Origin of the sequence: Sphingobacterium sp. ML3W, assembly GCF_029542085.1 — a bacterium.
Classification (GTDB): Bacteria; Bacteroidota; Bacteroidia; order Sphingobacteriales; family Sphingobacteriaceae; genus Sphingobacterium.
The window spans coordinates 1729413-1844755 of sequence record NZ_CP107036.1; the positions used below are offsets into that span (position 1 = coordinate 1729413).

Consider the following 115343-nt stretch of genomic DNA (forward strand, 5'->3'; position numbering starts at 1 on the left):
ATAGCTTCCAATACAATGTAAAATGCCAGTCCAAGATACTGGGTCTGACGACTCTGCGCTAATGTCCATCGAGAAGACAATGAAGCTCCCAACCAGAAACATCCGAGGAGAAACAACCAAATAAACTTCCCACTGACCATCCATACAATAAAATCATAAGGAACTAATTTTATCAATAGGGTTTCTAAAACGATAAATGCTAAAATAGAAAGGGCAACATGAAGATAAGTTTTTTTGTAAAAAACGCCCCTTTCAGCCTCATCGTTAACAAGTAAATACTCTTGTGATTCCATAAAACAGTTAAATAAGATGTATTAATATACATTAAAAATAAGCATTAATTCGATTTTCACAAGAAATAATTTAAGCAGAGCCTATCGAATTACATCGCATTGATACAAAAAAAGAGGACCCCGCCTAGCAGGGTCCATTCAAACAAACAACTTATTTCCAGCCTCCTCCCAAATCTTTGTAGATATTAACAACCGCATTAAGCTGTTGCTTCTTAGTTTCTATCAATTCAAGTTTTGAATCCAATACATCGCGTTGTGTCATCAGCACTTCCATATAATCAGCACGTGCCGACTTAAACAGATCGTCTGATACCGTCACAGAATTATTGAGCACTTCAACTTCCTTGGTTTTGAAATCATAACTCTTGCCAAGGTTTTCGATATTAGACAGTTGGGTAGACACTTCCAAATAGGCATTTAAAATTGCCTTCTCATAATTATAGACTGCCTGTATCTGCTTCGAATTTGCGGTATTGAACTCCGCTTTCAATCCATTTTTGTTTAATAGCGGAGCTGCCAACTCTCCTATTATGTTGTACAACATCGATTCGGGCATTTTAAACAAATAGGATGGCTTAAAAGCTTGCAAACCCAGCGCAGCCGATATTTCCAAGGAAGGATAGAATTCCTTCCGCGCAATCTGTACATCCAATTTTGCAGCAGCAAGTTCATATTCAGCCTCACGGATATCAGGTCTATTGCTCAGGAGTTGACTCGGTATCCCCGTTTGTACTTTCGCAGGTACCATATCCACGAAGCTACTTTTATCACGTTTGATTTCCTGTGGAAAACGTCCTAAAAGGAAATTAATTCGGTTTTCAGTTTCCTTAATCTGCTGGCGTGTCTCAAATTCCATTCCTTTGGTTTTTAACACTTCTGCCTGGAATTTTTGAACAGCAAGTTCTGTCACGCGCGCCGCCTGCTTCTGTAGTTTTATGACCTCCAGTGCATTGTCCTGCAACTCGATATTCTGTTTGATAATCGTTAGCTGGTTATCCAAAGCCAACAATTCATAGTAAGATCGCGCAACCTCAGCGATAAGACTGCTCAGAACAAAGTTTTTACCTTCCACCGTAGCGAGATACCTGTTCAATGCCGCCTGTTCAGAATCTTTTAGTTTTTTCCAGACGTCGATTTCCCAGCTTGCATAGGCACCTATCTTTAGATCACTCAGTGGATCGGGCATTTCCTTCCCTGGTGCGATCTCCGTGCTGGCATCCCCAGCTCCCTGGCTTGTATAGCGCCCGACCTTCTCCACACCGCCACCGGCACGTAAACCCACACTCGGTTTCAATGCACCTTTTCGCAGTAAAATATCATTCTTGGCAATAGCCAATTCTTGCAAGGTCACATTCAGCTCCTGGTTATTTTTTAATGCAGTATCAATTAAAGCAACTAAATTAGGATCACTAAAAAAATCACGCCACTTCATATTGGCCGAATTCGTTGTGTCCTGTGCAAGTGCTTCAGCAAATTGCTGTGGCACTTGCTTGTTTTCCTGAATCTGAGTCGCTTTAGGAACCTTACAGCCTGTCATTGCTGCGGACAGCAAAACCCCTACTACCCAATATTTATTTGTTTGACTAGCCATTGTTATCGATTTCTTCAGTTAATGGATTTTCATCTTCATGTTTGATAAGTTTACGTTTGGAAGCGATTGTTCCAAAAATAAAGTAGAGCCCCGGTATGACAAGGATACCAAAGACAGTTCCAAACAACATCCCTCCTGCCGCTGCAGTACCAATGGTCCGGTTGCCGATCGCTCCAGGCCCAGAAGCCATGACCAATGGAATCAAACCTGCAATAAACGCAAATGATGTCATTAAGATAGGTCTAAACCTCACCTTAGCTCCTTCCAAAGCTGCTTCGATGATACTGAGTCCCTGCGCATGTCGCTGTGTGGCAAACTCAACAATTAAAACCGCGTTCTTACCCAATAATCCAATGAGCATGACCAAGGCCACCTGCGCATAGATGTTGTTTTCCAGTCCCAAAACTTTGAGCAGGAAAAAGGCTCCAAAAATACCAATTGGCAATGATAACAGAACCGCAAATGGCATGATAAAGCTTTCGTATTGTGCTGAAAGAATAAGATAAACAAAGCCTAAACAGATCAAAAAGATATAGATGGCTTGATTACCACGACCCACCTGATCTTTGGAGATACCAGCCCAATCAATACCATAGCCCTGTGGTAAGGTTTTCGCAGCGACGGCATTGATCACTTCAATAGCCTCACCGCTACTATATCCAGGAGCAGCAGAACCTGAAATTTCAGAAGCCATGTACATATTGTGCCGCGTGATCTCGGAGAGTCCATATACCTTTTCCATATGCATAAAAGCCGAAAAAGGCACCATCTCATCCTTATCGTTTTTCACATATAATTTCAAGATATCTTCAGGAAGAGCCCGATACTGCGGTAATGCCTGTACCATGACCTTATATTGCCGGTCATACTTAATAAAATTGGTTTCGTAGTTACTCCCCACCAATGTAGAAAGCGTATTCAGTGCATTGTCAATAGTCACCCCTTTTAATTGAGCCATATCATTGTCGATATGGAGCATGTACTGCGGAAAACTCGCACTGTAAAATGTAAAAACTGAGGACAACTCCGGTTGTTTATTCAATTCACGGACAAAATCCCTACTTACGGTCTCCATTTTCTTATAGTCACCGGAGCCCGCTTTATCCAAAAGCCGCAACTCAAATCCCCCTGCGGCACCATATCCTGGTACTGCTGGTGGCTGGAAAAACTCGATGGAAGCCCCAGGGATATTTTTCGCTGCATTTTCCAGCTGTTCGATAATTTCCTGCGAGGATTCCTTACGCTCTTCCCAACTTTTTAAATTGATCAGACAGGTTCCGGTATTCGCACCGGTTCCCTCAGTCAATATTTCATAACCGGCCAATGAAGAAACAGATTGTACACCATCGATGTCCTCCGCCTCCTTCTGCAAAGTTTGAGCGGCCAGATTTGTCCGTTCTAAGGTCGATCCCGGTGGCGTTTGGATAATGGCATAAATCATCCCCTGATCCTCGTTTGGAATAAAGCCTGCTGGCACGGAATTATTTAAAAAGTAGGCGCCAATACAGAATCCGATCAATACCACAAAAGTAAAGAGACGCTTATCAACGATACCTTTCAGTAAGAAAACATATTTGTTGGACATCTTATCAAACAATCTATTGAACGCATCCAAAAATTTGTCCACGATAGATTTCTTACGAGGTTTTCCATGATTGTTCTTAAGCATAATCGCACACAACGCTGGTGTCAACGTCAATGCAACTACACCGGAAAGGATAATAGATGTCGCCATCGTGATGGAGAACTGGCGATAAAAAATACCGACAGGCCCCGACATAAACGCAACAGGAATAAATACGGCCGCCATTAGAAATGTAATAGCGATAATAGCACCGCTGATTTCATGCATCGCTTTCTTCGTTGCCTTATAGGCTGAAATATGCAGTTCCTCCATCTTGGCATGTACGGCTTCGATGACGACAATGGCATCATCCACAACGACACCAATTGCCAATACCAAGGCAAATAGTGTAATCAGGTTGATTGTGATACCAAAAAACTGCATAAAAAGGAACGATCCCACTAAGGAAACCGGTACTGCAATGGTTGGAATCAAGGTAGACCGCCAGTCCCCAAGGAATAAAAAGACAACAATCGCCACCAGTATAAAGGCTTCAATTAAGGTATGGATAACTTTTTCCATTGAAGCATCCAAAAATTTAGAAACATCATAACTGATTTCGTAATCCAGTCCTTTCGGAAAAGAAGACTTTAGTTCCTTCATTTTATTTTTAACATCCTGGATTACCTGAGAAGCATTGCTACCATAGGATTGTTTCAGGACAATAGCGGCAGAGGGCTTCCCATTCAATGTAGAATAAATATCATACATGGCGGATCCAAATTTAATATCGGCAACATCGCGCAAGCGCAACATTTCACCGTTTCCATTTGTTCGTAATACGATATTACCATAGCCTTCGGTTGTTGTGAAACGCCCCGGATATTTCAGGACATATTCAAAAGACTGTGAAGTAATCCCGGAAGACTCACCGGCTTTGCCCGGAGATGCTTCCAAACTTTGCTCTGACAGAGCTTTCATCACCTCCTCAGCGGATATTTTATAGGCGGTCATGCGATCAGGTTTTAACCAGATCCGCATCGCCAATTCCCGTGTTCCAAGAATATTCGCGACCCCAACACCGTCTACACGTCTCAATTCTGAAACGATATTCATATCGGCGTAGTTATACATAAAGTTTCCATCAAGGTCTTTATCCTTGCTATATAGGTTGATATACATCAACATATTGGATTCTTCCCTTGTAATTTTTACCCCCTCGCGTACAACGATAGGTGGAAGCTTATTAACAACAGAAGCCACACGGTTCTGTACGTTCAATGAAGCTTGATTTGGATCTGTACCTAGATTGAATACCACCTGTATGCTGGCTTCACCATCGTTACCGGCATCTGAAGCCATATATTTCATTCCCGGAACCCCATTGATGGCGCGCTCAAGTGGAATGATAACAGATTTTATCATGAGTTCCCCGTTCGCACCCGGGTATTCTGCTGTAATGTTTACTTTAGGTGGCGATATGGATGGAAATTGAGTTACTGGAAGTTGTACCATCGAAAGAACCCCCAGAAACACAATGATCAGCGATATAACAATCGAAAGTACAGGTCTATTTATAAAACGACTAAACATAGTAATTTAAGAGTATGGAGATTTATTCTGTTTTTAACTTCAAATTAGAAATGGCATCTTTAGGCTGAACGAAGCTGTAGTTGATCTTTTCATCCTCTTTCACTTTCTGTATACCGTCCAATAGGAATTTATCATCTTTTTGAAGTCCACTGCTGACCACATAAAGATCAGGAAGGGAATTGCTAATTGTGATATAACGAGCTCTTAACTTGCCTGCTTTATCCACGACATAAACATATTTCCGGTCCTGTAACTCGTAGGTTGCCTTTTGTGGAATAATCAATGCCTGCTTCAATGGAAAATTCATAACGACTTTACCACTTTCACCATGTTTCAATAATCGATTGGGATTTGGAAATCTCGCCCTAAAGGCAATGTTACCGGTTTCGCTGTCAAATTCACTCTCTATGGTTTCAACCACACCATGTTCTGGAAGCAATTCGTTATTGGCAAGCAATAATCCAACATGGGTATCTCCGCGTTTACTCACGTTTGTCTGATAATTCAGGTACTCTGGTTCCGACACATTGAAGTATACCAGCATCTGGCTATTGTCGGAGAGGCTTGTCAATAACTCGCCCTCATCCACCAAACTTCCTAATTTTAGCGGGATACGGTCAATTGTACCATCAAATGGTGCTCTTATTTCAGTAAAGGAAAGGTGCAGTTTGGCAATTGCAGAAGCCGCCTTGGCTTGCTCCAGTTTTGCTTTCGCCATCGCAAGTTCGTTGGGGGATACGACATTTTTATCGGCTAAGCTCTTGGTGTTCTGCACTTCAATCTCGGCGACATTCACTTCCGCCATAGATTTTCTAAACTCTGCTTCATACATTTTGGGCATAATGCGAAACAGAAGCTGTCCTTTGTGTACAAATTGTCCCTCATCGACAAAAATCTGCTCCAGGTATCCTTTCTCCTGTGCACGTAATTCGATATTACGAAAGGATTTAATCTGAGAAACAAAATCCTTACGGATTGTTGTATCCACCTGTACGGGAGAAGTAACATTGAATTTTTCCTTTTCTTCTTTCTCTTCCTTTTTGGAAGTACACCCAATTTGGCATAATACCATAGCCAAATTAACGAGCATAAATACTCTTTTCATTTGTAAGCGTCTAATTAAAAATAAGTTTGATTGTTTGTTGATATGGTAGTTGAAATAACCTAAGCCTTAGATTGTTGTAATACAAAAAGAACACAGAATCATTAGTCTATCAATGAAAGTCTGAATTATTCGGAATACAACGAAAATAAAGTTGGGCTATTTCGGAGATTGGCTATTAAATTCTCCAGTTTTGTTGAAGAATATACCTTTGGGGGTGTAAATAAGCGACAAAATTGCAAAAAGGAATCTTTTTTGCAAAACGAAATACAAAGATAAAAAGTACAACCGCACAGAACAATAAAGCGACAAAATTAGAAGCTGCTTCAAGGTCTTTGGTCAACTGAAAATTCTCACTGTCAAACTCTTCAATGACGGGGTTCTCATCATGTACGTTTCCAGCTATTAGAGGATCGATGTGGACACTTAGAGAATTAATCCTGTCCTTCAGGTTGGCATCATTGGGCTGATACATAAAACTGACCGTAGGGCGATCAGATTCGTTAAGCACAGCATGGCTATTACCGCTCCTAATCAATAGGAACCCTATAAAACATAGAATTGTAATAACCACTTTCATTTGAGGGCAAATATACTAGCGTATAAATAATTTCAATAAGGTTTAACACAATTTAACAAAATGATTACAATCCAACAATAATGTTTAGAAAAGTGACAACTGTTGCCCTATGTCACCATCCTTTGGAGCTTCTGCCTGACCAAATACGGTTCGACCATTGTACTTCCAAGAGTCTCTACGTTCTTCTGCTATGACCTGTTGAATATCAAACTGGGGTGTGAAATTATGCTCAACGTCCAATATGATCTGATGGAGTTTATGCATGGATTTTAATTTATCGCTATTCCCCAGTTTTGACCTTTCGATACCCTTTTGTAAGATTTGAATACTTTGGTCGTAAATATTCAAAGGGACAGGAAAAGGATGCCCATCCTTTCCACCATGGGCAAAAGAAAAGCGCGCGGGGTCTTTAAATCGTGCCGGAGCACCATGGATTACCTCACTGACTAGTGCCAAAGATTGTAATGTACGCGGCCCCATCCCCTTTAACAGCAAAAGCTCCTCAAAATCCTGAGGCTGATTTTCCCGTGCCACATATAACATCGCTCCTAACCTTTTGAGATCAACATCTGCAGCACGTACATCGTGATGGGAAAGCATGACCAATTTTTTAAAGTCCAATAATGCACGGGAAGAATCTTCGTTAACGATAGCCATAATACCTGTTCTGTTAGGGGCTGCAGCAGAAGCTGTCAAGTTCAAAATAAGACCCTGCGAACGTCCTTCAATACCAGCATGAGGTTCGTCAATGAAAGAGCGAACTTTCTCTGAATGCCAATGATAGCGGCGGGCAGTTCCATCATGATTATGCATACCCTGTTGTACCACAGCCCAATGACCGTCTTTGCTGACAATAAAATTGTGGAGGTATAACTGATAACCATCTTGTATAGCCGTATTATCCACCTTGGCCACTAACTTACTTGTTCGAACCAATTTATTCCCGTCCAAACCGGTTTTATCTGCCAAATAAAGTAGCTCCTGTGGTGTGTCTTTAGAAAATTTACCCTTACCGCCACATATATAAAGGCCGAATGCATCCGCGCAGGGATTGATCGCGCGTTTTAAAGCGCCCATGACCGATGTTGTAATACCTGATGAGTGCCAGTCCATGCCGAGTACAGCGCCAAAGCTTTGAAACCAAAATGGATCTGCCAATCTCCGGAGCACCTCATCTTGTCCATAATTCATCAGGATGACCTCCACAATGGATTTGCCCAGTGAACTCATCCGTTCATACAGCCAAGCTGGTACTTTTCCATAGTGTAGCGGCAAATCCGCCGTTCCTGAATGCCTCATAAATAAAACTAAATATATTAGCACAAATATAACTCTTCTTATTTGCTAAACGAGATTTTCAGAGAATTGGGATTTATCATTTACAACACCAAGATCCTATACATGCCTAAGGAAATCAGCAGCATGTAAAACCAGAAAATCAGACTAATAAAAGAATCAATATTAAAAAAGGCTGTATAATCGTGTGATTATACAGCCTTCTCGCTATTTCAATATATTACCGGCCAACGCCGGCTGCTTACTATCTATCCATAGTTAAAGATTTACTTTCCAGTCAAAGCCGATATAAATCCAGCACGGAATGATGGATCTTTTTCGGAAAATTCAATCGAGTGTTTATAGGTATCCACATTAAAAAACAATTCCGCAGGTTCCGCCTTTTTATTCTCTAAAAACAGTTTGAAACTATAGGCAGTTTTCTTTGATAGATCTACATTCACTTTATTGGATGAAAATACATTTGGCAGAACAACCTCTTTCGTAAACCCATCAGTACTTGGCATTTGAAATAATTCACCTAAAGCTTTAACTAAGTTGTCAGATTGCGTTCCTAGGGTAGTAATTTTAATTTTTCCTTTCGTAAAGCCTACATCATCACTTGGCTGACCATCGATAATACCTGCTGGGATAAAATCAACGACTTCAATTTTAGCACCTACTGTATCCTTATTGTAAATTGATTTCGTTGTATAAATGCGACTTGAATCGGTTTTAACTTCGTCGGTAATACGCAGAAAAAAGTTCTTTTTTTCAGGTCCTGGCGTACCATTCGTCAGTTGTTCGATGCGTACCCGCTCAATGGTATTCGCTGTCGCAGTATCACTTCCATCAGTTTTCTTCTGATTAGAATTTCCACAAGCAGCCATCATCATCGTAGCTGTTGTAAGAAGGGCTATAGATTGAATTTTGTACATGGTGAATTGTTTATTATCAGTAATCATTGAAATATTGTTCCTATAATATTACTACTATTACTGATAACAAACAACTATTCGCAATGTTTTTATTTTATTTCAATAAAGCGTCGTATAAAATTTCAACGGGGTGAAAAGATTTTCTTCCGGTACCATCTTTGATCTGATGACGGCACGAAGTACCCGCAGCAGCAATTAGAGTCGCCGTATCTGTGCTACGTACAGCTGGCAATAAAACCAGTTCGGCTACTTTCATTGAGACATCATAGTGTTCGGCTTCGTAACCAAACGAACCTGCCATGCCACAGCAGCCCGACGGAATCACTTCAACGGAATAATTGGACGGGAACGCTAAGACTTGCTGGGTAATGCCTACCAGATGAAAGGCTTTCTGATAGCAATGTCCATGCAGCTTGATCTTCTTTTCCACAGCTGTAAACTGCTCCTGATGAATACGGCCCGCCTCGATTTCCGCCAATAGAAATTCGTCAATCATAAGTGCATTTTTAGCCACCAACTGTGCATCAGTACGAAGATTTTCATCAACCAGACTTAAATATTCATCTCTAAATGTAATGATGCCAGATGGTTCAATACCCAACAACGGTGTTTCGTCGGTAATCAGACCTTTTAGGAAATTAATGTTTTGATTGGCAATCTTTTTTGCTTCTTTGACAAATCCTTTGGAGAGATATGTCCGTCCGCTTTGTACATGTTTTGGAATAATCACTTCATAGCCCAATGCCGTTAGTAGCTTGTAAGTTGTAATACCAATCTCAGCATCGTTATATTCTGTAAACTCGTCGGAGAATAGATAGACCCTGCGTTTAGTTTGCGGTACTATCGTTTGCTTCCTGGCCCATTGGCTCAACGTCGTTCCATTCACCGTAGGAAGAGAGCGTTTTGGTGCAAAGCCTACAGTTTTCTTTACCAAACCGGATAAAAAGTCATTCTTCACAACAAAATTATAGATTGGGGCAACGAGTGATCCCAGTTTCTGGGAATCAGTAAAATTCGCGATCAATTTGGTCCTAAAGCCGGCCCCATGTTCATCGTAATAATGCTGTAAAAACTCTGCTTTCATCTTGGCAACATCCACACTCGACGGACATTCCGTTTTACAGCCTTTGCAACTTAAACACAGATCCATCACTTCCTTGATTTCCTCATGGTCAAAGCGATTTTTTTTCGTGGAGTTGGTTAAAAATTGACGCAACATATTCGCTCGTGCACGCGTTGTATCCTTCTCATCCCGTGTCGCCATAAAAGATGGACACATCGTCCCACCGGTAATTTCTGTTTTCCGGCAATCACCCGAGCCCGAACATTTTTCAGCCAAACGGAGAATGGATTCATCTTTGGAAAAATCAAAATAAGTTTTTATATCCGTCCTATTTTTGTCATTGTCATAACGCAAATGGGCATCCATTGGTGGAGTGTTGACAATCTTATTTGCATTAAATACTCCTATTGGGTCGAAGATTACCTTTACTTCCTCCAGAAGTTTATAAACCTTTTCTCCGAGTACTTTACCAATAAATTCTCCCCTCAAACGCCCGTCGCCATGCTCTCCACTCAACGATCCATTATACTTTAACACAAGGTCACTTGTTTTTTCCAATATGGAGCGGAAAGTGCGCTTACCTTCTTCTGTTTTCAGATTGACAAAAGGCTCGATATGTAGTTCACCCGCTCCAGCATGTGCATAGTAAGATGCATGCACCCCTTCTTCAACCAAAAGTTTCTGGATGTCACTGACATAGGCCGGAAGATCCTCTGGAGAAACCGCACAGTCTTCGATTAAATTGACCGGTTGGCTGTCCCCAGGAAGATTACGGATAAGCCCTAATCCAGCTTTTCGGACATCCCAGACAAGATTAGTCTGCTCGACTCCAATAATATAAGGATAGGCATATCCTAACCCTTTCTCAATCAGTTCTGCCTTTAAAGCCATCGCCTTGGCCTCGGTCTCCGCAGCAGTATGACCTCTAAATTCTACGATCAACAGTGCCTGAGGATCACCCTCAATAAAAAAGCGATTGTATTTATAAGTCGGATGCCCGACCGTAAAATCCATGATATATTTATCGACCAGCTCAGATGCCTCAGGCTGATGATTCAACGCGATGACATTTCCATGCATACATTCAACCATATCAGCAAAATGAACACATAATAGTCCAAGTTCCTGCGGTGGTAAATCCATCAAGTGAAGCTTTGCCTCCGTTACAATCGCCAAAGTTCCCTCCGAACCCGCCAAAAGGTTACACATATTAAAGGGTTGCGTACGGTCACTCAAAATATCTAAGGCATATCCAGTATTTCGTCGGGTAATCGAACGCTTGGGGTAGCCTGTTTCAATCGCCGCCAAATTTTGAGGATCTGTCAACAAATCATTCATGTGACGGTAGATATCCCCTTCACGATCTGCCTGTAAAAGTTTTTTAAAATAACTTGCCTCATCCAGCGAAGCAAAGCTCACCTCTGATTTATCATCTAAAAGTACATTTGCTGCAATTAGATTATGACGGGTATCGCCCCAGACAATGGAATGGAGACCCGAGGAATTATTACCAATCATACCACCAACCATAGCCCGACTTGCCGTGGATGTCTCCGGACCAAACATGAGCCCAAAAGGCTTCAGGTAACTATTCAGATCATCACGAATCACGCCGGGTTGTACCCGCACCCATTTCTCCTCCACATTCAATTCCAGGATGCGGTTAAAATGACGGGATATATCCATAATGATACCATTTCCGACAACCTGTCCTGCCAACGATGTTCCAGCGGTACGGGGAATTAAGGTTGTTTGGTTTGCTCGGGCAAAATCAATCAAATTCTTTATATCGTTTATATCAGATGGAATGGCCACCGCCAACGGTTTTTCCTGGTACACCGAAGCATCTGTTGAGTAGGCAAGTAACATGGTTTGATGCGATGCCTCATCTGAATAATACAACTCCCCTTTAAGTTGAGTTGCCAATACGGCTAACTGATTCTGATCTTTCACTGAATTTGCTTTTTTATATAGAAAACAAATTTAGTCAAATTTCTCCTTTGGAAAAAGGAAGAATTGCAAGAAATACACAATTTCTTTTAACAAAACGCATAAAAACGCAATCACAAAATGCAACAAACCGGAATTTTATTTCGCATCTTCATGAATTGCTTGTATTTTTGCAGCAGCAACACGGTTTAATGAATTAACATCCGCTCTGTTATATGCGTAATCTTATCCTTCGATACACATTACATTCAGATTTTATTATATATTCGATACGAGTGCTAGTAGGATTTTTACTAGGCTACATTCTATTTGTGTCCTTTCCGGAATACTCTGTTTCCTGGACACTTATTTCAATTATCCTAGTGATATCCCCGCAGGAAAATGAGTCCAAAAAAATTGCCATTGACCGTGCCAAATCCAATTTCATTGGCTCTGCCATCGGTCTCAGTTTATACTTCGTACCGATTCCACAGCTATATGCAATGATTATCGGGATGCTTGCCTCCCTCATCATCTGCAAGGCACTGAATATTATGGCTGTGGCCCGCACATCTATGGTGGCTTTAATTATTGTCTACCTACATGAGCAGGAAAGTCGTTCATATTTTGCAGCCCTCGACCGTTTCGGTTGTGTTTGCGTGGGATGTTTGATCGGCTTAGGTGTCATCCTATCCACCCGGAATATTATTATTAAATTGAGAAATCGGTATAATTGTTGACCATCACAAACTGTAGACCACCTGCAACTCCTTTTCAACCAACAAATTAAAGCAAACAAAGAAAATCAGCAGAAAGGCAAATCGAATAAAATTCACAACAACAACTATTCTTTCAGAATAATATTCATAATTAATACTAATATTTTGAATATTCTACTTTTTTCTTTACCTTTGCAGTCGAAATGACAAAAGTAGAATATAATTTAGATCAGGTAGATTACAAAATTCTTCGTTTAATGCAGGATAACGGGCGTATCAACAATGCTGATATCGCTAGAGAATTAGGTATGGCTCCTTCAGCAATACTGGAGCGGGTTAAGAAGCTTGAACAGAAAGACGTGATCCTAAAATACAGCGCCAAGATCAATCCAGCGGCTGTTGATCAGAAACTTTTATCATTTATTTTCATCAAATCCAATGATATCATTGGCGAACAACGTGTAGGTCTCGCCCTCGCGGAAATCCCGGAGGTACAAGAAGTACACGACATTGCTGGAGATGACGGTTATCTTATCAAAGTAAGAACGGCAGATTCAACAGGTTTGGTTGATTTAATGCGCAATACACTGGGTAAAGTAGAAGGAATAATTTCTACTCGTACCACAATTGTACTTCAAACGGTAAAAGAAGATCAACAGGTTGTTATACCTGAATAACAGAAAGGAGGTTTTAATTATGTTGCAAGGACACAAAAAAGCTGCAAGCCCTTTAATGGTTGTGGTTGCTTATTTTATTATTTATGTGGTATGGGGCTCTACCTTTTTCTTTATAGAAAAAGCATTGCATAGTTTTCCACCATTTATATTAGGCTCGTTTCGGTTTGTTACCGCAAGCGCCATCCTGATGAGTTATTGTGCCATAAAAGGTTATAAACTGTTTAACAAACGCTCCATATTGGAAGCTGCCTTTGTAGGCTTCTTACTTCTGTTTGTGGATATGGCCGGAGTCATCTGGGCCGAACAATATGTTTCTGGTGGGGTAGCCGCGATTATCGCCGCTGCAGCTGCAATCTGGTTTATTTTACTTGACAAACCCAAATGGAAAGAGAATTTTAGCAGCGTTACCACAGTAGCCGGTGTTGTGCTTGGGTTCATTGGGGTTGTTATGTTATTTGCAGAACAGATCATGGCTTCCAACGACAATGCCAATGGAAATTTGAAAATCATCGCGCTATGTATTTTGGTATTGGGCTCCATCTCCTGGACAGTAGGTTCATTAGCGTCTAAATACTTCAAAAAATCAGAAGCACAAGAAAAAGAAGATCTGCACGTTATGGTCAAAACAGCCTGGCAGATGGTCACTGCAGGTGTTCTTTTTAATATCACCGCGCTGTTTACAGGCGAGTACGCATCATTTGAATTAAGTAGTGTCGCTCCTGTCGATTGGTTTAATTTAGCATATTTGATCACATTTGGTTCTATCCTTGCATTTAGCTCCTATATTTGGCTTTTACAGGTGCGCCCAGCGATGGAAGTAAGTACATACGCTTATGTAAATCCGATCATTGCGTTAATATTAAGTCATTTTTTCACTTCACATGCCGTGACTTCCTTACAGATTGTAGGTTTGGCAGTTATTTTGTTCTCTGTTTTACTGATGAACTGGAAGGCTTACCGCACCAAATTGTCAACTAAAAATAAAAACAAAAAGATCCTGCAAGGAGGTACATTGGATACTTTGCCAAAGCATGATGATCGTCAATCAACTATAGATGATCTTCCCGAAGCAGAATTAGTACACTAGGTTGTTATTTTTCTAATTATATGATAAAGCTTAACGTAGATCTATGTTAAGCTTTTATTGTTTTTATCTTTTTAGCAAAATTAGACGAGCAGGAATAAGATTTCTTCATATTTAATTGGCTAACTTTGCCCCAGTATTTGGCTAAACTAACTATAATGAATATATCAAAGCAAATTGCCTTTATTGGTAGTTTTGGAGTCGCTTCGCTTTTGATGGTCACAGGTTGTTCAAAGCAACTCCACCCTACACAAAAGGACTTCAAACAATACCATATCAACAAGGATGTACAAGCAGATCCTACCGTCGTTTCCATCTATGAGCCATTCAAGCAAAAAATGGAAACCGAAATGAACCGCGTTATCGGACATGCCAATAAGGCGTTGACAAAAGAGAAGACGCCTGAAACATTAATGGGTAATTTCTTTTGCGAAGCCTTGTTGTGGATGAGTGACCATTACGCCCACAATCCCGCAGACCTGGCCTTTGCAACAAAAGGAGGAATTCGCAATGATCTCAAAGCTGGAAATATCACAGTAGGACATATCTTTGAAGTAATGCCCTTTGAAAATACATTGACGATTATTGAGCTAAAAGGCAGCCAAATACGCCAGCTTGCTGACTATATCGCGACAACCCATGGCCAGCCTATTGCGGGCATGACCTTAACGATAACAGGCAATAAGGTACAGGATATCAAAATCAAAGGACAGGCAATAGATGACAATAAAGCATACAAACTCGTCACCTATGATTATCTGGCCAATGGTGGCGATAATCTCGTCCTATTGACACAATCGATCGCTAGAACCAACTATCCCCAACGGATGCGTGAAGGTTTGATAGAATATGTAAGTGAATTAACAAAAGCAGGTAAACAAGTAAATGCGGAATTAGATGGAAGAATTAAAATCAATTAATCGGAGAACCTTTATCAAGCAAGCCGGTGGATTTTCTGCAGCACTTGCTTTGGGTTCATTACCTTTTCAGGCGGCAGCAAAAAGTAAAAAGATCAAATTGACCATTTTACATACCAATGATGTGCATAGTCGCATTGAGCCTTTTCCAATGGACGGTGGTAAGTATCAGGGACTGGGTGGTGTAGCTCGTCGTAGCACACTGATCAATAAGATCCGTAGCGAGGAAAATAATCTACTATTATTGGATGCAGGAGACATGTTTCAAGGAACACCGTATTTCAACCTCTTTGGCGGTAAATTAGAGCTCGACCTGATGACCAAATTGCGATATGATGCCGGGACATTTGGTAACCATGAGTTCGATAATGGCCTGGATGGACTCGTGAAATACCTAGATCACGCCAAATTTCCATTTCTGACGGCCAACTATGATTTTAAAGGTACCGTACTTGAAGGGAAAACCCAGGATTATACGATATTTCATAAAGGCGGTATCAAGGTAGGTGTATTTGGACTGGGGGTTGATATCGAAGGTTTGGTAGATCCCAATAATTACAAAGGGATGAAATATCTGGATCCGATTGAAATATCCAACAAAGTTGTTAAAATCCTGAAAGAAAAACATAAGTGTGACCTTATTATCTGTCTTTCACACCTTGGGTATCAATATGAGAATGATAAAGTTTCAGATCTGGTTCTGGCAGCCAAAACATCAGATATCGATTTGATCATTGGCGGACACACCCATACTTTTTTAAATGAACCGACCTTGGTCACAAATTTAAAAGGAACACAGACAGTGGTCAACCAAGTTGGTTTTGCAGGCATCAATCTTGGTCGCATTGATTTTATTATGGAACCGGGATCAGACAAAAAGCAGATGATAGCAAGTACCTATCAGGTCAACCCCTCAATAGCAGAATCGCAACTGGCATAATATTATCCATTTATAATAGATGCCAAATTGACCAAATCAATTTGGCATTTTTTTGACAGAATCCGTTAAAGTTTTTGTGAGCCAAAACCAGCCCATACCGGAAAGATGGAAACGCTCATAATAAATGACAAGCTTTTAAAAAGCAAATTATTTGCATGAAAAAAATCATATCCATATACTTGGATTCCTTCAAAGGCCTTTCACAGGCCGCATGGCTCTTGGCAGTTGTTATGTTGATCAACAGAATGGGAAGTATGGTTATCCCCTTCCTAGGGCTCTATATGACACAGGTCCTTCATTTTGATATCAAACAAGTTGGTATTGTGCTTATGAGCTATGGCATAGGCTCAGTTTGCGGCTCCTACATCGGTGGATGGTTGACAGATCGGATTGGTAGCTTTAAGGTGCAATTCGGTAGTTTAGTATTGGCTTCGCCACTATTTTTATTGATTCCTTTATTTAAAGAGGTTCAATCACTGTCTATCATGATCTTTACACTAAGTCTAATTTTTGATGCATTTAGACCTGCAAATTCTGTTTCTGTTGCGAGTTACGCTAAACCCGAGAATATTACCCGAGCGTTTTCGCTCAACCGTTTAGCAATTAATCTAGGATTTTCAATCGGTCCTGCCGCCGCAGGCTTTCTGGCTACAATCTCGTTTAACTGGATATTCTATGGAAATTCCTTTGCAGTGATGTGTGCTGCAGTAATTTTCTTTATCTTCTTTAATAAAAGACAAAAAAGAACAGATGTAAAAGCAAAAAAAGAAGCATTGGCAAACAGCAATATAATCGTAAAACAAAGTCGCAATCCTTATACCGATATTCCCTTTGTATTATTTAATATATTTTGCTGCATTTTCTCGTTCTGCTTTTTCCAGCTAATTACGACATTACCGATATTTTATCGTGAAGTACACCACCTGGATGATCATCAGATCGGATTTCTCCTAGGTTGGAGTGGTTTTGTGATTGTGCTATTGGAGATGTTTGTCGTCCATGTCGCCGAAAAGAGGTTCTCACTGATTAGTACATTGGTGTTTGGTACAGTTTTATGCGCCCTCTCCTACGCCATGTTAAATTACATGGGTGGACTAGGCTGGTTATATTTCACATTTTTTATCTTCGGTCTTGGCGAAATGCTGACACTTCCCTTTATGGCGACCGTATCTGTCAATCGTTCTACACCCAAAACTCAGGGAGCATATATGGGATTCAACTCCCTAGCTTTCTCTGCCGCAAATATCTTTTCACCATTGCTAGGAACTTCTATTGTTGACTCCTTTGGTTTTACAACATTGTGGTGGGCCACAGCACTGACCCTGTCCTTTACAGGACTCGGCTTTTACCTTGTGCTGAAATGGATGCGCTAAATAATAAAAGGGACATTTCATTTGAAATGTCCCTTTTATTATTTAAATAAGATCGATGGATTTTCTTACCAGATCTTAATACGCTTATCTGTAGGGATAAACATTTTATCGCCATCTTTCGTTTCCCAGGCAGCATGGAATGCATCCAAATTGATGATCGGAGCGAATGCCCTATATTGTGCAGGAGAATGTGGGTCCGTCTTCACCTGATTCACAACAAATTCATCCGTTGTCTTCGTTCTCCAAATGGTAGCCCAAGAAAGGAAGAAACGTTGATTCTGTGTAAAACCATCGATTAAACCAGGATTTCCTTTGTCTTTTAAATACAACTGTAGTGCATCAAAAGCGACCGAAGAACCACCCAAATCACCAATATTCTCACCTAAAGTGAAACGGCCATTTACAAAAACTCCCGGAACGGGCTCATAAGCTTCAAATTGTTTGACCAACGCATTCGCTGCGGCTTCAAATTTAGCCTTATCACCATCAGTCCACCAGTTGTTCAAATTGCCATTACCATCGTATTTTGCACCCTGATCATCAAAACCATGAGACAACTCATGTCCTATGACTGCACCGATGCCACCAAAATTAACCGCTGCATCGGCTTTGTAATCATAAAACGGAGGCTGAAGAATTGCTGCCGGAAATACGATTTCGTTAAACAATGGACTATAATAAGCATTGACAGTCTGTGGTGTCATTCCCCATTCAGATTTATCAACTGGCTTACCTTGTTTTGCAAGGTTCTCATAAAAAGCCCACTTGCTGGATGATAAAACATTCGCGTAAAGCGATGTTCCAATATCAAGCTTGCTATAATCCTTCCATTTGTCCGGATAACCGATCTTCACTTTAAACTTCGACAACTTTTCGAGCGCCTTCACTTTTGTATCTGCGGACATCCATGTTAGACCATTGATATGTTGCCCGAATGCTTTTACAAGATAACTTACCAGCTCCTCCGCATCCGCTTTGGCTTTTGGTGGAAAATTCTCCTTCACATATAACTTACCCAAAAGCTCCCCAGCGATAGAATTAACAAACTCTACCCCTCGTTTGTCCAGTGCACGTTGTTCTTTCTGCCCTTTTAACTTACGACCCCAAAAATCAAAAGAAAGATCATTTAATTCCTGAGTTGTATACGAAGCAGCGGTGTTTAATAAGTGAAATGTCAAGATATCTTTAATAATCGGAAGGTTCGCCGGATTGAAGATTTTATCTAAATTTTCATAGTATTTTAGTTCTGGCACAATAACGGTATCAGCTTTGAATCCAACGTCGCTCAGATATTTAGCAATGTCAACGTTTTTTACCATCTTTTTCAAATCAGCAACCGCCACCGGATTATAGCGGCCATTTGCATCACGCGACTGTTCGACAGTTTTTAGATTAGCAGCCAATTCTTTTTCAAATGCAACAATTTTTGGACCTTTTAGATCTCTTGTGCGTTGCCCCGATTTGGCGTAAAGCGCAGAGATATATTCCGAATAATCCTTTAACGTCTCTTCATTCTTTTGATCCTTAACTTGGTAATAAGAACGGCCTAAGCCTAGACTTCCACCACCCAAATAAACCGTATTGACATTAGAATTTTTGAGATGCGCATAAACATATCCGCCAAAGAAAGGGTTTCCTCCTATAGGAGCCACTTCTACCAGATATTTATACAGATCATCAAAATTCTTTATCGCATTAATTTTTGTCAAGTAGGGCTGAACAGGTTCTAATCCCAATTTGTCACGCGTCTTCGTATCTACAAAAGACCGGTACAGATCACCTATTTTCTGATTATCTGTTCCTTTTGTAAACTGGCCCGATAACGATTCCTGTAACACTTTCAGTGTAGCGATGTCTGTATTTTCACGCAACTCATCAAAAGAGCCCCAACGTGCCTTATCCGACGGAATTTTAACCGTTTTCATCCATTGACCATTCACAAAATTATAGAAATCATCCTGCGGACGAACACTTTTATCCATGTAATTTACATTGATTGCATTATTTTGCGCATGGCCGGCCAAAGAACCACATGCCAACAAAGCAGCCAAAAGTATATTTCTCTTCATATAAATTTTAGTTTGTTATGTATCTACACAAACTTAAGAAAAGTTTCGCTATTGTTCCTAACACAAAACATAGTTTTGCAGACAACTGAAATAGTAGATATTACACTATGTCTGTCTTTTGTTTTGAGTCGATTTACGGAGCAGGAGAAAGAAAATCACCAGGAAGAGTGCCACTCCACCCAACCAAATCCAGGGGTTGGCATACCACAACGTGCCGTTTGCCTCCTTGAGCTTTTGATTTTCCTCAATCGGCACCTCCGCATGAAGTATAATAATTGAAAACAGCAAACAAAACAGTAAAGACATTCTTTTCATATGATCTACTTTATATAGATAGAATGCTCCGCAAGCCTATTTTGTTTGCTTAGGATAAAATTTGTGTTCAGTCTTTTTGTCTGATCTCCCCCAGATGAACGACATCTTTTAAATCAAAAGGCGTTTCTTGGTACACAAAATAGTTGAGCCAATTGTTAAATAACAAGTTAGCATGGCTCGTCCAACGCACCAAAGGTTGATTTTCTGGATTGTCATCTCTATAGTAGTTTGCAGGCATGCGAATGGCCTGGCCTTTTTCTAAATCCCTTTTATACTCTTCATCCAAAGTAAATGGTGCGTATTCAGAATGGCCGGTCAGATAAAATTCCCGACCACCGCGGGAAGATGCGATGGCAATACCTGCCTCAGGAGATTCGGAAAGAATTTCTACCCCGCTTTTAGCAAGTAAATCGTCTTTCTCCATAGTTGTATGCCGGCTATGAGGAATAAAAAACTCATCATCAAATCCACGAAATAACGGATGTCTTTTGTCGAGAGCAGTATGTTTGAATACACCAAAAAGCTTTTCGTCCAACGGTTTTTTCTCCACATCATAAAAATGATACAAGGCTGCCTGTGAAGCCCAACAGATATACAAGCTTGACGTTACATGTGTTCTTGCCCAGTCAAAGATCGTCTGAATTTCATTCCAATAGGTCACCTCCTCAAATCTGACCATCTCAACCGGAGCGCCTGTGATGATCATACCATCGTAGAAGTTTTCCTTCACTTCACTTAGGCTTTTATAAAACATCTCCAAGTGTTCCTCAGGAGTGTTTTTTGAAACGTGGGTTTCCAATCGAAGAAACTCCATCTCAACTTGCAAAGGATTATTGGAAAGTAAGCGGATAAAATCGGTCTCCGTTGTAATCTTAAGAGGCATCAGATTGAGGACCAAAACACGTAATGGTCTAATATCCTGCTCGTTTGCTCTTAGATCACTCATAACAAAGATATTTTCCTTTTTTAAAAGCTCTATCGCAGGAAGGTTATTAGGAAGTTTGACTGGCATATATAAATTTCTCCTTATACAATTAGCATGCAAAATTAACAAGAAAATGGCAGAATACTAAATGAAACCGCAAATTTAAGTTTGCACCAAAACATAGCTTTTTTCCCTTTCAGATCACTCTTCGGTTAATTGCCTTAGGGCTTTTTGAAACTTCGCCGAGCCAAAATTCATCCCGCCAACGTGCTTATTGACCAGTTTGCCCGCTTTATCTATGATAATGGTCGTGGGAATACTTGTCGTACTAAGATCTTTTGGTAAGGCGGAGTTCAGCTGATAGACCGGAAGACTATATTTTCTTTTCTTAAAAAACTTCTCTGAGTACTTCAGGTTACCGTCTACGTCCACCGATAAAAACACAATTCGGCTATTCCCTTGAAAGTCTTTATAGAGTTTGTCCAAAGAGGGCATTTCTGCTAAACAAGGTGAACACCATATCGCCCAAAAATTGATCAAAACAACTTTACCTTTGAGCTGATTCAACGAAATCACCTTGCCTTTACTATCTTTAAAACTAACTTCGTCATTTTTGAGTCGCAAGCCAGCAGACGTTGTCGGATCATTTCCATACGCATAACCCGATGTGTATGCAAATAGTAATAGCAGTAAGATGCTGATCGTAATGGATCCAACGCTGTTTTTTCTTCTCATATTGTTTCTTTCATGAAGCACACACAATCAACGTTTATTGTATAAATTGATTGTGTTCATCACTACACAAACTACAATAAAATTACATTTAATCTAGCATTTTAATTCAATATCCATGTCAGCAAATTGACCAAACTTGATGGTTTAAATACATCCTACTGATCCAATGCAGTCTATGAACACAAGAAAAAACTGCAAAATCAGAACATAATAAACTAAGCAGCTGGGAATTAAAGCTAACAAAAACAAATTGCTAATTAGTCACCATCCCATTTTTTGGAAAACGATCAATTGAATGCAATGATTTGTCTAAAAGTTATTACAAACAAATTGGCGGCTATGATTATTATATAGTATATAATAAGTAAATCAATATGAGCAAGGAAAAATCAATCCAGAAAATTGAGATCTATGGAAAAGTTTATCAGTATAGTTCCCTAAGAAATCTACCGGAGGGTGATATCGAACATCTGCCCTTCAGTATTCGGATTCTCCTGGAAAATGTCTTACGTAACCATGATGGATTTAGTATCACGGATGAGCATATCGGCACATTAATCAATTGGTCTCCTCAGCCGGTCGACAAAGATATTCCATTCAAACCGGCACGCATTCTCATGCAGGACTTTACCGGTGTCCCTGCAGTGGTAGATATGGCTTCTTTACGAGCAGAATTTGTTCGACATGGCAAAGATGGTCAAAAAATTAACCCAGCGATCCCCGTTGATCTGGTTATTGACCACTCCGTACAGGTAGATTATTTTGGCACCGAATATTCTTACGACAAAAATGTAGCATTGGAATATGAACGTAACCGTGAACGGTACGAGCTTCTGAAATGGGCTCAAAAAGGCTTAAAAAATTTCACTGTTGTCCCTCCGGGAATGGGAATCTGCCATCAGGTAAATTTAGAATATCTTGCCAAAGGTGTTATTCCCCGTGATAATTGGTTATTTCCCGACACCTTAGTTGGCACTGACTCCCACACCCCTATGGTCAATGGTATCGGTGTCCTGGGCTGGGGTGTTGGCGGTATCGAAGCCGAAGCAGCGATGTTAGGACAACCTATCTTCTTTACCTGTCCGGAGGTGATCGGACTTAAGCTCACAGGTCGTATTCCCGATATCTGTACAGCGACTGATATGGTTCTTTCCATCACGAAAATTCTACGGGATAAAGGTGTTGTCGGAAAATTTGTTGAAGTCTTTGGAGACGGATTAGATACACTGTCCGTCACAGACCGGGCCACCATCTCCAATATGTCACCTGAATTTGGCTGTACGGTCACCTATTTCCCGATAGACGACCGCACACTGGAATACATGCACAGCACCAATAGAACCGAGCAGGAAATCAAGATTGTAGAAGAGTACTGTAAACAAAATCTACTCTGGCGCACAGGAAAAGAACAGATCTTATACTCCTCCGTTGTCGAATTTAATCTAAGCACGCTCGAGCCCACAGTTTCAGGCCCCAAACGTCCACAGGACAAAATTTTGGTCAAGGATTTAAACAATAAGTTTTCACAACTACTCGATAGTGAGCACCATCGACAATACATCCCGATGCCACAACGTTCGGAATCAGCCTGGTTAGCAGATGGCGGATCGGGTACCGAATTTACTTTTGGGAAAGTACCTGTTGAACATGATTCACCACATCAAGTCATTTCAGAGTCTATACATGCGGTAAGAATAAAACACAATCATAAGGAATATATTGTTAGTGACGGTAGTATCGCTATTGCTGCAATTACAAGCTGTACAAATACCTCTAATCCAACAGTCATGATCGGTGCTGGCCTATTGGCCAGAAATGCTATTGAACGTGGGTTACGGACAAAATCCTGGGTAAAGACCTCCTTGGCGCCAGGTTCAAAAGTGGTCACACAGTACCTTGAACGATCGGGGCTCAATGCAGATCTTGACGCGCTCAGATTCCACACTGTAGGCTACGGATGTACCTCCTGTATCGGAAATTCAGGCCCACTCCCACCACAAATTGCCGAAGCAGTTGAGAAAGGTGAGTTGATTGTCGCCTCAGTATTGTCAGGGAATAGAAACTTTGAAGCACGGGTCCATCCACAGGTAAAAATGAATTTTCTGATGTCTCCCATGCTGGTTGTTGCCTATGCCCTTGTTGGTCGCGTGGACATCAATTTGATGGAAGACCCTCTTGATTATGACCCGAATGGACAACCCGTTTATTTGAAAGATATCTGGCCAAGTCGCGAAGAAATTACCAAAACAGTCAACGAATGCGTCAAACAATCTGATTTCCAGGAGGTCTACGACGTTATCTTTGACGGTTCCACGGATTGGCAGGATCTAGCAGTCAATCTTGATCAGAACTATCAGTGGGATGACACATCGACATATATCAAAGAATCCCCATTTTTTGAGAACTTACAGGCTGCTCCGGCACCTATTCAGGACATTCAGAATGCAAGAGTCTTACTTTATTTGGGAGACTCAGTCACAACGGACCATATTTCTCCTGCCGGATCTTTTAAAGAAGAGACCGCCGCTGGAAAATACCTCAAGTCTCACCAGGTCAATAAAGAAGACTTCAACTCCTATGGCTCCAGACGCGGTAATCATGAAGTCATGATGCGTGGCACCTTCGCCAATGTGCGGATTAAAAATAAAATTACCGACCAGGAAGGCGGTTTTAGTAGGTATTTCCCGACGAATGAAGTAAAAACAGTATACGATACTGCAATGGAATATCGCAAAACAGATACGCCTTTGATTGTCTTAGCGGGAAAAGAATATGGATCGGGCTCATCCCGTGACTGGGCAGCCAAAGGCACTTTTCTCCTTGGTGTACGGGCTGTGATTGCCGAAAGTTTTGAACGCATACATCGCAGTAATCTTGTCGGTATGGGCGTAGCTCCACTCGTTTTTATCAATGGAGAAAATGCTGAAACACTCGGACTTGATGGCACTGAAATCTATACCATCACTGGCTTAGCAAATGAGCTAACACCACATAAACTGTTAGATGTAAAAGCTGTCCACGACAATGGGAAGACAACAACATTTCAAGTCAAAGCGAGACTGGATTCAGCCATAGAAATAGAATACTTCAAGAATGATGGTATCTTACAATATGTACTAAGACAATATTTAAAAAACAATTAGTGTTGACCTTGCTGAAGAAGCATGAATGAACAAATAGAAAAAGGGCGCCATTAGACGGCGCCCCTTTCACAACCTATATAAAAACCTACCAGAGTTCTATTAGACGATATTTCCAGCCACCGCATATACAACGATGCAACTACGCCAAAGTTACACCCTTTAACACCTGTTTTTCCTCCCTGAAGTCAGCCATTTTTTATCAACTCCCCTTTCATTATCCATGATAAAAATGTATTTTCGCAGGTAATCAATCCCAATATTTACGCAGCAGAAAAATCATGGATGAACTGGTAGAACAGACGATTTCTAAAGTAAGCTTCAATAGCGAATTGCAGCAAATTAAAGAATTTTATAAATGCACGTTTGAATATTGCGATTTCCAAAATGCCGCATTGGTAGATCTGATCTTTACAGATTGTGAATTTAAATCCTGCAATTTATCCAACATTAAGCTCAAGGGTACTCAATTGGATCACATCCTTTTTCAGGACTGTAAGATGTTGGGGATACAATTCAACGAATGCAGTTCATTCTCTTTCCATATAGAAGTGAAAAATAGCATGCTCGACTATGCTTCTTTTTTTGAACGAAATATGAAGAAATTCAAATTTGAACAGTGTTCATTACAGCATGTCGATTTTGAAAAAGCGAACCTTCAACAGGTAATCTTTAAAGATTGCGACTTTCTGCGTGCCCGATTTGAACAATGCAACCTGGAAGGTTGTGATTTTCGTACCTCCATGAATATCCAGCTGGATCCAGAAACAAATCGTATGAAAAAGAGCAAATTTGAATCAGAGCAATTACCCGGTTTGCTCGCCAAATATCAATTGCTGATCGACTGATAAGATTTTATATCATCAGGCTCCAGAAGAAATCTTTAGCAGGAAATTACGAAATAACGGATTTCAGGGATAAAAGAGCCTATTCTAAATCATCATATTTGCCTATCAATTTTAGGTAGATGAAAATATCATGCCCCTACAATAGCGAATATACCTTGCGCATATGAGCTCATGATAATTTCCTCACCAAAAAAAGCAAATTTATACAGATGAAAAAAACATTCTTATCATTCGCCGTATTAATGGCTGCCAGTACGGTATCTTTCGCGCAGGTCAATAAGGCATTTAAAATTAGTTATGCTATTGTATTCGCAAACAACAGTGGCGGCACGGAGCAAGAAGGCCCTGTTTCCCTTTATGAAGCATATGTCAGCAACGACAAGATAAAAGTTATATCTTCGGCGGAGGGACAAGAGTCCATTTTTCTTGCGAAAAAGAATGAAGATAAATCAACGATCCTTTATCCCTCCCTATCGAAATACACCGTACACGAAGAGGACGCAACCTCCTTCTCCATAAAATTAGTTCCCGGTCAAACTAAAACCATTGCGGGTTATCCTTGCAAATTGGCACAGATTGAGCTCCCCAATATGGAAGATATCGAAGGTAATACCAACTTGTCCATCTGGTATAGCGAGAAGCTACCTGTTATCTATTGGGAAGGTTTTGATATCTTCAAAAAAATTCCAGGCGCTGTACTTCAGGTAACCACACCTCTTGGTGTAGATATTGTCGCACAAAGTGTCGCAAACAGTCAGTTAAATGACAATGACTTTATTGTTCCCGAAGACTATGATCAAGTGGAATCTATCTACGAAGAAAGCCAAGAAGGTGAGGAAAGCAATCAAATGGCCGAAAACCTTTACCTATTTGAAGACAGTACCTCAGGTCTTATGGGATTGCAAGATAATACGCAACAAATCATCGTGCCTGCCCAATATCATTACATTACACCATTTGTAGGTGAAATCAGTGTGGTCCAGTTTAAAAATGAGAAATATGGTGCAATCAACCTTGCAGGAAAAGCAGTTATCCCCTTTCAATACGAATATTTAAGCTATGATGATAATTCGGGACAATTTCTATTCGGTCTAAAAGAAAAATATGGGATACTTGACAAGGCAGGTAAAGTCCTTATTCCGGCAAATTACGATATGATCTCCTTTATCAATGGTGGTTACGCTGTTTTTCAACAAAATGAAAAATATGGCATTTTAAATCAAGCAGGGAAAATCATTGTACCGGCTAGCTATAGTTTCATTTCCGAGAATAATGGCACACATTTTATTAGTGTCGAAAATGACAAATACAGTCTCGTTGATATTAAAACAAACAAAACATTGGCTCCAGCTTACGATTTTATTTCAATAACCGAAGAACCGAATCTTTTCCTTGCGAGTAAAGACGGCAAATACGGCTATTTAAATGGTCAGGGAAAAATTGCCATTCCTTTTATCTACAGCGGTGCAACAGCATTTAGCGATGGTGTAGCATCCGTCTCGAAAGAAGGCTCAGATGACGTCATTCTAATCAATACAAAAGGTGAACAGGTCGAATTGGATGCAGCTGCTGAAGCGGTAGCCGAAGAAATCTAAAGCATAACAGGCTATTCAAAAAATAATGGCTGGTAAAGATTACCAGCCCTATTTTTTTTATCTATTTACGCTATTAATTCGCGCTTACCGTCTTCTTTTTGCCGAAAATTTTCTTACCTACTGTAAAAAGTAGCACCGCGATAATACCACCGCCCAAGCCGAACAAAAATTCCTTAGCCATAACTGGAAAATTAGGTAATGCATGGTGTAGAAAATCTATATAATGCGAAAAGATACCACCCGAAACCAAAATCAAGGCAATCGTACCTACCACAGCCAATAATTTGATAATAAAAGGCAAAGCGCGAACCAGCAATCTGCCTAAACTGGCCAATGGTCCTTTTTCCTTCGCACTTTTAATCAACTTATATCCAGCATCATCCATCCTGACAATCAATGCTACAATGCCATAAACACCAACTGTAGCAAGTAAAGCAACCACACAAACAGTAATGATTTGCAAGGTCAGACTTTTATCAAGTACCGTTCCCAATGCAATAATCACGATTTCCACAGAAAGAATAAAATCAGTCGTAATAGCTGCCTTGATTTTTGACTTTTCGGCCTCCGTATTATTCTCTTCGATAACCTCCTCAACATTGGGTTCACCAGTCTGATGTTTACGGTGGAACAAATACTCAATAATCTTTTCAACCCCTTCAAAGGCCAGATAAAATCCACCCAAGATCAAGATATATTTGATGGCTATTGGAAAAAAGACATTCAGTAGTAAAGCTATGGGAACGATAATCAGTTTATTCACTAAAGATCCCTTTGTAATGGCCCACAGAACGGGCAATTCCCTAGATGCTAAGAATCCGGTAGCTTTCTCCGCATTCACGGCCAAATCATCACCCAAAATTCCAGCTGTTTTTTTTGTTGCTATCTTACTAGCAACTGCAACATCATCCATTAAAGCCGCAATATCATCTAATATTGCAAATATTCCTGAAGCCATATTTATTAAAAATTTGAACGTAAAAATATAAATTTAATTCAATTCCCAAATAAGTAATTTAATTGGATTACAATAATCGACTATAAACAGATTTATTTTAATTGTGTATTTTAGATTCAAATTATACCAAATATGAAAAAGTCACTTTCAGCTACGGATCAGGCAGCATTATACAAAGTGCTGAAGCAGCGGTTTGATACGAATATGAACAGACATCAGGATCTTGTATGGGAGCAGATACAACATAAACTGGAAGAAAACCCGACCAAGATCTGGAGCCTACATCAAATGGAGCAGAGTGGTGGCGAACCTGATGTTATCGGAATAGATCCCGTTAATGCTGCTTATTTGTTTGTTGACTGTGCCGAGGAAACCCCAAAAGGAAGAAGGAGTTTGTGTTTCGACCAGTCCGCATTGGATTCCAGAAAGGAAAATAAACCGGTAGGCAGTGCCATGGAAACAGCTAAACAGATGGGAGTCGAATTGCTAACGGAAGAACAATATCGACAGTTACAAACGCTGGGGCAATTTGACCTGAAAACATCAAGCTGGATACAGACACCGTCCGATATCCGTAAACTCGGAGGCGCCCTATTCTGTGACCGCCGTTATGATCATGTTTTCACCTACCACAATGGCGCTATCTCCTACTATGCCGCGCGTGGCTTTCGAGCAGTATTATACGTTTAACCAAAAAGGAATAACAAGCTAACTTAAAATAGATTACATCAAAAATGAAACAGTCTATCATCTTATGGCTTAGCCTCATCTGCATCTTGTTTTCGCGATCAGTATTCGCGCAAGCCCCCTTTCCCGCGTTTCTCCAGGGCACCTGGAAAGTAGCCGATAAAGAACGCTATGAACACTGGGATCGCATGAGCGACGGTGAATTAAAGGGTGTTTCTTACAGCATTAAAAATGACCAAAAAATCGTCAGTGAGTATCTGAAAATCAAAAAACTCGGCGACAAAGTTATTTACACCGCTTTGGTAATCGGTCAAAATAATGGAAGAGAAATAGACTTTGAATTGACTTTTAAGGATAGCACCTATTCGTTTATCAATGAGCACCACGATTTTCCCAACCGAATACGTTATAAACAGCTTGCCGGAGACCGTATTCATATTTCAGTTGAAGGGAAATCCGGAAAAGCACATGCTTTTTATGTCCACAATATAAAAAATGACAGTCTGAGTGAAAACCCCAATTATGATCGCGACTTAGCTGCCAAGTTGGGCGCTGACGACTATGGTATGAAAAGTTATATTTTCGTGCTGTTAAAAACTGGCCAAAATAAAACCACAGATAAACAACTGATCAGCGAAAGCTTTAAAGGACATATGGAAAATATTGGCCGTTTGGTCAAGAATGGGCAGTTGATTGTAGCTGGCCCATTTGGAAAAAATGACAGTGGATTTCGAGGTCTTTTTATCCTCAATAAGGTTGCAACAATTGAACAGGCCAAAGAAATACTTCAAACAGATCCAGCAATTAAAAATGGTCTTTTGGAACCCTTATACTATTCTTGGTACGGCTCAGCAGCATTATCCGAATACCTACCTTTTTCTGAAAAAATATGGAAAAAAGAACATTGATTTACTACCATTCATAAGATTTGGGATCCATTGGGAAGAATCTATTTTTTTCACTCCAGCATTCCCTAATGACAAGCTGTTGTCAGCTGTCAAATCTATTTTTGAGAAAAATATAAAACGCATGGAAAATAGATCTATACCTTCTTTCAATATTATTGGAATTGCTATACGTACAAGCAATCAGAACAATCAAGCCGCCAAAGATATTCGTGAACTATGGGCCCGGTTTTTCGAAAATGATATCATGAACCGGATTCCAAATAAAGTATCCAATGAGCTCTATTGTGTTTACACAGAATACGAAAGGGATCACACCTTGCCCTACACAACTTTATTAGGTTGTAAGGTTGCTCATCTTGATGATCTCCCGGAAGATATGGATGGCATACGCATCGAAGAAAGTCTGTATCACCATGTTGAGGCTGAAGGAAACCTGGCGGCAGGTATTGTTTACGATGCCTGGTTAAACATCTGGGAAGCCGATCTTCCAAGAGCATTTTCAGCAGATTTTGAAATATACGGTGAGAAAGCACAAAACCCAGAGCAGGCAAAGGTTGATATTTTCATTGCACTCCAATAGCCAAAGATTTCGTTACATCATTCAGGGCAAAAACAGTCAAGCCTGTTAAAGCCCTGACAACTTTTATTTACTTTCTAGTGAATGTAACAAAACGTATGTCAGACCTCTCTTGCATTTATTTTAGCCAAAATATCTTTTACCTTTGTGCCGATTTAATTAAACTAAAATGCAGGACACCACAGCCCACCGTAAGAAAATCGTACGATACAGCTACATAAAATTAATCGGAAGTTCAGTTTTCGTAAGCCTGCTATGTTGCCTGCTCGCTTACAGCCTGAAACATATTACCGGATATGTACAGGAAAAAATAGCTGAAGGCGTTTTAAACTGGGATCCTAGACTATTTATCCTATTACCAAGTGTAGGAATTACAGCGATATATTTTCTACGAAAGTATGCTTTTCAAAACCGGAAAAACAAAGGAATCAAGGAGATTTACACAACGCTGGAAACACGAAAGGATCATTTGCCTTTTTTCAAAATACCATCCCACTATATCAACGGCTTTTTGACCGTTATTTTTGGCGGATCAACTGGTATTGAAGTTTCTACTGTAGTAGCCACAGCCACTGTAGGAAACCAGGCCTATAAGCGTCTTCACCCTGCTTGGGCCTATAAAACAGAACTGATCTGCGCGGGCGTTATTGCCGGTGTAACACTATTGTTTGGCAGTGCGCTTGGTGGCTTGTTATTTGCCTTTGAAGTCATCGCCAGAAAATACAACAAAACACTATTGATCAGTGGCATCAGTTCCATGTTGGTCGCCTCGCTATTCGTACACTATATGGATGACAGTCCTTTGTTCAACTTTGCAGCGAAGCAATGGCAATGGCAGGCCGTCCCTTTTATCGTCTTACTAGGCCTAATCGCTGGTCTATTAGCCTTGTATTTCACTAAAATTGTGATCTATGCAAAATCTTTCTTTGCCGGAATAAAGAATAATTTTATCCGGGTCAATTTGGGAGCCATTACAGTGGGAATCTTGATCTTCTTTTTGCCAGCCCTATATGGCGACAGCTATCACGGTCTCGGAGAAATCCTGGAAAGTAGTTTACATGGATCTATCAATTGGCTCTACTTTCTTCCGTTACTGCTATTAGTCCTATTAAAACCGCTTGCAGCAGCACTTACCCTAGGGGCTAGTGGTGATGGAGGTGTCTTCGCCCCCAGTATTGTAACAGGCGCACTTTTAGGTGTATTTTTTGCGCAACTGTGCAATCACTATCTGGGCACCCATCTTATTGTCATTAATTTTGCACTATTTGGAGCCGCAGCGATGCTTTCTGCTGCCATCCATGCACCATTTACTGCGATTTTCATTATTGCCAGCATCGTCCCTTCAGGTTATCTACTATTTGCACCCTTATTAGTGGTAAGTGTCATCGCCAAAATACTTTCCAAAAGGATCTATCCTTATAATGTATATACCTACAAGGAAGTCGCCCATAACTAACAGCCAGCATTGACTTCAAGGGGTCTGTCTCCAAATTGAAAATACTAACAGACAAGAAAAAGGATCAAAATTCATTAAGAATTTGATCCTTTTATTTAATTTAATAAAGCTTCAAAATACCCCTAATCTTCGCGGCTACCATCATCAGCCATACGGACAATTTTTGGTGAGAACTTTGCGACGACGTCCACCAACTCCTCTTGCGAGGCCATGACGGTATGGATGTCTTTGTAGGCCATGGGTGCTTCATCCATCCCGGCTCCCAAAAGTGTAATCCCCCGATCAGCAAGCATATCTTTCAACTCAGCAGCGGAAAGCGTCTTGATTGCTTGTGTACGGCTCATCAATCGTCCTGCACCATGAGATGCCGATTGGATAGCAGCCATCTCCCCTTTTCCGCGCACCAGAAATCCAGGAGTAGCCATGGAACCCGGGATAATTCCCATTACGCCTTTTGCCGCAGGAGTAGCTCCTTTTCGGTGTACCACAACCTCCCGGTCATTCCAGGTCTCTTTCCATGCAAAATTATGATGGTTTTCAATTTTGGCTAGTAACTCCGCCCCCAAAGCATCTTTGATCTTGTCATGAATAACTTCATGGCAGGCCGAAGCATAATCACCAGCCAGATTCATTGCCAACCAATATTCTTGTCCTTCCATTGTATTTAAATCCAGATAAGCCAGATTTTGAGCTTGATAGGGTAACTTACATAAAGTCTTCGCCAATTTGGTGTAATGAGCAGCCACAGTTGCGCCTAGACCCCGGGATCCCGAATGTGTCAACAAACCCAGGTAAAGTCCTTTCTCAATGTTCAGCACCTCGTCCTTTTCAACAAACTCCACAATCCCAAATTCCACAAAGTGATTCCCTCCACCGGAAGAACCTAACTGTGTCCATGCCTTATCTTTTAAGGATTTAAGCAGATCATTTTCTGCAAACAATTTATTGTCCAGGACGGCATGATCCACACGTTCATGCTTCAGATAGCCATTTCCGGCACCAAATCGCGTATGTTTCAGAATAGTCTCTTTTAATGTCGCCGCATCTGTATCCAATAAGGATGCTGGCAGATCAAAGATGGACAAAGCCATTCGGCAACCAATATCAACGCCAACTCCGTAAGGAATTACAGCATTATCAGTGGCCAATACACCGCCGATCGGCAGTCCGTACCCTTGATGGGCATCGGGCATCAAAGCGCCAGCAACAGTAACCGGCAGCTTCATGGCTACTTTCATCTGTTCTTTAGCTCCTGCTTCTATTCCGGACGCGCCATAAATCGTATACTCCACAGGATCTTCATTCAAAGCAATTAATGTGGCATCAACAACATCCTGTCCTAATATGGCCTCTGCCAACACACTGAAAATAGTATCTTCAGTATACGCTGTTGGATTTTCCAGCACAGATTTAAATTTGGCTAACATTTCTGCTCGCGTAAAACCATGTCGCTTGCTGTTGATTTTCAACGCAGCACCCAATGTATGGTTCTCTTTATATCCTAATGCAATCAGATCATTGCCATTAATTCTTTTATTTTCCATTTTCATCTTTTTTAACAAGGGGGATCTTTCCAATCCCAAGCAGGTAGCAATACCTCTTTACAATTGCTACCCGCACCTCTTTTATCCTCAATTTTATTAACTTACCTTTGTTGTTACTTCACAAACAACTGCTTTAATTGATCTACAATCTGCCCATTTCCCGAAATAGAGATGTTATTGATCCTTTCGGCAATTTTCTCCACATACTCCATTTCCTTCAATTTAAACAACATTGCATTCTCCTCCATAAGTTTTGCCGTATTCAGCAAACTTCTAGTCGAAGCAGTTTCTTCACGGCGCATAATAATATTTGCCTGAGCGCGCTTTTCAGCGATCAACACCTGGTTCATGATATCACGGACATCCCCTGGCAGAATAATATCTTTGACTCCGCAACTTAATAGACGTAAGCCTAATCCAGCAATATACTCCATCGTATTTTGCAAAATATAAGTGCTTATCTCTGTCTTCTTGTCCATCAGTTCATCCAGCGTCATCTGACCGATATATGTCCGGAGATTTAATTGCATCACAGCATACAATTGCTTCTCATATTCCTTATTATCCAACAGCGCTTTGACGATATCAACGATTTGATATTGCAACGTGAAATTGATCCGTATTTGCGCTTTGTCCCGCGATAGAATCTCCTGACCTACCACATCCAAAGTTAACACACGCATATCTGCTTTTGACACCGCAATAGTCTTTGCGTTCTTCCACCAATAATACATTCCTGGATCCAAAATTTCTGTAAACACGCCATCAACAAAAAGTAATCCTTTTTCATTTGGTTCAACTTTGTATTGACGGATATAATAAGCCAACGTTTGCTTTTCAAACAATTGACGGTTGACAGAAACTGGTATTTCGATCTCCGAAATATCCTCCAGCTGAAATTTACGCACTTGCAACCCTTTCCAGAACACATGTCTACCTGCTGCCAAGGTCTTTTCAAAATTATTGTTTAAGAAAACCAGCGCAATTGCCGTATCCGCCACTTCGACAATATCCACCAGTTCACGAAAGCCCTCCACCTGTAAGAGCACATCAATGTTATGGATAGACGGAAACGAATTTGCCCTATTGTATACCTCCAGTTTTTCACCGAAACCCAACCAGTACTTACCGGCTTCCAATACACGGATAACTTGGTTATTTTTAACCACCAATCCAATTTCATTGACATTTACTTGTACTCTTTTCATCATATTTATTGTTTATACTATTTTCCAATGACAAAATTTGCTATGAGCTGCCCATCAATGCCGAGCGGGATCAAAAAGAGCCCATACGGAGCTTTACCGTAGAAGCGTTCGAAATGGTCGCCTTAGCGATCCACGACAACGCTCATCCTGTATCGTCTCTGTATGAGATGTTCCCGATCACGGGCTCCACACCGACTGCCATGAAGAAAAACGAAGTTCTCCTCAGTGCCGGACAGACTATAGCAAGCTTTATTTAAATAACCTTTTTAAAGAAGGTATAACTTTCAAAACCAGAACCTAAATTCTGTGCAATACCCTTATGCTATTCCATCCGAAAATGGAAGTGGGATTCGAACCCACACGATTGAGTTGTTGTTCTAACCAAGCTGAACTATCCTGATTGCTCAGGAGCAGGAGTCGAACCTGCGACCTACAACGGAACTGCCGTGCTCTACCCTTGAGCTACCTCTTTCGAGGGAAGGATTCGAACCTTCAACCCTGGTGGCAACATTCTCTCATGCTCTTCTTCTTATCAGTATATTGAGTCCCATCGGGAACAATACTATCCTGCTATACAGAAACAGGAGACTAGGATGCAAATCAAAGAATGAGAGTTTTTTTATACTTCTCCTAAAAAGAAGTACATATCTTAAAAGCATTTTGCTAGTTTCATCAAAGAACGTTTATCATTGCTGACATTACAAAGATCGCTCTGTTAACGTGCAGACCATTTGCGCAATAAAATAAAACACAAATAAAATAACAAAAACTTATACAACACACTGATAATGACCTATAAAAATTTAAAAACAAACATTAGCATTAAAAATTAGAGCCCAAATTGCGCATTTATATTGCGTAGATTAACAGTGACTAGACGAGAGATTTGCCTAGATGATCATTAGATAACAATAAATATCACTGATTTCCATGAGAAAGCTTTCTGATATAAGTGCTATTTTTACACCGTTATAATTAATTGGAATTTACTAAATGAGAGCAAAAACATTATTGGTTATACTGGCTATCTATTTTGTCGCCACAAGTTGCACGGGTTCAAAGCCTAAAAATAATACTGTAAAGCCCGCTGGCGACAGCCTAACAACAAAAAGTAGCGCTGATACTGCCAAAGCCATCGATCAGGTAAAGTCAACAACAGATCTTGATCCAGCCAAAGTATGGCTGGAGCGAATTTTTCACTGCAATGATGATAAATCAGGGAAGTATTGTTATTATCTGGACAAGGAAGAAGCCCTGTGCACGACACGTTTTATGGAGTTCTTAGCAGATGCCAATGAAATCTATGGCCCCTCCAATCTAACAGACGCAGAATTACCGGAGGCGGAAGCGCGATACAAAGCGAAGTGGGGAAAAATTTACCCGCTCTACACGCAGGAAATGTGGTTATTCGGCCGAGGTAATGATGATGCCCTGGCCATTAATACCGTCGAAATAAAGAAGCTAAGCACAGACAAGTACAGCGTATTTATAGATTATGGTAACAATATAAAAACGCAAAATGAGGTTCAGCTGGTTCTTGAAAACAGCAACTATAAAATAGATTATTGCAAGACAAGCTTTGTACAATAAAATCTTCGTGCTTTCCGCAGCACAGCCAGAATAATCAACGTAAGGTTCTTTCTGACCAGTATACCGAGCTGACAGACAATTCAAAAAAAGCCACTTTTTATCACTAACGGATAAAAAGTGGCAATATAATAAAACAATAAATGGGGCGTGTAGGCCGATTAAATTTGGGGCGAATTGCTCCACTTGACGATATTCCCTTTGTGCAGTAGGCCATCGACAGCTGAGATACGTGATACAGCTTCAGCAGAGCAGCTTGCATCCACCAATAGGAAACTCGCTTCATCTCCTACCTTTGGCCATACTTGTTGACCACTATCGTCCAAAGGTAATTTTCCATTTGTCGCATAGTGTAGGCAACGGGACAGATCAAATTCCGTCTCATAACCATAGAGTTGCGCAGCAAGGTTTGCTTTTTGCAACATATTTCCACTACCAAAGGTCCCCCAGTGATCCTGTACATTATCATTTCCGGTAAGTACCTCCACTCCTGCTTTCCGCAGTTGAGGCAGTGGCATCAGCATATTGCGAAACGGGACTGAACTCGCAATACCGACCTTGGCGGAAGCCAAGCGTTCAGCTGTATATTGAAGATCTTTTTGAGACATATAGCCCAATGCAAAAGCATGACTGATAAATGTCCGTCCCTGCAGTGCGGGATTCTCAAGTACTTTATCTATTAAGTAATGGATCGTTTTGACACCAGATTCACCCCCCTCATGCAGATGGATATCGATTCCCTTTTTGTTGTCCAAAGCTAACTGAACAGTCAAGTCCAAGGGTTTTTCGATACTTCCATCGATACTATAGGGATCTAGACCACCTATAAAATCAACCTTATCCCAAGCGGCAATTTCCTTCATCAGCCCAGCGGAGTCCGTATAATATAAGCCATGTTGTGGGAAAGCAACCAATTCTGCGCCAAAGGAATCTTTCACATGTTCCAATGCCCGCAATAGATTTGCTAATGATTTGCTGCCAGAGGTTGGATCGACATTAAAATGTGTTCTTGCAAAATTAGTTCCGTAACCCTGTAGCAACATGATTAGCTTTTCAGCCCTTTCCACCGAGGTTTTAAGCAGTTCCGGAATAATTTCCTGCTCGCGGGCAATCATATCCTTCACGGTTCTATTTTTAGGAAATACAGCCTTCCAAGGTAGACCATAAAGGGTTTTATCCAAATGGATGTGCATATCCCTAAAGGCGGGTAATGCCAATTTTCCCTTCGCATCAAATCCACCAGAGCCAACTGTAGTCTGACCCGGCCGAATTTCCTTTATCTTACCGCCCGCTATTGTTACCGTAAAGAGTGCCGTATCAGTTCCAACAATTTTCCCTTCACGATAGAGAAAACCTGTTTCCAATCGTACATTTTCTAATGTATACTGTTCGCTGTGCTGATTGAGTTCATTCATGAAAATATCATTTTTTTCAAAGCTAAGCTATTTAGCCCCTTTTGCTTTGTAGATATTATCACAACATTTGTAAATATTATGGCTGTGGTCGAAAATATCAAGTCTGCATGAATTTTCTCTTAATCCTGTGTTTAATATAAAAATATAGTTACTTTGAACTCGTTTTATAAAACACCACTTTCGTAATATGCAGATTGAAATTGATCACAATTTTTATGAAATAGTCAGTTGGGACAAAGATTATATCCAAATTCAAGGGACAGATTCCCCCTTTCGTGTGTATGCACCGCCTTTTTATGATATTGCCTCCCTCAAGCAATATATCAGACTCCATCCGCCAACACCTTCCGGACATGATCAGTCCTATTCCTACCTGGAAAATCCCTATCATTTATTTACAAAACCCTATCTGGTTAAGGTTTTTCATACCTCAGCGGCACCTGTTATTGAACTTAAATCAAGCAGTATCTGCGTTCACCAACGAAAGATTGTAAATACACTCAAGTTGCTCAAGCCCTGGAGTCAGGAATTGTTATACAATGAACTGATCAAAAGGATAACTTATTGGGAAGAACAGCTGGACAACTACGCAATTTCAGCAATCCGTATAGGCAAGCTATCTACCAGGAATTATAAAATCAAGGGCAATGAAATCTATTTTTCATCCCGATTGATTGATTTTGATAAAGAACAGATTAATCTGGTTGTTTTAGCAGCATTTTGTAAATTCTCCAAAAAAAACAAGAATGAGTCAGAAGCGATCTATAACTTGTACATCCCCAACTGGAGAACATTTAATGTATATTAAGACATGGCAGACATCAGCATACAATTAACAATAACAGAAGACAGCAACTTTGAATCGCTGCGAAACGATCCAATACAATTCTCAAAATTATTAGGCACCGAACAGCAGCGACTCATTGATGATCATGTTGTTGGTCAGCTCGATGATCAAGATGGTGCTCCGACACTGACAGATTTTAGCATCAGCAATATTGTCTTTGATCGCATGACGCTAAAGGGTTCCTTTCGCCTTCATTTCAAAATTTCCCGACAATTCTGCTGTAGCGACACCTCTTCATGCCAGACAGATTATATGGATTTTAACTTTACAAAAGAAGATAAAAAAATCTATACAACAGGAAGTTATACACTATGGACAATTCAATAAATTTCCCCATTTAAAATCGATAACAAATCAGTTGATTCCAAGTTAGGTATCCCATTCAAAAATGAAAAAACCCGAGCGCTATAAAATTAACACAACCTCCTTTTCCTATTATTGGACCAAGGGTATCGGTGCTAAGTTACTAGATAAGTTGCCCAATAAACCAAATCTGGCTGATGCGGATCAATATATTCCATTGTTATATCAATACGATGAGGCCTGCGACCGACTGGTTGAACATTTACATCTAAAAATTGGCTTTACAAAAGGGCAACAATTGATTCGGGATTACCTGCAGGGCAAAGCTATCGAAAGCGTTTACGATAAACTGATTTCGGATTTTATGAACACCTTGACTATAGAGCCTCAATGGATCGATTGGCAGAAATTACAACAGGGAATTGCGCTCAGTCAGCGCTCAGGATTGACTGGACTCATTGTACTACGTGATTATTGTCTCATGGGTGGTTATGAATCCAGCGCGATCAACAAACCCTTGATTTTTACTGGAGCACTTAAAAAAGGTGCTGTCAAACGCTTAACCGAGACGGTAACATTTTGGGTCGACATCACCGCAGACCAGGCATTACGAAAAGGTGGTATTGGCTTTGAAGCCATTTTATTGACGCGATGTATCCATTCCTTCGCTCGCTTGAATATATTGAAACATGGCGATTGGGACACTGACAAATGGGGTATCCCTTTAAATACGTGGGATATGCTGGCAACAAACTTAGGTTTTTCATTAGTTTATCTAATAGGGCTTAAACAAATGAAATTCATTTTATTAGAAAGCGAAATAAATGGAATTATGCACCTTTGGAAGTATATCGGGAGCTTATTGGGTATTCCATTGGATCTGCTTCCAGACACGGAGGAAGAAGCCATCAAAGCCCTATACTATTGGACCATGACCCAAAAAGAAGGCGATCAGGACAGCATTGCATTAGCCCGGGCCCTTATGGAAGAACCCGTACATGCAGCTTACCCGACAAGCAAGTTTGGCAGAAAATTAATGCGGGAGGTACATTTGTACTATAACAACTATCTCCTAGGAAATTACTCCTGCAACCTATTGGGACTGGAAAAGACAACGATCGGTAAGATTGCCTACTTCAACATTCTTAAAAACAAAAAAGAAAATAGCCAGATCCTAAAGGATGAGGTTAGGCAACAACAAATACGGAAAGGCCGAAAAGTCCATGAGGGAGTCAAACAGATCTATTTGAAATACAACTAGCCAACATGACGCTCGTAAGGTACCCTGGTTGCGATTGACCGGCCCAAGGTGAGCTCATCGACATATTCCAATTCACCTCCAAATGCGATACCGCGCGCGATTGTTGTAATCTTGATATTGAACTCGCGCAATTTCCGGTACAGATAAAAGATGGTTGTGTCCCCTTCCATCGTTGCTGAAAGCGCTAAAATAACCTCCTCAACACCACCTCGTTGAATACGGTTGAGTAGTCCTTCAATTTTAAGGTCAGCAGGACCTATTCCGTCCATTGGCGAAATCAGCCCCCCTAATACATGATAAACACCTTGGTAAGAATTTGTGTTTTCAATGGCCATAACATCACGTGTATCTTCCACCACGCAGATGAGGCTCTTTTCACGTTTAAACGATCCACATATTTCACAGGTCGCATGATCCGAAATATTAAAACATTCCTGGCAATATTGAATATCTTCTTTCAAACGGTCGATGGACGCCGTAAAACGGGCCACCTCGGGATCGGATTGCTTCAATAAATGCAAGACCAGCCTTAGGGCTGTCTTTTGTCCCACACCCGGTAATTTACCAAATTCCGCAACCGCGTTCTCAAGAAGTTTAGAAGAAAAATTCATAATGCAAATGTAAGAATAATCGCAAAAAGTAGCTAGTATTAAAAAAATAGCTATATTGTATTCCTTTTTGAAAAAAAATGGGTTTTAGAAATTAAATGTATAACGTTATATATGGACATTACAAAAGAAGATAAAATTATCCGCGCTTTTGAGAACAAAACATGGCAGGAAATTAAGGTTAAAGATTCATGGCAGATTTTTAAAGTCATGTCAGAATTTGTGGACGGGTTTGAAAAATTGGCTAAAATTGGCCCCTGTGTATCCATATTTGGTTCGGCACGCACACCACGTGAACACAAATATTACCAAATGGCTGTAGATATCGCCGCGCTACTAACTGAACGTGGATATGGTATTATATCTGGAGGTGGCCCGGGGATTATGGAAGCTGCGAATAAAGGTGCTTATGAGTCTGGCGGAAAATCCGTGGGTTTGAATATTGAACTTCCATTTGAACAATTTCACAACAAATATATTGATCGGGATAAACTACTTGAGTTCAAATACTTTTTTGTACGAAAAGTAATGTTTATGAAATACTCCCAAGGTTATATCGTTATGCCTGGTGGCTTTGGAACAATGGATGAACTCTTTGAAGCGATTACCTTGATTCAAACAGGTAAGATTGCCCGCTTCCCAATTGTATTGGTTGGTTCGGAGTACTGGAAAGGCCTTATGGACTGGGTGCAAAATACCATGTTATCAAACAAATATATCAGTGAAGAAGATCTCAAACTTTATCGCATCGTTGATACAGCTGAAGAAGCAGCAGATCATATCTTCCGTTTCTATGATAAATATCTGTTGAAACCAAACTTCTAATCGCTATAACATTAAATAAAACACAAAAAAGAGTATCTAAATAATTTGGATACTCTTTTTGTGTTTTCATGCACACGCCATCTATCTGCAGCCTTCCATCCTAATGAAAATCAGGCCTATCCTAGCATTAAAGCTTTTTTTTCGCATTGACGACTACTTCACTTCGTGTTTGTCAGGCATAAATAAATAGCATTTTAACCTTAAACAAAAAGAAATATTTCAAATACATCAGTTAAAAAAAAGCACAACCTATCAGTTCGTTCGATGCAGGTATATAGCGGTCTCACTTCCCCAGTACGGATATAGTACCTCTTAAGTACAGATAAAGCACAGATAAAGTACCATTTTGTTACAAAACGAAATGTACTTTAACAGTGCTTTAAACGAGGTATTAGACTACTGAAAACAGATAAAATACAAAAATTGACGCCTTTATCCATTTTAACTACTAGATAACCAAACCTAACACAATAAAGCGCATTCAGCTGTATATAAGAGCAGCGTCCACCGCAACGATTATTCATCCTTTCAGATCTTCTAACCAAGCTCAACGTCTAGCTTATTTACTGAAAAACGAACTATAGTCCGAGAGGCCAAAACAGACAATACCTTATACAATTGGGCTGGCAATATTAATTTTAAAAATTGGAATATTCCTAATTTAGTAACTACATTTACAACACAAATTATATAGTCAGATAACATAACCGAAGAAAAACAGATTATTGTCTCAGATGAAAGATAGTGGGAGCCATTCGGATGAAGAGTTGATTCTATTGATTCAACAGGATGATAATATCGCTTTTGAAGCATTGTATGAGCGCTACTGGAAGAAGCTCTACTATCAGGCTGCCCGAAAAACAGATTCGCTGGAGGATGCACAGGAAATCGTTCAGAATATCTTCACTTCTATTTGGCTCCGAAGACAGCAATTGCATATAGAGAGCAACGTCTCCTCCTATCTCGCTGTCGCTGTGAAATACAAGGTCTTTAAATATCTGGCACAGCGTTATAAACGAGAAGCCTTTCAGCAGGATAATGATTGGGTGGATTTTGATAACTCCACCGAAGATTGGCTTCAATTTGAGGAATTGCGGGCCCGGTTGGAACAAGTTGTCTCAACCTTACCCGAGAAATGCCAGCTTGTTTTCAAACTATCCCGTGAACAAGGACTGACTTACAAACAAATTGCGGATGAACTTGATATCTCCGTGAAGACAGTTGAAACCCAATTAAGTCGTGCCCTAAAAAAAATACGCACTGGTATTCAGCGATTTCTGATTACTTTATAATTTTTTCTACCCGGCTGTCAGGGTACCTCCATATTTCGGGAACTATATAGAAAATAACCCCTAAATATGGTTGATAACAATCAATTTGAAATTAAGCAATTAGCTTATAAATGGCTTCAAGGCACCTGTACGGAAGAAGAAGAGACGTATTTACTGCAATGGTATAAAGAAAATAGTGAAGAACCCCTCCCTATTCCCGAGCAAATCGCAACAAGTGAGCAAGAGCTTAAGGAACGTTTATTTTCGAATATCAAACAGCAAATAGAAAGCTCCAAAATCAAACCGATTTCCAGATGGTACAAATTGGCTGGAATTGCTGCTGCATTGTTACTCCTATTTGGACTTCCGCTTTATCTCGTACAGCACACGGGCTATGAGCAAGTAACGAAAATAGCTACAGTTCAAAAAGAGGTTCATCCTGGGACAAAAGCTGCTGTATTAACCTTAGCAGATGGAACCAAAATAGATCTATCCGACAATAAACAGCATATTCTCCATCAAGATGCAAAGGTAAAGATCACGACGACTGCCGAAGGTACGGTTCAATATCAGTTTACAGCCGGTAACAGTAATCCTGGTCATAGAACAAATACCATAGAAACACCGATTGGTACAGAATATAATATCATACTTGCAGATGGCAGTAAGGTATGGTTAAATGCTGGCTCTAAATTGACCTTTCCCGAGACTTTCGCATCCAACAACAGGGAGGTAACATTGTCCGGTGAAGCTTATTTTGAGATTACACCAGACAAGAAAAAACCTTTCTACGTCAATGCAGACCAGCAGATCATCCGGGTTTTCGGAACGCATTTTAATGTACAGTCTTATCCGAATGAGAACAACAGGACCACCCTTGTCGAAGGTTCAGTACAGGTGACACAATCTGGTCGATCCAAGATGTTAAAACCAGGACAGGCTGCACTCAGCAGGAATAACAATTTACTTGTCCAGGACGTGAACATTGAAGAAGCGATAGCCTGGAAAAATGGCTTCTTCTATTTCGAATCTACACCGGTCAAGGAAGCCCTGTCCGCTATAAAACGTTGGTATAATGTGGATATCATCTACAAAGGAACCAATGAAAAACGTGAACTGACCGGAAAAATAAAACGCAACTCCACCGCGCAACAATTGATTGAAACACTCAACTTCCTAGATATTAAATGCCAATTAAAAAACAACAAAATTGAAGTAGAACTCTAACGTATAAAAATATAGAACACATTTACCAACTAAATTATGTATAAAGTTACAACGAATCATTTTGCGCATAAACGGGCAAAACTATTTGGTGCCCTACTGGCCATCCAGTGCCTAGCGACTGTAAATAACAAGGCTATCGCCTTGGTGAGTCAATCCAAAATTAAATTACATGACAAAGAATATACATTAGCAAAGTTTGCGCGAGAAATCGAACGGCAAAGTTCCTACGTATTTCTTTACGACAATTCTCAGATCAATGACAATCAAAAGATTCTGATCCATCATACGGACGGCTCCATTGAAGAGATTTTGAATGACAACCTAAAAGAACTATCGTATTCGTACAAAATCGTCAACAACACCATCGTATTAAAGAGGAAAATTGATATAGCCCAGGCAAATAATCAGACTGTCCAACAGCTGATCAAAGGGAAAGTTGTTGATATGGACGGAAAACCGCTAGCGGGCGTCACCATCCGAAATATAGATAATGGCCGTCAGGCCGAAACCAACAGTAAAGGCGAGTTTAGTATAGAAGGCGCACCGACACAACAACTAAGCTTTAGTTCTGTAGGTTATGAAACGGTAAATAATACGATCAGCAACAGCAACCCCTTGACGGTTCAACTGAAAACGGCAAATAACCAATTGGAACAGATCGTTGTGATAGGTTTTGGAACTCAGAAGAAGAAAGATATTACTGGAGCGATTGCTACCATGAACACAAAGGATATTGAAGACAGACCGGTAACCCAGTTAGCTAGTGCCATGGAAGGGAAAATGGCTGGAGTAGAAATCGTCAAATCCTCGGGTCAGCCACAGGCTGGTTTCTCTATCCGTGTACGCGGAACGTCGACAATCACGGCCGGTAGCAACCCCTTGTATATTCTGGATGGTGTTCCTACAGAAAATATCTCCGAACTCAACCCTTCAGATATACAGAGCATCTCGGTGTTAAAAGATGCCGCATCCGCAGCTGTCTACGGTTCTTCGGGTGCCAATGGCGTCGTCCTCATTACAACCAAACGGGGGAATAATGGCAAAACATTAGTAAATTTCGAAACTTATCAGGGTTTTTCAACAATCTGGAAAAGACCAAAGGTATTAAATGCTGCGCAATACAAAGATCTGATGACCGAAGTTGGAGAAACAGCCGATTGGTCCAAATATTCAGCCGACACCAATTGGCCAGACCAATTGTTCCGCATGGGGCATAGCCAAAAATATCAGGCCTCTGTACGTGGTGGTGATGAAAAGACCGGGTTTTACATCTCAGGATCGTATCAGAAAGATAATGGTACCGTGATTACAAATACAGTTAACAAAGTCAATTTCAAAGTCAATCTCGATCATCAGATCAACAAGATATTCAAAGTAGGAACGAGCATGTCTTATAACCGCTGGTATGATGTGGATATTCCCGAAAATACACGGAATGGTGTTATTATGAATGCTTATTTAGGTTCCCCAGTGATTGGAATCTACGGTGACAAGGGTGCATTTACCGTAGACCCTTTTTATACAGATCTTGATAATCCTGTTGCATTGGCTACCGGAAATGAACATTCTTATGTCAACAATAGATTTACCGGAAATATCTTTGCTGAGGCGAATATCCTCCCTGAACTAAAATTCAAAACTTTATTTGGCTACGAGAAATACAACAACCAATACCGTAGTTTTGTCGATCCATTTCGTACTACCGAAGGCCGGAAATATAAGGGAATGGCCCAGCTCGACCAGCAGGATAATCAGTATTGGATGTCTGAAAACACCCTAAACTATGATAAGACATTCAATGAAAAACATCACTTCACCGGTTTATTGGGGTATATTACCACCAAAACACAAACAACAGGTTCAAGTATAAGTACGCAGAACTTCGCCAATCCAGCGATCCATACCGTTAATGGCGGATCGATGATTACAAGGATGCCTACTGCAAAGGATGCTGTAATTACGACTGTTTCTGGTATCGCCAAAATCGGTTATGATTATAATAGCACCTATTTATTCACGGCCAATTTAAGAGCAGATGCATCTTCGGTATTTGGCCCCAACAACCGCTGGGGCTATTTCCCTTCCTTTTCAGCAGGCTGGCGCATATCAAATGAGGGTTTCTTCGAAGCCTGGAAAAATACAGTCAACGATTTAAAGATCAGAGCAAGCTGGGGTAAAGTCGGAAACAGCCAGATACCGGCCTTCGCCTATCTTGGCTTAATAGATGTGACAGGATCGTACGTCATTGGTGATCAGGTTGTACCGGGCTACACACCAATCACGCTGGACAACCCCAGCTTGAAATGGGAAACAACTAACCAGACAGATATTGGTCTTGATGCGAGCTTTCTAAACTCCCGATTGACTATTGCGGCAGACTATTACGCAAAGAAAACAGTAGGACTTTTACTTGATTCGCGTGTACCTTATAGTTCGGGATATGCCAAAGTCCTCAGGAACCTTGGCGATCTACAGAACAAAGGTTTTGAATTTGAATTAAGTAGCCGGAATTTTGTCCAGGACTTCAAATGGAATACAACCCTAACCTTTGGTCTCAATCGCAACAAAGTTCTGAATATTGATGGCGGCACCTATTACGATGGTGATATCGACGGTCGTGGAAACAGTACCATCGCCAAAGAAGGTCTTGCTTTAGGTACCTTCTGGGGTTACGTAGCCAAGGGTGTCAATCCAGAAACCGGCGATATGATCTATCAGATGGCTGATCCCGATGCAGGCCTTCAGACGAGCGATATGGCTGTTATTGGTAATGCCACACCTAAATTTTCTTACGGGATGACAAACGATTTCAGTTACAAGAACTTTAATTTATCTTTTTTCTTGCAAGGTGTACAGGGTAACGACATCCTCAATGCAACACGTATTTATACAGAAGGTATGTGGGAGCCTCGAAACCAAAGTGCAGCAGTCCTTAACCGCTGGAGTCCAACAAATAAAAACAGCACGATGCCACGTCCCGATTTAAACACCACGGAGGATAATTACAACACCAAAATCTCTTCCCGATTTGTTGAAAAGGGATCCTACCTCCGATTAAAATCGCTAACACTCGGCTATACCATACCCAAACAGGTCCTGGAGAAATGGAAAATTAATAAGCTGCGTTTCTATGTGACCGGTGAAAACCTATTGACTTTTACCAAGTACTCCGGTTTGGATCCCGAGGTCAGTATGTACAGTGCAACCAATCAAGAAGCTGTGAGCTCCAATATGTCTCCGGGTATTGATTTCGGTACTTCACCACAGGCACGCACCTTTATTGTTGGTTTAAACTTAACCTTTTAACCATTTAATTTGAATAACATGAGATCTAATCTATATACGTCGCTCACAATAGCCTTAATGGCATCCCTATCCTTCACTTCCTGTAAGAAGTTTTTGGATGTACAACCAACATCTACCGTAACCAGTGAAAATGCTTACCTGACAGGTGATAATATCGAAAAAGCGATGAATGGCGCTTACAACTCATTCATCGGAAATGGCACAAGACCAGGAAGTAATGCCAATTACTACCAATGGGAGATGATTTTACAAACTGATATCCGCTCTGACAATGCACACGCTGCGGGTGGTGGCGAGATTGACTTTGGGCAAATTGATTTCAACACCATCACCAATACCAATGATATGGTACGCAGGGACTGGGAAGAATTATATGGAGCCATTTCAAAATGTAATATTGTCATTGACAATGTGGGAAAAGTCACTGACCCCACCTTTTCAGAAGAGCGGCGTAAACAAATTTTAGGGGAAGCCTCCTTTTTGAGAGCTTTCCATTACTACCAGCTGGTCAAATTATATGGTGGTGTTCCACTGGAAAAACACTCGAACAGCACAGACCCAGAAGTCATCCGTATCAAAAGATCAACTGTAGAAGAGGTTTATGACTTTATAGATTCGGATTTACAAGTTGCCGTAAACAATCTACCAAACGGATTTGGCCAACCTTCCATCGACAAAGTTCGCGCAACAAAAGGTGCCGCAAATGCCCTCCTGACCAAGATATGGGCACAGCGCCCGGATCGGGATTACAACAAGGTTCTCCAATATGCAAATGCAGTAATTAACGGAAAAGGTGGCTATCAGCTGCTTCAAAACTATGCTGACCTCTTTGATGGCGCACACAACTACAACAATGAGTCAATTATAGAAATCCCATATGTTGCCGGAAGTCCCAATTTAAGTTGTTGGGGAGGTGCCTTCTTTTTCCCCGATCTGGATGGGAATGGACTGATCAATGAAAATGAATGGCGCAGATATGGCACTCCTTCTAAAGATCTTGTAGATGCTTATGACAAAGCGGGTGACACCAAACGAAAAAATGCCAATATCTGGTTCTTTTCTGTCCCTTGGGCTGATGAGTTTTGGAACCCTTGTGCTGATAGCAATACCAAAATCCCCTTTAATGTCAAGCAAAAACACGCCAATAGTTTTCAGAGTGGAGACCATTTCTACCTGCTCCGTCTGGCAGATATTGTTTTGTTAAAGGCTGAAGCTTTAAATGCCTTAGGCAATTCAAACGAAGCAATGAATACCCTTAACATCATCCGTCACCGTGCTGGGCTGCCCGACATCACAACAGGCAACGCAAGTCAGCTGAAATCTATTATACTCAATGAGCGCCGATTGGAACTTGCTTTCGAAGGACAACGTTGGGATGATCTAAATCGCTATGGTGTTACGGTGGACGTTATGAACAAGCTGAACGAGCTCAAGTTTACCTGTAACGAAGGAAATGTAAGTGCCCCTACTCCAATAAAATATAATTTTAACCAAAATAGCCTCCTACTACCAATACCATTATTGGAAATGCAGGCAAACCCTAGCCTGACTCAAAATCCAGGCTATTAGTGACCAACCCGAGGCCGCTTTAGTTGAACTGAATTTACTAAAGCGGCCTTTTTTACATCAATTTATGAACCGCTTTAAATCATTAGACATATTTCGTGGATTTACCGTTGCAGCCATGATACTGGTCAATAATCCAGGAAATTACCACCATGTATATCCGCAGCTGGAACATTCCGCTTGGCATGGCTGTACATTTACAGATCTTATTTTCCCCTTTTTCCTGTTCGCCGTAGGAAATTCAATGGCTTTCTCTTTAAAAAAAATAGAAGAAATCCCATCTGCGGTATTTCTAAAAAAAATCAGCAAAAGATTTCTATTATTATTTCTGATCGGCTTCTTATTAAATATTTTCCCTTTTGTGGAATGGAATAGCCAGCATCAGCTGGAGTGGCTGCCCATGGAAAAATACCGCTACTTTGGTGTTTTACAACGTATTGCCTTATGCTATTTTTGCAGTGCACTATTAATCTATTACCTCAAAGACAAGGGAGCCGTTATCACGAGTATCTTTCTGCTACTTTTCTATTGGTTAATCTGCTATATAGCCAACCCCAATGATCCCTATAGCTTGGAAGGATGGTTTGGAACGGCTTTCGACGTCAAGCTTTTCGGTGCATCTCACCTTTATCATGGTGAAGGTAAAGCATTTGATCCCGAAGATATCTGGAGCGCACCCGCTGCAATCAGTCAAACTGTTTTTGGTTATATTACCGGAAAATATATTATTCAAAGATTAGCGGGAAAGAAAGAGTTGATCAGGCTATTTGCCTGGGGACTGGCCTTGATTGTAGCCGGATATTTATGGTCTTTTGCCTTCCCCATCAATAAAAAGATCTGGACCAGCAGTTATTGCCTATTCACAACCGGGATAGCCTTAGCTTTTCTGAGTCTGTTAATTTATCTGATTGAATTTCTAAAGATCAAAGGTCCGCTATACAGTGTGTTTGACGACTTTGGTAAGAACACACTTTTCATCTATTGTCTGAGTGGAATTGTTCCCAGCCTATGTGCCCTTATTTTGATACCAAATACAAAACAAAACCTCTGGGATTTTAGCTATCATGCGATATTTGGAAACTGGACAAACCAAGCACTGGGATCAGTATTATTCGCCCTGTTCTTTGTTTTCCTCAATTGTTTAGTAGCCTTATTCCTCCGAAAAAAGAATATCTACATCAAAATCTAGGTTTATTGAAGAAAAAAATTCGGTATTTTCTACTGTCTACAAAGTAGACAGCTCCAGCAGAACGACAAAAAAAAAGGGCCTAGGCCCTTTTTATATATAAAGATATGGATAAGATATACCGTAGCTACTTTTAGAAAACGCCCCATATTTGTTTACTAATTCCGCCATTACAGTATGCATGTACTAAAGTAAGTCAAATTAACCCTATAGAGAAAAAAACAAGGGGGGACAAAAGGGGGGACAAATCACAATAATTTGATATACAAACCATTACTGTTACAAGATAAAATAGCCAAAAGTGCTTTTTTAACAAAAAGAACAAGGTCTAATTTCATCTCGCAAGCACTTTCCATCTATAGGAGCAACGACAGACGCTGTCTCTGTATATAAAAAAGAAGACCTGAGGTTGGGAGCCCCAGGTCTTAACTAACCAATTATTAACCTAAATTATGAAAAGTCTTTTTTTATTATTCTACACAAGGAATATTTCAACTATTAGACCAAAAAGAGTGTCGATTTTATATTTCACATTTTTTTAACAAATTGCTGAGATTGATATGACGAATCTCCCCTTTCCGGATCGCCTGACTATATTATCGAATAATAGATCAACTTATTGGAAGAGCTTGTCTGTGGCAATTTTGTCATAATCAGTGTCAGGTTCAGCAGCTATAAGCCCAGCCGGATTTTGAGTCAGAAAATGCACCTTATTGGGATAGCGTTCAGCCATTTGCCTGACCAGCTCCATCATATAATGATTGCTTGGATAAACTTTTACCTGGGTTCTGATATCTGCTAAATCAGCATATTGACCATATAGATCAATATAGCCCATGCCATAAAACCGGCCATTTTCAATGACAATACAGCTCTTTTCTTCTATACTCCGCCCCTTATCTATAAATACATAAGATGGCCTTTGTTTTAACCATTCATCAATACAACGCTCCACACGTGTATTATGCAGTGCTTTGTCAGGCAAATCAGCTCGACTGACGGATTTAGCTGCCAAACTAGCAGTGCCAAAATGACAAAACTGAGCGCTAATCTCTCCTTCTTTCATAAAGGACTGTAATAATTGAATGGCATCATATTCCCGTTGAAATAATTGAATGCAGTCTTGGATCCGATTCATTTTACCTATTGCCAAATGGAGATACCCATTTTGATCCTCATAGCAAAACAAACCAAATTTTGGTTCATACCGTTTGAGTGCCCGATTATATTTAGGCCAAAGTCGTTTAATCTCCGCACATTCCAGTAGCAGGGACATCAGTTCTGTGCCACAAGACTCGTAACTAATGTGATAGATCTCTTTTAAAAAATTTTGTCGCTGCGCCTGAATATTGTTACCTGTAAAGTGGGATAACACCCTTTTCTTGATATTGACCGCCTTCCCCACATAGATCACCTTCCCATTTCTATCATGAAAATAATAAACACCGGCGGTATCTGGCAATTGCTCAAATTCCTTCCGATCTAAATGCGGCGGAAACCGCTGATCGATCGCCTTATGTTTGATCATTTCCTGAAACACCTGCGTTGTATCGAGCGCACGAAGATAAGCGAAAAGAATCGCTGTTGCATCGGCATCACCACCTGCCCGATGCCGATTTTCGATGGGTATATCGAGGTAATCACACAAACGTCCCAAACTATAGGATAAAAGCCCCGGTTTGATCTTACGGGCATAGCGTACGGTACATAATTTAATGGAAGACCAGTCTATTCCGGCCTCCTGAAGCTGAAAACGAATGAAGGAATAATCAAAATTAACATTGTGGGCAACAAAAACACGATCTTTCAATAATGCATAAATTTCCGGTGCAACATCCTCAAATAATGGCGCATCCGCAACCATGTCATTGTCGATACCCGTAAGTGCAAAAATAGAATTCGGAATTTCAACCCCTGGATTTACCAAAGTCTCCCAACGATGCAGCACGCGATTACCGTCGTGTATAACGATTGCAATTTCAGTAATCCGGCTGGATTTTGCATTACCCCCTGTGGTTTCTATATCCACAATGGCAAACTCTTGTTTTTTGCTCCGATTCATAGTCATTCCTAAAACAAATATACTAACATATTTAGTATATCTATATATTTTAGCATTTATTTGGCAAAAAGAGCAGACATCCCTTAGCACAACGTTGATTAATCCCGATCAGCCTAACATCACTTGGTCAATTTTCAGCAATATTCGATAGGATAAACAATTCAAGGATAATGTTGACCAGATTTTGTTTATTTTGGATATACTTTTATATAACACATCAAATTATCATCAATGGAAGTAGTACATAAAAACGACGAAAAACATGGCAGTTTTGAGGTAGTAGATCAAGGAAAATCAGCTGCACAAATGACATATACCTGGGCTGGACCAACAAAGTTTATCATTGACCATACCGAAGTCAACGAAAACTATACCGGCAAGGGATTAGGCAAACAACTATTGATGGCTGCCGTAGCCTTTGCCCGAAAAGAACATCTCAAAATCCTCCCCCTGTGTCCCTTTGCAAAGTCAGTCTTTGACAAAGAAGCGGAGTTGGCTGATGTACTTTTCTAGTGCAACGAAAAAACATAAAAGCAGGTTAGATCTTTCATAGAAAGATCTAACCTGCTTTTATTATTTAGACAAGTCTTATTTCACCAAGACCTATCCAAATACAATCGATTAAAACCTATTTAGAAATTTAAAGATAAGATCTGCCGCTAGTTTTGCTGTACGGGCATCGATATCAAAATATGGATTTAACTCTGCGATATCCATGGATTTCAAATTAGGCAGCCCCATAATAGCGCTGTACAAATCGAAAAATAGATCATCCGGAACAATGCCATTAAAGGCTAGTGCACTTACACCAGGTGCATAAGGAGCCGCGAAAACATCCAGGTCGACAGTTAAGTATATATAATCAACCTGACTGGCAAATACTTCAATTTGCTCCTTAATAGCATTAAGCTTACCTGGAACCAGATCTCTTCGTTCGATAATCTGCGTATGCTTGGACTTTGCATAGTTGATAAGACCATTTGTATTGCTGATCTCCTGTATACCAATCGCCATATAATGAAACGATTGGCCTATACCTTCACGGTCCGCTTCAATCTGGTAAAATCCTGTTCCTGAATTCCCCTGCCCTCCAGCAAGCGCACGCATATCCAAATGAGCATCCAGGTTGATAATACCGACCTTATGTCCACCATCAGCCACAAAATCTTTTATTCCGAGATAATGCCCATAAGTCACCTCGTGTCCACCTCCCAATACGACAGGAAATCCACCTGCTTTAAGAATTGAAGACACAGCATAACCTAGCGCCAATTGAGCAGACTCTAAATCGCAATCTTTAAGAAAAATATCACCAGCATCTTTAAGTGTTAGTTTAGATGAAAAATGAACTGGGAGATTAGCAAGTACGTTTCGTATTGCACCAGGTCCATCCTTCGCACCCACCCGTCCCTGGTTGCGGGCGACACCTTCGTCACTGCAAAACCCCAGGAACACCACTGACTGATTCAAATTGGGATCGACCAACAGGTCTGTACATTCCATCAATTGATGCCAGCGCATCCAATCCCTTTGTTCGCCGTCGATTCGCCCTTTCCAGACGGCCTGGTCTCCCCTTATATATAAGTCCCGCTGGTTAAGTAAAAGATTCATTCGTTGTCATTAAACAATTCATCAATAATATGGTCGTCCACCAGTTGTGCGCGGGTAACCTGTAGCGTTGGATTACTTGCCATTGCACTATCCAAGGCTTGATTTGCCTCTTTATTACGCGCCCAAGCACGCCTAGCGATACCATTATTCACATCAAAGTACAACATTTTCTCCAGTTTACCATCTGCGGCTACCGAACCATCAAGCAACATTCCGAAACCACCATTGATTACTTCGCCCCAGCCAACACCGCCACCATTGTGAATGGAGACCCAGGTCGCACCACGAAAACTATCACCTATCACATTATGTATCGCCATATCCGCGGTAAACTGACTTCCGTCGTAGATATTGCTCGTCTCCCGATAAGGGGAATCCGTTCCACTGACATCGTGATGATCTCGTCCCAATACAACTGGACCAGCAAGTTCTCCGTTTCGAACGGCTTCGTTAAATGCTTTGGCAATAGCGATACGGCCATTAGAATCTGCATACAGGATACGGGCTTGTGAACCTACAACCAACTTATTCTTTCCGGCCTCCTTGATCCATTGGATGTTATCCAACATCTGCTGTTGGATCTCCTTTGGCGCTATCGCCTGAAGCGATGTCAGTACATCCATTGCAAGCTGATCTGTCTTTTCCAGATCTGTAGTCTCTCCGGAGGTACATACCCAACGAAACGGACCAAAACCATAGTCAAAGCACATGGGCCCTAAAATATCCTGAACATAAGATGGATATATAAATTTGTCCCCCTCTGAGTCCAATATTGCCGCTCCGGCACGACTACTTTCTAACAGAAATGCATTGCCATAGTCGAAGAAATATGTACCCTTGGCAACATGATTATTAATGGCATCTACATGACGAACTAAAGTTGCCTGAACAAGCTGCTTAAATCTATCCGGATCGGTGGCCATCAACACATTGGACTCATCAAACGATAAGCCCATTGGATAATAACCTCCAGACCAAGGATTATGAAGCGATGTCTGGTCAGATCCAACAGTCACATAAATATGCTCGCGGTCAAAGGCCTCCCAGACCTCCACAATATTACCAATATAAGCAAAGGATATCGTCTGCTGTTTATCCATCGCTATGCGAACCTGCTCCACCAATTGGTCAATATCTTCCACCAATACATCTACCCAACCCTGCTCGTGTCTTTTTTTCGCGGCTGTAGGATTGACCTCAGCACAGACGGTAATGCAGCCAGCAATATTGCCTGCTTTCGGCTGTGCACCACTCATCCCCCCGAGGCCGGAGGTCAAAAACACTTTTCCTTGGATAGACTCTCCAACTGGAAGCTGCCGACGGAAGGCGTTCATGACCGTAATTGTTGTTCCGTGCACAATACCTTGTGGGCCAATGTACATATAGGAACCTGCAGTCATCTGCCCATATTGGGTGACACCAAGCGCATTGTACCGCTCCCAATCATCGGGTTTCGAATAATTCGGAATCATCATACCATTGCTGACAACAACCCGGGGAGCATGTTCCGAAGATGGAAATAAACCCATTGGATGACCACTGTACATATGCAGCGTCTGTTCATCCGTCATCTGGGAAAGATAATGCATTGTCAGGCGATATTGTGCCCAATTTTGAAATACAGCACCATTACCACCATAAGTAATCAGCTCATGGGGATGTTGGGCAACAGCAGGATCCAAGTTATTCTGAATCATCAGCATAATGGCCGCTGCTTGTTTACTTTTTGCCGGGTAGGCTGCTATCGGACGTGCATACATTTCATAACTTGGCCTAAAGCGATACATATAGACCCTTCCGTACGCTTTTAATTCGGCCAGAAACTCCCGTGCCAATTCCGCATGCCATGATTTTGGGAAGTAACGCAGGGCATTTCTGAGCGCAAGCTTTTCCTCTTTTTTAGAAAGAATATCTTTGCGTCGTGGTGCATGACTTACAGTCAGATCACGCGCTATCTTCGGGGGTAGCTGCGAAGGGATACCTTCTGCAACTACACGACTAAATACATTGTCCATCATCGTTCAATTGAAAACACTTCCTTACCATTTTTCCAGACAGCCGAAGGCTGCATACTTCCTTGATAATAAGTGATATTTTGATAATTATTGGTCTGAAATAAACTAAAATCCGCTCGCATTCCCTTTGCCAGTTTCCCGCGATCATGCAGATTCAAGGCATGTGCTGCCCGGAAGGTCAATGCTGACAAAACCTCCGCGTTGCTGAGCTTTTCCATTGTTGCCAATATACAGGCACTGGTCAGCAATTGGCCAATCGGTGCGGAACCTGGATTCCAGTCACTTGCGATTGCTAAACTTGCGCCAGCGTCCAACAGTTTGCGTGCAGGTGTGAAAGCACAACCGATACCAATAGATGCCGCAGGCAATGCCACAGCAACAGTATCAGACTGTGCCAAAAGCTCAATTTCGATTGCAGTAGACGCTTCAAGGTGATCAGCGGATCGTGCTCCTAATTCCACTGCAACTTGACTTCCGGAGGTGCTGAACTGATCTGCATGAACCGTCAAATCGAAGCCCATTTCTTTGGCCCGTTGCAAGTACGGTCTGATCGTTTCGGCGTCAAATGCTGTTTTTTCAATAAAAGCATCCACCCGATTGGCCAACTGCTGTGCTTTCAATTCTGGGAAGAGAGCTGCCTCCATCAAATCAAGGTAATCTTTTGCCGATCCCTTATAGTCCCGTGGTAGCATATGTGCTGCTAGACAAGTCGGTATTAAATCCGCAGCAGTTTGGTCATTTGCCCTCTTAATAGCGCGCAAAATCTTAAGTTCTTCTTCAACCTGAAGACCATAACCACTTTTAACTTCGATAGTTGTAATACCTTGCCGAAATAAAAAACCGGAACGATCGATAGTCAGTTGTACCAGTTCATCTTCAGCACTGGCTCTTGTCTGGGATACCGTACTCCAAATTCCCCCGCCGGATTCCGCAATTTCCAGATAGGAAGAACCTGCGTTACGAAGCGCAAAATCATTTGCCCGCTGCCCTGCATAGCTAATGTGGGTATGGCAATCCACGAAGCCTGGTAAAGCAACCTGATCACCGTCAAGATGAATAATGGCAGCTCTTTCCTGCCATTGTTGACATAAAAGGTTAAAATCAGCTATCTCTTGAATGATTTCTCCTTCAATCAAAATGCCAGCATGATCAATGATCTGTAATTCGTTATCCTTTATAGCACCTTTCAATGAAATATGATCCATTGTCAATAATTGCCTGAAAGGACCTATAAGTTTTAAATCTTTTTCCATGATATGCCAATCTAAAATGTATCAAAACGTTCTACCAACGCGGTCTCAACATCTTGCTGCGGATTAGTCTGCTGACGTAGGGTAATCAGTTCACCCGATTTGACCAATTCCAATGCATTCGTTAACAAAGCTTCCATTGGCTGATCGGATTCAATATGTGGAATAAACTGCCGTATGCGTTCATGAACCGCTTCCAATGCCGGAGTAGACCGCAGCGGGTGATGATAATCCTTCGCCTGTGCTGCGCATAACAATTCAATACTTAGTATTTTATCCACATTGTCGATCACCTGTAGTAACTTTCTACCCGAAATGGAACCCATACTCACATGATCTTCTTGTCCCAGTGATGTTGGGATACTATCCGCACTTGCTGGAAAACACAAACCCTTATTCTCACTTGCAATAGCAGCCGTACTATATTGGAGAATCATAAAACCAGAATTAAGTCCTGTCGATTTCATCAACAACTTAGGCACCCCATTGGTTTGCCCCTCCAGGGATAAATACACCCTCCGATCTGATATATTACCTATTTCCGATACGGCAAGTGTCGCATAATCCAAAGGCAAAGCAATGGACTGTCCATGGAAACTGCCGCCACTGATCGTTAATTCATCGTTTATAATAACAGGATTATCTGTTACCGAGTTGATTTCAACCTCGATCGTGTCCTTTAAGTGAAGCCATGCATTACGTGAAGCGCCATGCACCTGTGGGATACAACGTAAAGAATACGGATCCTGAACACGCGAACAATCTTTATGACTTTCTAAAATAGCTGACCCATAAAGTAAGGAATGGATATTTGAAGCAACATAGCGATTGCCAGCATGTGGACGCAGTTGATGTAATTCGGAAAAGAAAGGTTTAATGGATCCATTCAGCCCTTCGATCATCAACGCAGCAATAATATCCGCATTTTGAAGTACTCTGTTGAACTCGCTAACAGCTTTCACACCATGAGCAGCCATAAACTGTGTCCCATTGATCAAGGCCAATCCCTCCTTAGCACCTAATTGAACAGGCTTAAGACCATGTTGCGCTAAAATATCCGCCGTTGTATAAATCTCACCCTTGACATTCACTTTGCCAAGCCCAATCAGGGGTAGGAAAAGATGGGACAATGGTGCCAGGTCCCCCGAAGCACCAACTGAACCTTGTTTGGGTACAACAGGAATAACATCCTGCTCGATATGCCATATTATACGTTCCAATGTACTGTACTGAACACCCGAAAAGCCCTTGGCCAATGCATGAACTTTCAATATAAGCATCACTTTGGCCAAATCATTTGCAATGGGCTCGCCCATCCCTACAGCATGGCTCTTCAGGATATTCTCCTGCAGCACCTGCGTCTGATCTGCATCAATCAGTGTCGTACAAAGCGGACCAAAGCCGGTATTGATACCATAAACCACCTGTCCCCGTTCGACAATCTGGCGTACATAGGCTGCACTCTGATCGATAGCTGCCTTCACTTCTGCTGAGATCTCCCCTTTAACCTCCCCTTTTGCTATTGCCAAGGCAATGGAACTGGTTAAATGTCCACTACCGTATAAAAATTTTTCCATTGTTATAAAGCTTTTATCAAATTTAGCCGCTATATTTAATAATTAGAAATACCATTTTTATCATCAATTGATAACCATGAATTATCAAATAGAACTTAGACATCTTCTTTATTTTAAAGTATTAGCCGAAGAGCTCCATTTCAGGAAAGCTGCTGAACGGCTTTTCATTGCCCAGCCGGGTCTGAGTCGACAGATCAAGCAACTGGAGGAAAACTATCATGTAACGCTGTTTGAGCGCAATAAAAGAAATGTCTCCTTAACGGAGGCCGGAGGTTATCTCTTTGACGAGGTGAAAGAACTGTTTAGGCATCTAGATCAGATTGACACGCAGCTCCAGAGTTTGGCCAACGGCAAGATCAGCACCCTAAAGTTGGGCTTTATCGGATCGGCAGTACAAACAATATTACCTCAGTTGTTACTCACCCTCAAACAAAAGCAACCCGACATCGAACTGTCACTACACGAACTTGCCAATGAAACACAATTGGATCTTATTCAAAAAAAAGAACTTGATTTCGGTTTTGTCCGTCTTTCCGAAACACCGATAGGATTGCATAGCCTTCCTATCCATACGGAACATTTCAGTCTGGTACTACCAAACAATCATCCCTTGTTAAAACAGGAGAAACCTGATCTATACCAATTGAAGAACGAATCTTTTATTCTGTTTTCCAAAAATTACAGTCACTCCTATTATGATTTGGTCATGAGTATTTTTCAGGATCATCAGTTTACACCAAAAGTTACACTCCGGACGGTAAATGCATTAACTATATTTAATATGGTGGCACAGGGACTAGGTGTTGCCATTGTACCAGCGTCTTTAAAAAATGGTTATCAGGTTGATGTACGTTTTCTTGAACTGGATACCTTAGCACAACGAACTACCTTATCTTTGGTATGGAATGCCGAAAATCGCAACCCAGGGATACCTTTCGTTTTAGATATTATTGCTTCTCAGGGCCCGAAAGCTATCATTACTGACACTTAGACCTTTTTTATCGTGGAAATATTTGATATATTTACTTGACTATATATTTAAAAAAACAAATTATGATTTTAGAAGTAGCCGTACTACAAATTATCGAGGGACAACAGTCTAATTTCGAACGTGATTATAAAACTGCTTGCCAGTACATTAGCGCTAGCAAAGGGTATATAACACATTCACTCCGCAAATGCCTTGAAAAGGATAACCAATACATCCTATTGGTCGAATGGGAAACTTTAGAGGATCATACAGTAGGTTTCAGAGAATCTCAATTATTTAAGGAATGGGAAAAACTATTACATCACTATTATGACCCCTTCCCGACAGTGGAACATTATGAAGTGTTAAAATAGTTTTTTCATCCATCTTTTTCAATAATATCTACTACCTTTGTAGGAATTATAAATTCAACTTTTAACCCCTGTAAAGTCCTGGACTTTATAGCTATGTACAGAATAAGATGTATACAAAAGAAAAAGCAAAAGTAAATAGTTTCACGGTAGACCATACCAAATTGAAACAAGGGATATATGCTAAAGCTTCCAATACCAATAGTAGCGCTATTGAAAGCTATACGACTTACGATATCCGCATGATCAGACCGAATTCACCGGAACGTATGTTGTCTCCGGAGGTGATGCATACATTGGAGCATTGTTTTGCGACAGAAATTAGAACAATTTTGGGTGATGAAGTCATCTATGTTGGTCCAATGGGATGCTGCACCGGATTTTATGTGGTCTTAGCGGGTACAGACAGAAGTCCCCAAGCTGTAGCCGAATTGATGAAAGAAGTGCTGGAAACGATTTTGACTGAAGGATACGAAGTACCTTTTCAAAATCCGATCAGCTGTGGTAACTACACATTCATGGATTTCACTACATCGAAACAAGCCTGTGTCAATTTCTTGCATTTAATCAATGCTGGAGAGCTCGCTTTCGAATACCCTTATATTGAAGAAAATTAAATGATTCTTAACAAAGAGATTGAAACAATCATTCTGGTAGCAAATAAAAATGAATTATCTTTTACTACCGAAAATAAATCAACCTTCATCTATGAAATAGGTGTTGGAAAAGTAAACGCGCTTTTGTCGTTGGCAACGCTCTATGAAGACATCAAAGCACTGGGCATCAACCCTGTTCTACTGAATGTTGGCACGGTCGGATGCACAAGATACCCAATTGGGCATGTATTGTATCCGAGCTACTATGCTCAGGGCGATGCTTATACAGATGGATTCTTTTTAGAAAATACACTTTTCCTAAAAGGACAAGGAGTAATCGAATCGGTTTCTCTTGACAAATTTGACTACGAAGAGGCACTGCTGACTTCAGATCGTTTTATCAATGTCAATACGGCCTTCTATCAAGATATCAAACACCTGAACCCTTTGGCCTTTGATATGGAATCCTATGCGCTGGCAAATTTCTGCTTGCTCAAAAACCTGCCTTTTCACAGTATCAAGATCGTTTCAGATAACTGCGATGGTACAGTGAAAGATTGGGAAAGTATCCTTGGTGAAATTTCGGGGCGATTGGGGACAATCCTGGATGAGTTTATGAGAGACCGACTGGTCAAGGAAAAAATAGACATCCCGAGCGTTTCATAAGACTGAACACGCCATAAAAAGACCTGTAGCGAATACTACAGGTCTTTTTTTGAAATAATTATCGACTCTATTTACAGCTAAAAGTAAAGCGGAACTAACTATTACCTAAATTTTCTATTTAAGTCCGATAAAAATCACCAATAGACTTTATTTGAATTAATCAAAACGATTTTGAGCTAGGGTTTGTTCAGTTATATGGATACGCACCCATCGTTATATTCATTATAACTCTTCTACACTGCAAATAAATCGATCTAATATTTTTATGAAGAATAAAAAGAAAATAATAATTTCAAATAGACTGCCGATACAAATAGAACGAAAAAAAGACAAGCTTATCATCAAACCTAGTGCTGGTGGTTTGGCTACTGGCCTAAATTCGGCCTTTGACTCTACTGAAATCTGCTGGGTTGGCTGGCCTGGAATAGTTCCCAAAGATGACAGTGAAAAAGAGAAAATCATCGCACTGCTCAAGCCGATGAATCTGCTCCCCGTTTTTTTATCAAAAGAAGAAATCCACAATTTCTATGAAGGTTACTCCAATGAGGTCCTATGGCCGATATGCCACTATCAACCGAGCTATATCCATTTTGATCGGGAATACTGGTCAACTTATGTTGCTGTAAATAAAAAATTTTGTGATGCTGCGCTTTCGGCACAGCATTCTCCCGATTTTATCTGGGTACAGGATTATCAGCTCATGCTGCTGCCACAATTATTACGTCAAGAAAATCAGGAACTCAATATTGGCTATTTTCATCATATCCCCTTCCCTTCAGAGGAGCTATTTATGAATATTCCCCAACGGAAAGAGCTTATTGAAGGTTTACTCGGCGCGGATCTTATTGGATTTCACACCTTTGCAGATAGCCAAAATTTTCTTAATGCCTGTAAAAAAGTATTGCATGTACCTTGTGGTCACAATCAGCTCAAATACAGCGATAGACATATATTTGTAGAATCATTCCCCATGGGAATAGACTACGACAAGTTTGTCCGCACGAGTTCCCGTCCCGAAGTTAATGCAATCGCCACCCAATTTCGCAGTCATTTTCCAAACCAAAAAATAATAATATCAGTAGACCGGCTTGACTATAGCAAAGGCATATTGGAAAGACTACGTGCTTTCCTGACCTTCCTGGAAAAATATCCGGAATGGCATTCCAAAGTCGTACTGTATATGCTTATCGTTCCTTCCAGAGATAAGGTGTCACAATATAAAAAACTGAAAGATGAAATAAACCGAAAAGTAAGCGAGATTAATTCAATTTATGGCAATCTGAGTTGGACTCCCGTACTCTATTTTTATAAATCCCTTCCTTTTGAAGAACTTATAGGACTCTATATTGCATCTGATATATGTATGATTACTTCGACGAGAGATGGCATGAATCTCGTTAGCAAGGAATATATCGCCTGTAAGACCAATTCTGATGGTGTATTGATTCTGAGTGAATTTGCAGGTGCTTCGAAGGAACTCGTAGATGCGCTTATTGTCAACCCATACAACCGAGTTGAAACTGCGGATAGTATCTATCATGCGATTAGAATGCCACCAGAAGAGATTCGCGAACGTACAGAAGCTAATCGCCAGATTATACAGAAGTTCAACGTACATCATTGGGTTCGCCTTTTTCTAGATCGAATGGCAGAAACAAAGGCCATACAACGTGATGAATGGGCAAGGCGAATTTCAGATAAAGTTTTTAACAGTATCGCTGAACGGTACAGACAAAGCCATAACAGGCTCTTTTTTTTGGATTATGACGGCACACTGGTCAAATTTCAAAATCATGCCCAGAAAGCCAGCCCAACGGTTCTTTTGTACAATCTCCTGGATAGTATTATCGCCGATCCGCTCAATACGTTGGTCATCATCAGCGGGCGTTCGCAGGAGAGCTTATCTACCTGGTTTGATGGGCGCTCCTACTATTTGGTCGCTGAACATGGGATATGGTCTAATTTTCCCAACTTTAACTGGGCCTACAAAAAGGGCTTGGCACTACACTGGATGCCAGAAGTCAAAAAGCTGATGGAAAAGTTGGCTGATCAGACACCCGGTGCCTATATAGAAGCCAAACCATACTCCTTGGCCTGGCATTACCGTAAAGTGGAACAAGGACTCGGAGAACTCAAAGCCGCAGAACTGAAGGAAATTTTAAATCCTATGTTAAATGACTATGGATTACAGCTCCTTGATGGAAATGCCGTAATTGAAGTTAAGAATACCGAAGTCAACAAAGGAAAAGCTGCCCTAGAAATCGCGGGGCATATTAAAGCCGATTTTCTATTGGCTATCGGTGATGATGTCACCGATGAAGATCTTTTCAAATATCTACCCCGCTCTACTATTAGCATAAAAGTTGGCAACAATAAATCGGCAGCAAAATATTATTTGGATCAACAGGAAGATGTACTTCAATTTTTAAATCAACTTATTATAAATCATGAAGGAAAATAAGACAGCAAACAGACATATGTATCAAGCGGGTATAATCGGCAACTGTTCCTATATAGCGCATGTAGACATTAACAGTAATATCTCTTGGTTATGTTGGCCATCATTTGAAGATAGTTTCGTTTTTGGTGGTCTAATAGATAAAAACCAAGGGGGCTGTTTCGTCGTAAAACCCGAAGAAGAAATTGTAGAAACGAAACAGTATTACATCAAAAATTCAAATATACTCTGTACAGAAATCCATACTGAATCTTTTGCCTATCGCATTACAGATTTCGCACCCCGATTCGAACAATTTGGACGATATTTTAAACCGCTGATGTTGATCCGTAAAATAGAACCGCTACGCGGTGCACCCAGCGTTAATATCCAATGTCAGCCCACGGGAAATTATGGTCGTAATGCGTTAAAAGCCACGCGGGGAAGCAACCATATTCTCTATAGTAGCGCTGATATCGGTGAACGCATTCGCCTGACGACAGATGTACCGATATCACATTTTTTTCAAGAGGACAGCTGGACAATTATCAGCGAGAATAAATATCTTATATTGACCTATGATGCAGCTTTCGAATCTGCGATTGCCAGCACATGTGAAGACTTCTTTGTCAAAACATTGAGCTACTGGCAGCGCTGGATTAAAAGATGTAGTATTCCCAATATCTACCAAAAAGAAGTGATTCGTTCGGCCCTGGTACTCAAATTGCACCAATATGAAGATACAGGAGCTATTATTGCCGCATCGACCACCAGCCTACCCGAATTTCCGGGCTCAGGAAGAAACTGGGATTATCGCTATTGCTGGGTCCGTGACAGCTATTATGTATTGACCGCATTGACGCATATTGGTCAGTTTGAAGAAATGGAAAGTTTTGCCAACTATATCGCTGGTATTACTCATCACAACCCGGGCAGGCTTCAACCCTTATATGGCATATTGGGAACCTCTGAATTGACGGAACATATCCTACCTGATCTAAAAGGATATCAGGACAGTGGTCCCGTGCGCATCGGCAACCAAGCATTCGAACATATCCAGAATGATGTTTATGGACAGGCAATGATAGCCCTCCTCCCACTGTTTACAGACCAACGTTTCAAAATCCACGAGAACAAAAATGTACTGGGCTGGGTAAACTTTATTTTGGAGAAAATCGAAGCAACGATCGATGAGAAAGATGCCGGAATCTGGGAATTTAGAAATTTTGCCAACCACCATTGTTATTCCAACCTTTTTCAATGGGTCGGCTGCAAGGCTGCTTTGCTTATCGCCCGCCAAAATGGTTATCAAGATATGGAACAGCGCGCCACTGTTTTGCTCGAAAAGGCAGCCACCTATATTGAAGCTTGCTATGACGAAGAAAGAAAAGTTTACCAAAATGCGTTGAACAGCCGAAATTTAGATGCCAGCACACTACAACTGATTGTGATGGATTACTTAGATCCCAAATCAGATCGGGCTTGGCAACATCTCGAAATGCTTGAAAAAGAACTGAAAGGTGAAAATGGACTCTTTTACCGCTACAAACACCAAGATGATTTTGGCAAACCCAAATCTACCTTTTTAGTTTGTGCATTCTGGTATGTGGAAGCTTTGGCCTGCGTAGGAAGAGTTGAAGAAGCAAAAGAAATACTGGAAAAGCTGTTGACCTACAGTAACCATTTGGGCTTATTCAGTGAGGATGTTACGGAAGATAATGGTAGCCAATGGGGCAATTTCCCACAGGCGTATAGCCACGTAGGACTGATGAACGCTGTATATCGGCTCGCCATTAAATTGGACAAGCCCATCTTTTCATTATAAAGCACAAAAAATGCGGTCAACTAGGTTGACCGCATTCTCTTCTTATATGTAAGTTTACAATTAATCGAATGCTTACATTTTATCTAACCAATCTTCCACCTCTTCTTTTGTCTTACCAGTTTTTTGTTGCAACTTACCCAACAACTCATCTTCTTTACCTTCTGCATATAACAAATCATCATCGGTCAAATCAGCATATTGTTGCTTTACTTTTCCTTTTAACTCGTTCCAACGTCCTTTCCATGTTAAATTACTCATAATACTTCCTTTTAGTTTAAAAATGAATTGATATACTATATATTATATTAAAGTTTTTATATCAACGTTTGTTTATATTCATCGAAATGTTCACATATTTCTTCCATTCCGATACTTTTACCCATTAGATCAATGAAGCGGTTTTTATAAAGTGAAAAAATATACAAACCTGTAGCAATATTCCCGATAACAAATATGCCTTCAAGTTCGTTGCTTCTAACGATCTTATCCTTTAAATGACATTCCTTTAGCAATGGAATATTGTAGGAAGACCATTTTCCCATTCGATCTCTAAGTATCAATCCGATATCTTTTGCTTTCACCATTGTTATTGTGTTTTCTAATGATAGAACAGTTGTCAAAGGTTAAATGTTTCAAAAATTCAACGACTAAAAACAGAACAAGTGTTTAATTTTAAGTCCACCGTATTTATACGTCCGTTTATCGTTCGACTACCTGGCCTGACTATGGGGTCATGGCAGGAGTCATACTATTATTACAAGCCCCTACCTAGCATTTCCGATTCCCTAATTGCATTGGGAATACCCTGATTAACATGGTCGATTGAAAAAAAAAGTTTCCAAACCTTTCGGAATGGAAACTTGATGTTAAAGGTCTCCCATGGAGTAAGGTTTATTTTTTACCTGGCAAGTAGATCTGGAACCCAACGCCTACACCCAAACCACTCGCTCCAGTACCGGTATTAATGCTGGCCTTGCTATAATTGTAACCGAAAGTTGCTTCCAAAGCTACAGTTCTGGTAATAAAATGCGCATAACCAACATTTGCTCCTAATGCCAATGCAGCACTTTTTCCAACTGAGCTCCCAGAGATACCGATGTCACCCTGACCGAAAAAACGTCCTGTGGAAGAGCCACCTTGAGGAAAATAGTATCGAACAAAAGGTGCTATACCATAGGTCCATTCGTTGTCCGCATCCTTCTGTGTTCGCAAACCCAGGTTAGCCTGTGCACCGATTGCTAAACCGTCTGACACAAAATAGCCTGCGCGCGGTTGCAATGCGGCATTAAACGACTTTCCTTCGAAACTATAACCCAGACTACCGATTGATCCACCGACCATCCAGTTGCCTTGACGGATAGGCTCAACACCGACATCGGAGGACATCTGTGGTGTAGTTTCGATCTTTTGCGCGTTTGCCTGTAAACAAATACCGCCTGTAACCAATAAAAGTAGTGCAAATTTTCTCATAGTATCTTTTTTAATAAATTACTTTAGTTTAATAACAAGTTACATGGTTGAAAAGTTTTGTATTTATTATTAATTTCATTTTTAGTACAGAAACTATCTTATCCTATCCAATAGCAGCTCCATCGCACAAAAAGACAACGATTCGATGCTGACAGCTGTTCATTTAGTAAAAAGGAATGATGAGAACAACAATTCAATTTCGTAGTGGTGCGCCGATGACATTTGAAGATGCTTTTATACTACTAAACGAAATAGACCCTATCGGCAATAGTCCAGGTACGGATAGCGGCACACCCGTACGCAAAGCTCCAAAGGTTCCTGACTTGAAAGAAGTAACACCGGATAACTATTATCCGGAAAGTGCTACCGGCCCCGACCCTACAGAGGAAGAGCAACGTGACAGAGATGATCTGGACCATATCGATCCAGAACATGACAAACATCCGCAGAAACCGGATCATGAAGAAGAGGATATCTATACGCCCGATACTGACCAGGAGGAGGATGTGGAGGAAAAAGGCTTATAATGAAAGATTAAAAATAAAACGATATGACTAAAAATCATGAAAAACAGATCAAAGATGATACAAACCCACTAATCAAAAAACTCCCTTCGTAAAGGGAGTTTTTTATTAACGGTTTCCTATTGACGCTGATAACATGTCTAATGTTTAACATCCGTTGAACTATCCTTTTGTGTGGAGTCCAGTAAGGTCGTATCCTTCTGCATACTCATCTTTTGCTGCTCACTCAAGTTGTACCTTGTTTCATCGGCATCACTCGGGGCAATATTATCCGATTGTCCGCTTCCCTCCTGATTATTTTTGGAGGAATTTTTACAGGAAAACAAGATTGTGCTACCTAATAGTACAATTGCAATCATAGGTATTAATTTCTTTAATTTTTTCATATATAATTATTTTTGTTTGCTAATCTTTATTAAATAACCCTATTGAAGAATCTTTAGTTCAATAAAAAATGAAAAACTGTTCAAATTGGCTACAAATGCAGACAGTTTACCTGATTAAATTTTCATTATCAAGCCCCGTAATTAGGACATTTTTTAAGGGAATAAATACCCTATTGACCTGCTAGAAAAAAGTTTGGGCAGGCAGTCATTAAGGCATTATTTTTCGAATAAACTAGCCTCTATTGTAGCGTTTCAGCTACAAAGTATCAAAATGCGGCTATACGTATTTTCCGCAGTTAGCTGTTTAAACAAACATTAACAGCTCAATTATAGCAAAACCTAGCACTCTAATTGCACCAATCTTTCAAGAAAATCAATCATTTTAAATAAACGAAAGATATCATGAACAATTCCAATTTAAACTTGCTGGTCGAAGAAAAAAGAAGCTTATTAAAACATTTCGCGGGAAAATTCACTACCGATCCTGACGAAAAGGAGGACTTGATTCAGGAAACACTTATTCGCGCATTGAAGTCGATCGATGACTTTATTAAGCATCCCAAATTAATGTCCTGGTTGTACGTGATCATGAAGAATGTTTACATTAATCAGTATCGCAAAGCAAAGCGAACGAACGAAATTCATGAAACCTACATTGGCCTCGAGGCTTACAATACAACTGAATCGAATAAAGGTGAAAACAAGTTCGTATCAGACGATATCGAAAAGGCGATGTGTAACCTTTCGGAGGAAAATTACCAAATCTTCCAGTTATTCTTGGAAGGTTACAAATATCATGAAATTGCCTCATATTTTGGGATGCCAGAAGGAACAATAAAGACGAGAATACATATGACACGCAAGAAATTACAAAAGCACCTAAAAGTATATCAACTTAAATAAAACCAAATATCATTTTTGCTGTTAACATAGCATAAGTCCTTTATAGAGATTTGTCAGTACACTAAAAAAATAGCCATATGAATCCTAAAATCATTAAATTCGATCAGCACTATATGTCGGTTTTGCTGATTATTTGTGGTGGTCCTATCGGAAAGGGAAATAATAAGACAATCGTTTTGTCAGCTACAACCACTGCAACAAATAAAAAACAAACTAAGGAGAATATTGAAGAGGAAAAGAAACCTGCTTCTTTAAATAAAACAAAGTAAAATACATACAAATAAAGAGATCACTTTAACTGAATAATTGATCTCTTTTTTTGTCTGTGCAATACCCCAACCGACTGATAGATCTTAGCTCCGCATTTTACCCATTAATTAACAGGGTAGAAATACGTGTACTTCTTTTTTTCTCAACGGAACAGTTCCTGAATCAGTTCTTAGATTGAGAAATAATTTAATCACATAAAAATCATACGACATGGAAACGATAACAATCAATGATAGTACATTAATCAATGACTTGATACAAATCAATAATGATCGTATTGCCGGGTATAAAAAAGCAATTGAAATCGCAACACGACTCCATATTGAAGGCTTAAATGACATCTTTGTCGAATATATGAGTCAATCCGAGCTATTTATTGAGGAACTCAAACCTTATCTGGAGCAACAAGCTCAGGCGGCTACCGAGGGTACAATGGTCAGTGGCAAACTCTTTAGGATATGGATGGATATCAAATCTGTCGTTTCAGGAAACGACGAAAAAAGTTTATTATCAAGTTGTGAACAAGGCGAAGATGCTTTTAAAAAGACCTATAAAGATGTTGTTGACAATCAAGATTGGGAAATTACACACGATTTATTACTTCTGATTGAAAAACAGCTCGCAATACAACTTGAAGCACATGAATACATCAAAACATTACGGGATAATGCATCTTAAATAATCCTGCTTTTATCCGAAGACCTAAGATCCTTATTATTTCAATAAATGAGGATCTTTGTATTAAAATACAGCATAATTAAGCTCCATAAACTACCTGTATGAAGATAATAAATACCAAAGGATACACAAGACGTAAAGTTAAACAAAGCTTTAAATACTTTGATGACTCAGGTAAGGCGATTACCGATACCAAGGTATTAGACAGAATAAATCATTTGGTTATTCCGCCAAACTGGAAAGCTGTTTGGATTTCAAAAAATGCGGGGAGTGATCTACAAGCTTATGGTTTTGACCAGAAGGACCGTAAACAATACATCTATCATCGTAAATTTGTGCAGCAAAAACAAACAGAGAAATTTAGGCATATTCTTTATATGGGACAGTATCTGCAAGATCTCAGAAAAATAACCTCCCGACATTTGAAACATCAGGACTGGGATATGGAAAAACTATGTGCAATTGCCTTTAAGATAATGGATAGTACACTTGTACGGATTGGAAACAAGCGCTATACGTTAGAAAACAAGTCTTATGGGCTCAGTACACTCGAAAAAAGACATGTAAAAATAACCGACAATACAATCATATTAGCCTATAAGGGTAAAAAGGGTGTCTTTCAGGAAAAATCCTGGAAAGACAAGCAGCAAGCGAAATTACTTAGCGAACTACTCCAGTTTAATGGGAAAAGGCTTTTTCAGCTTGATAAAACATCTTGTAAAAGTAGATTTTGTGGCCGCATATTCAATGCTTATCTACGGGATCATTGTCCCGGCCAGATCAGCTGTAAAGATATCCGTATCTGGGGCGCCAGCCGGGAAGCGTTCAACCTTTTATCCCAAACAAAGCAAGGGGAAGATTTAAATACACGAAAAAAGCAGCTGAATGCGGTGATAAAGACAGTCGCCAAGCAGCTGGGCAATACCAAAACAGTTTCTGAAAATTATTATATCCATCCTGCTATACAGATGACATTTATGGAAGGAAGATTTCCATTCATCAAGGAAAAATTGACGCTCAGCAAGCTAGAAAACAAACTGTTTCGTTTCCTGTTAAAATATAGCTAATCCGCTATCGTCCAAACTTAAACCATTCGGACAGGGGGTGTTTTCTATTTTCTAACCAAAAGGCCACCATTTCCATTGCAGTGACTGAAAATGTAATCCCATTGCCACCAAAACCACAGACAAAATAGCTGTTTTTAAACGCCTTATGTTCACCAATATACGGTAGGCCATCTTTGGTTACCCCAAAAGTTCCAGCCCAGGTAAAATCTGTTAAAAAAGGTCTATTGAAGATCTTCTGGAAAGACTTTCCTAACTTATCCGACTTTTTGGCAATTAAGGCATCCCGCTTCTGTGGATCGCGAAACTCCTCATCCTCCCCCCCGATCAAAAATCGACCATCATCGGTCGTTCGCATATAGAGGTAAGGGTCGGAAGTGTTCCAGATCAATACGTCCTTGTACTGCTGATACAATGTAGAATCCACTTCGGAGACAATCGCGAAGGTACTTAACAAGTCCACAAACTTCTCGGGAATAACCGAAACAGTCTCATAGCCCGTGCAATATATAATTTTTTTTGTGCGGATCGTTGCGCCTGTAGATACTGTAACCATAGTGCTCTGCCCACTCCTTTTAACAGAGACAAGTTCCGTCTTATCAAATACCTCCAATCCCGCTTTTACATTATAAACCAATAGTTCATGGGCAAAGCAAAAAGCATCCATACTAGCGCCCTGTTCGGAAAGTATCCCACCATACGCATTCGCTAGCCCATATTGCGCTTGAATTTCGTCCGCAGATAGCCAGTTGACGGCAAATCCTGCAGATTCCCGCGCATTAAATTCTTGTTTTAGCCATGGAATATCCTTTTTACGTGCGGCATAATATAAGGATTCCTTTGCGCGAAAACCGGCTTTAGATTTGATTTTCCGTGTAAGTAAACCAATGTCATCTATTGCTTTGCTACAGGCCTTATAACTAGCAATAGCGCCCTCTTCACCGATTAGTTTCTTTAATTCATAGAGCGGTGTATCAATCTCATATTGCAACATGGACGTTGTTGCTGCTGAGCTTCCATTAGCGATCTCGCGTTTATCAATAAGCACACAGTTCTTCCCCATCGCCATACATTGATGGGCAATGAGGGCGCCAGTGATTCCGCCACCAACAATTAAAATATCGCAGGTTTTGTCCTGATGCAGGGAGGGATAAGTCGCCAAAAGCCCATTTTTTATCAACCAAAAAGGTTCATTAGATTTTAAATCCATAATAAGTGACAAGCAAATGCACTAATAACCAAATACGAGAGGAAAAGTTTGGATTGCTGTTTCCTAAAGTTCCATTTAACATATTCCAACGCGCCATGGTTTACCATAGGCACTTCGCAGATTTGCCCTTGTCAGAAAAAGATCTTGCCCATAGATAACTTACAATTATTCGCATCAAACCAAATTGAATTGAATAATGTTCTTTAGTAAAAAGGCATGAAAAATATTATTCCTGAACAGAAAGAAGGAAAGAAACTGGATTGCTTCGAATCCATTGATTTTGAGAGTACCACAATGGCTGACCTGGCCTTTGATTCCGCATGTTCCAGTCTCTCACATGTCAATCACTGGTATGAGCTAGCCACAATTCCAGCGACGACTTTTCAATTAACGAACAGCGTTGGACTGCCTATTGACCGACCATTGGCGCTACATGACTATATTAGGCTGAATATCCCTGGTCCCGGCCTTCCCAGCAGTGCCGGATATGACTGGGTCAATGTCGTTAATATCATCCAGGATTCAACGTCCGAATATAAACTATATGCCTTAACCCTAAAACCTTGCCCAGACCCACAACATCCGGAAAATAAAGATACCGCCCACTTTTTTGAAGGGATCTCCTCCTCTACCTTTCTCGTAGAACAACGACGCAACAGCATTTTAATTCAGTATGCGGGACGAAACGAGATTATCAACGTGGAAAACCATAGCCTTGGAGACAATATCAGAAACTTAATTATTGGGATGGCTGCTAAAATAGGTGCATCTTATCCGCAGTGGAAATTGCTCGTCAAAGGCCTTGCAAACCATATCCGCAGCGAACAAAAATAAATATAGGAGCGAACTGTCAGGTAGAATACGATTTATTTAAAAGAAAATAATTTTAAATATTGAAATCTAGCCAATAAAAACATCCGATTTGCCACAGATAACCATTCAAACTGTGTTAATTTTTTCGTATATTTAAGCTATATCATAAGGAGTTTTTGGGTTACGTATGAATACTGCTTTTCAATCTAACAATCAAAATACGATCAATCTTCAGCATTTTGGTAGTCTTGTTGTTTTGGATGAACAATTTACTATTGTGGCTTTGAGTGAGTTTGCAGCTGAAAAAGCTGCCCTTCCTACTTCCACCCTATTGGGAACTAACTTTTTCGAAAGTTTTGCTGTAGCCTTTGGTGATGCTATTCGAAAAATAGCGACTGCCTTGAGCGAGTTACGAGAACATGGACAATCGCGTCATATTCTACCTATTAAAATATTCCAAGAACGTGTCTATTTTAAACTTAAAATAGACCAGGGGCATTTTTATATTGAATGGGAGGAACAACACAAAAAATATATATCCGCAAGAAAGATAAACGAATTCAACTTCTTACTTGACACCATCCAACCTAACAACTGGGATCGGGTCTGTTTGGCTATCAATAGATTATTGAATTACGATCGTGTTTTTGTTCTTCAGGTTCAAGAAACAGGATATAGTGAAGTGATTGCCGAACATACTTCTGATGGCAAACCTTATTTTAGAGGGAAAGAATTTTCTAAAGACTTCATGCCCAAAGAGGCAATGGAATATTATAGTAACTATTCGTATCGTTATATCCCCAATGTTAAAAAAAATGACCAGAATTTTGTTTATGTTGAAGACAGCATTGATACACTTTCCAGTTTGCTCTGCCCACTTCCCCATCTCCATCGTCTTTTTCTGGAAAAGATCAATGTTCAGAGCGCCTTATTTTTCCGTATTTGTATAGATGACGAATTTTGGGGGCTAGTTGTAGCGCAGCACGCAGAAGAAAAAGTGATAGATCTGCAACAACGGAAACTTTGTACTTTTGCTATTCAAGCCGCTACCAACAAATATGAAAGCCATGTTAAACAGAATCTACTTGAAAGAACAGAGCTCCTTAATAGCGCAGAAGTAGAACTAAAAAAAAGCCTATCTGAGAATAAAATGGTGAATTGTGCTTTGGTTCAGCACATAGATACCCTCATGCAATTGGTCAATGCGGACGGTTTGTCTATATTTAATCAGGGTGATGTATTTAACCATGGGCATACACCACATAAAACACTGTTTTATGAAATCATTCAATTCCTGCAAACGCATAGTGATAAAGCTTTATTCAAGGATTACAATTTTACATTAAATCATCAGAATCATTTTAAAGAAAAATTGAATTTTGCGGGTCTGATGTACCTCAAAGTCGGCATAGAAAGTGATTATTACCTTGTATGGTTCAGAAAAGCAAGCCAAAGTCGTGTCATGCAAATCCGGCAGGATCAAAAACACCGTCGAAAGCCGGATTATTTGGAGGTCTGGGAGGATGTTCGTTATGATGTGGCAAAGCCATGGAACGATGCTGAAATCAATTTCGTGCTGCGATTGAACCAGATTATCAAAGAATCTATATTTAGAAAACTGAGAGAAAGACAGTTACTCAACGAAGAACTGTTGAGCCTGAACAATGAATTAGAAATGTTTACTTATACCCTATCGCACGATCTGAAAAACCCCTTGTCAATCTTAAAAATGGGTATACAATTTCTACAGCAGCATTCCGACGATATTGATCTTTCAAAAACTAACAAATGGTATCAAAATTTCAGCAGGAGTGTTTCCAATATCGAAGACATCATCAACAATATGGTCCAATTGAGTCAACACCGTGCGAGCGTTTTGGACAAAGAACCACTTCCCATGGCTTACACACTGCAGCGTATTTTCCAGGAAAACAAAACCCTTTATAATACACCTGATTGTCAGTCATATTTTGGGCAATTACTACCGATTTGGGGCGAAAAGAGTGCCGTCTACCAGATCTTTACCAATCTTATTGTTAACGCGATCAAATATTCTGCTCAATCGGACAAACCTGCGATTAAAATTGAAAGTACAAATCAGGACGATATGACTTATTATTGCATCAAAGATAATGGTATAGGCATCCCTGAGGAGCATCTACCACATATCTATGAAATGTTTTCCCGTGCTGACAACGTCTCGGGTATTCCAGGTACAGGGATCGGACTATCGCTTGTTAAACGCGTCATGGAACGTTTGGGAGGTACAATAGAGATCGAATCCACCGTTGGTTTAGGAACAACAGTCCACTTATATTTCCCTATTGTGGCACCTTTTCCGGATCATATGCTCAATGATTGATTTACGTAGCTTCGGAGAATATGACTGCTAGAAACCGCTCCGGAGCTAATCATATTGCTGATGATTGACGTGTTGGAGTTCTGCCCAAAAAGATCAATACTAGTTCTTCTTAGTTAATTTTCGGTAAACAACCAGGGTTATCACAAAAATAAAAATGAGAATAAAAAGCCAAATACCTGGTTCGGCATACCATTCATTTGAATTCCCGTTATTTAACGCTTCCGTTTGTTCCGATGGTTGTGTTACTAGAGCTAGTATACAATTTAAAACATAAGGTACCTTCATCATAATCTGTTTCGTTGATCCAACATCTATAGAACCCTCGTCATGCAAAAGTCGTTTGAATTGGATTAGTTTAAACCAATTGCCCTTTGTAATTGTTCCTTTAATAAAAGCTATAGTTATAAATGATATAGCAATTGCATTCAATCATCAAAATAATGGAAAAGACATTACAGCATTCGATAGTGAAACAAGGTTTGATTATTTTATATTATTTCAGCAATAGATGGTATCGTAAATGTCTCTTTACGGAAGGCCATATTCCCGCTTTAAATACAACTCCCGCCATGAAAACGTTAGAGGACCTCGAAAAAACGAATACACTTACCAAAGGGGAACTTAGGTGCAATCATCAAGATGAAGACAATGACAGCAGTGATAGGCCACATCAAACTGATAAAAAGTCAGGTGGAGAGGAAAAAAGCAGTTAACCAAAAAAAATACAGATTAACCGCTAAGGTCAATCTGTAAGAACTCGTAGCTGATTGTTTTGGCTAAAATCGATGTCACGGATAAATACCATCCGTTTATCTCCGGTTTTTGTTGTTCGTCCATGGTAGACACATCGAAGTTTGCCTTCGCGGTCTCTAAAGATGCTGTTGTGTCCTGTACCTGACACGATCCCTCCTCTATCCGTATTTTTTTCAATAATCGGATTCGTTTGTGATTTTTCATAGCTTCCCAACGGAGATTTAGCGGTAGCATAACCAACAGCATAATTTGCTCCCGCAAAATAATTTGCAGAATACATCATATAATATTGTCCTTTGGCGTGGATTAAGAAGGATCCCTCTGTCCACCTTCTGTTAATTTCGCCAGAAGACACCGACCGACTTTCCCATTCCGATTGTGCATCACTCATGCGCGCGGGAGGACGTATTAAAAGTACCGGCTTTCCAATCACGTTCTGCATGCTACTGTCAAGCTCGATACCATAAACCCAGCTTTCTTCAATAGCATTGTACCCCCATTTAGACTTGGCCCAATCGGCAATTTCGGAGGCAACGGGATGTTCATAGCAGCAACGCGAATAAAATAAATAATTTCTATTGTCGACATCCCGAAAGACATTCGCATCAATAATAGGATATCCAGGGTCAAATAATGGTTTACCTGTCAAATCTATAAATGGTCCCAAAGGACTATCCGCTACGGCAACACCAATACGATAATTCTCCAGCTTATTTCCAGGGTTTTCCTTCCAGTGCGCACTATAATACATATAGTATTTATTATTGATGGCGTACACCTCTGGCGCCCAAAAGTCCTTGATCCCCCATCCTTTGGCCTGTTTGCCATCATACACTTTCCCAGCTTCCTTCCAATGCCTTAGATCTTTAGAACTGTATGCTATAAACCCATTTTCTGTGCCTCCCGTTCCGTATAGATAATATAGATCTGTAGGTGGATCATATAAAATAAAAGGGTCACCAAAAGCGACATCAATAGGCTCGTCAGATTTGTTGACAAGCTCAAGCAACCTGAACTTGGAACTGTCAAATTTGGGAATTGCAATACCACTTTGTCTATCAGAAGCAAGATCAATAGGTACAATAGCTGTACGTCTTGGAGCAACTTGAGTGTCAGAATAATGTGTATGACATATATAATACCATTGTTGTCCTTTTTGGAATAAATCACCATGGCCAGTACCGGAAAATCCACTTGTATGCTGGCTCAATAAAGGATTTGTTTCAATTTTTTTCCAGGGACCATACACATTGTCCGCTACCGCAACACCTACGGCATAGTCTTTATTTCTAAAATCATTGGCCGAATAAAACATATAATAATGATTGCCTTGCTTTACAACAGTAGGTCCCTCACTGACTGACCATGTTGAACCAGCAGTATTCTCCCAAGCTTTTTCAGCATGCAAACATTCTTTTAATGTTTCTTTTTTGATTCCTGAATAGTCATCTTTTAATTCCGCAACGAAGATGCGGTTTCCTTCCACCAATCTCACATGAAACAAATATTTTTTACCATCGCTGTCCCTAAAAACATAGGGATCAATCTGCTTTCCGCCATCAATAAGCGTTCTGGCAATGTCCTGTTTAAAAGGGCCCATCGGAGAATCGCTGATAGCGATGGCAATTTGCTCATCAGCTGTATAAGCCATGTAAAATTTGCCTTGCTCCGACCAGACTTGAGGTGCCCAAAAGCCTTTGGTTCCAAATACATCTTCTTTTACCAATGCAAATCCAGCTTTTGCACCAATGGGGTCCTCCCATTGTTTCAAGTCTTTAGACCGATATACTTTAAAGCCTAACTGTTTATCGCCATCACCATTGGTACCATATAGATAGTAATAACCGTTATCGTAGAAAATGGTGGGATCCGCCTGAAAAATAGCATTTTCCAATATCAGTGACCTGGCCATAGAATCGGTTGGAGACTGCGTAAAAATACCATGCCCTGTTGCGTAGCTCAACGAATCTATCGCACTGAGAATAAAAAGCAATACATAAAATTTCATCTGTTTCACCTGAATACAATTTAAGTTCACACTAAAATTGAACAAATAATTTTTATATCACAGGTGTTATCGTATCAATGAAAGATCAATTTGTATCTTTTTCTTATGATCAGGGTTAATTCAATATCCCATTTTCGAAGGCAAACTTCACTAAATGTGCTGTATTTTTCACACCCGCTTTATCAATTAAATTTTGACGATGGCCCTCCACTGTACGCTTACTCAAAAAGATCTTATCGGCAATTTCAATATTTGTATAGCCTTCAGCGATAAGCCCCAAGACTTCAAGTTCACGTTCAGAAATTTCAAAATCTGCCCGTGATCCTATCGGATGCTGCGCGTAACGTTGCCCCGAACGTATATGTTCCAAAAGCAACATGGAGATCTCTTCACTCATATATCGGCCACCAGCTGCAATGTGGTTGAGCGCAAAAAGTAATTCGTTATACCCAATGTTTTTTACCAAATATCCCATAAGGCCATACTCAAACCCTTCGATGACATAATTAATCTGGTTCAACATCGACAGGATGACGACTTTTATATTTCCATATTGCTTATATAAGACCCGCAAAAGCGCTATACCATCCATTTCCTCCATGCTGATATCCGTCAAAATAATATCTGGAACTGAATCTGGATTCGATTGCAGGTAATCTAGCGCTTCCTTACCATTGGAAGCCTCCCCAACAACTTCAAAACTATCCTGGGATTCTAAAAGCAATTTAATACCATTGCGCACCACCATATGGTCTTCTACCAATAGGATTTTTATCATATCGTCTTTTTAAATAGTTGATTTAAGAATTATACCCTCTTCGAGGGTGTCACTAACAATTTGAGCACTGTAAAGCTCTGTTATTTTTATTAAACGCAATGGGCTATCCACACGTTTGGGTGTCTGTAATGAATTATCTTCTTTAAAATAAGGTAACACCTTAATAAAGATTGCAAAATCGATGAGCTGCACAGATATCGAAATTGCCTGAATAGGCATCTCCTCCTTCAAATATTCAAATAGTGCCGTAAGCAACTTAAAAAGGCGAACTTGAATATGACGCTGAAGTTCCTTTAAATTTGGATCGAGAATAATATCTATGGTAAAACTCAGCTTTTGTTTATAGGAAGCCACTACTTCATCAATCGCATGGAAAATCCCAAGATCATTCAAAATTGGGTTATAGAGCAAAGTCGCTTTATTACGCAACTCAATTACTAGAGAAGCCAATGAATCACGTAAACAATGTAGCTCTTCAAAATCACCGTGTCTGTTGGTGAAATTCTGGAGCGAAATACGCATACCATACACTTCTTGAGCAAGCTCGTCCCTAAAGTAACGCCCAATACGCCCGAAATCTTCTTGTTGACTCCGGATAATGGATTTGTAAAATTCTTCTTGGTTCCCACCCCAAATCTGATTTAGATCATGCCCCCCTTCGTTTCGCTGTGATTGATCTATATATAAATTTTCGTCTTCGTTCCCCATAGTATTATGCTTTTTTGTACCTATGTTTAATAACCATTATCAAACTCGAACAGTTTTTAAAAACTGATAAAACGTTAAAAGATGGCTGTATAGTTTATAGTACTACGTATAAATACGTAGTAATACGGGATAAAGAATGGATTTAAACAAGGTAAACACTTGTTGTTAAAGTAAAAAACACCTTAATTCTCTCCCCGAATCAGACGGTATAACTATTGAAATAAATAGCAATAAACACTGATTTACAATGGCTTACAATAGAAACAAAATTACTCAACGCGATTTTAAATTTAAAAACATTGACTTTTATCTTTTTTTTCTAGCACCCTAATTGTAGTAACCTTGGCACTGATAGACACTTAAAAATTGATAATATGGAAAATACAACAATCGATCAACTGTTTAAGGAAAAGAGACCTACATTAAAATATTTGGCTGCTCAATTTACAAGTGATCCAGATGAAAGAGAAGACTTGGTACAAGAAACTATGGTTAGATCATTGTCTTCCATAGAAAAGTTTATAAAGCATCCTAAGCTCATGTCCTGGTTATATATCATTATGAAGAATACATATATTAACCAGTATACACGGAATAAGAGACTGGAAAATTACCGCAACGAATATATAAGCACCGGTTATGTCAATGAAATTACCCGTAACCGTGGCGAAAACAACTTTGTAGCATCGGATATTCAGCATGCGCTCAATAATTTACCAAAGGATTATTACAATGCTTTTGCGTTATTTTTGGAGGGGTTCAAATATTATGAAATTGCGGAGCACTTGCAAATACCTGAAGGAACTGTAAAGACACGTATCCATATGGCGCGCAGGTCTTTACAAAAGCAACTTAAAACCTACTCGAAGAGTATTTATTAAAAATAGCAACCCTTTATATAGTGAAGCAGGCGCTCATCGTGCCTGCTTTTTTGTTTACCTATTTCCGATTTGATTTTTTTGGGTCAACAGCAGCTCTCCCATTAATTTAGTATATTAGACTAGGTACTAACTAAATCCAGATTAATAATTATAGATATATGAGAAATAAAATAAAGTTATTGTCGCTATTTATCAGTAGTGGTTTCCTATTGATGATATCCTGCCAGTCTGTCTCCAATGATAATCAAAACCGGATACGGGTCAGCGGTGAAGGAAAAATTAGGATAATGCCAGATCAAGTTACACTCACCATAAATACGGCATTTACAAAACCGAGGATGGTGGATGCTGTAAGGGAAACACAAAATACCGTAGATAGTGTCATTGCTATACTTGGAAAATACGGAAATAAAAAGGAAGATATAAAGACAAGCAGTGTATCAGCCAATAAAGACTATCAATATATTGGAAATACGACTAAATTTGTCGGCTACCAAGCACAGCAGACTATTGATTTTGTCCTACATGATCTATCCAAATTCACTGAATTAACGGGAAAATTACTCGAGACAAAAATAAGCGGAATTGGTTCCATTTCATTTGCCCACTCCAAAGCCGACAGTATTCTACGGGAAGCTGACCTGATTGCCTATGACGACGCACTAAAATCCGCCCAAAAGCTGGCTTCGAGAGCTGATGTAAAAATTGGTAAACTCTTGTTCCTGTCAAACGATGGCAGCGCTTCCAATGAAACTACCGGTAACAGAACGGGTATGGCTTTAGAAACATTTAGTAAAGCTTATGGCGGGGAAGGTTTTAAAATAGCACCTGAGGTACTCGAATTTAAAAGAACAATCTACACCGAATTTGAAATAAAATAGCACACTCGCTAAACAATACAATCGGTCCAGCGCATAATAAAATGTCCCCAAAAGTTGAACACTTTTGGGGACATGGTATTTTCAGTATTTTTTTATTGCAATTTTGCTAGAATTTGAGACTCAGCTCGGCAGCAAAATTCCTGGGCATTTGGGCGACAACCACTCCTTGTCCAGAAAAATAATGTGCATTGCTGATGTTGTTCATCTTGACACCAAAACGATAGAAATCACGTTCAAGAGAGATCGAAGCATTAAGTAAGGTATAAGCTGGGAATACAAATTTTCCTGTTGTAGAATTATCAGCCGAAACCTGCTTTCCAACGTGATTGACACCAAATCCAAAACCCAGTCCCTGTAATCTTGGAGTCTGTAACACATAGCTGACCCAGGAGTTAAAAACTTGTGCAGGACCTGCAGAAGCAGGACGGCGCCCTTCTACCGTAGAATCCGCCCGTTGATACCGACTATCATTATAGGTATAGCCCGTAAGAATATTCAAGCCTTTGATCGGATTGGTAATCAGCTCCAGCTCAACACCTTTGCTGCGTTGTTCCCCATCCTGAAAAGTTATATTATATTTATCACCTTCATAGACAATGGACTCCATACGGGTCATATTATTCACGACAATATCGTAATAAGAAGCCGTAAAATTAAAACGGTTATTCCAGAAATTGGTTTTGATCCCAGCTTCCCATTGATTGGCCAACTGGGGCTTCATCTCATTAGGATATTGACTTAACTCATTATCAGCTGGAGGCACATAGCTAAAGCTATTCATATAGTTACCATAGGCCGATAATTTATCTTTAAGAACTTGATATACGACCCCAAACTTGGGTGAAAGCGCCGTTTGCTTAAAGTTAGCCTCTCTTACATTTGTATTTAAGTTCAATTGACCACGGCTGTTATAATGATCCAAGCGCAAGCTCACGATAGTCGTTAAACGATCTGTCAGAGACAGTACATCGGATATATAAGCGCCATAGATGTTGCTTGAAGAGTAATTCCGAAGTAGCGGTTTAGTGGATAGCTGTATCTTTTGGGTAACGAGTTGATTGGAAATAGATTTATAGCCCTTTTCTAAATCCAGCGCGTTGATCGTGTCGAAGACGATAATGGATGAATTATTATTCCGTAAGGTCTGGTTCAGGTAATCTAGCCCGATCAAAATTTTGTTTTTGACATTTCCGATCTGGAAACTTCCATTGAAATTTTGTTGTATACTAGTCGAGCTTCCCTCTGTATTCTGCCATTGAACATTTCTCTCGAGTAAAGCGTCACTTTCCTCACCTCGAATAAATTGGTATTGGTACATACCTTCTGTTTTTCTGAAATTTCTGGAGATCAACGTCTGTGAAGTCCAATTATCTGAAATTTTATAATTTACCTCACCTTTGATATTGATGGATGGCGCTTTCAACGTAATATCATTGTTTGAATAGGATCTATTCCAGTCAAATCCAAGTTCCGCAGGTCTCTTTGCAATAAATTGGCGTCTGCGTGTAAGAAAGATTATGGGGGTATTGGTTCCTTCGTAATTATATATCTGCGCACCCAGATTAAACGTTAACCGATCATTGACCTCATAGCTAAACGTTGGCGCAGCAAAAAATGATTTTCTAAATTCGGAATCACGGAAACCGTTTTGGTACTGATAGGCTGTATTTAAACGAAACAGCGTCTTACGGTTGCTGGTGATAGGTCCGAATACATCGGCTGTAAGGCGATTTAAGTTATAGCTACCAAATAAATAAGATACTTGGCCGCCGTAGTAATCCTTAGGTTTCTTCGTGACGAGGTTGACCAATCCACCGAAAGAGGTCGCTGCTCCGCCATATAAAGTACCTGAAGGACCTTTTATAACCTCGATACGTTCCACATCCGCAGGATCAATTTCACCATTCGTGTTTGCAGGGAGGCCATCTACCAAACCTATTTTCGTTGGGAATCCACGCAGATTGTAATAAATAGCACCATCTGACCCACGGCCTGGACTTCCTTGCACTTTTACCATCCCCACAACGTTTTTAACAGCCTCCGACAAATCAGTGGTCAACTGCTCTTTCATCAATTCTTTGTTGACATTGGAATAGGACTGTGGGTTTTCCATATAGCCCAACTGCACCTTTGCAACTTTTGAGCTATCGCGTTCTAAGAATTTATTGCGTCGGTAACCATATACGGTCACCCCATCCAGATAGTAATTGTTTTTAGTCCCGTAAATCGTTGGAAGGACAGTTGTCTGGTTGTCAACATGAATATTTTCCCGCAATAACTCAATATCATTTAGACTGACTTGTAGAATATAATCACCTGGAGGAACATGGTCTAAATAAAATTCTCCAGCAGCGTTTGTCCGCCCCTGGTAAGATGTATTTAATAGCCGAACAATGGCATCCTTGGCAACTACGGACTGGTCTACCATGATTTTGCCGGATATACGATCAGCTTTCTGGCCGAATGCTGTGAAAAACAGCAGGATTGAGACGATAAAAAGTATCGATCTTTTCATAAAAATTGTAATGGTTTTAAATTCTATTGAATATTTTATTTAGACAAATTCTAAACAAAAGTAATCTATATTTTTAAAATTCAAAACAAGCTTATAAATTCAGGCTGACAACAAACCTTTCGCCATTCACTTGTAATATTTACTATAAAAAAAAAACTATCTAATGAGTACAATTATTTCCTCACAGCACTCTTAAACAACAAAAATAGGCTATTAGCACTTATTTATATTCAATAAATTTAAACCCAATTTCCACAAAAAAGATAAAAAAAAGCTGTTTAGCGCACTTATTTTTAGATTAGAAAGCCGCCCCCCTACTTCCTGTCTCATGGTATATTAATCGATAAAAAAGCTACTCTCAGAAATTTCCAAGAGTAGCCAAAGTTTTAGATTTTTCTTTGGAATATTTAGGGTACGATGCTCAATACTATATTCGTACTCCGGGCGTTAACCCCAGGATCATACATAGATTCTATTGTCGTGATTCCTGAATTAAAAATCCCTAGGTTATTCGCTTTAACCTCATACTCGTAAATGGATCTTCCCTTAGACAGGCGATCCATAAAATAATTTGTTGAAGCATCTTTCGAGCTGAAGTAGTAGTTCTTCCGCCATTGATATCCCGAAGGACTAAACACCGGTTCTACACCAGCTGGACGGCTATCTTTCAGATGAATGTATTGCATCGGCTCGTCATTGATTACCGTAATCCTAACTTTGATACGTTCCCCCAGTTTAGCTTCCTTGGATTCTACCCATTGCCCTTTTCGTTCCACTAGATATACTTTCTGAACGGAAAGTGCATTTGTACTTGATTTTATCTGATCAAGATCAGCAAAATACTGATGCACAACTGCTCCATAAACCGTTCTTTCGTTATGATTTTGAACTTGAATATCAAGATCAGTCTGCAAATCGACTTTATCGAACTGCTTACTGACTTCTCCCAAAACAGTATTGCTTAATTCGGCCTTTTTGTTGTTAATCGAGATCTGTACCGTATTTTCAACAACAAAGTCTTTTGGATTGTTAGCCAATAACAGTGCGTATATTGCATCTACAGTCATCCAGGTACTATACCAATGATTTACCTGTTTGTTATAATAGATCCATTGAGTGACTTGATTTAGCTTAGCCGGATTGTTTATTTTGTACGCTTCCACAAGATAGGATTGCAAACTGATCTTATTGTACTGGTTTACATTACTTTTCCAATACATTCCTTTCTGCACATCGATCACGGCCTCCTGATCAAGTCTATTCTTGATCTCCATGCTCTGCTTGCCCTGGCCAAAGATCTGGCTCACAATCCATGTTTTCGCTGCCAATCCAGCGCTACGACCAGCGCTACTTAACGAAGAATTGACCAATTTGCGCTGCAATAATTGGAGGGAATCCTTTGGTATAGGATTAAATTCAGTCCAATATCGTCGTGCAAACAAATAGTCTATCCCTAGATCAGCGCTGGCTTTGGCTGAAAATATAGCGGGATCCCGGTCAAGATAGTGTGAGAGTTTTGCAGCCATCGTACGGATATCACTATTGACCAAGCTTTTATCCAAATAGAGTACCTTACCGATAATTTCAAGCATACGGATACTAATTTCAGTATTAGCCTGTCCTCCATCAAACCATGAAAATGAACCATCTGCGGATTGATTATTGCGTATTTTTTGTTCAACAGCGTTGATTTCGGCTTGTATATCCGTTCCAAAGAACGCTGCAATTTTCTTCAATCGTTCAGCATCACCCTGTATGTCACGCAACCAAGGCATTTCTTCCATTTTGAACTCATTTAAACTACTATTCTCCTCCAATCGGCCTTTTTTTGTATCAACATTCAATTTTTTGAAGTAGTCTGTCACTGCTGGATAATGCAACTGAATATATTGGGCCATCTTGAGACCAAACCACTTACTACTCAACTGTTCGTTGCATTCGTAAGGATAATTTTTCAGATAGTCCAGTGCGGAGAGTATTTCTAAAATGGGATTGCTTTGTACCTGGATTCTCCCCATGAGATTGTCCTTCGTACTTCCCTTTACTGTGAAATTTTTGGATTCACCGGCTTTTAAGATGATCTTCTCTGTATCACCAATCAGTATCTTATTTGGCAATACGGGGATTTCAATAATCTCACCATCCGAAAACTCACCTCCAGCTGCAACGATACGAATCTGTATCGTAGGATATTCTGCCGGAATTGTTAACGACCATGCTACCGTGCTGTTATTTGATGCCTCAACACTGAAGTTTTTTAGCGCTGAATCGATCTGGAAAGCAGTTGAAACCACTTGATTATTTCGTGGGTCGATAAGCTCTATTTTTGCATTCCCCTGAATACGCTCTTTGCTCAGGTTTTGAATTTGTGCTTTGATCGTTAGCTGGTCATTCGTTCTAAAATAGCGTGGAATATTCGGACGCAGCATCAACTGCTTTTGGGTTTGTGTAAAATACGTCCCGCTAGCCGATGCCAAATGCTGATCATGAGCGAAAAGCAGCAATTTCCATTTCGTCAATGCTTCGGGACTATCAAATTCAAAACTGATATTCCCTGCTTCATCGGTATACAAATTGGGATAGAAGAAAGCAGTTTCCTGTAGATTAGTCCGAGCTTTTATATGTTGTAGCTGTTTATCTGCTGGTAAGTCCATCCCACCGCTAGCTGTCGCACTACCGCTCATCCCAGACTGGGCGACCTCCTCATTTACCACCATATATTCTGCGTTTACTGCATCCCCCACAGCTAAAGGCTCATACATAATCGCCGAAGTAGGCAATGGCGCCGACTGCTTTGCTGCCGCAGGCATACCTCGAAGAACAATCCGGGTACCACCGTTTCTAAGACGTGGTTCCCTTGATCCAAAGTACAGTGTTGCCGCGGCACGATAAGCTTGTTCATCGATCAACTCCTCGTATGTCACATCCCTTTCCAAGGAGCTTCCAAAGAAGCCCCTGCGGGCTGACAATAGATCATAGTTGTAAATTTCATCACGCCGATTATCCGTATAAACCCCATAGAAATTCGAAGTAAAAATGTTCCCTGAATAGGTCTGCTGTTGAAAAGCGTTTATAATATAGTAGTTATTTGATCTTGGATAATACGGATAACGAAATTGGAAAGAACCTAAAGCGTGGCTAGCGAATGCGTCCAAAGATGCATCATACATTGTCGCCAATACCTCGGTCGCGATTGGTTTATCCTCTTGTTTTACCGTAAAACTCCATTTTTCTTTTTGACCGGGTGTTATTTTATCCCTAAATGTCTTGGTTTGAATTGTTAGTTCCTTATTTTGTTGCGAAATAGGGATAACAATATGGGATAGCGTCATTTTATTATCCACCAAAAATAATGCATTCAGTTGCAGTTGCCCTACGACATCCTGCTCAGTCAGCACAAATTGATAGGCAATACGACCATCTTTCCAACTTAATACCTTTGTCTCTAATTTCTGCGAACCTCGCTCACGAAACAGTAGCAATTTCCTGGCATTTTTTACATCCGTCTGCATATTGATGGTAACCTGATCACCAATTTTGTATTTGAATTTATCCAACTGGTAGGAGAAAAACTGCTGGTCGCTTAGTTTCTTATCTTTCGACCGATATAGACTAGTGTAGCTAATAGCGCGCACCGTATCCCCTTTAAGTATACTGATGGCTTCGATCTGATATCGTCCCCAATCAAACTGTAATGAGTCCAGTATGATCTTGCTCGTATCTGCGTTATCAAAATCATAACTGGCTATCTTCGTTTTTTTCTCTTCTTTTTCGAGCGAAGCCGGATCGAAATAAAGCGGAAAATACTTGCTATAAAGATCTTTTGAAAGCAAATGGTACTCTGCCCTTGCGAAACTTCCCCGATATTCATCTGTCAGCGGAAGGCTTGCCTGTTCCAATTTATAAATGTTGACCTTTCCGCTGAATTTTAATGGGAAACCATTTTGATTCTGCTTTAAAATGGTAACATCCCGCCATTTTTTTTCTTCCATCAGATTCGGTACCTGAATCTGGAGCTGCCATGGACGGGATGAATAGGTATAACCTCCAGAAGCCATCTGCATCTCCCCTGTCTGATTGATCACCTCAGCCTGGTATACCAATACATAATCTTTCAATCCGGAAAACTGACGATCCATCAATGGCACCCGTATCGTAAAGTTCCCCCGAGCATCAACAGTTGTGGTAGAATCACTATAAACGATATCCTTTCCTTCCTTGGCATTATAAAACGAAACTTTATACTTCACTGCTGCGCCAATTAGCGAAACACCTGAAAGACTCTCCGCCTTGCCAATGAATACCGCTGTATCTTTCGAAGTATAGGTGAACTTGTTTGGCTCAAAAGTTACTTCAAATGTTGGACGTTTATATTCTTCAACCTGAAAATATTGCTGATCAAGTTGTTTAGAATCGTGAAATACCAATAGATTATAATTTCCATTCAATGCTTTTGATGGCAATTGGAAACTCGAATGGACAGACCCAAATAAATTGGTTGTCAAACTGATCGAGTCAATCTTCTGACGATTGGCATCCTGAAGATAGATTTTCACATTTTGCTTTTCCAGGACTTTGCCCTGTTGTACATGATCATCGTAAAGAATAGTCTTAAAATAGACTTTTTGCCCAGGACGGTAGATGGCTCTATCCATCAAGCTGAGCGCACGCATATTTGTTCTTTTATTGCTCTCCTCTACAGACGTCATCCGATCTTCATAATAAACATTATTTTGTTGCTGATCCAAAGGAATCATCGTTTTTTCCCCGTGAAGCAACAGCATGTGATTATGTAAATAGGCAGCATTTTTGGGAGAATAGGTGGATTTGTAATTGAACTCGCCCGCAGCATTGGTCTTTAATTGCGTGATCAATTTAGGCAGGGCTTTATTTCTCAATTGATAAAGTTCCACCATTTCATTTGCGTAGGGAGCGCCCGTTTTCCGGTTCAATAGCAAACCCGTATAGACAAATTCATTTTGAGGTTTTATATTTATACTTCCAGACAAAAATGCGTCAGAAACAATCAGCTGAGAAACAGCTACATCCCGATCCTGACCATTATCTTGAAATGATTTATTATTACCGATCAAAATCGTGTAGGCACCAGCTTTAAGGGGATTAATTTTATAAATAGTATTGTGCGTCGTATAATCTTTAAAGGCTTTCAATACCACCTGCTCCTCGTAGACCAATGGCCCATTTACTGTAGTCTGATAACTTGCAGAATCATATTTTACCGTAAAATCTTTTGCGCCCTTAACTGTAGGACTTGTATTATAAACCCTGATATATAAAGTATCCACATTCGTGTGGTTAACCTGGAAAGGAACATATTCATCCGTCGGAGCCGTTCTTTTATAATTTAGGCTGATGAAAGCCTTTTTTATTTCCCTCGTCAAATTATCCACATTCGAAATCCAGGGCGATTTTGGATATTCTCTTAACGCTTGTTCAAGATAGGTGATTGCCTTTGTCTTTTTCCCAATATCGTTGAAACTTGCCGCCAACCGATAAAGTAAAAATGCGTTGTAGTCACTTTTATAGGTTTTTATATGCTCCAGGTAGCCTCCTTCCCGCTCTTCGATATTATTCCATTTCCAATCATAAGACATGATATAGCTGCTTGCATCTGGATAATCATTCTTGGTGCTGATTGCCAACAATTGCTTTTTAAGTTTATCCTTATCAGCCGCATTAGTAGCTTTTAATGTATTCAAAAAATCCAGATATTGATAACCTAAAAAATGGTAAAGAGTGGGATTCAGGCTCATATTTCGTGTTTCGACAAACAGCCCCTTCCAGCGCGCTATAGGTTCCGCACTTAAACTGCTTACATCCGAAATTGAGAGACGAAAAATGGAATCGATCATACCAATTTTACCTTTTGCTTCTTTAGCTACAAATTTGTTCTGGCTTTTACTTGCATATCGGTTGATATTTGAAAATAAATAAAGTGCATAAAAGTTTTGGAGAACCAATTTATCCAGCTTTTCAGCAATCCGGATATTGTCTTCGAAATGTTTCTGGATACGCAAAAAAGCGGAATCTTCAGATTGGTTTACTTCCAACACTTTCCCTTCCGCCAAAAATGCACGCACCCATTCCGCCTGGTTTCCAGAGCGTCGGGCTTCGGCTTTAATATCTGCCAATATGGGCAATGTCTGTGTGAAGTTTTTAATTGCAATGAGCCTTTCGACCTCATTCCACTTTGTCTCCACCTTGCCTGGCTTAAGCTCCTGCGAAAATCCCCAGATTGGGAGACATGTCAACAATAACCAAATGTATCTTTTCATATAATACCACGCTAAATATCTACTAAATATGAGCATTTTTTTTCTGAAAGGATGCAGCAAATAAATAGATTCCATAATCGTTTAAGAAAAAATTAAATAGTAGCCTATTTAGCATCCCGAAAGCGTATTTTACTTCTTTTATTTATCTTTACGATAAAATACAGCATATGGGTTATTTAAAATTTACGAGCATCTCTTTCTTTCTGGTCCTAGTCTTATCAGCATGCCAAAATAAGGCTATGAATTCAACATCGACAAAACAAGAGGCAGCAGCGGATACAACAATTCCTCCTCAGCAATCACAAGCTGAAAAAGCCCTTCCAGCTGCATCAGCACCAATGATCAATCCGACGGACTCCGTGATAGCTGGTCAGGTTTTAGTACCTTTTGCTTATCGCATCTGGGATGATAATAACGTATCCAAAGTGATTAACAACGGCTGGTTGGAACTTCATCGTAAAAACGGAAAATATAACGTTGCACCAGCGAAATATACCATTACTTATGAGAAAGAAGAACCTTGTTCGGGCTTACCCACAGAAACCATAAATCCGCAAAATGATGTGTTGGTGTTTTTTAACATATCCGCTATACAGAATGGTTCAGTAGACAGTATAGCAATTCCCAATAAGATTATTCCCCCCAATAAACCTGCTGAATTTACCTATAAAAATGACCGTTATGAGTTGCGTGCTACTGGTATTGAATTCTATAGGGATGAGGATCAGAAACCCAATGCAAGATATACATTAAAGCTTTTTGTCAACGGTCAATATCAGCGGACACTGATCGACCAGACTGCCTATCATGATACAGCGACGGCGCTCGAATTTATTGGCGACCTCGATCGGGATGGTAAATTAGACTTTGTTATCTCCAGTCCCCGTGATTACGAAGAATCGAGAACGATCATTATCCTATCCACAGCAGCATATCCATTTGTTGGTACGGTACAGTTTGATTGTTAGTTGGTCTTTTTTTAATATGTCATTTCCTTATTGTAATCTTAAAGATAATAATTTACCGAAAATACGAGATCAAAAATCAAACAATTCCACTGTCTAAGAACAACCAAAATAAAATAGTTATTTTTTCATATATTTAATAAATAATTCATATCCAGTTAATATCAGTTTCGTTCCTTTATAATAGAATAATTAATGCAGTTAACACTTTAATGTATCAATTATGAAAACGATCAACTTTTTTTTCCAACGGATTATATTTAGAATCTTTTTAGGTCGGTTCAGTTCGTTCTATTCACCACTAAGGTTCCATAAAGATTAATTCATATTCAGGTCGGATGACACATCTGACAGCTATATTTCGATAAATGCATTTAACCAAAGATGCCTTTGGCAAAGATTTTATTTGGGGAGTATCTACCGCCGCTTATCAAATCGAGGGGGCACATGATCAACATGGCAAAGGCCCTTCTATATGGGATATCTTTGTAAAGAAAAGAAACCGTATATTTCAAAATCAACATGGCGATCACGCCTGTGATTTCTACAATCGCTATACACAAGACCTCGCATTAATGCAAGGTATGCACATTCCTAATTATCGTTTTTCCTTGTCTTGGAGCCGTATCCTGCCAAATGGTATTGGGCAGCCCAATCAGTCAGGTATGGATTTCTATGATCGCCTGATCGACCTCTCACTGGAACTGGGGATTACACCCTGGGTTACGCTATATCACTGGGATCTCCCCCATGCTTTAGAAAAAAAAGGTGGCTGGGTCAACCGTGATGTCAAAGATTGGTTTGGTGAATTTGTATCCACATGTGTTGCCCGTTATGGAGATCGTGTCAAAAATTGGATGGTGCTTAATGAGCCAACCGTATTTACGGCTGCAGGATATTTCTTTGGTGTACATGCTCCGGAAAGAAAAGGTTTGGGCAACTTTCTTGCGGCGGCTCACCATGCTGCATTAGCACAAGCACATGGCGCTAGGATCATAAAATCATTACAACCGGACAGCCAGGTGGGTACGACTTTTTCCTGTTCCCATGTAGAACCATTCACCTCAAGGGAAAAAGATGTGATTGCGGCAAAAAAAGCGGATGTATTACTCAATAGATTGTTCATCGAGCCATTACTGGGCATGGGTTACCCTACACAGGAAATCAAAATTCTCAATCGAATTGAAAAATACATCAAACAGGGTGATGAGAACGATTTAAAGTTTGATATGGACTTTATCGGTATTCAAAATTATACACGTGAAATGATTCGCTATGCCATGTTTGTCCCCTATCTTCAGGCAAAGATCGTGACGGCCAAGGAGCGTAAAGTTGAAATGACCGAAATGAACTGGGAAGTATACCCTAGCTCCATCTACCAAATGCTGAAAAAATTCAGTAGTTACCCCAATATGCCGCCACTCCTTGTTACCGAAAATGGAGCTGCTTTTAAGGATCAAATTGAGCATGGACAGGTACATGATCCCAGACGGTTGAACTATTTGCAAGAAGCCATACAGCATGTCTATCAGGCAAAAGAAGAAGGTGTAAATGTGAAAGGCTACTTCGTCTGGACTTTTTTAGACAATTTTGAATGGGCGGAAGGATATCGGCCACGATTTGGGTTGGTGTATGTTGATTTTCAAAACCAGCAGCGTATTATAAAATCCTCAGGTCACTGGTATGCTAACTTCTTAAAATAAACCTTACTTCTTTTCTGACCGACGTTTCCATCTATTGACAAGTATCAGCAGTAGCGGAATCAATAGGAAGGGTAGTAATAAACTGATTATAGTCACGACTGTATTTCCTCCGTTATCACCTAAAAAGTAAGCCGACAGCGAACCTAACAAAACTGGAACACCAAAGACCACAATTTTCACCCATGCTAATTCGTTCTCATCCTGACGAATATCACGAGTAGGAATATCCTCGACCACGTTAAACTCCTCGACATTGAAGTAGGCTAAAATTTGTGTTATTTCAGATGCTGTTAACTCCCGTGGTCGCAAAATCTCTCCTTTTACAACAATGAGCAACCCACGCTCGTCCTGTTGAATGCTATCAATGTCCTTTGTTCTAAAGTATTTCTTATACCCCATCGGATTAAGGGCATAGCCCTTATAATCATTACTCCCAGGGTAAAGGCAGGAAAAATTATCCGCATTCATTGAAAAAATAATATCCGTATGATCATCCCGAACAGTCTTTATCTGACTTATCACAAAGAGAATACAACTTAATGCCAGAAATTGAAGGATAAGCATCCAAAAGGATAACTGTAATAACCAGGATAAGAGCAAGGCTAAAAAAATCAAACCAAAGGAAAACCATTTCAGATGCACAATGAGGTCTATTTTTCGGCTCAGAAAATAGGTAATAATTACACAGGCAACAGGCGCTATACTTGATTTCCAATCCCAAAAGATGGAAAGAAAACCTAATAAAAAAATAAGACCAAACAAAATCAATGTGGCATAATTCCCCTTTTTACCTAAATTTTTCCGTTCGATTTGGATACTATTCCCCAAGTTTCAGCGCTTTTTAAAATAATGATTGCTTTCTTGTTTGCTTATATAGCATTAATTGGATAAAGATATTTATATTTATCCAATTAATGAATATTTAAATAGAGAGATAAACAGGGTAAATTTGACTTATGAAGACTTTTCAGTTTAAATCACACAATGTTAAAAAGGGCTTAATCTTTGGATTCAGCTATTTGGTTATAGTTTTTGCTATTTTCAGTCTTATCTATGGCGGTATCAATGGCATGGCCGATGCTGTCAATAACTTTGGATCAGCCAAAGTGCTGGGCTTCTTTGTCGCAATCATTGTTATTGGTCCATTTGTTGTGATCCTGCAGCTAATTAACCCCAAAATAGAGGTACATATCGATCACCAACATGTCCTGATCAAACAAAAGAAGAAACCGGATCAGTACATCCCTCTAGGCGATATTTATAGCATGAAGATAAACCATGCATTGGTTAATCAGCTTCAGCTTTTCGATCAGCAAGGACAGTTAATCATAACGATCCACCCCCAACAGGATATGCAAATCATTTACGGGATTGCTACTGAAATAGCACAGCATAAATCCTTCACCCAACAAAAAGGTAGCAAGAAGATCTTTGGTAATCCGGTTGAGACCATGTCTTACACAAGGAAGCTTTAAAACTGAAACAGATTAACATTCTCGACTTGATTCAAAATAACACAAAGATTTTAAATAGAATAAAAATAATACGTGAAGGTATACTATCCAAATAATCAATGGACATTTTATATGATAGCCCCGCTCATTGGCTGGGTGGGGATTTGCTATTTAATCTTTGTCGAGCGAAATTTTTCCTTGGTTCTTATGGGCTTGGTTTTATTTTCTTTTCTTGCTTTTTGCTATTGCCTTTACGAAAGATTTGGAACCAAATTAACCATCTATGCAGATCGGCTGGAACTCCGCCAAAACTTTCAACAGCCCCAATCATTTTACTACACAGATCATGAGTTTGTCGTGGGTCCGACCTATGATACCTATACCCGACAGGTTTTTTCAAAAAAATACGCAGGTCGAGCGCGTTATTTTTTTATCTATCCATTGGATGAAAGTGGCAATCGTGTGAAAATGCTTTCTACTGCGCTTGAACTAAGTATTACTAAGGGTCGATATCGAAAAATCCAAAAAGATTTGTCAGAAAGCTTGAAAAAGCTGAATCTTCTAGCACATTTGCATTATAATAATAACAACGACACTATTATTGTTAGAAATAGATAATCCTGTTTTTAACAGCAGCACAACATTCAAATTTATTTTAGCTCCAGCAGTTCCTTGCCGAATTTTTTCTCAATAAAAGGATTCATCGGTGGGATGCCAAATTTAGTATTGTCCAACCAAAATTTGCTTGTATAACGGCTTTTCAATGCGAGCCAAAGACCTGAAGTAACCTCTTTCTTTACACTCTTGAATTCTTCTTTCGTCATGAATCGACGTTCTTGCGTATAAAACTCACTCAAAAAATCAAAAGGAACAAATTCCGATTTACTACCTCTTTTGATAGCACCGACGTTCATTACCACCCTGCTGACCAACTTACCCTGTTCAGGTTGATCGAGATTTGTCGGCGAATAATTTTCCATGGTTACGCCGGTATATTGCTGCCCTTTGACCTTAAAGAAGCTTACTTCTTTTTGGCTATTGGGTGGAATAATATCAAAATATACCTGTACATCACCACGGGCTGTTTTTTGGATATATCCGGTATTCAGATTATCCGTCCGAATGATTCTCCGCCCTTTATCCTGAACCATAACAAATTGTGACGGAAGATCATTGGCAACAGACTGCGCTTTTATGCGCATCACATGTGGCTTCCATTGCCAAAAATTGCCCATCACCTCTCTAAAATTCTGAGTAGCGATGGAATCCTCAAAAATCCGGTAATCCAAAATACGGTGATAGACTTTCCCATTTTTGTTTTTCAACGGAATATAATATTCAATAATTCCGTCGTAGAAATAACGTGTACGCTTATTGAAAAAAGTAGTATTTCTAAAATACCCTTTCAAAATCAGATAATCATACTGACTCTTATCTTCGATAGCGATCTCATCTATTTTAATGCTACGCGGAATCAATTTGATCAGCTTCTCTTTTCGCAGCTTCGAACTCGATTCATGATAATTATTATAGGAAATATGCTGCAATATGATCTTTGTATTTGCATGCTGCTTCAGCGAATCCATAGCGAACTCCCCTTTCGCATTTGCAACACCTAATAATGTTCCATCTTCAGCGTAAATATTCACTAAAGGCACAGGTTCACCACTCAAACTATCAACGATATGGATTTGAGCAAATAGCATGTTGCAACTAAAAAAAACACACAGGGAAAATAATATTTTTGCCATAAATCAAATTATTGATCCAAAATATAAAATAGTCATTAAAATAACTGTCAAAAATCGTTAAAGAACAGCCACAACGAAAATCCACTTCAGCAAATATACTCTACTAGTCTCCTTTTATTAAGAGCTTTTTTGCCCTGTATCGTCGTTCTCTATAAACTTCTTTTTATATTTAGCCATTAATCTAATGGTATAATATGGATAAACGCATTTCAATAAAGGAGCTTGAGAGAAACGTAATCTTTTGGTATTATTATTTATGCTGGTTCCGTGGTTATGATACTGAAAACGAATTAAATATTGATGAAGCACTGGATGTTCTAAAAATTGATGCGGAGGATTTAGCCAATTGGGAACAACTTTTCTTCCCTCCTAATACAGATGATGAAGTACTTCGATATATCGCTGAAGACCTGACAGAGGAATTGTCCATTTATATCCAATTCCGTTCAAATGCAATCGTTTTCTTTCTCAATGATAACTATATCGGTAATCTAGGCGGCCATTTTGAAGCCTGGTTTCTGACCTTAGAAGAATTGAAATCTTTTGTGAAGTATCCGTTTGTATTTTTGTTACTTCTACCGATGCTCGGCATTCCGGCAGCACAGGCACAAGAAACCAGATCATTGATAGCAAAACACTTGAAAATTATTCCAATTCTTGCAGATCATGCTTCATATATCGCAAGCTGTATCACAAACGGGTTAGTTATGACAAACGGTTTTGTACAGCAAAATGCACTAGGCCTAACCAATGATCAAAATCACAGTGTCAGAAATATAAATCAATATCCGAGCGATAAAGATGACATCATCGAACTGAATAAAATATTGGAACAGTTTGTCCACAAAGACTAACCTCTACCAACTTTATTTGATAAGCATAATCACGATGATAACATTAAAGAGAGTCTACTACCTGGTTTTAATGTGCGCAACAATAGTCTTCGGATTATTATCGCGGAAAATTACAGGAATCCCTTTATCTGTGGGCGATGGTTTATATGCTGTGATGATCTACTGGTTATGTAGGTTTATTTTTTTTCAGCGATCCCTCAACTTTTGCTTTGTAAGTTCACTGGTATTTTGCTTTGCAATTGAGTTTTTACAGTTGGTACAACATCCACTATTAATCAGCCTCAGAAGCCATCCGCTATTACGACTGCTATTTGGCCAAGGCTTTCTCTGGTCTGACCTAATAGCCTACATCGCTGGATCTGCTATCGCTTTTCTCTTAGATCGATCTTTTCACCGATCCAAGACAAGATAGAAAAGATTCCAATCGCTTATTAGGGAGTATTTTTTACTTTGTCGTTTTCGCTCCCATACTTTTTCCAAGATTTTCATACACCACATCATTGGGTTGCCATAGTTCGATTTTATTCCCTTCAATATCCATGATATGAACGAATTTTCCATAATCAAATATTTCTATTTCATCCAGTACATTTACTCCTTCTTTTTTCAATTCAGCAACTAAATATTCGAGGTTTTCGACACGATAGTTGATCATGAAATCTTTTTCGGATGGTTGAAAATAGCTGGTTTTCTCGTTAAAAGGGCTCCATTGAGAAAAACCTTTCTTGGTACTGTCCGCTCCCTGGTACCATTCAAATACTGCACCATATTCATTTGTATTCAGCCCGAGATGAGTAGCATACCAAGCCCGCATTTTTTTAGGGTCTTTACACTTAAAAAAGATTCCACCAATCCCTGTCACCCTTTTCATTGGAGGTTCTATCGTATCATTCTTCACTGCGTTAAAAGCATAGCCCATGCAAAACGCCGATAATATACTGACAATAAAAAAGAATCTTTTCATATTTTGATCGTTTGTTGTCCTTAACGAATGTAGTGATTAAGCCTTATATAAGTAAGTTATCGGCGTTTTATTTTACAGGTATAATTTTCTCAAATCGTATTCAGATAATCATTTAATGACAGCTCCGTTTCGACCTGTAATTTTTTTCGTAATCTATAGCGGTGGATTTCAACTCCTCTGACGGTAATATTCTGTAATTGCGCAATTTGTTTGGATGTAAAATGAAGTTTCAAATAAGCACATACTTTAAGATCATTGCGGGATAATCCCGGATGTTTTTCCTTTAACTTATTCAAAAAACCATCGTTAAGCTCATCAAAATGGCTGGCAAATTGATTCCAGTTAGCGCTGTTTTTTTCAATATCTTTTAATAGGTTATTAATGCGCTTTAGATTGGAATCTTCATCGTCACCCGTATCCAGCTTAGCCAATTCATCCCTTACTTTGATCAATGCTCCCGAATTTTCCAGCAGCTGCATACTAGTACTCGCCAATTCTTTTGTTTTGGTGATGACCTCATCTGCCAACTTCTCATTGTTCAGCTTCACAATTTCTTTTTCATTTTTTTCAATTTCCAGCTGATGGATGTAACGCAATTGCTCCAATTGTTTTTCATGTTTTAGCTGCTGTTTGTGCTGTTCAATTTTTCGCAGACGAATCAGACCCAATACACCAAGTGTAGCGAGTAGAAAATAGCCAATTTTTGCCCATAAGGTTTTATACCAAGGTGGCAAAACGACAAAACTGTATTCCGCTACATTGGACTCTTGATTTAGGTTGTTCCGAACCTTAACTAAGAACGTATACTGGCCGTCCTGCAAGTTGGTATACGACTTTTCGGACTGCTGTGTCCAAGAAGACCAATTCTCATCATACCCCGACAATTTATAGCTAAACTCAAGATGTTGATGTATGCCATAACTTGGTGAAGAGAAGCTAAATCGGAAAGAATTGAAAACAGCAGGCAACTGCAAGATACTATCCTTTCCAGACGCTTCTTTTAGTTTTGAGATATTTGAAAAAAAACCAGCAAAAATAAGACTATCACCCTTCCCTGTTGCGATGACTTGCGAGAGCATAGCGACCAGTTTAAAGCTTTGTTTCAGGTATTTGTCATAATTGATATGAAGCACTCCTTTTTCTGCGCCTACATAGATATTATTTTTATCGAAACTATAGATATGCTCAAAACCGGAGGTGCTCATGCCTTCTATTTCTGGAAAATTAACCAAATGATAGGTTCCCTTTTTGGCCTCAAACTGTCCAAGGCCAACTGTTTTCTTTGTACAAAACCAGATATTTCCATCTTGGTCATCCTTTAGATAGCGGATGGTCAGATCCTTAAAAGCAGCAAACTGTTTGCTTGGCACAAATCGCTTGCTATTATAATCATAATTATAAAGCCCTTTTTCCGTTGCAAATACCACTTGATTTTTTATTCTAAACACATAATTTTGATAATCCGCGGGTAGTCCATTCTTTTGAGTATAGAGCTCAGCCTGATAAGACTTCTTATCTTTTGACAGTGTTATTCGATATATTCCTCTGTAGGGATGTGAGGCCCATATTGTTCCATTTTCATCCTGTTCAAGAAAGCGAAAAGAATCAGATGGTCCATTGAGCAGGCCTTTGGATGAGAAAACACCGTTATGAAAATGCAATAGCTCCAAGCCCTGATAGGTACCAACTAAACTCTCTTCAATAGGATATACCATATTTAATGGAAGCAATTTCCATGTCCCTATACCCTGTGTTAGTGGTTTGATGGAATGATCCGTGATCTGAAACAAACCCTTATTGTGCCCCAGTAACACGTGGCCATTGAGTTGTTCTAAGCGCCAGGCTTCTCCAGCATCACTCCCCTGAAGCAGTGAAAACACGGCCGGCGAACGGCTTTGATCTATTAGATCACTTTTTATATTGGCATAATATACTCCATTGGATGAAGAAAGATAAAGTGTATTATCAAAGATAACAGAGGAATATCCGGTAACATCATTGTCCATATTTGGTCTCAGGTAACGAATAGCGCTTCCATAACTGATGACCGAAATTACATTATCAGTACCGATCCATATATTCTTTTGCTTATCAACGAAAACGGTGGTGACGTTCTTATTTTGCAAACCTTCCTTGACGCCGATCCGTTGTATTGTATTTCCGGCCATATCACGTATGTGACAACCTTCTTTTGCATTACCCACAACAAATGTTAACTCGTCGATCTGTGCTAAGGATGGGGTATAGCTACCATCGTTATCCTGCTTATTCAATCGCGTCATTTTTCTGCCTTTCAAGGCATAATTTTCATTATTTAAAGTAGATAATAATATACGATCCTTGCCAAAAGGCATTATAGTAGCAATCTTAACATCTTTAAAGGGTAAGTCTGTGATATAAGGAGTCCATTTATTATCCCGGAATTCTAACAAACCATTCTTCCGGTCCTGTGCATATAATATTCCCCCCGATTGTCCAATAAAATACCATTCCACAGCAGCAGGGTGTACTTGGATTTTTTGCCCTTTTAATTCAAATATAACATCAGTTCCTCGAAAAAAAACTGATTGTCCTAACCCAACAGTATTCCAGATATCCGCAAAGTTTCGATATTTTGGAGGAATTAACTCTTTCAATGACCTGTAGGTCAATCCCGATTGTGAAGAGCGTTCAAAATAGCCAAAGTCCCCTTGACCACCCACATATATACGATCATTAGCATCAATCCATATGGAGCGGATATTGGTATGGTTGGGCAAGGAGAATGTTTTCCAATATCGTCCATCAAATGTCAATAACCCTTCACTATTGCCAAAATACATAATCCCATGGCTATCCTGTTTGATATCCCAAGTTCGGCTCCCACCCTGATATATCGATTTGCTATAATTGTACACCAGTGGTAAGCCAAGCAAATCCTGTCCTATCAGCCGATTTGAAAAAACAGAAAGTAGCATAAAAAATAGGATGACAAAACACTTCATAATAATTCCCTTCAATTGGCTGACGTAAACTTGACGTAGCCCAAATATATTGAATTTTAGCCGAAAAACACAACATGACGTAGTGTTGTAGTATCTCTAAAATTCATCAATCCCATTTGTAAGACTAATTTTGATACTTGATAATTATAAACAATTCCTAAATTTTAATTCATTACACATGAGAAATAATATCAGTATTATTGCCAGTGTTGCACTGTTCTCTTGCTTGACAAATACGGTCATGGCACAGAACAAAACCATCAGTGGAAGGATCACCAACCAAGCGGGAAATCCTATTGTCGCGAGCATCTTTTTGCAGGGCAATTCCAAGATCGGTACCAGCAGCAACGAGAACGGGGATTTTAGTCTTTCAATTCCGCAAAATTCGACCAATTTGGTGATCTCCTCTTTGGGGTATGAAACACAAACCGTTTCTATAAATGGGAACCTCTTAAATATTCAGCTCCAACCCAAAGGTGACTTCAATCTGGACGAAGTAGTTGTTGTCGGCTATGGTACACAACGAAAAGGAGACCTAACAGCTCCTATTGGAAAAGTAGATATGGGAGAAATGGTCAAACGGACTGTGGCCAATCCAATGGATGCCCTACAGGGTGCTGTCACCGGCGTTCAGATCGTCAGTTCCGGCGCACCGGGATCAACGCCATCCGTCCGTGTCCGTGGTGTAGGCTCTTTTAATAATGAAAGTCCCCTATATGTTGTGGATGGCATGTTTATGGACAATATTGATTTCCTGAATCCAAATGATATTGCCGACATCTCTATTTTGAAGGACGCTTCCGGCGCGGCAATTTATGGGGTACGTGCAGCAAATGGCGTTATTTTGGTTACGACAAAAAAAGGAAGCTTAAACATGAAGTCCAAAATTACATATAATGGTTTCGCTGGCTTCCAGACACCAACAAATGTTTTAAAAATGGCCAATGCGCAGCAATATGCGGCCTATGCAACGGCTATTGGTAATGACGCATTTGTAAAGAGTTCTGTACAGAAATTTGGTGGTACCGAAACCAATCCCGCGATGGATACAGATTGGTTCAAAGAACTGTTGCGTTCCAAGGCTCTGATCACAAACCATAACTTGGATATGATGGGTGGAGGTGAAAAAATAACCTATGCGATGGGACTTAATTACGTCAAACAGGATGGGATTATGGATGCCAGCAATATGAACCAAAAATACAATATCCGAATGCAGGTGGATGCTAAAGTAACAGACTGGTTAAAAGCAGGCTTTAGTGCACATTTCAATAATTTCAAAACCTATTCACCTAACAACGCCGCATTCAGACAGGCCTATTTTGCTTCGCCACTCTATCCAGTCTACGACCCTTCACTGGAACTTGCCAAACCTGAAAAATTTGGATCCAGTACTGCGATTGGCATGCAATCCGGATTTTGGTACAATAATCCGATTGCAACGGCATTCTACAATACCAATCAAACCAAAGGTTTTCAGATTTTACCAACAATCTATTTAGAGGCAGAGCTTTGGAAAGATAAGATCACTTTTCGCTCACAGCTTAGCCAGCGGTATCAATCCACCCACAACATAAACTATAATCCTGTTTATTATATTGATAATGACCAACGCAACGACCGCTCTTTTTTACGATCAGCGCAAGCACGTAACACCAATTATATCTTAGATAACCTCTTAACCTATAAAGATCAGGCCGACAAACATCACTGGTCTGTTCTACTAGGCCAGTCTTCGCGTGAAGAACGCTGGCGTGAGACCTGGGTTCAAGCCAATGATGTACCTGCGTCCGAAGAATTTTGGTATGTGGGGGTGGATGCCCAAGGTACTGGTTCAGCTACTGGTTACGGTGAGAGAGGGTCAAGAAATGCAGGTATATCCTATTTCACGAGAGGCACCTATGACTATGACAACAAGTATCTATTGACCGCAACATTCCGTGCTGATGGAAGTTCAAAATATCAGACAAAATGGGGTTATTTCCCCTCGATAGGTTTGGGTTGGGTATTGACCCGCGAAAAGTTTATGGAAAACCAAAAACTCTTCAATCAATTGAAGCTCCGTGGAAGCTGGGGTAAATTGGGGAACGACGGTATTCAACCCAATGCTGGATACGCGACAGTGTATTCGGGCAATAACTATTCGGGAATATTCGGCAGTGAAGGTGCAACAAATGGAACACGTGTACCCGGATATCGTGTCGGCCGATTTTTCACCCAGGTCCGTTGGGAAGTTGTTGAAGAATGGGATGGTGGTCTAGATTTCGCTTTGTTGAACAATCGCTTAACAGGTACAGTAGATTACTATCACCGTACAACAAACGATCTCGCTTTTAGCAGACCTATCCCCTTTTCTTGGGATCGTGTCTACGGCAATTGGGGCAGCGTAACGAACAGTGGCTGGGAGATTGGATTGCAATGGAAAGACAAGGTTGGTGACTTCGGCTATGCGATCGGCGGGAACCTGACCACATTAAAAAATCGAGTAAAGAACCTCGGTGGACTGGAGAATATCATGAATGGTTATCCCGAATGGTCAGCAGAATTTCCAGCGAGAATTGAGCTCAATCAACCCATCAACTTCTATTACGGTTATGAAGTTGCAGGTGTCTACCAAAATCAAGCGCAGATTGATGCAGATCCCATTGCGAAAAGATATAACCAACAAAATCCAAATACACCGATTTTACCGGGGTATCTTCAATACAAAGATCAGAACAACAATGGTGAGCTTGATGAAAAAGACCGCGTCAACCTTGGAAACTATCTTCCAACTATCGCCTACGGATTTAACCTAGCATTTGATTACAAAAAATTTGATTTAAGCATCGCCTTTCAAGGTGTAGCGGGCAACAAAATCCATAATCTTAATCGTGCAATGCGTCGAAAATACAATCAGATGAATGCAGATGCCGCTTTCATCGAAAATCTCTGGACCGGAGAAGGTAGCAGCAACACCCACCCTTCTGCAAAAGGATCTGTAGCCCCATGGAATCTGCAAGCAAGCTCGTTTTTTGTCGAGAGTGGTGCCTATCTACGGATACAGAATATTCAGCTGGGCTATAATTTTGATCTGAATAAAATACCTGTACGTGTTTTCGCGACAGCGGACCGCCCTTTTATATTCACTAAATACAATGGTTTTACGCCAGAAATAGCTGGAATGGGATTCGATGCCAACGTCTATCCAGTTGCTTCGTCTTATAGTCTAGGTGTCAAAGTATCGTTCTAACTGTTAACCTTTTAATTTAAACTGTATGAAAACTTTAAAATATATTCTGATTGCAAGCTGCTTAGGCCTCTCTTTTACCATAACCAGCTGTAGTAAGTTTTTGGACAAACCCTTAGAAAACCAGCAGCGCTCCGAAGAAATAGATTATAGCAATACCGCTTTGATGTATGGTCCGGTTTCTGGTGTATACCGTTCGGCTTCGGATGATAATCTGGTGCATTGGATTGACCTCTCCATTCGCTGTATGCGCGATGATGACTATCAGCAAGCTGCACCAAACCCAAATGATAATCCCGAGTTAATGGGTATCAAAAATTTTCAGAATGATGTTACAATTCAATCCTATTGGGGCCTAAATCAGTCTTGGATTAGCTATTACAGCCTTGTCATTGCAGCAAACAACGCACTGATCGAACTGGATAATTTTGCGGCTAAAATTCCAGCCTCCAATACAGCAGATTTAAAGCTGAATAAACAATACAAAGCGGAAGTTCGCTTTCTCAGAGCATATGCCCATCTCATGGCCTCACGATTGTTTGGCGATGTACCTATTCTAATTGATAGCGATAATATCGGCCGATTAGCTACGATCAATAAAAGCACCGCAGCGGAAGTCCGACAATTTATTATTGATGAAATGAATGCCTGTTCGGAGGATCTTGAAGATGCACGTCCAAACCAGTCTAAACACATTGGTGCTGTGACAAAATACACCGCCCTGCTGTTAAAAGCAAAAGCAGCAGCAGATCTGGCTGGAAATGACAATGGAAGCACGCATTGGAATGAAGTGCTTGATGCCACCAACAAAATTATAGCCAGTGGTCGGTTTTCTTTATATCCTAACTATTATGAGCTTTTTAAAATTCCTGGCAAGCTGGCTAATGAGTCAATCTTTGAACTACAATATTCCGATTTTGGATTAGGCACAGGTGATATCGTTCGACCAGGTGTCGACTGGGGGACTTTCTTCAAATGGCAAGGTCCTTCAGGTGATCAGAAAGGGAGTCCTATTTCCGGTGCCGGATGGGTTCCGCCTTCACAAAATATTGTTGATTTCCTTACCAATAGAGGTGAAACCGAACGTTTAAAAACGACGATCCAATATTGTGGAATCAATGGCAATCCGGCTACAACCGCGACAACACCAAGTGGAGACGTGGTCTATGGTAATCCTTTTGGTGTCAAATATTTCAACGGCAAGGCCTATCTTCCGAAATCCCAGATGACAGCAGGTCGAATGGAATATGGTGCGAATAATAATGTTCGTATATTACGTTATGCAGATGTACTTTTATTAAATGCGGAAGCAAAGGTCAGAAAGGGACAAAATGGGGACGAACCTTTTCGCCTGATTCGCGAACGCGCAAAACTAACACCAATTGCCAATGTCACCTTAAATCAGATCCTTGACGAACGTCGGGCTGAATTTGCCTGTGAATGGTGGGGCGAACGTTTCAATGACTTGGTTCGTACGGGGCATGCAAAAGATGTCTTTGGTTCAAAATTCATTCCCGGTGTAAGCGAGTTTCTCCCTATACCTCAGACCCAAATAGATGCAAATCCTAACTTTAGATAAATGAAGACAGCAGGAAGATTAATAACATTATTATTGCTAAACCTTCTCTTCGTTCCTATTGTATGGGGACAAAAAGGGAAAGTCATAAAAACAACAATCGCAAAAGTCGAAAATGGATTTACATTGATGCGTGGTGGACAACCTTATTTTATTAAGGGGGCGGGCGGAACAAGCAATATGGAACAATTAAAAGCGTATGGAGGCAACTCCATACGTACTTGGAGTCCACAAGGCGCAGATGAAATCCTAAATAAAGCACAGCAGTTGGAGCTTACGGTCACCTTAGGGCTGGATGTGAAAACAGAACGACATGGCTTCGATTATAACGATCAAACGGCAGTTGCCAAACAGAAAGAATACCTTCGCACAGTTATCCTGAAATACAAAGATCATCCAGCCTTATTGGCCTGGGGCATCGGTAATGAGCTCAACCTTCATTACAGCAATCCCAAAGTCTGGGATGCCGTCAATGATATTGCAAAAATGATCTATGAATTAGATCCCAATCACTTGGTAACAACCATGCTTGCGGGTATAAATCAAAAGGAGATTGATTATATCAAAGCAAAATGTCCAGCACTGGATCTGATTGCCATTCAGGTATATGGGGGTCTGGCAGCTGTCCCGCAAGAATTAAAAAAAGTAGGTTGGGATAAACCCTACATCGTAACAGAATGGGGCCCTACAGGGCACTGGGAAGGCCTACAAACACCTTGGGGCGCATCTATTGAAGAAACTAGCCACGAGAAAGCTACTGTTTACAAAAGCAGATACGAAGCATCCATCGGTCAGGACAAAAACTGTCTAGGTTCCTATGTCTTTCTATGGGGACAGAAGCAAGAACGTACCCCTACCTGGTATGGTTTGTTTACTGAATCCGGCGAAGAAAATGAAGTCGTTGATGTAATGCACTATCTGTGGTCGGGCAAATGGCCTAACAATCGGGCACCGCAGCTGGAATCCTTTTTGTTGGACAACAGGCAGGCAAAAGATTTTATCTATCTTGAATCAGGTAAGAAATATCCGATTGAAGTATTTGTTCGGGATCCCGATGGCGATCAATTGCAGACCCGCTGGGAGCTCCTGCACGAGAGTACAGACCTCAAAGAAGGTGGTGACCGTGAAGAAAGGCCTAAAGCCCTATCAGGTTATATTAAAAACAGTTCGGATAAAAAAGGATTTCTAACTGCCCCCGAACAGGAGGGCGCCTACCGTCTATTTGTCTACTCGGGTGATGGTAACAACAATGTAGCCACAGCAAATATCCCATTCTATGTGACAAAGAATACCCATAAATCCAATGCGGTCACTTATCAGTTTTCTTCAACACCAAACTGGTCAGATGAATTCAATTATACAGGGTTACCAGATAACAGCAAATGGTCCTATGATACTGGATCTTTGTATGATGGCTGGGGAAACAACGAACTGCAATACTATATGGACGCTTCATTAGCAAATTCCAGGGTGCAAGATGGCCTACTGAAGATTACGGCAAAGCGAGAAAGTAAAGACGGCAAATCCTATACCTCAGCTCGATTGGTCAGCAAAAACAAAGGGGATTTCACGTACGGCCGATTTGAGGCCCGAGCCAAACTACCTAAGGGTCGTGGCACCTGGCCTGCTATCTGGATGCTTCCGACCGATTGGAAATATGGAGGATGGCCCAACTCAGGTGAAATAGATATTCTCGAACATGTTGGCTACGATCAAGATGTCGTTCATATTTCGACGCATACCAAAGCTTACAATCATGGTATAAATACACAAAAAACAAGTAAAAGACAGGTTACAGGAGTTTCCGATGAGTTTCACAACTATCGGGTTGACTGGACCCCCTCCTACATCAAAGGTTTTGTGGATGACCATGAAATCTTTCATGTTGACAATGAGCACAAGAGTTTTAAAGAATGGCCCTTTGACCAAAACTTCCATTGGCTCATCAATTTGGCAGTGGGTGGCAACTGGGGAGGCAAGGAAGGCGTCGATGACAGCATATTCCCTGTGACATTTGAAGTTGACTATGTACGTGTCTATGATTTACTAAATTAAAAGTTCATTCGATATTCCCGTTTTAAAACAAAACCGCTTGTCATAATCGCTTGACAAGCGGTTTTACTTTTTAGGATTGCTTCATTGCAGATTTAACGAAAAACGAAGTAATCAATGATCCCGAACATGTTTTTTTGCTCAAAAGCAGGAAAAAGTAAGAACGTATTTATACTTTTGAAAATGCAAGCGGCAATTGAGTTTTCTCTGTTCATCGTTTTGGTATGAAAGATTGGAAAAACTGCAACAGCCATTGGTTAATTAGAAAGACACCCGAGCTAAAACACTTACTATGTACAACTTTAAAAGCGACTATTCGGAAGGGGCCCACCCCCGTATTTTAGATAAACTTATTGAGACCAATCTTGTGCAGCAATCCGGATATGGAGAGGATGAATATGCACAACAGGCAAAAGCAATTTTAAAAGAAAAATTAAACAACCCAGATGCAGGTATCTATTTCGTATCTGGAGGAACGCAAACAAATTTATTGGTCATATCGTTCTTGTTGCGTGTCCATGAGGCTGTTATAAGTGCAAAAACGGGACATATTGCAGCAAATGAAACAGGTGCAATCGAAGCCACCGGGCACAAAGTTATCACAACCGAAACAGCAGATGGGAAATTAAGGTCTGAAGATATTGCCAACGTTCTGGAGGCCTATGCGTTGGCTCCCCATGTCGTAAAACCACGTATAGTCTATATCTCCAATTCAACAGAAATTGGCACAATTTACACGCGTGATGAACTCAGGGCACTCTTTCAATTCTGTCAATCCCATCATTTGCTACTGTATCTCGATGGTGCCAGGTTGGGACATGCACTTACCGCTGAAAATAGTGATTTGACACTCGCTGCCATCAGCGAATATACCGATGTCTTTTATATCGGTGGCACCAAAAATGGAGCGCTTTTGGGAGAAGCCATTATCTTTAATAAACCTGAATTGGCTATAGATTTTGAATATGCAATCAAACAAAAAGGTGCTATGTTGGCCAAAGGGCGTGTTCTTTCAATTCAGTTTCTAGAACTATTTAAAGATGAGCTCTATTTCGATCTGGCTCGGCAGGCAAATGCCCTAGCCATGCGTATTGCGTCAGCAGTTCGTGAAAAGGGCTATACTTTTCTAACAGAATCCACCACAAATCAGTTATTCCCTATTCTTCCAAAGAAGGTCATTGAACGATTGAGCCAGCATTACCAATTCTATAACTGGAAAAATATCGATGCTGAGCATACCGCGATTCGACTCATCACCTCTTGGGCGACTGATGAGGAAAAAGTTGAAGCTTTTATTCGGGATTTGCAGGAAGCCTAAAGGAAAAGACGATTATTTGCTGAGCGATAACTACTCTATATAAGCAAAAAAAGCGCGCAAGGAAATAATAGAATCCTTGCGCGCTTCAGTTTTATAACAAAAAATTAATCTTTAGGTTCCAGTGCTCTCCATACACCAGCTGCGGCAGCTGCACCAACTAATGGCGCGACGATAAATAACCACAATTGCGATAATGCATTGCCTCCAGCAAGGATCGCAGGTCCGAATGAACGTGCAGGATTAACCGAAGTACCCGTCACTGGGATCGCCACCAAGTGGATCAAAAGCAATGTAAATCCGATTGCTAAGCCTGCCATAGTACCATTACCTACCTTTGAGGTTGTAGCCAATATGACGAAAAGAAAGAGAAAAGTTAAAACTGCTTCGATTAGGAAGGCTGAAGTTTGACCATATTCATTTTGATAACCTTTCCCCCATCCATTGGACCCGTAAGCCCACTCTCCTGCCGAAAAGCCGGCTAATTGTCCGCTCAAAATCTGTTGCAATACAAAGGCACCCAAAAGTGCACCGATAAACTGCGCAATGATATAGACAATCGCGTCCTTAGCGGACATTTTTCCGGCCAGTAGCACGCCTACTGTCACCGCTGGGTTAATATGACAGCCCGAAATCCCTCCAATGGCGTAGGCAAAAACCACTACCGAAAGACCAAACGCTACAGCAATACCCAAGAGGCCTAGCCCTGAAAGTCCCCCCATGGTATTGGCTCCAGCAATAGCGGCCGCACCACAACCAAACAGTACCAAACCAAATGTTCCAATTAGTTCGGCAACAAACTTTGAAGATGTTTTAATTTCCATATGAATCTGTTTATAACTTAGTTAACTCTAATTTAATCATTTTTTATATAAAACAAGAATAACGAATAAATTATTGTAGAACAATATCTACATCCTCCGTAAATCAAAGCAATCCTATATTTCTAGTTATATTCGATATTGCCTCGCTATTTCATTTCAACCTACCAGCGCTTCAACTTCCTGGATCAGTGCCTTGAGTATATCCCCCGTCGAATCATCCCGATAGAAATGAATAGATTGCCCTAGCCAAATACCAACAAAATCTATATTTTTATTGGCTTTAGCAGCCTGTCTCAACGTATTCGTCAATTTATTTTGATAGGGATAAGGTAAAATATAATCGCTCCCGTCCAAGGTCTCAATAAAAGTGTTCTTAATCGCCCGAGTAAATCGTCCCGAAAAACTCCTGGTCAATACAATATCTGATTCCTTCACCTTACTTAGACGCTGTTTTTCAAAACCCAACAGCGCACTTTCCCTGGATTTAAGCAATAAACTCCCGACCTGAAAGCCAGCAGCTCCCAGTTGTCTCGCCGCAAGTAAGGTATTGGCATTGTATATCCCGCCTGCATAGATCAAGGGTTTATTCACGTGATCATGTACTTGCGACAACAATGCCAGTCCGCCAATCTGTGGAATAGCAATATCATTGAAGCTTCCGCGATGGCCACCAGCCTCTAGCCCCTGTACACAAATAATATCAACACCTGACTTTTCCAATATCAGGGCCTCCTCAACGGATGTGCAGGTACCGATCAGGACAATCTTATTTCCCTTTAAAAGACCTATGCTCTCATCGTCTAGATTGCCAAAAATAAAACTGACGATTTTGCACTGGCTTGCTATAATGGCAGCTACTTGTTCTCGATAATCCGTCAAATGAATTTCCTCAAACTTTGGCAGCACAACCACTAGTCCATGCTGATGAGCTAATGCTGCTACAAAGGAACTCACCTCGTCATAGTGGGATCTCAGACTTTCTGAGACCTCAGGCATGCTATTGACAAAAATATTGACTGCAAAAGGCTGTGTAGTTAGTTTTTTCGTTGCAGCAATGGCATCCATGCATTTTTCGTAGGACAAATCTCCAAGGGCCAATGTACCTAAAGCGCCAATTCCCGAAGCTGCTGCGACCATTTCGGGGGTTGTAACACCAAACATAGGCGCCTGTACGATCGGATATTTTGTGCCTAATAGCTGTGTAATTTGAGTTGACCAGTTCATGATAAAGTGGTTTTTATCACCAAAAGTTAAATCGGGTAACTTGATTGTGATTTTAAACTAATTTACCGCTTTTATTGGGCATTTTGCAAGCATCCACCGCATTTATTCGACAAACTTTAAACGGGATAAAAAATTAATACTGTATATTTACTTAGGAAATACAATTTTATGAAAATAGCTTTCTTTTCAACCAAACCATACGATAAAATATTTTTTGAACGGGAAAACGAAACCTACGGTTTTCAATTCAATTTTTATGAAACCCATCTCGGACCTCATATTGTCAATGCAATTGACAATGAAGAGGTTGTTTGTGTTTTTGTCAATGACAAGTTGGACCGCAAGGTGATAGAAATCCTTGCTCAAAAAGGCGTAAAATTAATCGCCTTGCGATGTGCAGGTTTCAATAATGTAGATTTGGATGCGGCGAAAGAATTTGGTATCCAAGTCTGTCGTGTACCCGCATATTCTCCTGAAGCTGTTGCTGAACACACGATGGCTATGCTACTGACACTCAACCGAAAAACACATAAAGCCTATAATCGCGTCCGTGAGCAAAACTTTGCCTTAAACGGCTTATTGGGCTTCAATATCCATCAAAAGAAGATTGGTGTTATCGGAACAGGGAAAATCGGTAAAGCGTTTATCCGAATTGCCCTCGGATTTGGAGCGGAGGTCATCGCGTATGATCTGTATCCTGATCAGGATCTGATCGCAGCCGGTGTTCAGTATACAACTCTTGATCAATTATTTAGGGACTCCGATATCATCTCCTTGCATTGCCCCCTTACACCAGACAACCATTACCTCATCAATAAAGAATCGCTAGCAAAAATGAAGGATGGGGTTACCATTATCAATACGAGTCGCGGTAATCTTATTCATACCAATGATGCCATTAGCGCATTGAAAGAGCGAAAAATAGGATTGTTAGGAATTGATGTTTATGAACAGGAAGAGAAACTATTTTTTAAAGATCTCTCCACCGTTATTATAGAAGATGACACCATTCAGTTGTTGATGAGTTTTCCAAATGTCTTAGTTACAGCACATCAGGCCTTTTTCACAACGGAAGCACTAACCCAAATTTCTCAACGCACATTAAAAAGTATTGCTGAAATATTGACCACGGGCACGACCGACAATGAGGTGATCTTATAGCAGTACATCCAAAGATCATTAATTTTTAACATGAATAATACAGAGAACAATAAAGTTTTGAAAGGCTTTTTATTGGCTGTTAGCGCAGCCATACTTTGGGGCGTTTCCGGAACTTTTGGTCAATTTCTTTTTCAACAACGAGGCGTAAATGTCGAATGGCTGATTACCATTAGAATGTTGGTAACAGGTGCTGTCCTCCTAATTTTAGCAGGAGCAAATAACCGCCGGGACTTATGGTCTATCTGGAGCAACCGCAAAGATGCCATTGACCTGCTCTTATTTAGTATTGTCGGTGTACTTGCTGTTCAATATTCCTATTTTGCTGCGATTAACTATTCCAATGCTGCTACAGCAACGGTGATGCAATACACTGGTCCGGTTATGATCGCGATCTATATTGCGTTAAAAGAGCGGAAATTTCCCAATGGCAAAACATGCCTGGCAATTTTACTGGCCGTATTAGGTACGTTTTTGCTGGTCACCCATGGTAAAATAGGAACATTGTCGATCTCTGGAATTGCACTGTTCTTTGGATTAGTTTCAGCAGTAACACTGGCCTTTTATACCTTACAACCTGTTCATCTCCTCAATAAGTATAAATCAACAGTTGTCATTGGCTGGGGTATGCTCATCGGTGGAATTGCATTTTGTTTTGTCAGAGCTCCCTGGGATGTTGCAGGTGTTTGGGATATGCAGACCTATACCTATACTTCGTTTATCGTTATTTTTGGAACCCTCATCCCTTTTTACGCCTACCTCACAGCAGTGAAATTAATTGGCGGTCAAAAAACCAGCCTTCTCGCTTCCGCAGAACCTTTATCAGCGGCATTACTGGCGGTATTATGGCTTAACACACCTTTTGCCTATACCGACTGGATGGGTACTGCATGTATTATCCTGACTATTGTTTTATTGGGAACATCGAAAAAAGAAGAAATGCATACTGTGTAGGCAACTACCAGGATGCATTTCCAAATCCTCCTATACACGCTCACTTTTATAGCTTAACCACCATTCATCGAGCTGCTCAATAATCGGTAATAATGTTTTTCCTAAATCGCTGAGTTTATATTCTACCCGTGGTGGTGATTCCGCATAAATCTGTCGGCACAGGATACCATCGCGCTCCAGTTCACGTAATTGTACCGTCAATGTTGTCTGTGCCATATCATCCATTTCCCTACGCAGCTCACCAAACCGCTTAGGACATTCTCTTGCGATGGCTTTGATCAGTAAAACCTTCCATTTTCCGCCTATAATCTTGAAAATACCATTGACATCGCAACAACTTCCAAAAAACTCACTTTTTTTTTCGTTCATAATCACCTCATAATGACCATTAGTTCATAAAACCATACCAAGTACATAATTTATAACTACTTGATCATAAAAAATTTCCAAACTACTTTTGACTATAAAATTATCAAAAACTTTCTATATGCACTTCCAAATTAAAGATTTGCTTCATATTTCTATCCTATCCATTGGCATCTTTTTGTTTGTCATAGATCTATTCATTATCAATGTTTCTTTACCGACCATACAGCATGCCTTGAATCTGAGTAATAGTGCGACACAATGGATCATTATCCTATATATCATTGGGTATGCTAGCCTGCTGATCAATACAGGCAATGCCGGAGATTATTTTGGCAAAAAGAAATTATACCTACTGGGTATGGCCGGTTTTACTTTTGCATCGATCTTATGTGGACTGTCAACCAATATCTATTTCTTATTACTCGGCAGGCTGCTCCAGGGAATTAGTTCAGGTATGATGGTGCCACAGGGCATCGCATTAATTACCTTACTTTTTGAAGATGCGACAAAACGATCAATGGCATTGGGAATATATGGCAGTATTGCAGGTATTGCCTCTGTCATTGGTCAGCTGCTCGGTGGCCTACTTCCGGATCAATCCTGGATACCGGAAAGCTGGCGTCTTATTTTCTTAATTAATATTCCCATTGGTATCCTTGCCTGCATTGCCGCCTATCGTTATGTCCCCAGTGATCAGGCAAACCCCAAATCCACAATCTCATTTATACCGATGCTGACTTTATTTATACTCATGATAGGCATGATATACCCCTTGATCATGGGACCTGAACTGCATTGGCCGATCTGGTGTATCCTACTGTTGGGGACCGCGCTTATCTTAACATTGCTGTTCCTGAAAAAGCAGAGGAGGCTATACCAAACCGGACAACAGGCGCTTTTTAACTTCTCACTCTTCCACAGCAAGGTCTTCAACCTTGGGTTGGTAGCTGCACTAGCCTATTACATGGTTCAGGATGCCTATTTTATTATTAATTCCAATTATCTACAGAATCACAAGAGCTACACAGCTACCATGACTGGTGTCGCTTTCGTTTACCAGGGTATTGGGTATGTCGTTGCAAGCCTTATGGTCAACAAGTTGATTCAACGTTATGGGAAAGCAGTGATACTGGCCGGATTGGGCACAATGGTTATAGGTCTGTTCTTTCATCTGCTCGTTCTCAACAAAGAGACTATCGCGACTGATCAGCTTCATCTGCTCTTTTTCATTTATGGGCTTGGATGTGGTAGTGTACTCCCCTCCTTGATGACACTCGCATTAAAAGATGTCAACAAGGAATTCATTGGTGTAGGATCCGCCATCTACCTCACGATACAACAGCTGTCTATCTGCCTCGGTATTGCTTTTGTTGTCGGACTTTTCCTACATGAAAAGGGAAACACCTTCTTCCTTCTGAATAATATTACTGCTGCTTATGGTTATGCGACTACAGTATCAATGCTATTACTCATCTTGGTTGCCTGTTGTATTTCCTACCTCCCAACAATTGGGAAAAAGAAAGGCAATGGTATCACCGCCCAGCAGAATCATGATTGTGAGGTATTAAATTAATCTTTCCCTTCGTATTTTTTGAATAATGGGTAGTCATAAGGTATATGCATACTGAGGGACTTTGCTTCCCATGTATCTCCACCTTCAGGAAGATAGAAATCATAGGCGTTGTCCAGGAAATTCTCTCCATCGGGTGCTTCCTGCCAATCTTTCTTCTCGCGGTTATAGAGTAATATCATGCAGCTTACACAGTATTGGTTTCCCTCTTTCTTGGGATTTTCATAACATTGGCCAATTTTGATGTTTAACTTCTGTTGAATAATAACATCTGTCAATCGCTTGTTCGTGAGGTAGATTAATGCCAATTGTGCATCTTCATCCGTAGGAGACTTCTTTGCAGGAGTAAGTTTATCAAATTGAGCATTTTTAATCTTTGCCATCTCAGCCGATTTGAATTCAGGAGCAAGAAGATTGGTATCTACAGGACGAAAGTCCTCCACATCAGCTACACGGGTGATACCGGGTTCTAAGGAAGATCCCCGCGCTGCTGTATCAGCATCCAATGCAGC

92 protein-coding genes and 1 tRNA gene (2 of these 93 cut by a window edge) are annotated in these 115343 nt (G+C 40.2%); 52 read left to right on the forward strand and 41 right to left on the reverse strand.

Going from position 1 to position 115343, the window contains the following annotated elements; all coding sequences use genetic code 11:
• From OGI71_RS07435 to OGI71_RS07470, 8 genes are all read right to left on the reverse strand, one after another.
• A protein-coding gene (locus tag OGI71_RS07435; protein WP_259179039.1) for a Bax inhibitor-1 family protein crosses the window boundary here: on the reverse strand, window positions 1–293 show its 5' end (the start). It extends 394 nt beyond the left edge of the window; only the first 293 of its 687 coding nucleotides appear in the window; its start codon is at window positions 291–293; its stop codon lies off the left edge, out of view.
• A gap of 151 nt (window positions 294–444) precedes the next feature.
• A complete protein-coding gene (locus OGI71_RS07440; protein WP_282254764.1) occupies window positions 445–1884 on the reverse strand; it encodes an efflux transporter outer membrane subunit in 1440 nt (479 codons plus the stop codon).
• Window positions 1877–5041, reverse strand: a complete 3165-nt coding sequence (locus OGI71_RS07445) for an efflux RND transporter permease subunit (protein ID WP_282254765.1) — start codon at window positions 5039–5041, stop codon at window positions 1877–1879. Before OGI71_RS07445 ends, OGI71_RS07440 begins: the two co-directional genes overlap by 8 nt.
• Before the next feature lie 22 nt (window positions 5042–5063).
• Complete coding sequence (locus tag OGI71_RS07450; protein ID WP_282254766.1) at window positions 5064–6146, reverse strand: efflux RND transporter periplasmic adaptor subunit; 1083 nt, start codon at window positions 6144–6146, stop codon at window positions 5064–5066.
• 175 nt (window positions 6147–6321) lie between these two features.
• Window positions 6322–6723: a hypothetical protein gene (locus OGI71_RS07455; RefSeq protein ID WP_282254768.1), complete on the reverse strand. Its 402-nt coding sequence runs from the start codon at window positions 6721–6723 to the stop codon at window positions 6322–6324.
• An 84-nt stretch (window positions 6724–6807) separates the two neighbouring features.
• Window positions 6808–8022 (reverse strand): DUF763 domain-containing protein, encoded by a 1215-nt coding sequence (locus tag OGI71_RS07460; RefSeq protein ID WP_282254769.1) that lies wholly within the window; start codon window positions 8020–8022, stop codon window positions 6808–6810.
• A 263-nt stretch (window positions 8023–8285) separates the two neighbouring features.
• Complete coding sequence (locus OGI71_RS07465) at window positions 8286–8936, reverse strand: hypothetical protein (protein WP_282254770.1); 651 nt, start codon at window positions 8934–8936, stop codon at window positions 8286–8288.
• 94 nt (window positions 8937–9030) lie between these two features.
• Window positions 9031–11952 (reverse strand): FAD-binding and (Fe-S)-binding domain-containing protein, encoded by a 2922-nt coding sequence (locus OGI71_RS07470; protein WP_282254771.1) that lies wholly within the window; start codon window positions 11950–11952, stop codon window positions 9031–9033.
• Between the two features lie 272 nt (window positions 11953–12224).
• Here OGI71_RS07470 and OGI71_RS07475 point away from each other — a divergent pair, with 272 nt between their 5' ends.
• From OGI71_RS07475 to OGI71_RS07500, 6 genes are all read left to right on the forward strand, one after another.
• Complete coding sequence (locus OGI71_RS07475) at window positions 12225–12668, forward strand: FUSC family protein (protein ID WP_282254772.1); 444 nt, start codon at window positions 12225–12227, stop codon at window positions 12666–12668.
• A 182-nt stretch (window positions 12669–12850) separates the two neighbouring features.
• Window positions 12851–13324, forward strand: coding sequence for an Lrp/AsnC family transcriptional regulator (locus tag OGI71_RS07480; RefSeq protein ID WP_223585270.1), 474 nt, complete (start codon window positions 12851–12853; stop codon window positions 13322–13324).
• A 19-nt stretch (window positions 13325–13343) separates the two neighbouring features.
• A complete protein-coding gene (locus OGI71_RS07485; RefSeq protein ID WP_282254774.1) occupies window positions 13344–14411 on the forward strand; it encodes an EamA family transporter in 1068 nt (355 codons plus the stop codon).
• A 155-nt stretch (window positions 14412–14566) separates the two neighbouring features.
• Window positions 14567–15328 (forward strand): 5'-nucleotidase, encoded by a 762-nt coding sequence (locus OGI71_RS07490; protein ID WP_282254775.1) that lies wholly within the window; start codon window positions 14567–14569, stop codon window positions 15326–15328.
• Window positions 15306–16265 carry a metallophosphatase gene (locus tag OGI71_RS07495; protein ID WP_282254776.1) on the forward strand — a complete coding sequence of 320 codons (960 nt, stop codon included), beginning with the start codon at window positions 15306–15308 and terminating at the stop codon, window positions 16263–16265. The genes OGI71_RS07490 and OGI71_RS07495 overlap by 23 nt, the downstream gene beginning before the upstream one ends.
• Before the next feature lie 155 nt (window positions 16266–16420).
• On the forward strand, window positions 16421–17638 hold the full coding sequence (locus OGI71_RS07500; RefSeq protein ID WP_120257846.1) for an MFS transporter: 1218 nt from the start codon (window positions 16421–16423) through the stop codon (window positions 17636–17638).
• Window positions 17639–17703: 65 nt separating this feature from the next.
• Here OGI71_RS07500 and OGI71_RS07505 read toward each other — a convergent pair whose 3' ends face one another.
• The 4 genes from OGI71_RS07505 to OGI71_RS07520 all read right to left on the reverse strand — a co-directional run bounded on the left by OGI71_RS07505 (window position 17704) and on the right by OGI71_RS07520 (window position 21682).
• The gene (locus tag OGI71_RS07505; RefSeq protein WP_120257847.1) at window positions 17704–19707 is read right to left on the reverse strand and encodes a M13 family metallopeptidase; all 2004 of its coding nucleotides are present in this window, start codon (window positions 19705–19707) and stop codon (window positions 17704–17706) included.
• Between the two features lie 105 nt (window positions 19708–19812).
• Window positions 19813–20022, reverse strand: a complete 210-nt coding sequence (locus tag OGI71_RS07510) for a hypothetical protein (RefSeq protein WP_257090206.1) — start codon at window positions 20020–20022, stop codon at window positions 19813–19815.
• Window positions 20023–20089: 67 nt separating this feature from the next.
• Complete coding sequence (gene metA, locus OGI71_RS07515) at window positions 20090–21034, reverse strand: homoserine O-succinyltransferase (protein ID WP_259179007.1); 945 nt, start codon at window positions 21032–21034, stop codon at window positions 20090–20092.
• Window positions 21035–21148: 114 nt separating this feature from the next.
• Window positions 21149–21682: a TlpA disulfide reductase family protein gene (locus tag OGI71_RS07520; protein ID WP_282254779.1), complete on the reverse strand. Its 534-nt coding sequence runs from the start codon at window positions 21680–21682 to the stop codon at window positions 21149–21151.
• A 374-nt stretch (window positions 21683–22056) separates the two neighbouring features.
• On the opposite strand from OGI71_RS07520, the gene acnA reads away from it, so the two are divergent.
• The 3 genes from acnA to OGI71_RS07535 all read left to right on the forward strand — a co-directional run bounded on the left by acnA (window position 22057) and on the right by OGI71_RS07535 (window position 27265).
• On the forward strand, window positions 22057–24825 hold the full coding sequence (gene acnA, locus OGI71_RS07525) for an aconitate hydratase AcnA (protein WP_282254781.1): 2769 nt from the start codon (window positions 22057–22059) through the stop codon (window positions 24823–24825).
• A 278-nt stretch (window positions 24826–25103) separates the two neighbouring features.
• Window positions 25104–25670, forward strand: a complete 567-nt coding sequence (locus tag OGI71_RS07530; protein ID WP_120257851.1) for a pentapeptide repeat-containing protein — start codon at window positions 25104–25106, stop codon at window positions 25668–25670.
• Between the two features lie 209 nt (window positions 25671–25879).
• Window positions 25880–27265 (forward strand): WG repeat-containing protein, encoded by a 1386-nt coding sequence (locus OGI71_RS07535; protein ID WP_282254782.1) that lies wholly within the window; start codon window positions 25880–25882, stop codon window positions 27263–27265.
• A gap of 73 nt (window positions 27266–27338) precedes the next feature.
• On the opposite strand, the gene OGI71_RS07540 is transcribed toward OGI71_RS07535, so the two are convergent.
• The gene (locus OGI71_RS07540; protein ID WP_282254783.1) at window positions 27339–28223 is read right to left on the reverse strand and encodes a DUF808 domain-containing protein; all 885 of its coding nucleotides are present in this window, start codon (window positions 28221–28223) and stop codon (window positions 27339–27341) included.
• Window positions 28224–28355: 132 nt separating this feature from the next.
• Here OGI71_RS07540 and OGI71_RS07545 point away from each other — a divergent pair, with 132 nt between their 5' ends.
• From OGI71_RS07545 to OGI71_RS07560, 4 genes are all read left to right on the forward strand, one after another.
• Entirely contained in the window at window positions 28356–28913 is a 558-nt protein-coding gene (locus OGI71_RS07545) for a DUF4256 domain-containing protein (RefSeq protein WP_282254784.1), read from the forward strand.
• Window positions 28914–28957: 44 nt separating this feature from the next.
• Window positions 28958–29818 carry a DUF6265 family protein gene (locus OGI71_RS07550; protein WP_282254785.1) on the forward strand — a complete coding sequence of 287 codons (861 nt, stop codon included), beginning with the start codon at window positions 28958–28960 and terminating at the stop codon, window positions 29816–29818.
• Window positions 29819–29939: 121 nt separating this feature from the next.
• The gene (locus tag OGI71_RS07555) at window positions 29940–30398 is read left to right on the forward strand and encodes an effector binding domain-containing protein (RefSeq protein ID WP_282254786.1); all 459 of its coding nucleotides are present in this window, start codon (window positions 29940–29942) and stop codon (window positions 30396–30398) included.
• 166 nt (window positions 30399–30564) lie between these two features.
• Entirely contained in the window at window positions 30565–31851 is a 1287-nt protein-coding gene (locus OGI71_RS07560; RefSeq protein ID WP_282254787.1) for a chloride channel protein, read from the forward strand.
• A 122-nt stretch (window positions 31852–31973) separates the two neighbouring features.
• Here the strand turns inward: OGI71_RS07560 and OGI71_RS07565 are convergent, their stop codons facing one another.
• The 3 genes from OGI71_RS07565 to OGI71_RS07575 all read right to left on the reverse strand — a co-directional run bounded on the left by OGI71_RS07565 (window position 31974) and on the right by OGI71_RS07575 (window position 35070).
• Window positions 31974–33395, reverse strand: a complete 1422-nt coding sequence (locus OGI71_RS07565; RefSeq protein WP_282254788.1) for an RtcB family protein — start codon at window positions 33393–33395, stop codon at window positions 31974–31976.
• 113 nt (window positions 33396–33508) lie between these two features.
• Window positions 33509–34606: a slipin family protein gene (locus OGI71_RS07570; protein WP_282254789.1), complete on the reverse strand. Its 1098-nt coding sequence runs from the start codon at window positions 34604–34606 to the stop codon at window positions 33509–33511.
• 401 nt (window positions 34607–35007) lie between these two features.
• Window positions 35008–35070: transfer RNA gene (locus OGI71_RS07575), tRNA-Thr, on the reverse strand.
• A 526-nt stretch (window positions 35071–35596) separates the two neighbouring features.
• Between OGI71_RS07575 and OGI71_RS07580 the strand changes: the two genes are divergently transcribed.
• A complete protein-coding gene (locus OGI71_RS07580; protein WP_282254790.1) occupies window positions 35597–36193 on the forward strand; it encodes a hypothetical protein in 597 nt (198 codons plus the stop codon).
• A gap of 158 nt (window positions 36194–36351) precedes the next feature.
• Here OGI71_RS07580 and OGI71_RS07585 read toward each other — a convergent pair whose 3' ends face one another.
• Window positions 36352–37605 (reverse strand): amidohydrolase, encoded by a 1254-nt coding sequence (locus OGI71_RS07585; protein WP_282254791.1) that lies wholly within the window; start codon window positions 37603–37605, stop codon window positions 36352–36354.
• A gap of 187 nt (window positions 37606–37792) precedes the next feature.
• Here OGI71_RS07585 and OGI71_RS07590 point away from each other — a divergent pair, with 187 nt between their 5' ends.
• From OGI71_RS07590 to OGI71_RS07600, 3 genes are all read left to right on the forward strand, one after another.
• Window positions 37793–38413 (forward strand): hypothetical protein, encoded by a 621-nt coding sequence (locus OGI71_RS07590; protein ID WP_282254792.1) that lies wholly within the window; start codon window positions 37793–37795, stop codon window positions 38411–38413.
• 3 nt (window positions 38414–38416) lie between these two features.
• Window positions 38417–38779 (forward strand): hypothetical protein, encoded by a 363-nt coding sequence (locus tag OGI71_RS07595; protein ID WP_282254793.1) that lies wholly within the window; start codon window positions 38417–38419, stop codon window positions 38777–38779.
• 61 nt (window positions 38780–38840) lie between these two features.
• Window positions 38841–40016 carry an oxygenase MpaB family protein gene (locus tag OGI71_RS07600; RefSeq protein ID WP_282254794.1) on the forward strand — a complete coding sequence of 392 codons (1176 nt, stop codon included), beginning with the start codon at window positions 38841–38843 and terminating at the stop codon, window positions 40014–40016.
• Here OGI71_RS07600 and recR read toward each other — a convergent pair.
• Window positions 40013–40627, reverse strand: a complete 615-nt coding sequence (gene recR / locus OGI71_RS07605) for a recombination mediator RecR (RefSeq protein ID WP_120257865.1) — start codon at window positions 40625–40627, stop codon at window positions 40013–40015. The two genes, OGI71_RS07600 and recR, sit on opposite strands and share 4 nt — an antisense overlap.
• Window positions 40628–40744: 117 nt before the next feature.
• Between recR and OGI71_RS07610 the strand changes: the two genes are divergently transcribed.
• The 6 genes from OGI71_RS07610 (at window position 40745) to OGI71_RS07635 (ending at window position 50008) form a co-directional block, all read left to right on the forward strand.
• A complete protein-coding gene (locus tag OGI71_RS07610) occupies window positions 40745–41449 on the forward strand; it encodes a TIGR00730 family Rossman fold protein (protein ID WP_167457254.1) in 705 nt (234 codons plus the stop codon).
• A 734-nt stretch (window positions 41450–42183) separates the two neighbouring features.
• Complete coding sequence (locus OGI71_RS07615; protein ID WP_282254796.1) at window positions 42184–42741, forward strand: RNA polymerase sigma-70 factor; 558 nt, start codon at window positions 42184–42186, stop codon at window positions 42739–42741.
• 66 nt (window positions 42742–42807) lie between these two features.
• Window positions 42808–43947 (forward strand): FecR family protein, encoded by a 1140-nt coding sequence (locus OGI71_RS07620; protein ID WP_282254797.1) that lies wholly within the window; start codon window positions 42808–42810, stop codon window positions 43945–43947.
• Between the two features lie 36 nt (window positions 43948–43983).
• Window positions 43984–47253 carry a TonB-dependent receptor gene (locus tag OGI71_RS07625; protein WP_282254799.1) on the forward strand — a complete coding sequence of 1090 codons (3270 nt, stop codon included), beginning with the start codon at window positions 43984–43986 and terminating at the stop codon, window positions 47251–47253.
• Window positions 47254–47271: 18 nt separating this feature from the next.
• Window positions 47272–48822: a RagB/SusD family nutrient uptake outer membrane protein gene (locus OGI71_RS07630; protein WP_282254801.1), complete on the forward strand. Its 1551-nt coding sequence runs from the start codon at window positions 47272–47274 to the stop codon at window positions 48820–48822.
• Window positions 48823–48886: 64 nt separating this feature from the next.
• Window positions 48887–50008 carry a heparan-alpha-glucosaminide N-acetyltransferase domain-containing protein gene (locus tag OGI71_RS07635; protein WP_282254802.1) on the forward strand — a complete coding sequence of 374 codons (1122 nt, stop codon included), beginning with the start codon at window positions 48887–48889 and terminating at the stop codon, window positions 50006–50008.
• Window positions 50009–50621: 613 nt separating this feature from the next.
• Here the strand turns inward: OGI71_RS07635 and OGI71_RS07640 are convergent.
• A complete protein-coding gene (locus OGI71_RS07640; protein ID WP_282254804.1) occupies window positions 50622–52067 on the reverse strand; it encodes an exonuclease domain-containing protein in 1446 nt (481 codons plus the stop codon).
• Window positions 52068–52298: 231 nt separating this feature from the next.
• On the opposite strand from OGI71_RS07640, the gene OGI71_RS07645 reads away from it, so the two are divergent.
• The gene (locus OGI71_RS07645; protein ID WP_120257873.1) at window positions 52299–52580 is read left to right on the forward strand and encodes a GNAT family N-acetyltransferase; all 282 of its coding nucleotides are present in this window, start codon (window positions 52299–52301) and stop codon (window positions 52578–52580) included.
• Between the two features lie 108 nt (window positions 52581–52688).
• Here OGI71_RS07645 and hutG read toward each other — a convergent pair whose 3' ends face one another.
• The 4 genes from hutG to hutH are packed head-to-tail and all read right to left on the reverse strand — an operon-like array spanning window position 52689 to window position 58520.
• On the reverse strand, window positions 52689–53678 hold the full coding sequence (gene hutG / locus OGI71_RS07650; RefSeq protein ID WP_282254805.1) for a formimidoylglutamase: 990 nt from the start codon (window positions 53676–53678) through the stop codon (window positions 52689–52691).
• On the reverse strand, window positions 53675–55696 hold the full coding sequence (locus tag OGI71_RS07655; RefSeq protein WP_282254806.1) for a urocanate hydratase: 2022 nt from the start codon (window positions 55694–55696) through the stop codon (window positions 53675–53677). Before OGI71_RS07655 ends, hutG begins: the two co-directional genes overlap by 4 nt.
• A complete protein-coding gene (gene hutI / locus OGI71_RS07660; RefSeq protein ID WP_282254807.1) occupies window positions 55693–56946 on the reverse strand; it encodes an imidazolonepropionase in 1254 nt (417 codons plus the stop codon). The genes OGI71_RS07655 and hutI overlap by 4 nt, the downstream gene beginning before the upstream one ends.
• 11 nt (window positions 56947–56957) lie before the next feature.
• On the reverse strand, window positions 56958–58520 hold the full coding sequence (gene hutH, locus OGI71_RS07665) for a histidine ammonia-lyase (RefSeq protein WP_282254808.1): 1563 nt from the start codon (window positions 58518–58520) through the stop codon (window positions 56958–56960).
• Between the two features lie 76 nt (window positions 58521–58596).
• Here hutH and OGI71_RS07670 point away from each other — a divergent pair, with 76 nt between their 5' ends.
• From OGI71_RS07670 to OGI71_RS07695, 6 genes are all read left to right on the forward strand, one after another.
• Window positions 58597–59511, forward strand: a complete 915-nt coding sequence (locus OGI71_RS07670) for a LysR family transcriptional regulator (RefSeq protein WP_282254810.1) — start codon at window positions 58597–58599, stop codon at window positions 59509–59511.
• Window positions 59512–59573: 62 nt separating this feature from the next.
• Window positions 59574–59864 (forward strand): antibiotic biosynthesis monooxygenase, encoded by a 291-nt coding sequence (locus OGI71_RS07675; RefSeq protein WP_120257879.1) that lies wholly within the window; start codon window positions 59574–59576, stop codon window positions 59862–59864.
• A gap of 107 nt (window positions 59865–59971) precedes the next feature.
• On the forward strand, window positions 59972–60478 hold the full coding sequence (locus tag OGI71_RS07680; protein ID WP_120257880.1) for an S-ribosylhomocysteine lyase: 507 nt from the start codon (window positions 59972–59974) through the stop codon (window positions 60476–60478).
• A complete protein-coding gene (locus OGI71_RS07685; RefSeq protein WP_282254811.1) occupies window positions 60479–61123 on the forward strand; it encodes a hypothetical protein in 645 nt (214 codons plus the stop codon).
• 265 nt (window positions 61124–61388) lie between these two features.
• Window positions 61389–63584, forward strand: a complete 2196-nt coding sequence (locus tag OGI71_RS07690; protein ID WP_282254812.1) for a bifunctional alpha,alpha-trehalose-phosphate synthase (UDP-forming)/trehalose-phosphatase — start codon at window positions 61389–61391, stop codon at window positions 63582–63584.
• Window positions 63571–65385 carry a glycoside hydrolase family 15 protein gene (locus tag OGI71_RS07695; RefSeq protein WP_282254813.1) on the forward strand — a complete coding sequence of 605 codons (1815 nt, stop codon included), beginning with the start codon at window positions 63571–63573 and terminating at the stop codon, window positions 65383–65385. The genes OGI71_RS07690 and OGI71_RS07695 overlap by 14 nt, the downstream gene beginning before the upstream one ends.
• A 72-nt stretch (window positions 65386–65457) precedes the next feature.
• Here the strand turns inward: OGI71_RS07695 and OGI71_RS07700 are convergent, their stop codons facing one another.
• From OGI71_RS07700 to OGI71_RS07710, 3 genes are all read right to left on the reverse strand, one after another.
• A complete protein-coding gene (locus tag OGI71_RS07700) occupies window positions 65458–65643 on the reverse strand; it encodes a CsbD family protein (protein WP_104382022.1) in 186 nt (61 codons plus the stop codon).
• Between the two features lie 56 nt (window positions 65644–65699).
• On the reverse strand, window positions 65700–65969 hold the full coding sequence (locus tag OGI71_RS07705; RefSeq protein ID WP_223585233.1) for a hypothetical protein: 270 nt from the start codon (window positions 65967–65969) through the stop codon (window positions 65700–65702).
• A gap of 307 nt (window positions 65970–66276) precedes the next feature.
• Window positions 66277–66855, reverse strand: a complete 579-nt coding sequence (locus OGI71_RS07710; RefSeq protein ID WP_120257884.1) for a hypothetical protein — start codon at window positions 66853–66855, stop codon at window positions 66277–66279.
• Window positions 66856–67031: 176 nt separating this feature from the next.
• On the opposite strand from OGI71_RS07710, the gene OGI71_RS07715 reads away from it, so the two are divergent.
• Window positions 67032–67382, forward strand: a complete 351-nt coding sequence (locus OGI71_RS07715) for a hypothetical protein (protein ID WP_282254816.1) — start codon at window positions 67032–67034, stop codon at window positions 67380–67382.
• Window positions 67383–67519: 137 nt separating this feature from the next.
• Here OGI71_RS07715 and OGI71_RS07720 read toward each other — a convergent pair whose 3' ends face one another.
• Entirely contained in the window at window positions 67520–67765 is a 246-nt protein-coding gene (locus OGI71_RS07720) for a hypothetical protein (RefSeq protein WP_282254817.1), read from the reverse strand.
• Between the two features lie 402 nt (window positions 67766–68167).
• Between OGI71_RS07720 and OGI71_RS07725 the strand changes: the two genes are divergently transcribed.
• The 4 genes from OGI71_RS07725 to OGI71_RS07740 all read left to right on the forward strand — a co-directional run bounded on the left by OGI71_RS07725 (window position 68168) and on the right by OGI71_RS07740 (window position 70683).
• Complete coding sequence (locus OGI71_RS07725; RefSeq protein ID WP_282254818.1) at window positions 68168–68668, forward strand: RNA polymerase sigma factor; 501 nt, start codon at window positions 68168–68170, stop codon at window positions 68666–68668.
• Window positions 68669–68745: 77 nt separating this feature from the next.
• Window positions 68746–68937: a hypothetical protein gene (locus tag OGI71_RS07730; protein WP_282254819.1), complete on the forward strand. Its 192-nt coding sequence runs from the start codon at window positions 68746–68748 to the stop codon at window positions 68935–68937.
• Between the two features lie 211 nt (window positions 68938–69148).
• Window positions 69149–69616: a PA2169 family four-helix-bundle protein gene (locus OGI71_RS07735; protein WP_282254820.1), complete on the forward strand. Its 468-nt coding sequence runs from the start codon at window positions 69149–69151 to the stop codon at window positions 69614–69616.
• A gap of 101 nt (window positions 69617–69717) precedes the next feature.
• Window positions 69718–70683, forward strand: coding sequence for a hypothetical protein (locus OGI71_RS07740; protein WP_282254821.1), 966 nt, complete (start codon window positions 69718–69720; stop codon window positions 70681–70683).
• A gap of 4 nt (window positions 70684–70687) precedes the next feature.
• Here the strand turns inward: OGI71_RS07740 and OGI71_RS07745 are convergent, their stop codons facing one another.
• Window positions 70688–71890 (reverse strand): FAD-binding oxidoreductase, encoded by a 1203-nt coding sequence (locus OGI71_RS07745; RefSeq protein WP_282254822.1) that lies wholly within the window; start codon window positions 71888–71890, stop codon window positions 70688–70690.
• A gap of 216 nt (window positions 71891–72106) precedes the next feature.
• Here OGI71_RS07745 and OGI71_RS07750 point away from each other — a divergent pair, with 216 nt between their 5' ends.
• The 3 genes from OGI71_RS07750 to OGI71_RS07760 all read left to right on the forward strand — a co-directional run bounded on the left by OGI71_RS07750 (window position 72107) and on the right by OGI71_RS07760 (window position 75778).
• Window positions 72107–72724: a hypothetical protein gene (locus OGI71_RS07750; RefSeq protein ID WP_282254823.1), complete on the forward strand. Its 618-nt coding sequence runs from the start codon at window positions 72107–72109 to the stop codon at window positions 72722–72724.
• 166 nt (window positions 72725–72890) lie between these two features.
• A complete protein-coding gene (locus tag OGI71_RS07755; protein ID WP_282254824.1) occupies window positions 72891–75065 on the forward strand; it encodes an ATP-binding protein in 2175 nt (724 codons plus the stop codon).
• A 440-nt stretch (window positions 75066–75505) separates the two neighbouring features.
• Window positions 75506–75778, forward strand: a complete 273-nt coding sequence (locus OGI71_RS07760) for a hypothetical protein (protein WP_282254825.1) — start codon at window positions 75506–75508, stop codon at window positions 75776–75778.
• A 29-nt stretch (window positions 75779–75807) separates the two neighbouring features.
• Here OGI71_RS07760 and OGI71_RS07765 read toward each other — a convergent pair whose 3' ends face one another.
• The 3 genes from OGI71_RS07765 to OGI71_RS07775 all read right to left on the reverse strand — a co-directional run bounded on the left by OGI71_RS07765 (window position 75808) and on the right by OGI71_RS07775 (window position 79312).
• Window positions 75808–77826, reverse strand: coding sequence for a glycoside hydrolase family 43 protein (locus OGI71_RS07765; RefSeq protein ID WP_282256137.1), 2019 nt, complete (start codon window positions 77824–77826; stop codon window positions 75808–75810).
• A 115-nt stretch (window positions 77827–77941) separates the two neighbouring features.
• Complete coding sequence (locus OGI71_RS07770; RefSeq protein ID WP_282254826.1) at window positions 77942–78604, reverse strand: response regulator transcription factor; 663 nt, start codon at window positions 78602–78604, stop codon at window positions 77942–77944.
• 9 nt (window positions 78605–78613) lie between these two features.
• Window positions 78614–79312 (reverse strand): hypothetical protein, encoded by a 699-nt coding sequence (locus OGI71_RS07775; RefSeq protein WP_282254827.1) that lies wholly within the window; start codon window positions 79310–79312, stop codon window positions 78614–78616.
• Between the two features lie 374 nt (window positions 79313–79686).
• On the opposite strand from OGI71_RS07775, the gene OGI71_RS07780 reads away from it, so the two are divergent.
• Window positions 79687–80193 (forward strand): RNA polymerase sigma factor, encoded by a 507-nt coding sequence (locus tag OGI71_RS07780; RefSeq protein WP_282254828.1) that lies wholly within the window; start codon window positions 79687–79689, stop codon window positions 80191–80193.
• A gap of 158 nt (window positions 80194–80351) precedes the next feature.
• Entirely contained in the window at window positions 80352–81074 is a 723-nt protein-coding gene (locus tag OGI71_RS07785) for an SIMPL domain-containing protein (RefSeq protein ID WP_282254829.1), read from the forward strand.
• 106 nt (window positions 81075–81180) lie between these two features.
• Here OGI71_RS07785 and OGI71_RS07790 read toward each other — a convergent pair whose 3' ends face one another.
• Entirely contained in the window at window positions 81181–83589 is a 2409-nt protein-coding gene (locus tag OGI71_RS07790; protein ID WP_282254831.1) for a TonB-dependent receptor, read from the reverse strand.
• A gap of 407 nt (window positions 83590–83996) precedes the next feature.
• Window positions 83997–89885 carry an MG2 domain-containing protein gene (locus OGI71_RS07795; RefSeq protein WP_282254832.1) on the reverse strand — a complete coding sequence of 1963 codons (5889 nt, stop codon included), beginning with the start codon at window positions 89883–89885 and terminating at the stop codon, window positions 83997–83999.
• Between the two features lie 239 nt (window positions 89886–90124).
• Here OGI71_RS07795 and OGI71_RS07800 point away from each other — a divergent pair, with 239 nt between their 5' ends.
• Together OGI71_RS07800 and OGI71_RS07805 are read left to right on the forward strand one after the other, a co-directional pair.
• On the forward strand, window positions 90125–90853 hold the full coding sequence (locus tag OGI71_RS07800; protein ID WP_282254833.1) for an integrin alpha: 729 nt from the start codon (window positions 90125–90127) through the stop codon (window positions 90851–90853).
• 365 nt (window positions 90854–91218) lie between these two features.
• Entirely contained in the window at window positions 91219–92553 is a 1335-nt protein-coding gene (locus tag OGI71_RS07805) for a GH1 family beta-glucosidase (RefSeq protein WP_282254834.1), read from the forward strand.
• A gap of 3 nt (window positions 92554–92556) precedes the next feature.
• Here OGI71_RS07805 and OGI71_RS07810 read toward each other — a convergent pair whose 3' ends face one another.
• Complete coding sequence (locus tag OGI71_RS07810) at window positions 92557–93381, reverse strand: hypothetical protein (protein ID WP_282254835.1); 825 nt, start codon at window positions 93379–93381, stop codon at window positions 92557–92559.
• Between the two features lie 128 nt (window positions 93382–93509).
• On the opposite strand from OGI71_RS07810, the gene OGI71_RS07815 reads away from it, so the two are divergent.
• Together OGI71_RS07815 and OGI71_RS07820 are read left to right on the forward strand one after the other, a co-directional pair.
• Entirely contained in the window at window positions 93510–94028 is a 519-nt protein-coding gene (locus OGI71_RS07815; RefSeq protein ID WP_282254836.1) for a hypothetical protein, read from the forward strand.
• Between the two features lie 72 nt (window positions 94029–94100).
• Complete coding sequence (locus OGI71_RS07820; RefSeq protein ID WP_282254837.1) at window positions 94101–94625, forward strand: hypothetical protein; 525 nt, start codon at window positions 94101–94103, stop codon at window positions 94623–94625.
• 32 nt (window positions 94626–94657) lie between these two features.
• On the opposite strand, the gene OGI71_RS07825 is transcribed toward OGI71_RS07820, so the two are convergent.
• Window positions 94658–95713, reverse strand: a complete 1056-nt coding sequence (locus tag OGI71_RS07825) for a hypothetical protein (RefSeq protein WP_282254838.1) — start codon at window positions 95711–95713, stop codon at window positions 94658–94660.
• Between the two features lie 239 nt (window positions 95714–95952).
• On the opposite strand from OGI71_RS07825, the gene OGI71_RS07830 reads away from it, so the two are divergent.
• Window positions 95953–96612: an Imm19 family immunity protein gene (locus OGI71_RS07830; RefSeq protein WP_282254839.1), complete on the forward strand. Its 660-nt coding sequence runs from the start codon at window positions 95953–95955 to the stop codon at window positions 96610–96612.
• A gap of 445 nt (window positions 96613–97057) precedes the next feature.
• On the opposite strand, the gene OGI71_RS07835 is transcribed toward OGI71_RS07830, so the two are convergent.
• Both OGI71_RS07835 and OGI71_RS07840 read right to left on the reverse strand, forming a co-directional pair.
• Window positions 97058–97576 carry a VOC family protein gene (locus tag OGI71_RS07835; RefSeq protein ID WP_282254840.1) on the reverse strand — a complete coding sequence of 173 codons (519 nt, stop codon included), beginning with the start codon at window positions 97574–97576 and terminating at the stop codon, window positions 97058–97060.
• Window positions 97577–97665: 89 nt separating this feature from the next.
• Window positions 97666–100560, reverse strand: coding sequence for a triple tyrosine motif-containing protein (locus tag OGI71_RS07840; protein ID WP_282254841.1), 2895 nt, complete (start codon window positions 100558–100560; stop codon window positions 97666–97668).
• A gap of 178 nt (window positions 100561–100738) precedes the next feature.
• Between OGI71_RS07840 and OGI71_RS07845 the strand changes: the two genes are divergently transcribed.
• The 4 genes from OGI71_RS07845 (at window position 100739) to OGI71_RS07860 (ending at window position 108735) form a co-directional block, all read left to right on the forward strand.
• A complete protein-coding gene (locus OGI71_RS07845) occupies window positions 100739–103792 on the forward strand; it encodes a TonB-dependent receptor (protein WP_282254842.1) in 3054 nt (1017 codons plus the stop codon).
• A 25-nt stretch (window positions 103793–103817) separates the two neighbouring features.
• Window positions 103818–105368: a RagB/SusD family nutrient uptake outer membrane protein gene (locus OGI71_RS07850; protein WP_282254843.1), complete on the forward strand. Its 1551-nt coding sequence runs from the start codon at window positions 103818–103820 to the stop codon at window positions 105366–105368.
• A complete protein-coding gene (locus OGI71_RS07855) occupies window positions 105369–107420 on the forward strand; it encodes a glycoside hydrolase family 16 protein (protein ID WP_282254844.1) in 2052 nt (683 codons plus the stop codon).
• Between the two features lie 289 nt (window positions 107421–107709).
• Window positions 107710–108735: an aminotransferase class I/II-fold pyridoxal phosphate-dependent enzyme gene (locus OGI71_RS07860; protein ID WP_282254845.1), complete on the forward strand. Its 1026-nt coding sequence runs from the start codon at window positions 107710–107712 to the stop codon at window positions 108733–108735.
• Window positions 108736–108839: 104 nt separating this feature from the next.
• On the opposite strand, the gene OGI71_RS07865 is transcribed toward OGI71_RS07860, so the two are convergent.
• Together OGI71_RS07865 and OGI71_RS07870 are read right to left on the reverse strand one after the other, a co-directional pair.
• Entirely contained in the window at window positions 108840–109556 is a 717-nt protein-coding gene (locus OGI71_RS07865) for an MIP family channel protein (protein ID WP_223580086.1), read from the reverse strand.
• 156 nt (window positions 109557–109712) lie between these two features.
• A complete protein-coding gene (locus OGI71_RS07870) occupies window positions 109713–110780 on the reverse strand; it encodes a nitronate monooxygenase (RefSeq protein WP_282254847.1) in 1068 nt (355 codons plus the stop codon).
• 168 nt (window positions 110781–110948) lie between these two features.
• On the opposite strand from OGI71_RS07870, the gene OGI71_RS07875 reads away from it, so the two are divergent.
• Together OGI71_RS07875 and OGI71_RS07880 are read left to right on the forward strand one after the other, a co-directional pair.
• Window positions 110949–111941: a 2-hydroxyacid dehydrogenase gene (locus tag OGI71_RS07875; protein ID WP_282254848.1), complete on the forward strand. Its 993-nt coding sequence runs from the start codon at window positions 110949–110951 to the stop codon at window positions 111939–111941.
• A gap of 30 nt (window positions 111942–111971) precedes the next feature.
• On the forward strand, window positions 111972–112892 hold the full coding sequence (locus OGI71_RS07880) for a DMT family transporter (RefSeq protein WP_282254849.1): 921 nt from the start codon (window positions 111972–111974) through the stop codon (window positions 112890–112892).
• 30 nt (window positions 112893–112922) lie between these two features.
• Here the strand turns inward: OGI71_RS07880 and OGI71_RS07885 are convergent, their stop codons facing one another.
• Window positions 112923–113261 (reverse strand): helix-turn-helix domain-containing protein, encoded by a 339-nt coding sequence (locus OGI71_RS07885; protein WP_282254850.1) that lies wholly within the window; start codon window positions 113259–113261, stop codon window positions 112923–112925.
• Window positions 113262–113379: 118 nt separating this feature from the next.
• Between OGI71_RS07885 and OGI71_RS07890 the strand changes: the two genes are divergently transcribed.
• On the forward strand, window positions 113380–114834 hold the full coding sequence (locus OGI71_RS07890) for an MFS transporter (RefSeq protein ID WP_282254851.1): 1455 nt from the start codon (window positions 113380–113382) through the stop codon (window positions 114832–114834).
• Here OGI71_RS07890 and OGI71_RS07895 read toward each other — a convergent pair.
• A protein-coding gene (locus tag OGI71_RS07895) for a hypothetical protein (protein WP_282254852.1) crosses the window boundary here: on the reverse strand, window positions 114831–115343 show its 3' portion. The gene runs 432 nt beyond the window's last position; only the last 513 of its 945 coding nucleotides appear in the window; its start codon lies beyond the right edge, outside the window; it ends in the stop codon at window positions 114831–114833. The two genes, OGI71_RS07890 and OGI71_RS07895, sit on opposite strands and share 4 nt — an antisense overlap.

Excerpts from the sequence above, each read along its gene's own strand:
- OGI71_RS07440 (WP_282254764.1), bottom strand. The coding sequence starts at position 1,884 with ATGGCTAGTCAAACAAATAAATATTGGGTAGTAGGGGTTTTGCTGTCC.
- OGI71_RS07445 (WP_282254765.1), bottom strand. The coding sequence starts at position 5,041 with ATGTTTAGTCGTTTTATAAATAGACCTGTACTTTCGATTGTTATATCG.
- OGI71_RS07450 (WP_282254766.1), bottom strand. The coding sequence starts at position 6,146 with ATGAAAAGAGTATTTATGCTCGTTAATTTGGCTATGGTATTATGCCAA.
- OGI71_RS07455 (WP_282254768.1), bottom strand. The coding sequence starts at position 6,723 with ATGAAAGTGGTTATTACAATTCTATGTTTTATAGGGTTCCTATTGATT.
- OGI71_RS07460 (WP_282254769.1), bottom strand. The coding sequence starts at position 8,022 with ATGAGGCATTCAGGAACGGCGGATTTGCCGCTACACTATGGAAAAGTA.
- OGI71_RS07465 (WP_282254770.1), bottom strand. The coding sequence starts at position 8,936 with ATGTACAAAATTCAATCTATAGCCCTTCTTACAACAGCTACGATGATG.
- OGI71_RS07480 (WP_223585270.1), top strand. The coding sequence starts at position 12,851 with ATGACAAAAGTAGAATATAATTTAGATCAGGTAGATTACAAAATTCTT.
- OGI71_RS07485 (WP_282254774.1), top strand. The coding sequence starts at position 13,344 with ATGTTGCAAGGACACAAAAAAGCTGCAAGCCCTTTAATGGTTGTGGTT.
- OGI71_RS07490 (WP_282254775.1), top strand. The coding sequence starts at position 14,567 with ATGAATATATCAAAGCAAATTGCCTTTATTGGTAGTTTTGGAGTCGCT.
- OGI71_RS07495 (WP_282254776.1), top strand. The coding sequence starts at position 15,306 with ATGGAAGAATTAAAATCAATTAATCGGAGAACCTTTATCAAGCAAGCC.
- OGI71_RS07500 (WP_120257846.1), top strand. The coding sequence starts at position 16,421 with ATGAAAAAAATCATATCCATATACTTGGATTCCTTCAAAGGCCTTTCA.
- OGI71_RS07505 (WP_120257847.1), bottom strand. The coding sequence starts at position 19,707 with ATGAAGAGAAATATACTTTTGGCTGCTTTGTTGGCATGTGGTTCTTTG.
- OGI71_RS07510 (WP_257090206.1), bottom strand. The coding sequence starts at position 20,022 with ATGAAAAGAATGTCTTTACTGTTTTGTTTGCTGTTTTCAATTATTATA.
- metA (WP_259179007.1), bottom strand. The coding sequence starts at position 21,034 with ATGCCAGTCAAACTTCCTAATAACCTTCCTGCGATAGAGCTTTTAAAA.
- OGI71_RS07520 (WP_282254779.1), bottom strand. The coding sequence starts at position 21,682 with ATGAGAAGAAAAAACAGCGTTGGATCCATTACGATCAGCATCTTACTG.
- acnA (WP_282254781.1), top strand. The coding sequence starts at position 22,057 with ATGAGCAAGGAAAAATCAATCCAGAAAATTGAGATCTATGGAAAAGTT.
- OGI71_RS07530 (WP_120257851.1), top strand. The coding sequence starts at position 25,104 with ATGGATGAACTGGTAGAACAGACGATTTCTAAAGTAAGCTTCAATAGC.
- OGI71_RS07535 (WP_282254782.1), top strand. The coding sequence starts at position 25,880 with ATGAAAAAAACATTCTTATCATTCGCCGTATTAATGGCTGCCAGTACG.
- OGI71_RS07540 (WP_282254783.1), bottom strand. The coding sequence starts at position 28,223 with ATGGCTTCAGGAATATTTGCAATATTAGATGATATTGCGGCTTTAATG.
- OGI71_RS07545 (WP_282254784.1), top strand. The coding sequence starts at position 28,356 with ATGAAAAAGTCACTTTCAGCTACGGATCAGGCAGCATTATACAAAGTG.
- OGI71_RS07550 (WP_282254785.1), top strand. The coding sequence starts at position 28,958 with ATGAAACAGTCTATCATCTTATGGCTTAGCCTCATCTGCATCTTGTTT.
- OGI71_RS07555 (WP_282254786.1), top strand. The coding sequence starts at position 29,940 with ATGGAAAATAGATCTATACCTTCTTTCAATATTATTGGAATTGCTATA.
- OGI71_RS07560 (WP_282254787.1), top strand. The coding sequence starts at position 30,565 with ATGCAGGACACCACAGCCCACCGTAAGAAAATCGTACGATACAGCTAC.
- OGI71_RS07565 (WP_282254788.1), bottom strand. The coding sequence starts at position 33,395 with ATGGAAAATAAAAGAATTAATGGCAATGATCTGATTGCATTAGGATAT.
- OGI71_RS07570 (WP_282254789.1), bottom strand. The coding sequence starts at position 34,606 with ATGATGAAAAGAGTACAAGTAAATGTCAATGAAATTGGATTGGTGGTT.
- OGI71_RS07580 (WP_282254790.1), top strand. The coding sequence starts at position 35,597 with ATGAGAGCAAAAACATTATTGGTTATACTGGCTATCTATTTTGTCGCC.
- OGI71_RS07585 (WP_282254791.1), bottom strand. The coding sequence starts at position 37,605 with ATGAATGAACTCAATCAGCACAGCGAACAGTATACATTAGAAAATGTA.
- OGI71_RS07590 (WP_282254792.1), top strand. The coding sequence starts at position 37,793 with ATGCAGATTGAAATTGATCACAATTTTTATGAAATAGTCAGTTGGGAC.
- OGI71_RS07595 (WP_282254793.1), top strand. The coding sequence starts at position 38,417 with ATGGCAGACATCAGCATACAATTAACAATAACAGAAGACAGCAACTTT.
- OGI71_RS07600 (WP_282254794.1), top strand. The coding sequence starts at position 38,841 with ATGAAAAAACCCGAGCGCTATAAAATTAACACAACCTCCTTTTCCTAT.
- recR (WP_120257865.1), bottom strand. The coding sequence starts at position 40,627 with ATGAATTTTTCTTCTAAACTTCTTGAGAACGCGGTTGCGGAATTTGGT.
- OGI71_RS07615 (WP_282254796.1), top strand. The coding sequence starts at position 42,184 with ATGAAAGATAGTGGGAGCCATTCGGATGAAGAGTTGATTCTATTGATT.
- OGI71_RS07620 (WP_282254797.1), top strand. The coding sequence starts at position 42,808 with ATGGTTGATAACAATCAATTTGAAATTAAGCAATTAGCTTATAAATGG.
- OGI71_RS07625 (WP_282254799.1), top strand. The coding sequence starts at position 43,984 with ATGTATAAAGTTACAACGAATCATTTTGCGCATAAACGGGCAAAACTA.
- OGI71_RS07630 (WP_282254801.1), top strand. The coding sequence starts at position 47,272 with ATGAGATCTAATCTATATACGTCGCTCACAATAGCCTTAATGGCATCC.
- OGI71_RS07635 (WP_282254802.1), top strand. The coding sequence starts at position 48,887 with ATGAACCGCTTTAAATCATTAGACATATTTCGTGGATTTACCGTTGCA.
- OGI71_RS07640 (WP_282254804.1), bottom strand. The coding sequence starts at position 52,067 with ATGAATCGGAGCAAAAAACAAGAGTTTGCCATTGTGGATATAGAAACC.
- OGI71_RS07645 (WP_120257873.1), top strand. The coding sequence starts at position 52,299 with ATGGAAGTAGTACATAAAAACGACGAAAAACATGGCAGTTTTGAGGTA.
- hutG (WP_282254805.1), bottom strand. The coding sequence starts at position 53,678 with ATGAATCTTTTACTTAACCAGCGGGACTTATATATAAGGGGAGACCAG.
- OGI71_RS07655 (WP_282254806.1), bottom strand. The coding sequence starts at position 55,696 with ATGATGGACAATGTATTTAGTCGTGTAGTTGCAGAAGGTATCCCTTCG.
- hutI (WP_282254807.1), bottom strand. The coding sequence starts at position 56,946 with ATGGAAAAAGATTTAAAACTTATAGGTCCTTTCAGGCAATTATTGACA.
- hutH (WP_282254808.1), bottom strand. The coding sequence starts at position 58,520 with ATGGAAAAATTTTTATACGGTAGTGGACATTTAACCAGTTCCATTGCC.
- OGI71_RS07670 (WP_282254810.1), top strand. The coding sequence starts at position 58,597 with ATGAATTATCAAATAGAACTTAGACATCTTCTTTATTTTAAAGTATTA.
- OGI71_RS07675 (WP_120257879.1), top strand. The coding sequence starts at position 59,574 with ATGATTTTAGAAGTAGCCGTACTACAAATTATCGAGGGACAACAGTCT.
- OGI71_RS07680 (WP_120257880.1), top strand. The coding sequence starts at position 59,972 with ATGTATACAAAAGAAAAAGCAAAAGTAAATAGTTTCACGGTAGACCAT.
- OGI71_RS07685 (WP_282254811.1), top strand. The coding sequence starts at position 60,479 with ATGATTCTTAACAAAGAGATTGAAACAATCATTCTGGTAGCAAATAAA.
- OGI71_RS07690 (WP_282254812.1), top strand. The coding sequence starts at position 61,389 with ATGAAGAATAAAAAGAAAATAATAATTTCAAATAGACTGCCGATACAA.
- OGI71_RS07695 (WP_282254813.1), top strand. The coding sequence starts at position 63,571 with ATGAAGGAAAATAAGACAGCAAACAGACATATGTATCAAGCGGGTATA.
- OGI71_RS07700 (WP_104382022.1), bottom strand. The coding sequence starts at position 65,643 with ATGAGTAATTTAACATGGAAAGGACGTTGGAACGAGTTAAAAGGAAAA.
- OGI71_RS07705 (WP_223585233.1), bottom strand. The coding sequence starts at position 65,969 with ATGGTGAAAGCAAAAGATATCGGATTGATACTTAGAGATCGAATGGGA.
- OGI71_RS07710 (WP_120257884.1), bottom strand. The coding sequence starts at position 66,855 with ATGAGAAAATTTGCACTACTTTTATTGGTTACAGGCGGTATTTGTTTA.
- OGI71_RS07715 (WP_282254816.1), top strand. The coding sequence starts at position 67,032 with ATGATGAGAACAACAATTCAATTTCGTAGTGGTGCGCCGATGACATTT.
- OGI71_RS07720 (WP_282254817.1), bottom strand. The coding sequence starts at position 67,765 with ATGAAAAAATTAAAGAAATTAATACCTATGATTGCAATTGTACTATTA.
- OGI71_RS07725 (WP_282254818.1), top strand. The coding sequence starts at position 68,168 with ATGAACAATTCCAATTTAAACTTGCTGGTCGAAGAAAAAAGAAGCTTA.
- OGI71_RS07730 (WP_282254819.1), top strand. The coding sequence starts at position 68,746 with ATGAATCCTAAAATCATTAAATTCGATCAGCACTATATGTCGGTTTTG.
- OGI71_RS07735 (WP_282254820.1), top strand. The coding sequence starts at position 69,149 with ATGGAAACGATAACAATCAATGATAGTACATTAATCAATGACTTGATA.
- OGI71_RS07740 (WP_282254821.1), top strand. The coding sequence starts at position 69,718 with ATGAAGATAATAAATACCAAAGGATACACAAGACGTAAAGTTAAACAA.
- OGI71_RS07745 (WP_282254822.1), bottom strand. The coding sequence starts at position 71,890 with ATGGATTTAAAATCTAATGAACCTTTTTGGTTGATAAAAAATGGGCTT.
- OGI71_RS07750 (WP_282254823.1), top strand. The coding sequence starts at position 72,107 with ATGAAAAATATTATTCCTGAACAGAAAGAAGGAAAGAAACTGGATTGC.
- OGI71_RS07755 (WP_282254824.1), top strand. The coding sequence starts at position 72,891 with ATGAATACTGCTTTTCAATCTAACAATCAAAATACGATCAATCTTCAG.
- OGI71_RS07760 (WP_282254825.1), top strand. The coding sequence starts at position 75,506 with ATGGAAAAGACATTACAGCATTCGATAGTGAAACAAGGTTTGATTATT.
- OGI71_RS07765 (WP_282256137.1), bottom strand. The coding sequence starts at position 77,826 with ATGAAATTTTATGTATTGCTTTTTATTCTCAGTGCGATAGATTCGTTG.
- OGI71_RS07770 (WP_282254826.1), bottom strand. The coding sequence starts at position 78,604 with ATGATAAAAATCCTATTGGTAGAAGACCATATGGTGGTGCGCAATGGT.
- OGI71_RS07775 (WP_282254827.1), bottom strand. The coding sequence starts at position 79,312 with ATGGGGAACGAAGACGAAAATTTATATATAGATCAATCACAGCGAAAC.
- OGI71_RS07780 (WP_282254828.1), top strand. The coding sequence starts at position 79,687 with ATGGAAAATACAACAATCGATCAACTGTTTAAGGAAAAGAGACCTACA.
- OGI71_RS07785 (WP_282254829.1), top strand. The coding sequence starts at position 80,352 with ATGAGAAATAAAATAAAGTTATTGTCGCTATTTATCAGTAGTGGTTTC.
- OGI71_RS07790 (WP_282254831.1), bottom strand. The coding sequence starts at position 83,589 with ATGAAAAGATCGATACTTTTTATCGTCTCAATCCTGCTGTTTTTCACA.
- OGI71_RS07795 (WP_282254832.1), bottom strand. The coding sequence starts at position 89,885 with ATGAAAAGATACATTTGGTTATTGTTGACATGTCTCCCAATCTGGGGA.
- OGI71_RS07800 (WP_282254833.1), top strand. The coding sequence starts at position 90,125 with ATGAATTCAACATCGACAAAACAAGAGGCAGCAGCGGATACAACAATT.
- OGI71_RS07805 (WP_282254834.1), top strand. The coding sequence starts at position 91,219 with ATGCATTTAACCAAAGATGCCTTTGGCAAAGATTTTATTTGGGGAGTA.
- OGI71_RS07815 (WP_282254836.1), top strand. The coding sequence starts at position 93,510 with ATGAAGACTTTTCAGTTTAAATCACACAATGTTAAAAAGGGCTTAATC.
- OGI71_RS07825 (WP_282254838.1), bottom strand. The coding sequence starts at position 95,713 with ATGCTATTTGCTCAAATCCATATCGTTGATAGTTTGAGTGGTGAACCT.
- OGI71_RS07830 (WP_282254839.1), top strand. The coding sequence starts at position 95,953 with ATGGATAAACGCATTTCAATAAAGGAGCTTGAGAGAAACGTAATCTTT.
- OGI71_RS07835 (WP_282254840.1), bottom strand. The coding sequence starts at position 97,576 with ATGAAAAGATTCTTTTTTATTGTCAGTATATTATCGGCGTTTTGCATG.
- OGI71_RS07840 (WP_282254841.1), bottom strand. The coding sequence starts at position 100,560 with ATGAAGTGTTTTGTCATCCTATTTTTTATGCTACTTTCTGTTTTTTCA.
- OGI71_RS07845 (WP_282254842.1), top strand. The coding sequence starts at position 100,739 with ATGAGAAATAATATCAGTATTATTGCCAGTGTTGCACTGTTCTCTTGC.
- OGI71_RS07850 (WP_282254843.1), top strand. The coding sequence starts at position 103,818 with ATGAAAACTTTAAAATATATTCTGATTGCAAGCTGCTTAGGCCTCTCT.
- OGI71_RS07855 (WP_282254844.1), top strand. The coding sequence starts at position 105,369 with ATGAAGACAGCAGGAAGATTAATAACATTATTATTGCTAAACCTTCTC.
- OGI71_RS07860 (WP_282254845.1), top strand. The coding sequence starts at position 107,710 with ATGTACAACTTTAAAAGCGACTATTCGGAAGGGGCCCACCCCCGTATT.
- OGI71_RS07865 (WP_223580086.1), bottom strand. The coding sequence starts at position 109,556 with ATGGAAATTAAAACATCTTCAAAGTTTGTTGCCGAACTAATTGGAACA.
- OGI71_RS07870 (WP_282254847.1), bottom strand. The coding sequence starts at position 110,780 with ATGAACTGGTCAACTCAAATTACACAGCTATTAGGCACAAAATATCCG.
- OGI71_RS07875 (WP_282254848.1), top strand. The coding sequence starts at position 110,949 with ATGAAAATAGCTTTCTTTTCAACCAAACCATACGATAAAATATTTTTT.
- OGI71_RS07880 (WP_282254849.1), top strand. The coding sequence starts at position 111,972 with ATGAATAATACAGAGAACAATAAAGTTTTGAAAGGCTTTTTATTGGCT.
- OGI71_RS07885 (WP_282254850.1), bottom strand. The coding sequence starts at position 113,261 with ATGAACGAAAAAAAAAGTGAGTTTTTTGGAAGTTGTTGCGATGTCAAT.
- OGI71_RS07890 (WP_282254851.1), top strand. The coding sequence starts at position 113,380 with ATGCACTTCCAAATTAAAGATTTGCTTCATATTTCTATCCTATCCATT.